This is a genomic window from Cupriavidus sp. FW305-46, from assembly GCF_058787075.1.
Map to the genome: position 1 here is coordinate 1,478 of NZ_JBYSZI010000022.1, position 90,865 is coordinate 92,342.

The window sequence follows — 90,865 nt, forward strand, 5'->3', positions numbered from 1 at the left end:
GGGGGGGGGGGGGGCCCCCGGCCAGGCGTTATTTCGCCAGATTAGGGTTCAGCGTATAGGTGCCGGTGAGGCTGGCCTGCGCCAGCACATGGCCCTGGATCGCCTCGCGCACCTGCGCGCCGGTGAAGGTGCCATCGAGCGGCAGCCGGTCGATGTCCAGCGCATACAGCGTGAACACGTAGTGGTGCAGCAGCGTGTCGTTCCACGGGGGGCACGGGCCGTCATAGCCGTAGTAGTCGCCTTTCATGTCGGCATCGCCGGCGAACCAGCCGGTGTAGTCGTTGATGCCGTGGCGCAGGCCGCCCGCGGTGGCGGTGCCGCCGGTGGCTTCGGGGCCCGGCTTGCCGCGCGCGATCACGCCGTCGCTGTGCGAGCCCGCCGCGATCGAGGTCAGCCCCGGCGGGATGTCGACCAGCACCCAGTGGAAGAAGTCCACGCGCGGCAGCGCGGCCGGCACTTCGCGGCCTTCCTGGTTGACGTCGTCGCCCTTGCTGGGGACGTCGCGGTCGTGGCAGATCAGCACGAACGAGCGCGTCTCGGCCGGGGCGTCTTCCCAGCGCAGGTCGGGATTGCGGTTGTTCGACAGGGCCACGTGGGCAGCGGCGTCGGGCACGCAGAAGGCGAACTCGCCGGGAATCGGCGCGTTGTCGTTGAAGGACTTGCTCCAGAGTTTCATTTGTCTCTCCTGTCTTGATGCCGCGCCGGAGCGCGGCAGCTTGAAATCTGTTCAGGCCGGCGGCACCCGCAGCCAGAAGGTGACCGGGCCGTCGTTGACCAGGCTGACCTGCATCATCGCGCCGAACTCGCCGGTCTGCACCTGCGGATGGGCGGCGCGCGCCTGCGCCACGAAATGCTCGTACAGGCGCCGGCCGTCCTCGGGCGATGCCGCGGGCGTGAAACTCGGCCGCGTGCCGCTGTTGGTATCGGCCGCCAGCGTAAACTGCGACACCACCAGCAGCCCGCCGGCGTTGCCGTTGCCGTCCATGTTCTGCACCGGCAGGTTCATCTTGCCGGCCGCATCGGAAAACACCCGGTACGACAGCATCTTGGCCAGCAGCCGCTCGGCCTGCGCCTCGGTGTCGCCGCGCTCGGCGCAGACCAGCGCCAGCAGGCCGGTGCCGATTTCACCGGTGGTGCGGCCTTCGACTGTGACGCGGGCCTGGGCCACCCGCTGGATCAGCGCGATCATCCCGGCCGCCTCAGGCCAGCGTCACGCGCGCGAAGCGGCGCTTGCCGACCTGCACGACATAGGTGCCCGCCGCCACCCTGGTGGCCTTGTCGCTGACCGTGGCGCCGTCGATCTTGACGCCGCCCTGCTCGATATTGCGGTTGGCTTCCGAGGTGGACGGCACCAGGTTGGCCTGCTTGAGCAGCTGCGCGATGCCCAGCGGCGCGCCAGTCAGACTCACTGCCGGGATATCGTCCGGCACGCCGCCGCGGGCGCGGTGGTTGAAATCTTCCAGCGCCTTCTCGGCATCGGCCTGGCTGTGGAAGCGCGCCACGATCTCCTGCGCCAGCAGCACCTTGCAGTCGCGCGGATTGCGGCCCAGGGCGATTTCCTGCTTCATCAGCTCGATCTCGGCCAGCGGGCGGAACGACAGCAGCGTGTAGTACTGCCACATCAGGTCGTCCGAGATGCTCATCAGCTTGCCGAACATCTCGTTGGGCGCCTCGGTCACGCCGACGTAGTTGCCCTTGGACTTGGACATCTTCTCGACGCCGTCCAGGCCCACCAGCAGCGGCATGGTCAGGATGCACTGCGGCTCCTGGCCGTATTCCTTCTGCAGCTCGCGCCCGACCAGCAGGTTGAACTTCTGGTCGGTGCCGCCGAGCTCCAGGTCTGACTTGAGCGCGACCGAGTCATAGCCCTGCATCAGCGGGTAGAGGAACTCATGCACGGAGATCGGAATCCCGGAGCGGAAGCGCTTGGTGAAGTCGTCTCGCTCCATCATGCGCGCCACGGTGTACTTGGCCGCCAGCTGGATCATGCCGCGCGCGCCCAGCGGATCGCACCACTCGCTGTTGTAGCGGATTTCGGTGCGGGCCGGATCCAGCACCAGGCTGGCCTGGCGGTAGTAGGTCTGGGCGTTGGCCTCGATCTGCTCGCGCGTGAGCGGCGGGCGCGTGCTGTTGCGGCCCGACGGATCGCCGATGGTCGAGGTGAAGTCGCCGATCAGGAAGATCACCTGGTGGCCGAGGTCCTGCAGCTGGCGCAGCTTGTTCAGCACCACGGTATGGCCGATATGGATGTCGGGCGCGGTCGGATCCAGGCCCAGCTTGATGCGCAGCGGCACGCCGGTGGCCTCGCTGCGCGCCAGCTTCTGCGCCCATTCGGATTCGATCAGCAGTTCGTCGCAGCCTCGCCTGGAGACTTCCAGTGCCTGCATCACCGACGGCGTCAGGGGGTATTTGGCCGTGGGGCCCGTGGCAACTTCAGTCATGACGTAAGTCTTTGAAATACTTGAAATTTTAGGAAATTTCCTGACAGCCGCCAGGGCCGGATTTTGGTATAATCCGCGATTCCCGGCGCCTACGGAAGCCTTTCCAGTGCGCCACCCGCCACTTTTTGCAGCAATGCAGGCGGCCAAACAACAGTGAAGAGCCCGCGCCGCACCTCGGGGGAGGAAGGCAGACGAGACACATCGTCCCCGGCAGCGGTGCTCACACCAAGGTTGAATTTTACGTGATGTGGTCCAGACTCCGCGAAGTTTTCGCGCGTGAGCTGGTGGTTCTTGTCGATCCGACGAACCCCCAGCACGCGCGGCGGCGCAAACAACTGACGGCCTCGGTGGGCGCAATCTTCACGCTCGGCATGGCTGCGGCGATGGGCGTCGCGCCGCGCAGCGCCTTTGACGATCCGCTCGCACCGCGCACGCAGCAGGCGCTGCGCATGCCCGACGTGCGCGAGCAACTTGAACAGCTTACCGACAGCCAGGCCGTCTACGTGCGCGAAGAGCGCATGCAGCGCGGCGACACCATTGCCAGTCTGCTCAAGCGGCTGGGCGTGGACGATGCCGACGCGCAGGCGTTCATCGTCAAGAACCCGACCGCGCGCGGCCTGTTCAACCTGAACCCCGGCCAGGCGGTGCAGGCGGAGATCGACGAAAGCAACACGCTGGTGTCGCTGCAGGCCAACCTGGGCGGCGACGCAGCCGCCTCGCGCGAGCTGGTGATCGAGCGCGTGCGCGCGGCCAGCGACAACACCGCCGCCACCTACAAGGCCAAGGTGCAGCGCGTCGACAATGACGTGCACTACGAGATGGCCTCGGGCGCGATTTCCGCGGGCGGCTTCTTCAAGGCCATGGACGCGGCCAACGTGCCCGACGAAGTCGTGCAGCAGATGCTGTCGATCTTCTCCGGCGTGATCGACTTCCACCACGACATCGCCAGCGGCGACCGCTTCCGCATCATCTACGAAGCGGGCTTCCGCGACGGCACCTTCGTGCGCAACGGCCGCGTGGTCGCACTGGAGCTGATCAACCGCAACCAGCTGCACCAGGCGCTGTGGTTCGCGCCCGAAGACAGCAGGGACGGCGGCGCCTACTACACCTTCGACGGGCGCAGCATGAAGCGGCCGTTCCTGCGTTCGCCGGTGGAATTCTCGCGCGTGTCGTCGGGCTTCGGCGGCCGCGAGCATCCGCTGCATCATGACTGGGCGCAGCACAAGGGCGTGGACTTCGCCGCACCGACCGGCACCAAGGTGCTGGCCACCGGCGACGGCGTGGTCGAGTTCGTGGGCCAGCAGAACGGCTACGGCAATATCGTCATCCTGAACCACGCCAACGGCTACTCGACCTACTACGCGCACCTGTCCGGCTTTGCCGGCATGCGCCAGGGCCAGCCGGTGCGCCAGGGCCAGCTGATCGGCTATGTCGGCTCGACCGGCTGGGCCACCGGCCCGCACCTGCACTATGAGTTCCGCTTCAACGACGTGCCGCAGAACCCGCTGACCATCACGCTGATGGAATCGCCGACGCTGACCGGCAAGTCGCGCCAGGAATTCCTGACCTACACCAGCGGGCTGCTCAGCCGCATCAATGCGCTGCGCACCTACAACGTGCTGACCGCCTCCAACTGACCGCGCCCATCGTGACCCAGCCCGTGACTGGCAGCGAACGCTATATCGGCATCATGTCCGGCACCAGCATGGACGGTGCCGACGCGGTGCTGGTGGATTTCAGCGGTGCGCGGCCCGCCGTGCTGGCGGCCGCCAGCCAGCCCTTCCCCGACACGCTGCGCGCGGCCTTTGCCGCCCTGCAGCAGCCGGGCGAGGACGAGATCCATCGCGAGGCGCTGGCAGCCAATGCGCTGGCGCAAGTCTACGCCGGCTGCGTAGCGGCACTGCTGAGCGAGGCCCAGGTCGACGCGGCCGCGGTGGCCGCCATCGGCGCCCACGGCCAGACTATCCGCCACCGGCCGGGCCTGTACGACGGCATCGGCTACACCCGCCAGAGCCAGCATCCGGCGCGGCTGGCCGAGCTGGCGGGCATCGACGTGGTGGCGGACTTCCGCAGCCGCGACCTCGCCGCCGGCGGCCAGGGCGCGCCGCTGGTGCCGGCGCTGCACCATGCGCTGTTCCGCAGCGACACCGAAACCCGCGTTGCCTGCAATATCGGCGGCATCTCCAATATCAGCATCCTGCCCGCGGCAGGCGGCGCCGTCAGCGGCTTCGACTGTGGCCCGGGCAATGCGCTGCTCGACTACTGGATCGGCCGCCACCGCCAGCTTCCCTTCGACAGCAACGGCGACTGGGCCGCCAGCGGGCGTGTCGACGCCGCACTGCTGGCGCAGTGCCTGGCCGAGCCCTACTTCAGCGCGGCGCCGCCCAAGAGCACCGGGCGCGACCTGTTCCATCCGGGCTGGCTCGAAGCCCGGCTTGCCTCGTTCCAGCACCTCGCGCCTGCCGATGTGCAGGCGACGCTGGCGGCGCTGACGGCCGAGGCCATCGCGCGCGACGTGCGCACCCATGCGCCCGATGCGCGCCGCCTGATCGTCTGCGGCGGCGGCGCCCGCAATGCGTTCGTGATGGCACGGCTGGCGCAGGCATTGCCCGGCGTGGCCATCGAGACCTCGGAAGACTATGGCGTGCCGGTGTCGCAGGTCGAAGCGATCGCCTTTGCCTGGCTGGCACGCCAGTGCCTGCTGCGCCTGCCCGGCAACGTGCCCACCGTGACCGGCGCCGCCGGGCCGCGCGTGCTGGGCGCGATCTATCCGCGCTAGGGCAGGCGCATCGCGCCGCCCGCCTCCACCCAATCCATGAACGCCTGCGCCAGCGGCGAGGCCCGCATGGCCGGCGAGCGCGCCAGCACCACGCGCTGCGGCGTCACTGACTCGCGCAGCGGCAGGCAGGCGATTGGCACGCCGTCGTAGCTTTGGTCGCCGGCCGGGCGCGTGCACGACAGCGCCACGCCATAGCCGTGCGCCACCAGTCCGCGCTGCATCTCGAAGGTCTGCGTGTACTGGTGCAGCACCGGGTGCAGGCCATGCGCCCAGAACAGCGACAGGAAGTACTCGCGCGTTTGCGGGATGTCCTCGAGGATCAGCCGTTCGCCGGCCAGGTCGGCCAGGCTCACATCGGTGCCGCTTGCCAGCGGATGGCCGGCGGGCAGCAGCGCATAGGGTGCCAGTTCCGCCAGCGTGCGGCGCTCGGTGCGGGCATCGAGCCCCAGTTCATAGGTCAGCGCCAGTTCGGCCTTGCCCGCCTGCAGCGTGCGGTGGACGGTGGCCAGGTCGGCCTCGAACAAGGTCACCGAAATGCCCGGATGGTGCCGGCGCAGCCCCGCCAGCAGGCGTGGCGCAAAGTACGGCCCAAGGTCCTGGAAGCAGGTCAGCGAGAGCTGGCCGATCAGCCCCCGGCCGGTGGCGTCGTCCACGGTGAGGCCGGCCGCCAGCGCGAGGATGTCTCGCGCCCGCCCCAGCAGGCGCTGCCCTGCCGGCGTCAGGGACAGCCCGCGGCTGACCTGGCGCTTGAACAGAGGCTCCCCCAGGGTGTCTTCCAGCTGCGCGATCGCGGTGGAAACAGAAGGCTGCGACACATGGCGCGCACGAGCCGCCGCGCTGATGCTGCCGTGCTCGGCTGCAGCGACAAAGTACTCGAGCTGGCGGAAGGAGAAGGGAATCATGATTTCCTATATCGCAACATAGGAAATATATGCTTTTCCTATCCACTATGCATGGCGATACTGGGCACATCGCCCCCCACACAAGATCGCCATGAACATCACCCAGGAACAGATCGACACCTACCAGCGCGACGGCGTGCTGGTGCTGCGCGGCGCCTTCACCGACTGGGTCGAACGGCTGCGCGACGGCTTTGCGCAGAACCTGGCCGAGCCCGGTCCCTTCGCCATCGAGAACGTAAGGCCCGGCGAAAGCGGGCGCTTCTTCGAGGACTACTGCAACTGGCAGCGCATTGCGCCGTTCGATGACTTTATCCGCCAGTCGCCGGCGGCCGCCATTGCCGGGCGCATCATGCAGTCACAGGCGGTGCAGGTGTTCCACGAACACATCCTGGTCAAGGAGCCCGGCACGGCCAAGCCCACGCCGTGGCACCAGGACCTGCCCTATTACTGTGTCGACGGCAGCCAGACCGCGAGCTACTGGATCCCGCTGGATCCGGTGACGCAGGCCAACACCCTGCGCGTGGTGGCCGGCTCGCACCGCTGGCCGCGGCTGGTGCGGCCCAAGCGCTGGGCCAGCAACGAGAACTTCTATGGGGGTGACGATGCCTTCATGGAGATGCCGGATGTGGAGGATGGCAGCCACACCCTGCTCGCCCCCGAACTTGAGCCAGGCGATGCCGTGGTGTTCGACTTCCGCACCGTGCACGGCGCCGCCGGCAATACCGGCACCGGGCGCCGGCGCGCGTTCTCGGCGCGCTTCCTGGGCGACGACGTGCGCTTCATGCAGCGGCCCGGGCGCACTTCGCCGCCCTTCCCCGGCATCGATCAGCAGACCGGCGAGCGCATGCGCGAAGACTGGTTTCCCGTGGTCTGGCGCGCCGCGCAGTAAGCCATCGCGGAAAAGAAAAAACGCACCCGAAGGTGCGTTTTTTTGGGGACCGGTGCCGGTCAGACCGAGAACGACGAGCCGCAACCGCAGGTGGTCGAGGCATTCGGGTTCTTGATCACGAACTGCGCGCCGTTGATGTCTTCCTTGTAGTCGATCTCGGCGCCGACCAGGTACTGGTAGCTCATCGAGTCGATCAGCAGGGTGACGCCGTTCTTGACCATGGTGGTGTCGTCTTCGTTGACTTCCTCATCGAAGGTGAAGCCATACTGGAAGCCGGAGCAGCCGCCGCCCTGCACGAACACGCGCAGTTTCAGTTCGGCATTGCCCTCTTCCTCGATCAACTGCTTGACCTTGTCGGCGGCGCTGTCGGTAAAGACGAACGGTGCCGGCACGTCCTCGGTAACGGGTGCCTCTGCGACTGCGTTCATGGGGTGTTCTCCTGTTTAGATACGCCTGTATTCTAAGCGCTACTGGAAGATCGTGCCGAAACCCTGTGCTTTCAAGGGGTTCCCGGCATGGCGGATGCCGCTCAGGCGGCCTTTTCAGTGGGATGGGCGTCGGCAGCGGGGGTTGTGTGGTCCGTGGCACCAGCCTCGTCCGCCGCTTCCGTCACTTCAGCCGCAGGCGCGGCCTCGACCAGGTTCGGCAGCGCCTTGACCTCGCCTTGCAGCAGCGGCATCAGGCGGCCTTCGACCAGCGCACCCTGGTGCATTTCGAGCGCCGCATAGCGCACGTCGCCCAGCACGCGGGCATGCGGCTGCAGTTCGAGCAGGTCGGTGGCCTGCACCGGGCCCTTGACGGTGCCGTTGAGCACCAGGTGGCCGACGCTGATCTCGCCCTCGACCATGCCTTTTTCGCTGACCACCAGCATGCTCGGCTTGCCCTGCGCCGCGGTGACGTTTCCGCGCACGCGGCCGTCCAGGCGCAGGCCGCCAGCAAACACCAGGTCGCCGTCGATGGCGGTGTCTTCGCCGATCAGCGTATCGATCGAAAGGCCCTTCTTTTTCGAAAACAGCATAACTCTCACTCCTCTCTCGTTCGTGCCGACCCCTCCGGCCGTGGCGCATTCGCGCCGGCAAGCAGCACTTGCCGATGGCGACAGGGCGTGATTGTAGCCGCGCGCAGCCCATACCCCACAAAAGTATGGCTGCCCCATCGCTTTTTCGGCAGGCCAGAGTATTTTCGTACCCTGCGGGCGAAAAAAAACCGCACGGCCAGCGTGCGGTTTTTTGGTCTCGCAAGATCCGGCAGTACCGGACCCGCGAAAACGCATCAGCGCTTCGAGAACTGCTTGCGACGACGCGCCTTGTGGAAGCCGACCTTCTTACGTTCGACTTCACGTGCATCGCGCGTGACGTAGCCAGCCTTCGACAGGGCCGACTTCAGGGTCGCATCGTAGTCGATCAGGGCGCGGGTGATGCCGTGGCGCACTGCGCCGGCCTGGCCGGTTTCGCCACCGCCGGTCACGTTGACCTTGATGTCGAACGTTTCAGCGTGAGCGGTCAGTTCCAGGGGCTGGCGCACGATCATCAGCGAGGTTTCGCGAGCGAAATACTCTTTGATGGGCTTGCCGTTGACGATGATGTCGCCCTTGCCCGACTTGATGAAGACACGAGCCACAGCGCTCTTGCGGCGGCCAGTACCGTAATTCCAGTTACCGATCATGGATTGGCCTCCTTAGATTTCCAGCGCCTTGGGCTGCTGCGCTTCATGCGGATGCTCGGCTTCGGCGTAAACCTTCAGCTTCTTGATCATCGCATAGCCCAGCGGACCCTTCGGCAGCATGCCCTTCACAGCCTTTTCCAGGGCACGGCCCGGGAAACGCTGCTGCATCTTGCCGAACGTCGTTTCGTAGATACCGCCCGGGTAGCCCGAATGGCGATAGTACTTCTTGTCCGTTTCCTTGGTACCCGTGACACGCAGCTTGGCTGCATTGACGATGATGATGTAATCACCCGTGTCGACGTGCGGAGTGAATTCCGGCTTGTGCTTGCCGCGCAGACGGCGTGCCACTTCGCTGGCGACACGGCCGAGGACTTTGTCCGTCGCGTCAATCACGTACCAGTCGCGCTTTACCTCATGAGGCTTGGCGGAAAAGGTCTTCATGATTTTTCCTGACTATTAGTTCGTACCCGAAATCCGACTCGCGAAGGCTTGTGCTCGCCCCTGCAAGTCTTGTGGCTGGCCCGTGAAGGCTGGCCTGATCCTGCTCTTTCTTCCGCGGGTATGACGGAAAGCCTTCCATTATACTGGCGGCTGCCGGAACCGCACAAGCAAAGACTGACCTTTTCGTCAAGGTCGCCGCCATGGCGGGACCAAACCAGGGCAGCGTCGCGCACTTGTCAGTGCTTAGCGCACCAGAACGCAGGGGCGAAAAAAAACCCAAGCGGTTGAGCTTGGGTTTGAATCCACCAAAGGAGGAGGGTGGAGGAGACACTGGGAGATCGACGGAGGGACTGGCGGGCGGTGCGGCTTGCCCTGGAGCTTCGCTTTCGCACTCTGGCGCGCTGTCAGTGCCGTCGTTCAATGATTCAAATTATACATGGGGTTTTCCCCAGTGCAAGGGGAATTTGCAGTGCGAAATGCAATTTCGTATTGCGGAAAGAAGAACGTGGCGCACCAGACAGGATATTTCATTTAAAAATCAATGGTTTATGCAAAATCAAGGCATGTCATTGAGCTGTCATACTAGAGGAAACCCTCAGATTTCGTAGGGATAGGGGCGTCAGCAGCCCAAGCTTGGCGATGCCATATACTGAGAATTGCAAGATTCGTGATCATGCGCTTGTGATCGGAAGCACACAATATAAACGACAGGAACGAACAAAATGGAATGCAAAGTGACATGGATGGGTGCCGACGGCATGAGCTTCGTGGCCCAGACCGGCAGCGGCCATATCGTGGCGATGGACGGTGCGCCCGAGGGCGGCGGCCACAACCTGGCACCGCGGCCGATGGAGATGGTGCTGGTCGGCACCGGCGGCTGCACCGCCTACGACGTGGTGCTGATCCTCAAGCGCGGCCGCCAGGACGTCTCCGGCTGCAGCGTGCAGCTGCAGGCCGAGCGCGCCGGCGAGGACCCCAAGGTCTTCACCCGCATCAACTTCCATTTTGTGGTGACCGGCAAGAATCTCAACCCCGCCACGGTCGAGCGTGCCATCAAGCTGTCGCACGAAAAGTACTGCTCGGCGTCGATCATGCTGGCCAAGACGGCCGAGATCACGCACACGATGGAAATCGTCGAAGCCTGAAGGGAAGATGCAGACCCGGTACGCCGTGGTGGCGCCGGGTCATGCCGGAAGAAGAAGCAAAGCAGGCCGATAAGCCGGATTCTGTGCGCCCCGCCCGCCTTGCGGCAAACGGTGCGTGACAACCATTCCTCTAGGCCGGCTGTTACCAGCCGGCTCCAGCTCCCTACCCGCAGACTCAGCGGGCCGCTTCATCGCCTGCCTATTTGGGATTGCTCCAGGTGGAGGTTACCGCGTTTCACCCTTCCCGCCGGGCGAACCCGGCGGCAAGACTCGTCTCTGTGGCCCTATTCCGCACGTTGCCGTGGATGGCTGTTAGCCAACACCCTGCCCTGTGGAGTCCGGACTTTCCTCCCCCTGCACCTTGCGGTGCAGGCAGCGGTTGCCTGGCCTGCTTTGCGGCCCGCAGTCTAACACCGATTGGCGGCGCCTTCAGCCAGAGCGACGTCCCGGCCGGAATACCGCGGTATCGGCATAGAAGCCAGGTTCGGCGTTATCGCTGCACCAGCCCGGAATGCCCATCACCGGCAGCGGCGCAAAACTGCGCCCGCCGCGCAGCGCGCCAGCCTGGGCCGCAGCGGCAAGGGATTGCGCCAGCATGGCGTCCAGCGACGGGCCTGCCGCCTGCTGCGGCGCCAGCGGCAGCACCCATGCATGGGCAGTGACCGACTTGTACGGCTGCACCAGTTTTTCGAGTAGCGCATGGCCGAACGGCACCACCGTGCAGGCCCTGCCCCACACCAGCCTGGATTCGACCAGCAGCCGCTGCCACGCAAACCCCTTGAGCGCATCCGCCAGGTCCCGGTCGGCGCTGACAAACAGCACCGCATTTTCGTCGAACAGGGTTGCCGCATCGCGCACGCCGCCGCGCGTGGTCTGCACGCCTTCGCGCGCAATGACCTCGGCCTGGACCTGGTTGAGCACGCGCTTGGCCTGCGGGAAATGCAGCCAGGTCAGCGCGTTGAAGAAATCGTGGAGATTGTCGCGGGTCGGGATCTCGCCGGTGGCATGGATATGCGCCTCATAGGCGCTGCCTTCCGGCAAGGCATGCTGGGCGATGAAACGCAGCGGCAGGCCGCGGGCATTGCACAGGCGGAGTTGGGCTGCATACGCGCTTAGCAGCGCGCGCAGATCGGCGCCGCCCTGCACCGCCGCAGCGAGCGCGGCACCCTGCGCAGCAAACGGCTGGAACCACGGCCGGGACCAGTCGATCCCGGCCAGCGCGGCGACGAAGCGCTCGTCGCCCGCTTGCACCTGCATGGGCAAGGCCGCAGCAGGGTTTAGCGGGCCTTCCAGCGCAGCGTCTCGCCGCCGCGCAGCGGCACCAGCGTGGTGTCGCCATAGGGCAGCTCGGCCGGCAGTTCCCAGTCCTCGCGCTCCAGCGTCAGCGTGCCGGTGTTGCGCGGCAGGCCGTAGAAAGCCGGGCCGTTGAAGCTGGCAAAGGCTTCCAGCTTGTCCAGCGCGCCGGCGCCGTCGAAGGCCTCGGCATACAGCTCCATCGCATGCAGCGCGGTATAGCAGCCGGCGCAGCCGCAGGCGTGCTCCTTCAGCCCGCGCGCGTGCGGCGCGCTGTCGGTACCCAGGAAAAAGCGCGGGCTGCCCGAGACCGCGGCCGCCACCAGGGCCTCGCGATGGGTCTCGCGCTTGAGCACCGGCAGGCAGTAGTAGTGCGGGCGGATGCCGCCGGTGAAGATGGCGTTGCGGTTGTAGAGCAGGTGGTGCGCGGTGATGGTGGCGCCCACCGGGCCGCTGGCGTCGCGCACGTATTCGGCCGCGTCCTTGGTGGTGATGTGCTCGAACACCACCTTCAGCTCGGGCATGTCGCGGCGCAGCGGCGTCATCACGCGGTCGATAAAGACGGCTTCGCGATCGAAGATGTCGATGCTGGGGTCGGTCACCTCGCCGTGCACCAGCAGCGGCAGGCCCGCGCGCTGCATCGCTTCCAGCGCCGGGTAGCAGCGGCGGATATCGGTCACGCCGGCGTCGCTGTTGGTGGTGGCGCCGGCCGGGTACAGCTTGACGCCGTGCACGAAGCCGCTGGCCTTGGCCGCGGCAATCTCTTCGGCCGTGGTGTTGTCGGTCAGGTACAGCGTCATCAGCGGCTCGAACTGCAGGCCGGCCGGCAGCGCCGCCAGGATGCGGGCACGGTAGGCCTGCGCCTGCGCCACCGTGGTCACGGGCGGCTTCAGGTTGGGCATGATGATGGCGCGTGCGAACTGGCGCGCGGTGTCGGGCAGCACGGCGGCCAGGGCCGCGCCGTCGCGCAGGTGCAGGTGCCAGTCGTCCGGGCGGGTGATGGTGAGCTTCTGGGTCATGGCTAGCTTGGGCCTGCCGCGGCGGCGGCTGGCGTTCGTCGAAATCAGAGAATCAGGATGGCGCGGTAGTCGTTCACATTGGTGCGCGTCGGGCCGGTGACCACCAGGTCGCCGATGGCATCGAACAGGCCCCAGGCGTCGTGCGCGTCCAGCTGGCGCAGTCCCGGCAGGCCGGCGGCCGCGGCGCGCGCCAGCGTGGTCGGATCGGCCAGCGCACCGGCATTGTCTTCCGAACCGTCGATGCCGTCGGTGTCGGCCGCGATCGCATGCACGCCGGGCATGCCGTCAAGTTCGACCGCCAGCGACAGCAGGAATTCGGAGCAGCGCCCACCCCGTGCCTTCATGGCACCACCGCCGGCAGGCAAAGTGACCGTGCACTCACCTCCGGAAATCAGCGCCACGGGCGCGGCAAACGGCGCATTGTACGCGCGAATCTCGCGCACCAGCGCAGCGTAGACGCGAGCCACTTCGCGCGCTTCGCCGGTCACGGTATCGCCCAGCACCACCGGCGTGATGCCGCGTTCGCGGAACAGCGCCGCGGCCGCCTGCAAGCTGCCATGGGCGGTGGCGATCATGCGGTTGTCGATCCGGGCGAACAGCGCATCGCCCGGCTTGGGCGTCTCCGGCACCTCGCCGCGGGCGCCGCGCTCCAGGTGCGCCTGCACGCTGGCCGGCACCTGCGCGCCCCAGCGGCGCAGGATCTCCAGCGCATCGGCAAAGGTGCTCGGGTCGGCCACGGTCGGGCCCGAGGCGATCGCGCTGGGGTCGTCGCCGGCCACGTCCGAGACGATCAGCGTGGTCATCGGCGCATGGCTTGCCTGCGCCAGCCGCCCGCCCTGGATGCGCGAGACATGCTTGCGCACGATATTCATCTCGGTGATCGGCGCGCCACAGCGCAGCAGTTCCCGGGTGGTGGCCTTCAGGTCAGCCATCGGGATGCCTTCGGCCGGCAGCGACAGCAGGCTGGAGCCGCCGCCCGACACCAGCACCAGCAGCCGGTCCTGCGGCGTCAGCGACTGCACGCTGGCCAGGATATCGGCGGCGGCCTGCTCGCCTGCCTCATCGGGCACCGGATGGCCGGCTTCGATCACGCGGATATGGTCGGTCGGCAGCCCGTGCGCGTAGCGCGTGACCACCAGCCCCTCCAGCGTGGCCTTGCCGGCGTAGGCACGCTCGACCGCCGCCGCCATCGACGCCGCGGCCTTGCCCGCGCCCACCACCAGTGTGCGGCCGCCCACGTGGGGGGGCGGCAGGTGCTGCGCCACGATCTGCAGCGGATCGGCCGCCGCCACCGCGGCGTGGAAGCTGTCCAGCAGCAAGGCGCGGGGATCGCCCGCGACCGCCGCGCTCACAGCGCCTCCGCGATAGCCAGGCCCAGGTCGGCCGTGCCGGCCCTGCCGCCGATGTCGCGCGTCAGCGGCGCATGTTCGGGGCCCGCGGCCAGCACCTTCTCGATCGCGCCCAGCACGGCGGCTCCGGCTGCTTCATGGCCCAGGTGCTCCAGCATCATGGCGCCGCACCAGATCTGGCCGATCGGGTTGGCCACGCCGCGCCCGGCAATATCCGGGGCCGAGCCGTGCACCGGCTCGAACAGGCTGGGGAAGGTGCGGTCGGGGTTGATATTGCCCGACGGCGCGATGCCGATGGTGCCGGTGCAGGCCGGGCCCAGGTCGGACAGGATGTCGCCGAACAGGTTGCTGGCCACCACCACGTCGAACCAGTCCGGATGCTGGACGAAATGCGCGGTCAGGATGTCGATGTGGTACTTGTCGACCTTGATGCCGGGATAGCTGGCCGCCATCGCCTCGACGCGCTCGTCCCAGTACGGCATGGTGATCGAGATGCCATTGGACTTGGTCGCCGACGTCAGGTGCTTCTTCGGCCGCTTCTGCGCCAGTTCGAAGGCAAACTTCAGGATGCGGTCGACGCCGGTACGGCTCATCACGGTTTCCTGCACCACGATCTCGCGCTCGGTGCCCGGGAACATGCGCCCGCCGATGCTGGAATACTCGCCCTCGGTATTCTCGCGCACCACGTAAAAGTCGATATCACCAGGCTGACGGCCGGCCAGCGGGCTCCTGATCCCGGGCATCAGCCGCACCGGGCGCAGGTTCACATACTGGTCAAACGAGCGCCGGAACTGCAGCAGCGAGCCCCACAGCGAGACGTGGTCAGGCACGGCATCAGGCCAGCCCACCGCCCCGAAGTAGATGGCGTCGTACTTGACCAGCGTGTCGAACCAGTCGTCCGGCAGCATCTTGCCGTGGCGGGCGTAGTAGTCGCAGCTGGAAAAGTCGAAGTGGTCCCACTGGAAGTCGATGCCGAAGCGGCGCGCCGCGGCGTCCATCACGCGGATGCCCTCGGGCATGACTTCCGTGCCGATTCCGTCTCCGGGAATCACGGCGATCTTGTATTGGCGCATGGTTATTGGGGAGATACGTGCAGGATGGCCGGTCGCCGCGCGCGGCCGGCCGACGCTGCTTGGCAGCGGCCCGGGTGCGCGGGATAATGTCTGCATTCTATTGCAAAGCGGCAGCCCGCTGCCGACCGGTGCCCCGATATGTGCCAGCTGCTAGGCATGAACTGCGCCACGCCGACCGACGTGACGTTCTCCTTCACCGGCTTTGCCGCGCGCGGTGGCCTGACCGACCATCACGCCGACGGCTTCGGTGTCGCCTTCTTCGAGGACAAGGCCTGCCGCCTGTTTATCGACAACCAGTCCGCCGGCACCTCGCCGGTGGCGGACCTGATCAAGCGCTACCCGATCAAGTCCAAGAACGTCATCTCGCATATCCGCAAGGCCACGCAGGGCACCGTGCTGCTGGAGAACTGCCACCCTTTCATGCGCGAGCTGTGGGGCCGGCACTGGATCTTTGCCCATAACGGCGACCTGAAGGGCTTCACCCCGTTCCTGTCCGGCGTCTACCAGCCGGTGGGCGATACCGACAGCGAACTGGCTTTCTGCACGCTGATGCAGGGCCTGCGCAAGCGCTTCCCGGGTTCGCAGCCGCCGCTGAACGAGCTGTGCCATGCGCTGGCCGACATCACCCGCGAGATCACGCTGCATGGCGTGTTCAACTACCTGCTGTGCAACGGCCAGGCCCAGTTCGCGCACTGCTCCACGCACCTGTACTACATCGTGCGGCAGTGGCCGTTCTCGACCGCGCACCTGATCGACGCCGACCTGTCGATCGACTTCGCCCAGGTCACCACGCCGGACGACCGTGTGGCGGTGATCGCCACCCAGCCGCTGACCGACAACGAGACCTGGACCCGCTTCGCCCCGGGCGAGCTGATCATGTTCGAGGACGGGCACCCGACCATGACGCTGACGGTGCCGATCCCGCCGGAAGTGCAGGCGAAGAACGCGGCCAACACGGCCTGCACCTGAGCCATCGGGAACGAAAAAAGGGACGCCTCGGCGTCCCTTTTTGATTGCCCTGCCAGGCCGGTCAATGATGCAGGATCTTCGACAGGAACTGCCTGGCGCGCTCGGAGCGGTGTTCGATATTGCCGAAGAACTCCTCCTTCTCGCAGTCCTCGACGATCTTGCCCTGGTCCATGAAGATCACGCGGTTGGCCACCTTGCGCGCGAAGCCCATTTCGTGGGTTACGCACATCATGGTCATGCCTTCCTGCGCCAGCTGCACCATCACGTCCAGCACTTCGTTGACCATCTCCGGGTCCAGCGCCGAAGTCGGCTCGTCGAACAGCATGCAGATCGGGTCCATCGACAGCGCACGGGCGATCGCCACGCGCTGCTGCTGGCCGCCCGACAGCTGGCCCGGGTACTTCTCTGCCTGGCTCTTCAGGCCCACGCGGTCCAGGTACTTCAGGCCCTTGGCCATGGCCTCGTCCTTGGAGCGGCCGAGCACCTTCATCTGCGCGATGGTCAGGTTCTCGGTGATCGACAGGTGCGGGAACAGCTCGAAGTTCTGGAACACCATGCCCACGCGCGAGCGCAGCTTGGGCAGGTTGGTCTTGGGATTGCCCACCGAGGTGCCGTCGACCAGGATATCGCCCTTCTGGAACGGCTCAAGCGCGTTGACGGTCTTGATCAGCGTGGACTTGCCCGACCCGGACGGGCCGCACACCACCACCACTTCACCCTTGGCGACCTTGGTGGTGCAGTCGGTCAGCACCTGGAAGGCGCCGTACCACTTGGAGACATTGTTGATTTCGATCATACAGCCACCTTTTTCTGGTAACGCTTGACCAGCAGCGAAGCGGAGAAGCAGATAACGAAGTACACCACGCCGGCGAACAGCAGCATCTCGACGATGCGGCCGTCACGTTCGCCGATGCCGTAGGCCTGGCCGAAGAAGTCGGCCAGCGCGCTGACGTAGACCAGCGACGTATCCTGGAACAGGATGATGCCCTGGGTCAGCAGCAGCGGCACCATGTTGCGGAACGCCTGCGGCAGGATCACCAGCCGCATCGACTGGCCATAGGTCATGCCCAGCGCCTGCGCCGCGAACATCTGCCCGCGCGACACGCTCTGGATGCCCGCGCGGATGATTTCCGAGTAGTACGCGGCCTCGAACAGCGCAAAGGCCACCAGCGCGGACGTCATGCGCAGGTCGGTCGCCGGCGACAGGTTGAACAGGTTCTGCAGCACCTGCGGAATGATCAGGAAGAACCACAACAGCACCATCACCAGCGGGATGGAGCGGAAGATGGTCACGTACCCCTGCGCAAACCAGTTCAGCAGCCTGAACGACGACAGCCGCATCATCGCCAGGATGGTGCCCCAGACGATGCCCACCACCACCGCGGTGACGGTGATCTTGAGCGAGACCATCATGCCCTCGCCCAGGACCTCGAGCGTGGCAGGGGTGATGGAAGTGAAATCGAAGGAATAAGCCATGGCGCCCCCTTACTTGCCGCCGATAAAGCCGGGCACGCGCGTGCGGGCTTCCACCCAGCGCATGATCAGCATCACCGTCACGTTGATCAGCGCGTACATCAGCGTGACCGCGATGAACGATTCATACGGGCGCGCGGTGTAGTCCACCAGTTGCCGGCCCTGCGCCGCCAGTTCCAGCAGGCCGATGGTCGAAGCCACCGCCGAGTTCTTGAAGATGTTCAGGAATTCGGAAGTCAGCGGCGGCACGATCACGCGGAACGCCATCGGCAGCAGCACGTGGCGGTACGTCTGCGGCAGCGTGAAGCCCATCGCCAGGCCGGCATTCTTCTGCCCGCGCGCCAGCGAGTTGATGCCCGAGCGCACCTGCTCACAGACCCGCGCGGCGGTGAAGGTGCCCAGGCACAGCATGGCGGCCAGGAACTGCTGCGCGAACGGGTTCATCTGCTTGATCGCCTCGCCGCCGGGCAGCAGCTCGGGCGCGACGAAATACCAGATGAACAGCTGCACCAGCAGCGGGATGTTGCGGAAGATTTCCACATAGGTGGCGGCGATGCCCGCTAGCCACTTGTTGGGCACGGTGCGCAGCACGCCGAGCACCGAACCGATGACCAGGGCGATGACCCAGGACGAGAGTCCCAGGGCGAGCGTTACCTTCAGGCCCGAGATCATCCAGTCCAGGTAGGTCTCGTTCTGGGCGGCCTGTTCGAGGAAAACTGCCCAATGCCAGTTGTAGTTCATGTTGCGTCCTCAAAAAGAAACGGAAGGACATGCCTTCCGTTTCACACTGCTGTCAACGGCAGGTCAGTCCAGCGCCTTGTCGTTCGGCGTCTTGAACAACGCCTTCATGTCTTCGGACAGCGGGAAGTCCAGGTTGAGGCCCTTCGGCGGCACCGGCGTCATGAACCACTTGGTGTACAGGGTGTTGATCGAACCGTCCTTCATCATGCCGGAGATCACGGTATCGGACAGCTTCTTGAACTGCGGATCGTCCTTGCGGATCATGCAGCCATAGGACTCGCGCGATTGCGGCTTGCCCACCACGATCCAGTCGGCCGGGTTCTTGGCCTTGGCGCGCTCGCCGTACAGCAGCGCGTCGTCCATCATGAACGCGACCGCGCGCCCCGACTCAAGCGTCAGGAACGACTGGCCATGGTCCTTGGTGCTGATGATGTTCACCCCCAGCTTCTGGTCGTCGTTCATCTTGCGCAGCAGGCGCTCCGACGTGGTGCCGGCGGTGGTGACGACGTTCTTGCCCTTCAGGTCGGCCCAGTCCTTGATGCCGGCGTCCTTCTTCACCATGATGCGCGTGCCGATGATGAAGATGGAGTTGGTGAACCCAACCTGCTTCTGGCGCTCCAGGTTGTTGGTGGTGGAGCCGCACTCGATGTCGATGGTGCCGTTCTGCAGCAGCGTGATGCGGTTCTGCGAGGTGATCGGGATTTCCTTGACCTGCAGGTTCGGCAGCTTCAGCTGGTCCTTGATGGCTTCCACGATCTTCATGTTGATATCGTAGGAATAGCCGACCTGGCGCACGCCGCCCAGGTTGTAATTGAACGGAATCGACGACTCGCGCACGCCCAGCGTGATGACGCCGGTGTCCTTGATCTTCTTCAGCGTGCCCGTCAGTTGTTCAGCTGCCTGTGCCGTCCCGCACATCACGCCCCCGGCAATCATCAGGGCAGCCAGCTTGGCAAAATTCATAACATCTCCTTGACCATGAAGAGAAAGCGGGATTCTAGAGATAAAACCCCCACTGGTGAAACAGTATTGCGCAGCATCCGCCGCAATACAACTGGGTTTTCTCCTAGAACCCCACTTCAGGGCAATCACTGCGCACGGCGTCCGGATACGACAACGCGGTCTCCGGCGCTTGCCGGAGACCGCGTCTGGCGGTCATGACCCATGGGGAGCGGGACGATTATTGCATTGCACCATGGCAGTGCCTTGTCCCGTTTCCCGTGCCCAGATCAGGGATACAGGCCGCGCATCTCGCGCGCCTGCAGGATCCGCGTGCAGGCCACGATAAACGCCGCCGTGCGCAGCGTCACCTTGTTGTCCTGTGCCACTTGCCAGATTGCCCGGAAGGCTTCTTGCATGATCCGTACCAGGCGCTGGTTGATCTCCTCCTCGGTCCAGAAGAAGCTGGAGAAGTCCTGCACCCATTCGAAGTAGGACACGGTCACGCCGCCGGCGTTGGCGATCACGTCGGGACAGACCAGGATATTGCGCTCGCGCAGGATATCGTCGGCTTGCGGCGTGGTCGGGCCGTTGGCGCCTTCAATCACCAGCTTTGCCGTGATCTTGGGCGCGTTCTGCACCGTGATCTGGCCTTCCAGCGCGGCCGGGATCAGGATGTCGCAGTCGACTTCCCAGAACTGCTCGGTACGCAGGACTTCGCCGCGGAAGCCTTCGATGGTGCCGCTGTGCGAGGCGTATTCCATCATCGCCGGCACGTCCAGGCCGGCCGGGTCGAACAGCGTGGTGCGGTGGTCCTGCACCGCCACCACCTTGGCGCCGGCCTCATGGAACAGCTTGGCCGCCACCGCGCCCACGTTACCGAAGCCCTGCACCGCCACGCGCGCGCCCTTGATCTCCAGGCCGATATTGCGCGCGGCCTCGGAGCCGACCACGAACACGCCGCGGCCGGTGGCTTCGTGGCGGCCGAGCGAGCCGCCCAGCGAGATCGGCTTGCCGGTCACCACGCCGGTGGCCGTGCTGCCGGAGTTCATCGAGTACGTGTCCATCATCCAGGCCATGACCTGGGCGTTGGTGTTCACGTCCGGCGCCGGAATATCCTTGCTCGGCCCGATGATGATGTTGATTTCGCTGGTGTAGCGGCGCGTCAGGCGTTCCAGCTCGGCGTGCGAGAGCGTGCGCGGATCGACGCGGATGCCGCCCTTGGCACCGCCGTAGGGCACGTTGACCGCGGCATTCTTCACCGACATCCAGGCCGACAGCGCCATCACCTCGGACAGGGTCACGTCCTGGTGGAAGCGCACCCCGCCCTTGCCCGGGCCGCGCGACAGGTTGTGCTGCACCCGATAGCCCTCGAAATGGGCAATGGTGCCGTTATCCAGTTCGATGGGAACGTCGACGATCATCGCGCGCTTGGGGCGCTTGAGGGTTTCGACCCAGCGTGCCAGCGAGCCCAGGTAAGGCGTGACACGGTCGACCTGCTGCAGGTAGATGCCCCAGGGGCCGAGATTGTCGGCATTGAGGTAAGACGGGAGTGCGTGCTTTTGGCCAGCAATATTGGTCGGTGCTGCGGAAGACATCGGTTGGTTCCGGTGTGAAGAATGCCCGCAAGCTTAGGGCTGGCGCCCCGCCCGAATCCAATGCCGTTTGCTCATCCGGTCATGCAAAACCTGCATAACGTTGTCATCTGGCGGAAACTGGGGAGCCAGCCGGCTGGGCGGACTGGGCCGCCGACAAGGTCGACCACACCTGGTCGACCAGCTGGCGCTTGCGCCGTGCGCCGGCGCGGCGTTCGTTGCCGTTCTCGCCCGGGCGCTCGCGGTACAGGCGGATTTCCATATCGATCGACAACGGCAGCCCGCGCGCCGACTCGGCCCGCACCAGCCGGCCCGCGGCCACGTCCTCGCGCACCGCGCTTTCGGGCAGGAAGGCCATGCCGTGGCCGGCCAGCGCCATCACCTTGAGCGCCTCGGCCATGTCGGTCTCGTAGCATTTGTCGAGCTTGAGCGCCTCGGAGGTGTCGGCCAGCAGCAGGTCGACCATGCGGCCGAGGAAGGCGTTGGGCGTGTAGCTGAGGAAGGGCACCGGCTTCTTGTCGGTGCCGGGCAGCCGGAACTGCGGCTTGCCGGCAGCGTCCGGCACGCTGTAGGGCGACAGCCGCTCGGTACCAAGCACCAGCATGTCGTACCGGGCCGGATCCAGCTGGATCGCCTGGCGCGCGTGGTGGTAGACCATCACCAGGTCGCAGCCGCCTTCCACCAGCATCAGCACCGCGTCGTGGACGTTGAGCGCGCGCAGCCGGCACGGCAGCGTGCCGATCCTGCGCTCCAGCGCCTTGAGCCATTCCGGGAAGAAGGTCAGCGACAGCGTATGCGGCACCGCGAACTCCAGCACCTGGGCGTTGGCCGAGCGCTGGCCGCGCATCAGCGCGCGGGTCTCGCTGACCTGCGCCAGCATGGCCAGCGCCTGCTCGTAGAACACCTTGCCGGCCGGGGTCAGGCTGGTGGGGTAGCTCGAGCGGTCGATCAGTTCGGTGCCGACCCACGCCTCCAGCGACTGGATGCGGCGCGAGAACGCGGGCTGCGTGACGTGGCGCAGCTCGGCCGAGCGCGAGAAGCTGTGCGTCTCGGCCAGGCTGACGAAGTCTTCAAGCCATTTGATTTCCATGACGCGGATTATCCACCCGCGGCATGGGGGCCGTCACCTGGCCCCGGGGAGCACGGCGGACTACGCTGCCCCGCCCTTGCCCTCGTGCCGCTGGCGCAGCCACGGATAGCGCCCGACATCCTGCCCGCCATAGTCGGGATCCAGGTAGACATAGCAGCGCTGGATGCGGAAGTCGCGGATTTCGAACACATCGCACCAGCGCCCGGCGTGGGTGACGTCCGCGCGCCAGGTCTCGCCGCTCTTGAGGCTTCCGGCCGAGGTGCCCTCCACCACCAGCAAGTCGCCCTGCTGGATGAAGTTGGCATGGGCGATATCATGGCGGACCGACTCCAGGATTCCCATCAGGTCCCCGAACAGCTGCTCGATCTGCGCGCGGCCGTGCGCCACTCCCCATTTGGGAAAGCAGAACTCGGCATGCTCGTCAAAGAGATCGAGCACGCTCTCGCCGCGGTCCATGCGCTTGAAATACTCCAGCGCAACCGCCTTGCGCTGTTCATCCGTCATTATCTTGATTTCCATGATCCCTGAATCCTTGGCCGGCACGCCCCCGGGCGGGCCTGGCACCAGAAGAAGCGCGGTCCGGGCCGCGCTTGTGAAGGTCGGCTTGTTACTTGGCGATGGACTCCAACGCGCTGTAGGTCATGTCGCCTTCCTTGATCTTCGCTTCATTGAGCTTGTAGCCGCGGAACATGTAGATCGAAGCGTGGCGCGCCTTGAAATCGATGATGTCGCCCTGGATCGAAGAAGAGTACTTGGTACCGTCCTCGCCCACTGACGGGGTCATATGGAAGTTGATGAACTTCCAGAACTCGCCCTTCTTGTCATAGGCTTCGCCCATGTAGACGCGCGGATAGTTCACGTCCATATAGACCACCTTCTTGCCGTACGGGTGCTCGCCCGGCGGCGTGCCTTCGATCACCCACACCTCGCGCGGTTGCCAGGTCTGCACCGGGTTCCAGTACGGCGCGTTTTTCAGGTCCACGGTCTTCCATTCGTCCGGCGTCCCCTTCTTCGACGGGGTGTAGCCGAGCCTGGCATCCGAAATTGCCAGGATCCAGCGCTTGCCCACCAGCTTGATCTTCGGATACCACGAGGGCCTGGCGTTCCAGACGTAGATGTCGTCGTTCAGCACATCGAGCCCACCCACCGGGTCCATCCACGCCCCGCCGGACAGGCGCCGCGTGCGCCGGGCCGACTTGATATAGGCCCAGCTGTCTTCCACCTTCGGGCTGTCATAGCGGATGGTGAACGTGCCCAGCCCGCGGATATCCTCCGGCGCGGTCGCGGCGAACAGCGTCTTGCTGAGCACGCTGCCATCCCCCAGCACCGGCTTGTCGCCGCTGAGCCGTCCCTTCATGTAATAGCGCTGGAACACCCAGTCCTGCGTCGACTCCAGGCCCTTGTCGCCGCTGATCATCAGGAAGGTGACCTTGTTGTTGATGACGTCCCCTTCCGGTGAGGCGTAATAGAAGTTCCAGATCAGCTTGTCGCCGGCAAAGGGGTCGTTCTGGCTGACTTGCGGGAAGGGAATGCCGGCCTCCCAACCCGTGACCTCGCGCGTCTTTTCATCGAACTGCGCCTTGCCCGCGTTCTTGCGGGTCGCCTCAAGGTACTTGGGATCGAGCTGCACGGGCTTGGCGTGGCCAAGCGGAATCGTCAGGCCGGTATTGCGGATCTGCCATTCAAGCTTCTCGGTCAGCAGGCTCGCAATGGTGTGGCCGTCGAAGGTGTCGTTCTTGACCTTGTCGATGTTGGCCTTGTCGATCACGGTGCCGGCGGGCAGTTCAGCGGCGACGGCAAGAGTGCCGCCTAGCGCGGCAAGCATGCACAGCGCGAGTGTCTTCTGGATGCGATACATGATGTATCTCCTTATTTGGAACTGTCAGAACTGTCGCGTCAGGCGGGCCAGGAACTGACTATTGTTGGCAAAGGTGCCGAACAGGCGCGTCGACCCCTCCACCTGGCCGGGCTGACGTTTGTTCTTGGAAAAGAACAGATCCGCCTCCAGCACCAGGCGCCAGTGGTCGCCGTAGACGAACTCCACGCTCGGGATCAGGAAGCCCCCGCGGCCCTGCAGGTCCACCCCCGCGGCAAGCTGCGGATTGATCTTGTCGTTCCTGTAATTCAGCCCCAGTATCACCGTGGCGATGGTGGAGTGCTCCTTGGCCGCGGCGCCATAGCCCACCAGGTTGACGATATCGTCCGACCGCTTGTAGTTCTGGATCCATTTGTCGAACACCTGGACCGAGAAGAATGACGGCCGGCTGGTGCCCAGCAGCTTCGTCAGGTTCAGGCTCTTGTCGATCCGGAACATAGTGGTGACCACGTCCTTCTTGATGATCCCGCCAAAGCCCGGCAGGGCACCGCCAAAGAAGCTGGTGCCGATGTTGTAAGGCGCGTTGCGCGTGTAGACCAGCTCCGTGCTCAGCACGGAGTCGATGGCGGGCACATAGCCGCTGACGGTGGCGCCGAACAGGTCGATCTTGGGGAAGATGAAATCCCCGAGCGCGCCGGTCGGCGCGGCACCCGAAGGCGCGAAGGCCGAGTTCACCACCGGGTCGTTGTTGAATGTCTTCAGGTAGGCCAGCGAATAGTTCACCGGTCCCGCGATCCCTTCCCAGCGTACGCCTCCGGTCTGATCGCTGACATTCGCTCCCGGGTGGCGATAGTTGTAGTTCAGCGCGCCGGGCGCCAGGAAGTCGACGCCCTTGTAAGGCTGCCCCGCCCAGCGGCCGCCGTAGAGATCGTAGCTGTTGCCGATGTCCCGGTTCCGGTCGATGCCTGGCCGATACAGCAATTGCAGGCTGCCGTCCGCCTCCGGCACATTGACCTTGGCCTTGACCAGGAACAACGGCTTGCGCAGTTCGTCGCCTTCGCGCTCCAGGAAGGAGCGCCAGCGGTAATCGAAGCCATTGACGAGATCCAGGGCGCGGAAGAAATCGGTCTCGCCCCAGACGACCTGCTGCTTGCCGATGCGGAAGTTGACCCGCTCCACGGGCGCGAACTCCATGTAGTACTCGCGCAGGTCGGCCTGGTCATACTGGTCCATCAGCCGGCTGCCCGGCCCGCCTGGCGAGTTGGACCGATTCAGTTGCTCCAGGTCCTTCAGGTATCGCGTCTTGTACTCCCCTTCGGCCCGCCCGACCACCTTCCATGTGACCGGTCCGGTTTTCGCGTCGGCATTGAGCAGCAGCGCCGCGCGCAGCATGGATGGCGAAAACCGGTCATTGCGGCTGGTCTCCGGCGGATTCTGCAGATTGAAAGAGGCCCACGTGCGCGCATAGCCGCCCAGGCGGAAGCTGTAGTCATCTGATTTACCGTCGCCGCCGTCGGCGCTTTCCGCGCTGGCCGCGGCCGTCGCGCCAGCCTCTTCCGCATCCGCGGCGAGCGCGTTTGGCGACGCCGCCAGCAGCATCAGCGCCAGGCCTGCGGCGCCGGACTTCATGCGCCGCTCTCCCCAAGAATTCAATGTCACGGTCTCCTCCTGTTGGTGTTTGCTTTTATTTCTTTTGACTGGCCGAGGCGCTAGGCCTCGGGCACTGCGCGCATGGCGAGATCCTGGCCGCCGCCGGGCGCCGTTCGCTCGCCTGCCGCCTTCACGATGAATGCCGGCCGGAACACCAGCACCATTGCCGGCATGATGAACAGGGCACTGAGCGCCGAGACGAAGAGCCAGATCGCCATCAACACGCCCATATCGGCCTGAAACCTCAGCGAGGATGCGCACCACAGCACGACGCTGGTGGTCAGCGTCAGCGCGGTCACGACCACGCCACGGCCGGCGCCCAGCAGCGAGGCGATGGTGGCCGCGGACAGGTCCTTGCCCTCGGCGATCTTTTCCTTGATGCCGTCGACGATGTAGAAGGCGTAGTCGACCCCGAGGCCGATACCCAGCGCGGCCACCGGCAGCGTGCTGAGGTTCATGCCGATGCCTTTCCACGCCATGTAGCTGAAGGTGATGGTGTTGGACAGGATCACCGGCACCATGAAGAAGATGCCCGCCGTGACCGAGCGGTAGGCGACCGCGCAGCAGATCACCAACACCAGCAAGGCCAGCGCGATGCTTTCGATCTGGCCGGCGAGAATCACCTCGTTGACCGCAGCCAGCACCCCGACCAGGCCGCCCGCCAGGCGGTAGCTGCCCTCCGCCAGCGGATGGGCATCGACGTAGGCCTTGAGCCGCGCCATGGCGGTGCGGATGCTCTCGCCCTGGTGGTCGCGGAAGTAGAACGTCACCGATGCATCCCGGGCCTGGGCATCAGTGAAGCGCGCCATGTCGCCGGGATCGGAACCCGACACGAACATGTACATCAGCTCGCCGTTCTCCTGTGCCGTGCGGCCGAGCTCCTGGTAGCGCGGGTTGTTCTCGTTCAGTACGCGGCGCACCATCGGGATCACGTCCGCGATCGACGCGCTGCCGCCGATCTCTGGCTGGGCCGCCATGTAGCGCTGCATGCCCGCCATGCTCGCCAGCACCGCGGGCGACTTGACCGCGTTAGGCTGGTGCCCCGCGAACACCGCGTACAGCCGGTCAGCGCCCTGGAACTGCCGGTTGATGGCCGCCGCATCGCGGTTGTAGGCAGAGTCCTGCCAGAGGATGGGTGAGCCAGGCTGGGCATCTCCCACCTGGATACGGGTCGCGTACCACGCCGACACGCCAAACACCGCCGCCGCCCCGGCCAGCACTGCATAGCGCCAGCGCGAGGTGGCGCTGCGCACGCAGACGCCCAAAATGCGGTCGATGCCGGGCCCGAGATCCAGCCGATGGGCATACCCGCGCGGGTAGTGCACCCACGAAAGCAGCACCGGCGTCATCACGCAGGCACTCAATGCGATCGTCATCACCCACACCGTGCCGATGATTGACACCTTGTGCATCAGCGGAATCGGCGTCAGCACCACCACGATCATGCAGCCCGCGTCGGCCACCACGCCCAGCATGCCTGGCTTGAACAGCTGCAGCATGCTGGCCTTGGCCGCCGCGCGCGTGGTGTCCGCGCCCGCGGCAAGCTCTTCGTCGAAGCGCGACACCAGCTGCACCGAATGCGAGATGGCGCGCGCGGTGATCAGGAAGGCGATCACGATCACCAGCGGATCCAGGTTATAGCCCAGCAGGCGCGCGGCACCGAGCGCCCAGATGGCACTGCTCAGGCCCGCCAGCAGCGGCAGCAGCGTGCCGCGCCAGGTACGGGCGATGACGAAGAGCAGCAGCACCAGGCAACCGATCGTCAGCAGGAAGATGTGCAGCGTCTCCGGCAGGAAGTGGTTGACCCAGCCGTAGAGGATGGGCTCGCCGGTCACGCGCACCCGCACGCCGTCGCCGCGCGCGGCATCGGCGATCGCCCTCACCTGCGGAAAGATCTTGTTGTAGTCGGCGGCGCCTTCATAGAAGTCCACCGTGACCAGCGCAGCCTTGAGGTCCTTCGAGACATAGGCGCCATAGACCAGGGGATTATTCAGCACGGCCTGCTTCAGGGCCTCCAGCCCCGACTGGTCCTGCGGGACATCGGGCCACATCAGCGGGCTGGAATCGATGGCCTCGGTCGAGCCGCGGATTTCCTTGAGCTTGCGCGATGCCAGCGAAACGATCTGGAACTGGTTCGCCCCGTCCACCTGTTGCAGGGCGGACGTGACCGACTTCACCTTGGTGAGGAACGCGGTGTTGAAGATGTCGCCCTGCTCGGCCTCGAGCACGAGGCTGACCACGTTCGAGCCGCCGAACGCTTGCTTGTACTGCTCATGGACCTGGATATAGGGATGGCTGCGCGGCAGCAGGTCTTCGAAGACCGTCCTGACCTCCACCCGCAGCGCGGCCACCAGCATCACTGCCGTGACCAGCAGGAAGATGCCGGTCACGTAGGCCCGCCGGCGTATGCAGGACTCGACGAAGCGTTCGAGCCTGCCCTGTTCTGTCGTATTCATGTTCTCCTCCATATTCTTCGGTCGTCCCTGGACAATGCGTCTACAGGGCTGCCGCTTCCTTGACGGCAAGGCGCGAGCCCGTGGCGTAGTACTTGCCGCCGTGCGGCTGCACGCGCGTGTACCAGCGGCGGTCCAGCGGCTCGAACCGCGTCAGCCGCCAGCTGCCTGCATCCGGGCCGGCCACCAGCACCACCCCCTTGTCTCCCACGGCGATCCATTGGCTGCCGTCCCAGGCGACGTCGAGCAGGTCCTCGTCGGTGGCCCTGGCGGCCTGCGTCCAGCTGGCGCCGCCGTTGTCGCTGACCAGCACGGTTCCGCCGAGGCCCACGGCAATGGCGTGGCTGGAATCCCTGAACCTGACCGACATCAGGCTGTGCTTGACCGGGCTGGCGACGCTGGTCCAGCGCTCGCCGGCATCGCCGGTGATGCGGATGCGGCCGAACTCGCCCACCACGCAGCCGCGCGGCCCGTCGAAGGCGATGCCGTTCCATGCGGTGTCCTCGCCCTGCGCCGCGGACTCCCAGCGCTTGCCGTAGTCCCGCGAGCGCAGCAGCACGCCGCCGCTGCCGACCGCCCACGCACTGCCGTCCTGGCTCACATGGACGCGCATCAGCTTGTTGCTGATGGCTGACCTGGGTGCCTGCGCCGGGGCCCAGGTCAGGCCGGCGTCGGCCGTGGTCAGGACCACACCCTCATTGCCGACCGCCACCGCGCGGCGCGCATCCCAGGCGGCGATGTCCTGCAAGGTCTCCTGGCTGGCGGTGCGCTGCATGTGCCAGCCCTGTCCCGCATCGTCGCTGTGCAGGATCTTCCCGTTCGTGCCCACGGCCCACATGCGGCCATCGGGCAGCACGGCGAGGCCGTAGAAGGCGTCGCCGCGTTCCACCAGCGGCTGCGCGACGGACTTGCCTGCCGGCTTGGGCTTGACGAACAAGCCGGCATAAAGAAGCCCGCCAATGATGGCCACGGGCAAGCCGGACAGCAGGATGCGTTTGATACGTTGCATGGTTCAGGTCTTCTCTCTGAATAGGATGCGCAAGGCTGCGCCGGCCGCGGGCGAATTCCGCCCCGCAGGGTTTCACTGCATGGCAAGCTCAGGGGATACGCGGCGGCTACGCGGACGCTAGCCGGCGCCGGGCAGGTTTATCGCGCAGCCATGGTTGCGCTCTGCAGCGCGCGCTCCAGTTCCTCGTGCAGGATGCGCGGGTTGGGATGCGGGACGAATTGCAGGAAGGGTTCGATCTCGATCCGTTCGAACAAGCCTGCGCGGCAGTACGGATCGTCCGCGATCAGTAATTGCGCCTGCTCTCTGTCGGTGCAGCCGACGGCGAGAAACAGGCCTTGCGGACGCTGGTCCTCCCCGCACAACGCACCGGCGCAGACGATCTCCGGCAACCTGGACAGGATGTGGCGGATATGTTCAGGGCGAAGCTTGAGGCGCGCCTGCGCAACGTCCTGCCGGAAGTAGCCGCGAATGATGTATGGCATGGCAAGTAACTCCACTGCGGCGCCCGGTCATCGGACCCTGCGCGCTGGTATGGGATCAGGATGGGTGTTCTCGTTCAGGCGGCTCGCCGGTCAGGCCGGATCGGCGCCTTCGTAGGCCCGCTGCAACAGCTCCCGGACCTGCCCGCGTTCGATCGGGCGCGGATTGGGATATGGCGTCTGCACCACCAGGTCCGCGGCATGATCGAGGCCGTGCGCCGGCATGCCGATCTCGCGCAGGGACCGCGGCACGCCAAGCGCCGCGCCCAGCTCGCGCAGGCCGGCGGGGGCGGGCCCGCGACCCAGTGCGCGGGCAATGCGCGCCATCGCCTGCGGCGCCGACGCGGCGTTGTAGGCCAGCGCGTAAGGCAGCATGACGGTGTGGACTTCCGCATGCGGCAGGTTGAAGCTGCCACCCAGCGTATGGCACAGCTTGTGGTGGAGACCCATCTGCAGGTTGCCCAGCACGGTGGCGCACAGCCAGGCGCCGTACAGCGCGTCGCCGCGCGCATCGGCATCCGTGGGAGCGCGCTTCAGGCATGTCAGCGCACTGGCCAGGGCGCGGATGCCCTCCTCCGCCATCAGGCTGTAGACCGGATTGCCGTCGCTTGCGTACAGGCCTTCGGCCGCATGGGCGATGGCATTCATGCCGCTGGTCATGGTGAGGCCCTGGGGCAGCGTCAGCGTCAGATCCGGATCGTAGATAACGCTGCGCGGCGCCACGCGCCAGTCGCGGCCGGCGTGTTTCAGACCGCCCTCGGTGATGGCGTAGAGCGGCGTCATCTCGGAGCCGGCATAGGTCGTCGGCAAGGCGATGATAGGCAAATCCGCGTTGAGCGCGATCGCCTTGGCCAGGCCGATGGTCGAGCCGCCGCCAACGGCCACGCAGCCATCGCCGCCGGCCCGATGCACGGCTTGGACCGCGGCGCGGGCGACGTCTGCGGGCACATGCATCACGGCTTCGCCGTAGACGCCGACGCAGCGGTCCCCGAGGAGATCGGCGATTTGCTGGCCGAGCGCCACCTGCTCCGGGGTGGTCAGCACCAGCACCCGCCCCAGCCCCAGTTGGTCCAGTTCGCGCGGAAGGTGTTGCCGTGCGCCGCGGCCGAAGACGACGCGGCAAGCGCGGGATTCATGCACGAATGACTGCATGGTGACTGCTCCAGATGATCAACAGGTTCCCGGCGCGCAAGCAGCCAGGAGGGTATTGGCATAGGTGATTTCCGCGTCGCGGATGCCATGCTCGCTGCCCGGCTCCACCTTGAGGGTGACGTCGGCGCCGACCGCGCTGAACCATGAGGCCGACTCGCGCACGCTGTCGGCGGGCACATGCGGATCCTGGTCCCAGGTGGAGAGCAGCACCGGCATGCCTTCGAGTTCGCGATGCGAGCCGTCGCGGGGCATGCCGGGCGGTCCGATCAGTCCGCCGGTGAAGGCGATCAGCCCCGCATACCTGCGGCGCTGGCGCCAGAGGAACTCGCTGCAGAGGCAAGCGCCCTGTGAAAACCCGACCAGCACCTGGGATGCGTAAGGAAAGCCCATGGCCAGCAGCGCCTCGGATAGGACGTCGATGCGCTCCAGCGCCTGCGAGAGCCTCGGCTCATTGGTGTCGAGGGGGGCGATGAAGCGCTCCGGGTACCAGGAATTGTCCGCCGCCAGCGGCGCGAACCATGCGACCCCGGGGTGGCTGATGCGGCTGACCAGCAGCTCGCGCATCAGCGCGGGGGACTGGCCGCGCCCATGCACCAGGATCGCGGCGAGCTTCGCGTTGCCAGCCGGCGCATCGAACACGCTCAGCGGCGTCTGCATGTGGGGATTGATGTCAGGCATAGTCTTCCCGGCATAACGGGCGATGGGCGAGCGGCAGGGCGTTGGCCCTGCCATGCCCGTTCTCTCAATAGTTCAGGGTTTCCAGCGACTGCAGGATGCTGGCGCGCTGGCTCTCGAACTGCGGTGCGATTTTCAGCTCCGAGCCCAGGCGTTCGTAGGGCTCGTCGATCAGGAAAGCTTCCGGCTTGGATACCGTGGCCTCGAACATCGCACCGCTGGGGGTGCGCACGTAGATCGACTCGAAATACCCGCGGTCCTTGCGCTCCGACGTATCGGTCAGGCCCATCCCCTCGAGACGGGCCTTGACCAGGTCCTGGACCATGCGATCCTCGACCTGGAACGCGCAGTGGTGCACCGTACCCTCGCCGTAAGTCCAGCTCGCCTGGGGCATGCCGGGTTCGAGCGCATAGTCGACGAACTTGCCGGAGCCGCCGTCGCCAAATGCGTAGCGGGTGTACTTGCCGTCGCGTGCCACCTCGCGGCCCGACCAGCCGGTCTGCATGAACTCCTGCGAAGTCTCCATTTCCCGCACATTGACCGCGATCGTATGCAGGCCGCGGACGGCCAGCTCCGCAGGCACTTCGCCGTTGGAGTAAGGCTTACGAGCATCGTCGGCAATGCCGATCAGCTCGTACTCGACACCGCAGGGATGCGCGAATGCCAGCACCGTTTCCCCGAACCGTTCCGAACGGCGGACCTCGAAGCCATGGTCGGCCAGGCGCTTCTCCCAGAACGGAATCGCCGATACCGGCACCGACAGCGCCAGGCTGCCGATCTGCCCCGTGCCACGCTTGCCCTTGCGCCCGAAATGCGCCACCGGGAAGCAGGTGATCAGGGTGCTCTCCTCGCCGACGTCGTTGCCGTAGTACAGGTGATAGAACGGCGTACCGCCGTCATAGATCAGCGTCTTCTTCACGCTCTTGAGCGACAGCACCTTGGTGTGGAAGTCATAGTCGTCCTGTGCGGTGCCCACGCTCAGCGTGATGTGGTGATGGCGCTGAATGGACTGGTCCGTTTGTGTCATGTTGTCTCCTCTTGCTGTTTTCTGATGGAAAAGGTGCGCAAGGCCGTACCGGGATCGTCAGCCTGGCTGGTCCGCGGGATGTGGGGGCTTCATCGCGTGGTCAACGAGGTCCCAGATGAACCGCCCCGATGGCTCGCGCTGCTCTTCGGCAATATGGGCGATCAGGCCAGCCGTGCGGCTGAGCACGGCAAAACCGCGCATCAGCCTGGCCGGGATGCCGATGTCGCCGAGCACGGCGGCGATCGCACCGGTGGCGTTGATGGTGATATGGCGCCCGGCGGCGGCATCCACCTCGGCGGCAAGCAGCGCCAGCGCGGCGCAGCGCGAGCCATGGGTGCCAAGCTCGCGCGCCAGCGCCAGCAAGGCCAGGGCGCGTGGATCGTCCGGGCGGTGCAGGTGGTGGCCAAAGCCAGGCACCGCCTCGCGCCTGGCGCGGTAGTCCCGGGCAATGCGCTGCGCCTCGGCAGCGCCCGCTTCGCCGGCAACCGCGATCTGGTCAAGCAGGCCGGCGGCCGGCTCCATGGTGCCGATGAACTGGCTGGCCACCGCAAGCAAGCCGGCCGCCACACCCGCCTGCAGGTTTTCCGGCGAGCTCGCATAGATCATGCGCGTGGCGATGGCACTCGGCGTCATGCCGTGCTCCATCAGCGTGACCAACACCGCTTCGACGATGCGGCGCTGGGCCGCGGTCGGCGCGCTGCCGAAGGTCTGCTTCATGAAGACATCGACAAAGCTGGCCTGGCCGAGCAGGTCGCCCACCAGGTCATCGTCGCCGTAGTAGACCGCCTGCGTGGTGTAGTGGCAGAGCCTGGTGCGCGGCGCGGCGCCCGCTTGCGGCTGGCTCATGATGCGCTCCCGGTGCCCACGATGGTTGCCCGGACCGCGGGCTTCAGCACCTTGCCCACCGCACTGCGCGGCAGCGCATCGAACAGGTGTACTTGCTTGGGCGTCTTGACCGAGCCCAGCTCGCGCTTGACCAGCGCAATCAGGTCGGCGGCGTCGACACGCATGCCCGGGCGCAGTTGCACGGCCGCGTGGACGGCCTCGCCCCACTTGGCATCCGGGATGCCGACCACCGAGCAGTCGGCGACAGCGGGGTGCGCGGACAGCACCACCTCGACATCGCTGGGGTAGACATTGAAGCCGCCGGTGATGATCACGTCACGGATACGGTCGCGCAGGAACAGGTAGCCGCGCTCATCAAGGACCCCGGCATCGCCCGTGCGCAGCCAGCCGTCGACCAGCGTCTTGCGGGTCTCTTGCTCCGCCTTCAGGTAGCCGCTCATCACCAGGTCGCCGCGCACGGCGATTTCACCCTCCTCCCCGGCCTTGAGCACGTTGCCGTGCTTGTCGACGATGGCAACCCGGGTCAGCAGCGATGGCTTTCCGACGGAAGCCAGGTTGGTGCCGGTCATGTCGCCCGGCGGCAGGAAGGTGATGATCTGCGGCGCCTCGGTCTGGCCGAAGGACGTGCAGAGAATCGGACCGAACACCGCCTGGGCATCGCGGATCTGTTCCGGGCGCATCGGCGCGCCGCCGTAGACCAGGTAGCGCAGTGAACGCAGCCCACGGGGCGCGCGGCGCTGCTCTTCCACCAGCGACAGAATCAGCGTCGGGGGCGCGAAGAACAGCGTCGCGCCATGGGCCTGCGCCGCATCAAGCAATGCCGCCGCCTTGTTGTGCGCCGGAAAGATCAATGCGCCGCCAGCGCCCAGCAACGGCAGCATGTAGGTCGAGGTGCCGTGCGTGATCGGCGCGGCCACCAGGTAGCGGTCATCCGGCGTCAGGCCCAGTTCATGGATCTGGGTGGCGATGTTCGCGTTCCAGGCGCGCAGCGGCTGGATCACGCCCTTGGGGAACCCCGTCGAGCCGCCGGTGAACTTGATCGCCTGCGCGGCGTCGAGGGGGACACCACCGCGCCCGTGGGGTCCCATCATGACCGTGTTGACGTCACCCGCATGGCAAGCGAGGTCTGCCAGCGGACGCACTGGCACGGTGATACCCACCAGCCGCGCCGCCATCTCGGCATCGGCCAGCACCAGCGACGGCTCGACGAAATCAACGATGCGGTGCAGCTCGGGGTCGCCGTTGCGCGGGTTCAGCGGTATCCACACCTTGCCGGCGGCCAGGATTGCCAGGATCGCCACCAGGTGGTCAACCGTGTTCGCGGCCCCGACGCAGACCCGGCTGCGCGGCGCAGGGTCGATCGCGGTGAGTGCGGCGGCTCGCTGCAGCACCATGTCTGCCAGCGCCCGGAACGACAGCTCGCCGGCGGGGCCGATGATGGCCACCCGGCCGGGATACCGGTGGGCGGCGCGCCACAGGAAGTCGATGGGATACATGCTTGGGAATCTCCAGGAAACAAGGACGGCATCGAGGCGAAAAACGGCTCGCCGCCCTTCGATGGCTCGAACTATAGAAGTTTGTTCGAACATTCGAATATTAGGAAAAACCCTGCCGCCCGTGCTAGCATTGGCAAAAGGCTGGAGGCAGCCTGTTCCCTCTGCCCCGCGACCATGAAGCGACTCTGAAAGCGCTTGAAAGCATGCAAGACGACACCGACGCCTACGCGGCCGCGCTGGCCGCCAACACTCCGCGCCACCTGGACCTGGCACGCACATTGATGCAGGAAATCATCGGCGGCCGCCCACCGGTCGGCGAACTGCTGCCGACCGAGGCCGAATTGTGCGAAAGGTGGAATCTGAGCCGGTACGCGGTGCGTCAGGCCGTGCAGAAGCTGACCAGCCTCGGCATGGTGACCCGGCAAGCAGGCGTGGGCACGCGCGTGATCGCGGACCGGCCGCAGAGCCGCTTCATGCAAGTCATGGACTCTCCGGCCGACCTGGTCAGCTACGCCAAGGGCACGACGCTGCGCACCTCAGGAAGCAGCACCATCCAGGCTGATGAAGCCCTGGCGGCACTGCTGCGCTGCGCGCCCGGCGCCGCGTGGCTCCACATTGCCGGCACGCGCTATGGCTGCCCGCCCGCCCTCGAGCCGATTGCGCTGGTCGACATCTACGTCGACGGCACATATGGTGCCCTGTCCCAGCTCGGCGAGACCCTGGACGTGCCGGTGTACACGATGGTCGAGAAGCAGTACGGGATCAAGATCACCCGCGTCGAGCAGAAAGTGGAAGGCTGGCTGATCGAAGGCGCTCAGGCAAAGGCCTTGCAGGTCCCCGACAAATCGGCCGGGCTGCGCATCACCCGGACTTATTTCCTGCGTGAACAGGCCATTGTCGTGACCACCGGTGTCCATCCGGCCAGCCGCTTCAGCTATTGCACGAGCTACCAGTTGACGCAGGCCGGCAGCTGAAGCATGGCTAGCCTCGGTGGGCCCAGCCGGTCATGCGCTTCTCGACCACCGCAAACAGCTCGTACATCGCCATCGCCATCACCGCGATCACCACCAGCCCGGCAAAGGCCAGCGGCATCTTCATGGCCGAGCCGGCCGACACCAGCAAGTAACCGATGCCTTCGTTGGCGGCGTTCATCTCCGACACCGTGGTGCCGACAAAGGCCAGCGTGATCGCCACCTTCAGCGATGCGAAGAAATACGGCATGGCGCGCGGCAGACCGACCTTGAACAACACGTCGCGCCGTTTGGCGCCGAGCACGCGCAGCACGTCCTCCAGCTCCGGCTCCAGCGTGGCCAGGCCGGTGGCGATATTGACCATGATCGGGAAGAACGAGATCAGGAACGCGGTCAGGATGGCCGGACCCGCGCCCAAGCCGAACCACACCACCAGGATCGGCACGAAGGCGGCCTTGGGCAGCGCGTTGAAGGCCGTCATCAGCGGATAGCTGGCGGCATAGAGCAGCCGCGACGAGCCCATTGCCAGCCCCAGCAGCACGCCCACGGCGATGGCTACGCCGAAGCCCACCATGGTGGTCCAGAAGGTGCGCCACGCATGGCCGGCGATTACGTCGGCATATTCCACCAGCGAGGCCACGATCGCCGATGGTGTCGGCAGGATAAAGTCGGACACGCCGAAGGCCATGCACGCGCCCTGCCACAGCAGCAGCACCGCGGCCAGCAGCAGCCAGGGCGCCACGCGCTGCACGCGGCGCTCCTGCGCGGAAGTGAGAGTCATCATGGTAGCTTTGCCTCAGTGTTGGCGCACATGGCCGATCTTCTCGCGCAGCACGTGCACCAGGTCGGCAAAGGGCTCGGTATAGGTCAGTTCCAGGTCGCGCGGGCGCGGCAGGTCGATCTCCTTGCGCATCAGGATGCGGCCCGGGCGCTGGCTCATCACGTAGACGGTGTCGGCCAGGAACACGGCCTCGCGCAGGTCGTGCGTGACCAGGATCACGTTGAAGCGCTGCGCCTGCCACAGGTCGCGCAGCACGCACCAGAGCTCCTCGCGCGTAAAGGCGTCGAGCGCGCCGAAGGGCTCGTCCAGCAGCAGCATGCGCGGCTGGTGGACCAGCGCGCGGCAGATCGAGGCGCGCTGCTGCATGCCGCCGGACAGCTGCCACGGGTACTTGTCCTCGTAGCCGGCCAGGCCCACCGTATGCAGCAGCTTGCGCGCGCGCTCGACGTACTCGTCGCGACGTGCGCGCAGGGTGGAGCGATATGGTTCGACGATCTCCAGCGGCAGCATTACGTTGTCCAGCGTGGTGCGCCACGGCAGCAGCGTGGGCGCCTGGAAGGCCATGCCGACCTGCTTGAGCGGGCCGGTCACCTTCTGGCCGGCAATCTTCACGACGCCGCGCGTGGCCGGCTTGAGCCCGGTCGCCAGCTTCATGAAGGTGGACTTGCCGCAGCCGGACGGGCCGACGATGGCAATGAACTCGCCCGGCGCCACCTGCAACGAGATGTCCTCGACCGCGAACTCGCCCTTGTGCGCGAGCTCGTCGTTATACGCCAGCCAGACCCGGTTGAAATCGACAAAGGGTTCCACGGCCGCGGGCGCGGCGCTCCCGCCAGAGGCAGGCATGAAGGCAGCCTGGCGTGTCATCATCGCAGCACATCCAGTTCGGCCGCGCTGGGCAGGAACGCATCGGTCCACAGCGCATCGGGGTTGATGCGGCCCTTGGTGCCGAAGGCATCGGCCACCTGCGAGGCCATCAGCGACAGGCGCGGCTTGCTGATGCGCCCGAAGCCCTCGGCCTTCGCATCCGGCGACTTGACCACGCTGTCCAGCGCCAGCTTGAGCCGGCGCACTTCCAGCTTCTCATCGATGATGCCGTCGCGCGCCTTGACCGCCTTGATGCCCTCTTCCGGCCGCGCGATCACGTCGCGCGCCGACTTGCTGAAGGCGCGCAGGAAGGCCTTCACTGCCTCCGGGTTCTTCTTCATGAATTCCTCGGAGGCGATCACCGCGTTGCCGTACAGCTTCACGCCGAACTGCGGGTACGGCAGCACCACGATGTCTTCATCCTTCACGCCGCGCGCGTTCAGGTTCAGGATCGATGTGAACGAGAACCCGGTGATGGCATCGAGGTCGCCGCGCGTGAGCATGGTCTCGCGCAGCGTCGGGTCCATCGCCTGCCAGTTGAACGAGGACGCCTGCAGGCCGTTGGCCTTGGCGAAGATCGGGAAGGCGCGGCGGCCGGCGTCGAACACCGGCGCGCCCATGCGCTTGCCGGCGAGGTCCTTCGGCGCGCGGATGCCGGACTTCTTCAGCGCGAGAACGGCGGCGGGCGTGTTGTTGTAGACCATCATCACGGCCACCGGCTTGTTCTTCGCGTCGGGGTTGTTGCCGTAGAACTCCATCACCGACGACATATCGGCGAAGCCCATGTCGTACGTGCCCGAGGCCACGCGGTTGACCACGTTGCCCGAGCCGTTGCCGGCGTCGATCGAGACGTCGAGCTTCTCGGCCTTGTAGTAGCCCTTCTGCTCGCCCAGCAGGAACAGCGCCGCCGGCCCTTCGAAGCGCCAGTCGAGCTGGAAGCGGAGCTTGGTTGGTGCAGCCTGCGCGTGGGCCGCGCCGGCGAATTGTGTCGACAGCACCAGGCTGGTGCCGATCATCACGCCGAGCTTCAGCAGGCGGCGCCGTGCCGTAGTGCGGGACGCGCGCGTGCCGGTATGTTCATGGTTCTCGGCGGCAGCAGCGCAAACGCCGGCGGACGCTAGCGCAGCGTGGAAATGAGGCATGGAATCTCTCCGTTGATCGTGATCTCGGAGGGATTCGTCCGCAAGGGACGTGCCAGGTTTTTCAGCCCCGTTTCAGGGCGGGCCCGCAAGCGATTGCCGAACCAAAAACGTGCGAGGCGATTGCCGCAGCGCCATCGTCGGCAATGATTGTCGACAATGCCCGCCACCCCTTGGTGCACGCGGATGCAGGAGAATGCAGCCCCGTCAGGCGTCCTGCGTGGCGTCGCCCACGTCGAGTGCCAGTGCATCCGCGCCCACGGCTTCGCCGCCCTTGGCGGCGGCGCGCGCCTGGATGTCCCACATCTCGGCGTAGCGGCCACGCGCGCGCATCAGCTCGGCATGGGTGCCGCGCTCGACGACGCGGCCGTGGTCCATCACCAGGATCTGGTCGGCATGCACGACGGTGGACAGCCGGTGCGCGATCAGCAGCGTGGTGCGGTTCTGCGCCAGCCGCATCAGCTCGGCCTGGATCGCCTGCTCGGTGCGTGAATCCAGCGCCGAGGTGGCTTCGTCGAAGACCAGCACCGGCGGGTTCTTCAGCAGCGTGCGCGCGATCGCCACGCGCTGCTTCTCGCCGCCGGACAGCTTCAGGCCACGCTCGCCCACCGGGGTGTCGTACCCCTGCGGCAGCTCGCGGATGAAGCTGTCGATCTGCGCGGCGCGCGCGGCGGCGATGACCTCGTCGCGGCTGGCGTCTGGCCGGCCGTAGGCGATGTTGTAGAAGATGCTGTCGTTGAACAGCACCGTGTCCTGCGGCACGATGCCGATGGCGCGGCGCAGGCTGTCCTGCGTGATCGCGCGGATGTCCTGGCCGTCGATCTCGATGGCGCCGCCGTTGACGTCGTAGAAGCGGAACAACAGCCGCGCCAGCGTCGACTTGCCCGAGCCGCTGTGACCGACCACGGCGGTGGTGGTGCCCGCCGCAATGGTGAAATCCACGCCATCCAGGATCAGCCGGTCCGGCTCATAGCTGAAGCGCACGTCGCTGAAGCGCACCTGCGCGCCGCTGACCTGCAGCGGCTGCGCGCCGGGCGCGTCGGCCACCTCCTGGTTGGTGCCCAGCAGCACGAACATGCGGTCCATGTCGGTGGTGGCCTGCTTGATCTCGCGGTAGATCACGCCGAGGAAGTTCAGCGGGATATAGAGCTGGATCATCAGCGTGTTGACCAGCACCAGGTCGCCCAGCGTGAGCTTGCCGTCGACCACGCCCACGGTGGCGCGCCACAGGATCAGGATCAGCCCCAGCGCGATGATGGTCTGCTGGCCGAAGTTCAGGAACGACAGCGAGTTCTGCGAGCGGATTGCGGCAGTGCGGTACTTGCGCAGGTTCTCGTCGTAGCGCTGCGCCTCGTACTCTTCATTGCCGAAGTATTTGACGGTCTCGAAGTTGAGCAGCGAATCGATCGCCTTCTGGTTGGCGCGCGAATCGAGCTCGTTCATGCGGCGGCGGAAATGCGTGCGCCATTCCGTCACCACGATGGTGAAGACGATATACCCCACCAGCGCGCAGCCGGTGATGGCCGCGAACCAGATGTCGTAGTGCAGGATAAAGAAGCCGATCACCAGGCCCATCTCGACCAGCGTGGGCAGGATGCTGTACAGCGAATACGAGATCAGCGACTGGATGCCGCGCGTGCCGCGCTCGATGTCGCGGCTCATGCCGCCGGTCTGCCGGTCCAGGTGGAAACGCAGCGACAGCGCGTGCAGGTGCCGGAACACCTGCAGCGCGATCTCGCGCACCGCGCTCTGCGTGACCTTGGAAAAGAGCATCTCCCGCAACTCGGTGAACAGCGTCGCCGACAGCCGCAGCAGCCCGTAGGCAACAATCAGCCCCACCGGTACCGCCAGCAGCGCGCGCGGATCGCCCGGTTGCAGGTTCATGCTGTCGATCAACTGCTTCATCAGCACCGGCACGCCCAGGTTGGCCACCTTGGCCGACACCAGGCACGCCAGCGCCAGCATCACGCGCCACTTGTAGTGCCAGACATAGGGCAGCAGGTTGCGCACCGTCTGCCAGTCGCTGCGGGGCGCGCGCTGACCGGGAAAGAGCGTGTTTGAAGCAGGAGCGGGGGCCGGCTCAGCGGTCGTGGAATAGCGGCGCATACGTTAGAATTCGAGCCAATGCGCGATTGTCGCAGAGTTCGCATTACGTGGCAGGCGAAGGGTCTTTCGCCGCGCTCCGCCTCCTTCCGCAGTCCACCACACACCGTCATGAACGCTCCCCACACCGTCCCCGCCCTGCCCGCCGGCAAGAATCCCGCTCTGCGCGTGGTGCCCATGCCCGCCGACGCCAATGTGCACGGCGACGTGTTCGGCGGCTGGATCATGGCGCAGGTGGATATCGCCGGCTCGATCCCGGCGGTGGAACGCGCCCAGGGCCGCGTGGCCACCGTCGCGGTCAACTCCTTCCTGTTCAAGCATCCGGTGTTCGTTGGCGACCTGGTCAGCTTTTATGCGGACATCGTCAAGACCGGCCGTACCTCGATCACGGTGTCGGTCGAGGTCTACGCGCAACGGATGCGCCACAGCAATGAGATCGTCAAGGTGACGGAGGCCACGCTGACGTATGTGGCGACGGATGAATCGCGGCAGCCGCGGATGCTGCCGTCGGCTTGAGGAGCGGCAGGTCAATACATTCCTTCCAATGTCCTGTCCATTTGCGCCGCCCCCTTGGCACTACAGCGCAATGATCCTGGTTACAGTGAACACAACCGCCCAATGTGCGAGGACCGCCCCCGCCAGCGCGGCAGCCAGCACGGTGACTCTATCGACACGCGCGCAAAGCAGGAACCCCAGGACACCAAACAAGGCTGGTGGCACAGGTATCAGCAAGATCAAACCCAGTAGCATCCGGATATCAGAAGGGCATATATCGATTCCAACGCAAGTCCCAGGCCGCGGCATGCACAGGCTCGGGAACATGTCGCAGAGGTAAACATCGACACGGGACCATGTGAGAACACTGGCCAGACCAGTGCCGACGAATGCTGCTGTGATGGCAATGCGCCGCTTGTTCACTTGATTTCCCAGAAAAGTATCTCCGTTGACCGCCCGAGATCCGACCACCCATAGTGGGTGCCGGGAAACAATGCGTCCCAGCCCAAGCTGCGACCAATTGTTGCAATAGCACCGGGCGCACTGCTGATGGTCAGCCTCGATCCGTTCCACAGGTCAACGTGACCGCCTGTCGCATTGCCAGCCGATTCACCGTCCCGCCTCCAGTAGCTCTTGAAGGCAACGATTCCTGTGCGCCCCTTGATCTTCTTCTGCCAATCGGCCCCCGTGACGTTTTCCGGCGCGCCGATGCCCGCCAGCGGCTTCAGCCGCAGCCAATCCGCCATCTCGGACGCCAGGACTGCCGTGCGCTTGCCGTCCAAGCGAATCTGGCCCTTGCCGCGAAAGGACTTCATCTCGATGCCGACCCGGTGCAGGGTCACGCTCATGCGAATCGCGCACTGGTTCTCGAAACCTGGCGGTATGTCTCCTGTCTTTGGATCGACGTACGGTGCGCCTTGCGGATAGGCCGTCCACAGCTCAGCGAATGTAACAGCCTTTAGTGATACCTCCTTGATGGAATCCGGGGTTGAATTTGTCCTAACGATTGTTCTCTTGTTAGGCATGTTCGGACCCCTCGCACTGCTTTGCCAGGGCTTCGTCGCCCCAATAGACCGAGTACTCGTCGGCGTTCTCCGTATATACGCGAGGCAGCTTTCCGCTTTCGTCCAGGCGCCCGGCGAACGTCCGGCCATCGGAGATCTCAACGAAGTACGGATAGCCTGCGACGAGGGCCGCTCCCGATCGCGCTCGAATTTGTTCGTCGTACCTGACAGTCACCGGCGAGGTGGGAAAGCCGGCGCTGTTTCCGCGCATGCGCCTTATGCCACTGCGCAGCATCCTCTGCCGTCATGGTCATCGTGTACGGTCGCGACGCAAAGAAGACAGGCCGCGGACTGCAACCGCACGCGCAGATGTCACCGCTCAAGGCTTCTTCCTTGCCCTCATCCGTGCTGGGCCAGCGTGGGCCGACGCAGACGCTGACTCCCGTTCGCTTGCAGACTGGGCAGTACACCGGATCGCCTTCACGCGCTGTCGGGTTGCCTTCGTAGCTGGATCCGAGGCTGCCACCAACGATCGTGGCCCCATTGTTTGCTTTGTCGCCCTTGATGAGATAGGTTCTGGTAACCATGGCCGCACCTTGCTTGGAGATAGGTTTTCACCGCACGCCATTGCGCCAGAGCTTCCATAAGGAATCAATCAGCGAAACCTGATACTTCTTTGTCGATTAGGCGACTAGTCCCACCGGTTCAGCCATCCAGAGATACAGGAGCGTGGAGTCGCCAGGAAAGGGCCCCCCGGCATTGCATTACCGAGGGGCGAATCGGACAGGTTTACTCGAACTTCGTAAAATCCGGCTTGCGCTTCTGGAAGAAGGCAGCAAACGCCTCTTTCGCCTCCGGCGCCACCAGCATCTTCCGGAACACCGCGCCCTCGTCGGCCATCTGCTTTTCCACTGCCGTCATATCGCCCGCCTTCATCAGCCGCTTGCTCTCGCGCAGCGACGACGCCGGCAGGGCTACCAGCTTGCGCGCCTGCTGCAGCGCAAAGTCGTGCAGCTCGGCCACCGGCAGCACCCGCGTCACCAGCCCGATCTCCAGCGCCTCCTGCGCGCTGAAGGCTTCGCCCAGCAGCAGCTTCTCGGCCGCGCGCTGGTAGCCGACCAGCCGCGGCAGCAGCAGGCTCGAGGCCGCTTCAGGACACAGGCCCAGCTGCACGAACGGCAGCGACAGCTTGGCCGTATCGGACGCGTAAACCAGATCGCAATGCAGCAGCATGGTGGTGCCCACCCCGACCGCGGCACCGCTGACGGCTGCCACGATCGGCTTGGTGGCGTGGCTGATCTGGTAGAGGAACTGGAACACCGGCGCCTGCTCAGTGCCTTCACCCCCGGCAGGCGGGCGCTGCATGAAGTCTTCCAGGTCGTTGCCGGCGGTAAAGATCTCCGGCTTGCCGCGCAGCAGGATGGCGCGCACGCTGCGGTCGGTTTCGGCCGCGCGCAGCGCGTCGGCCATGGCCTGGTACATCGCCGCGGTGATGGCGTTCTTCTTGTCGATGCGGTCGAACTCGATGGTCAGGATGCCGTGCTCGATGCCGGTGCGGATGCTCATGGTGTCCTCGTCTGTGGATGCATTGCTGGGGTTATTCAAAAGGCGGCGGCGATTCGGAAAGATAGCTCAGCCCGAACGCGCGCGCGCCGACATTCAGCGCCACCGTCAGGCTCATCGGCGCCAGCATCAGTGCCACGCCCTGGCCGTGCGCGGTGCGCTCCAGCGACTGGAAGGCTGGCATCGCGCGCACGGCGTCGAGCGGGCCGGCATAGCAGACCGAGATCGCCGGCACCATCAGGTCGCCGCCGCGGATGCACTGCTCGGCATGCTGCAGCACGCGGCGCGCACCCTCCTCGGAGCCGCGTGCCCTGGCGATGGCCTCGGTGTGCCCGCGGTGCATGCGCACCACCGGGCGGATATTGAAGGCGCTGCCCATCACATAGCGGCCCCAGGTGATGCTGCCCTCGCCCTTCTGGCGCGCGCGCGTGTACATGTAGAGCAGCTCGTCGGGCACCAGGAACATATGGGCGGCATCGCGCAGGCGCGTCTCGACCGCTTCCCGCACCGCTTGCGGGCTGGCGCCTGCGGCGGCCATGCGCGCGGCTTCGCGCACGATCAGTGCCTGGCCCGGTCCGATCGCGCCGGTGTCGACCACGGTCAGGTCGAACAGGCCGGTGCGCCCGGCTTCCTTGCGCAGGCGCACGCTGCGCGCCACGGTGCCGATCACCGCGCCGGTGGCATGCGCATACAGCTTGCTGCGCGAACTGGCGATGGTGAACAGGATGGCGCGGTCGCAATGGGCCACCACGTTGCGCAGCAGGTGTTCTTCCAGCTCGCGCTCGAGCAGCGGGATCGATTCGGCGTAGTGGTCCTGGCGGCCAACCAGGTATTGCTGGTAGAGCGTGGGCAGCGCGTCTTCATCGCGCGTATCGGCGACAAAATGTTCGCCCGCGCGGATGCGGAACGGAATGGTGTGGACCTTCAGCTGGGCCATGATGTCGCGCGGCAGATCGCACGCGGCATCGGCCAGGATGGCTGTCTCCTGCATATTATTGTCTCCCCTACCTGGTGACCCGCATGGCGGGCGGCAGCCCCGGTACTGCTTTCTTCACCTGACAGAAGGGCGGGACAGCCCCGAGGAGCCGTCCCGCAGGCGCGTTTTAGACGCGCTCGAAAATACCTGCGGCGCCCATGCCCGTGCCAACGCACATGGTCACCATGCCGTACTTCAGGTTATGGCGGCGCAGCGCGTGCACCACCGTGGCCGAACGGATCGCACCGGTGGCACCGAGCGGGTGGCCCAGCGCAATCGCGCCGCCCATGCGGTTGACCTTGGCCGGATCCAGTTGCAGATCGCGCATCACCGCCAGCGACTGCGCGGCAAAGGCCTCGTTCAGTTCGATCCAGTCGAGCTGGTCCTGGGTCAGGCCCGCGGCCTTCAGCGCCGCCGGAATCGCTTCCTTGGGGCCGATGCCCATGATCTCGGGCGGCACGCCGCGCACCGCGAACGAGACGAAGCGCGCCAGCGGCACCAGGTTGAACTGCTTGAGGATCTTTTCCGAGACCAGGATCAGCGCGCCGGCGCCGTCAGAGGTCTGCGAGCTGTTGCCGGCGGTGACGCTGCCCTTGTTGGCAAACACCGGGCGCAGCTTGCCCAGGCCTTCCAGCGAGGTCTCCGGGCGCGGGCCTTCGTCCAGCGAGATCGTGCGCGACTTCACGTTCACCTGGCCGCTGGCGAGGTCGGGGAAGCGCTCGACGATCTCGATCGGCGTGATCTCGTCCTTGAACTCGCCGGCCTGCTGCGCCGCGATGGCCTTCTGGTGCGAGGCCAGCGAGAACGCATCCTGGTCCTCGCGGCTGACCTGCCATTGCTGCGCCACCTTCTCGGCGGTCAGGCCCATGCCGTAGGCGATGCCCACGTTCTCGTCGCGGGTGAAGATCTCCGGCGACATCGACGGCGAGTTGCCCATCATCGGCACCATGCTCATCGATTCCACGCCGGCGGCGATCATCACGTCGGACTCGCCCACGCGGATGCGGTCGGCCGCCATCGCCACCGCGCTCACGCCCGAGGCGCAGAAGCGGTTGACGGTGATGCCGCCCACGGTATTGGGCAGGCCCGACAGCAGCGCGCCGATGCGGGCCACGTTCAGGCCCTGCTGCGCTTCAGGAATCGCGCAGCCGACGATGGCGTCTTCGATCAGTTTCGGGTCCAGGTCCGGCACCTGTGCCACGGCAGCCTTCAGGATGGTTGCCAGCAGGTCGTCCGGGCGCGTGTTCTTGAACGCGCCCTTCGGGGCCTTGCCGATCGGCGAGCGGGTGGCCGCAACGATATATGCGTCTTGCAGTTGTTTCATGATGTCGGTTCCTCGCTTGCCCTGTTAGTTACGCACCGGCTTGCCGGTCTGCAGCATGCCCATGATGCGCTCCTGCGTCTTGCCGGTGCCGAGCAGGTCGACAAAGGCCTTGCGCTCCAGCGCCAGCAGCCAGTCCTCGCTCACCAGCGAGCCGGCCTCGACGTCGCCGCCGCACACCGCTTCGGCGATGCGGCTGGCGATCAGGAAGTCGTGCGCCGAAATAAAGCCGCCGTCGCGCATATTGACCAGCGATGCCTTGATGGTGGCAATGCCCGAGCGGCCGGCCACCGGGACCAGCGTCGGCAGCGGCGCGCGGTAGCCGGCGCTGGCCAGCGCGCGCACTTCGTTCTGCGCCACGTACAGCAGCTCGTGCACGTTGAAGACGATCTTGTCGGACGGCTGCAGGTAGCCCATCTGGCGCGCTTCCAGCGCCGAGGCCGAGACCTTCGCCATGGCCGCGCTCTGGAAGCGGCTGGTCAGGGACTGCAGGATGTTGGTGCTGCCCGCGGCCTGCGCCGCGCGCGCGGCCGCCAGCGCGGCTTCCTTCAGGCCGCCGCCGGCCGGCACCAGGCCCACGCCCACTTCGACCAGGCCGATATACGTCTCCAGCGCGGCCACGCGCGAAGCCGAATGCAGCATCAGCTCGCAGCCGCCGCCCAGCGCAATGCCGGACGCCGCGGATACCACCGGCACCGAGGCGTACTTCACGCGCATCATGCCGTCCTGGAACTTCTTCACGAACGGTTCGATGCCCTTGGCGCCGCCCATCATGAAGGCGGGCATGGCCGCTTCCAGGTTGGCGCCGGCGGAGAACGGGCCACCCGGTGCGCCCAGCTGCAGCGAAGTCGGCTGCCACACCACCAGCCCCTTGTAGCCGGTTTCGGCCAGGTCGATGGCGCGGGTCAGGCCGTCGATCACGTCCGGCCCGATGGTGTTCATCTTGCTCTTGAACGAGACCACCAGCACGTCGTCCTGGCCTTCGCTCACCCAGATGCGCACGGCGTCGTTCTCTTCGACAGTGCGGCCGGCCTTGCGCGGATCGGCCGCGGCAGTGCCCTTGATCGCGGCACGGAATGCCTGGCGCTGGTACACCGGCAGCTTGCTGCGCGCGACGAAGGACTGCGTCGCCGGCGACCACGAACCGGCAGCGGCGTGCACGCCCTGGTTCTCTGCCACCGGGCCCTCGAATACCCATGCCGGCAGCGGCGCAGCCGACAGCGCCTTGCCGGCTTCCACGTCTTCCTTGACCCACTCGGCCACCTGCTTCCAGCCGGCCGACTGCCAGTCTTCGAACGGACCCGAGTTCCAGCCGAAGCCCCAGCGGATCGCCAGGTCGATGTCGGCGGCGGAGCCCGCGACCTGCTCCAGGTACACGGCGATGTAGTGGAACACGTCGCGGAACACCGCCCACAGGAACTGCGCCTGCGGGTTGGTCGACTCGCGCAGCAGCTTGATGCGCTCGGCCGCATCCTTCTTCAGCATGCGCACCACGATCTCGTCGGCCTTCTTGCCGGCATCGACGTACTGGCCGGTCTTGGCGTCGAGCACCTTGATGGCCTTGCCTTCCTTCTTGTAGAAGCCGGCACCGGTCTTCTGGCCCAGCGCGCCCGCGTCGACCAGGCCCTTGAGTACGGCCGGGGTCTTGTACACCGGCGCGAACGGGTCGTCGTGCAGGGTGTCCTGCATGGTCTTGATCACGTGCGCCATGGTGTCCAGGCCGACCACGTCCGCGGTGCGGAAGGTGGCGGACTTAGCGCGGCCCAGCTTGGAGCCGGTCAGGTCATCGACCACGTCGAACGGGATGCCGAACTTCTCGGCTTCGGCAAACACGGCCAGGATCGAGAAGATGCCGACGCGGTTGGCGATGAAGTTGGGCGTGTCCTTGGCGCGCACCACGCCCTTGCCGAGCGTGGTGGTCAGGAATGCTTCAAGCTGGTCGAGGATCTGCGGCTGCGTGGTCGCGGTCGGGATCAGCTCGACCAGGTGCATGTAGCGCGGCGGGTTGAAGAAGTGCACGCCGCAGAAGCGCGACTTCAGGTCCGCATCAAACCCGTCGGACAGCGCTGTGATCGACAGGCCCGAGGTGTTGGTCGCGAAGATCGCGTGCGAGGCCAGGTGCGGCGCGACCTTCTTGTACAGGTCGTGCTTCCAGTCCATGCGCTCGGCGATCGCCTCGATCACCAGGTCGCATTCCTTGAGCAGCGCGATGTCGTCCTCGTAGTTGGCCGCCTGGATCAGGCCGGCCTCTTCCTTGATGCCCAGCGGCGCGGGCGAGAGCTTCTTCAGGTTCTCGATGGCGCGCAGCGCGATGCCGTTCTTGGGGCCTTCCTTGGCGGGAAGGTCGAACAGCACCACGGGCACGCGCGCATTGATCAGGTGGGCGGCGATCTGCGCCCCCATGACGCCGGCACCCAGCACGGCGACTTTCTTGACGATGAAATTGGACATGCTCGCTCCTGGATTAGTGAGCGTTAGACAGATGCGAAGCCGTCGTTCCCGGCCGGGAACGACGCGTAGAGTCGACTCAGAACAGGTCTGCGTCCAGCGCCATCAGCGTTGCCGCACCAGCGCGCGCCTTGCGGATCTCGGCGGCGGTTTCCGGCAGCAGCCTGGCAAAGTAGAAACGTGCCGTGGCCAGCTTGGCGGTGTAGAACTTGTCGCCGCTCGCTTCCTTCTCCAGCGCGATCTTGGCCATGCGGGCCCAGAAGTACGAGAACACCAGGTGGCCCACCACGCGCAGATACGGCACCGCGGCGGCGCCCACCTCGTCGGCATTGCCCATCGCCTTCATGCCGATTTCCATGGTGAGCTTCTGCACCTTGTCGCCAATGTCGGCGAGCGGGTTGATGAACTCCTGCATGGCTTCGTTGGTGCCTTCGGCTTCAACGAATTCCTGCACGATCTTGCCGAAGGCCTTCATCCTGGCGCCCATGTCGCCCAGGATCTTGCGGCCCAGCAGGTCCAGCGCCTGGATGGTGTTGGTGCCTTCGTAGATCATGTTGATGCGCGCATCGCGCACATACTGCTCCATGCCCCACTCGGCGATATAGCCGTGGCCGCCGAACACCTGCATGCCCTCGTTGGTGGACGTGAAGGCGTTGTCGGTCAGGAAGGCCTTGATCACCGGCGTGAGCAGCGCGACCAGGTCGCCGGCCTGCTTGCGCACGGCTTCGTCGGGGTGCGACAGCTCGCGGTCGATCTGCAGCGCGGTCCAGTAGCTGAAGGCGCGGCCGCCTTCGGCGTAGGCCTTCTGCGTCAGCAGCATGCGGCGCACGTCCGGGTGCACGATGATCGGGTCGGCGGGCTTGTCCGGCGCCTTCGGGCCGGTCAGCGCGCGCATCTGCAGGCGGTCCTTGGCGTAGGCCAGCGAGTTCTGGTACGCCACTTCGGTCAGGCCCAGGCCCTGCGCGCCCACGCCCAGGCGCGCGGCATTCATCATCACGAACATGGCGTTCAGGCCCTTGTTGGGCTCGCCCACCATCCAGCCGCGCGCGCCGTCCAGGTTCATCACGCAGGTGGCGTTGCCGTGGATGCCCATCTTGTGCTCGATCGAGCCGCACTTGATGCCGTTGCGCTCGCCCGGGTTGCCGTTGGCATCGGGGATGAACTTGGGCACCACGAACAGCGAGATGCCCTTGGTGCCGCCCGGCGCGTCCGGCAGGCGTGCCAGCACCAGGTGGATGATGTTCTCGGCCATGTCGTGCTCGCCGGCCGAGATGAAGATCTTGGTGCCCGAGATCAGGTACGACCCGTCGGCCTGCGGCTCTGCCTTGGAACGCAGGATGCCGAGGTCGGTGCCGCAGTGCGGCTCGGTCAGGCACATGGTGCCGGTCCACACGCCGGAGACCAGCTTGGGCAGGTAGGTCTGCTGCAGTGCGGGCGTGCCGTGCGCGTGCAGCGCCTCGTACGCGCCGTGCGACAGGCCCGGGTACATGGTCCAGGCCTGGCCGGCCGAGTTCAGCATCTCGTAGACCACATTGTTGATCACGATCGGCAGGCCCTGGCCGCCGAATTCGGGATCGCACGCCAGCGCCGGCCAGCCGGCCTCGACGTACTGCTGGTAGGCTTCCTTGAAGCCGGTGGGGGCCTTGACCACGCCGTCGCCGACGTAGGTGCAGCCTTCGCGGTCGCCCACCTGGTTGAGCGGGAACACCACGTCCGAGCAGAACTTGCCGGCTTCCTCGATGACCTGGTTGATGGTGTCCGCGTCGATGTCCGCGTGCGGCGGCATCGCCTTGAGTTCGGCTTCGGCGCCGAGCAGTTCATGGAGCACGAACTGCATGTCGCGCAACGGTGCGGTGTACTGGCCCATCTGAGACTCCTTGGAGTTGTGCGATGCCGCCACGCCGCCCGTCCCGCTTGCGCGATACGGTCCGACCGGGGCGACCTCAGGTACGGTAAGACTGAATCAGCTTGTTGAGCGCGACCATGGCAAGCTCGGCACTGTCAGGCAGGCGCAGGAAACGGGCGTCATGATGCAAGCCTAGTTCAAGGCTGTACATCTCGAACAGCATCAGGCGCGGATCGCAGTCCGCGCGCAGGTGCCCTTCCTCCCGCGCCTGGTTGATGGCGCGCGTGAGCGCTGCCCGCCAGATGGTGACGCTCTTGACCAGCTCGTCACGCACCAGGCTGCCGGCACGGTCGTCGTACTCCACGGCGCCGCTGATGTAGATGCATCCAGTCGTCACTTCCTGGATGCGCTTCTCCATCCAGCGCCGCACCATCGACCACAGCCGGGGCAGGCCGCGCGGCTCCTGCAGCGAGGGATAGAACACCTCCTGCTCGAACCGGCGGTGATACTCCCGCACCACCTCCACCTGCAGGTCTTCGCGCGAACCGAAATGCGCGAAGACACCGCTCTTGCTCATCTGCATGCGTTCCGCGAGCAGCCCGATGGTCAGACCTTCGAGCCCGTCGCGGGACGACAATTCCAGTGCGGCATCCAGAATCGCCACGCGCGTCATTTCACCCTTGCGCATTGGCGCGGGGGAGGCGGCGGCGGATTCGAGACGGGCTGACTGGTGTCGCATGTTTTTTCTCCGTTCTGCGGGGCCCTGCTGCGGCCCCGCGTATGACCCTGACGTTGCATTATTTGCTTGCGGCCGAACCGGCGGATTTGCCGGTGCATACCGCGAATGCACGCAGTCTAAGCCAAAAAAGAACGGTCGTTCAGATTATTCTGGCGCAGCAGCCGACCATCAAGCTTTTAATTAGACCGCTGTTTCTAAACGGACTGCAATGCAGCATGTCCGTCATGTCGGTCATGGCTTGCGCCGCGACCGGTTGCAGCGAGCGCCGTGCCGCATGGCAGCAAACGCACACCGCGCTCGCGGCTTATCGTTCAGTAGCGCCCCGCGACACCGGCAATGACGACACCCAGGCGCAGCAGCATATAGGCCGCCCAGTTGGCCAGCCGGTGCAGCGGCGAGCGGCGCGCATGCACCTCCGGCATCACGCGCACGCTGCGGTGCGCAATGGCGTATTCCAGCGCGGTGCGCAGTTCAGCAGCGAAGGCCGCATCATAAACGGCGACGTTGGCTTCGCGCGCGAGCAGCAGGCTGAACGGGTCCATATTGCTCGACCCGACCGTGGCCCAGGCCTCGTCGACCACGCCCACCTTGGCGTGCAGGAAGCTCTCGGCATACTCGTAGATCTCGACGCCGGCCTCCAGCAGCGAGGCATACAGCGCATGGGTGGCGTAGTGCTGCAGCCGGTATTCGACCCGCCCCTGCAGCAGCAGCCGCACGCGCACGCCGCGCGCGCGGCACGCCAGCAGCGCGCGCCGCATCTTGTGGCCAGGCAGGAAGTAGGCGTTGGCAAGGATCACGTCGTGGCGCGCGGCGCCCAGCGCGCGCAGGTATTCGCGCTCGATGGTGCGGCGGTTGCGCAGGTTGTCGCGCAGCAGCAGCGCGGCGCGTACGCCGCCCGCGGCTTCCGGGCGCGGCGGCAGGTCGGTGACGAGCGGGTAGTCGGCCACCGCGGCGGCGCGTTCGGTGCCGTGCATATCGCGCAGCGACAAGCGCCACCAGAGCCGCTCGGCGGACAGCGCGATGCCGTCCACCAGCGGGCCGCCGACCTGCACCGCGAAGTCATAGCGCGGCCCCAGGTTGGCGCCTTCGAACGGGCCGTGGTTGTGGTCGTCGATGATATTGATGCCGCCGACGAAAGCCACGCGCCGGTCGATCACCGCCAGCTTGCGGTGCAGCCGGCGCAGGTGGCGCCGCGCCAGCCGGAAGCCGCGCAGCATGCGGAACACGCGCAGTTGCACGCCGCCGGCGCGCAGCCGCGCGGCCAGCGCGGCGGGCATGTCGCCGGCGCCGAATCCGTCCACGGTCACGCGCACGGTCACGCCGCGCGCGGCGGCGCGGATCAGCGCGTCGCTGACCGCGCGGCCGACTTCGTCATCGGCATAGATGTAGGTTTCCAGCATCACCTGGAACGCGGCCTGGTCGATGGCGGCGATCAGCGCGGGGAAGAAGTCCTGGCCGCCGTGCAGCAGCCGCACCGCATTGCCGGTGGTGGGCTTGCCGCGGCGCCAGGTCCAGCGCAGCATGTGGCGGCGCGGCGCGTGGTCGCCGGCCGCGGCGGAGTCGTGCGCGCTGGTGTCGGCATGAGCGGAGTGGGAGATCCGTGACATGCCGTGATTATCGGACAGATTGCCGGGCGCAAGGCGCCGCGCGCACATTGGCAGGCGCATCTCTGCTATCGTCGAGACTGATGCTTGCCCGCGCAGCCAGCGACGGGCAATCGACGACTGACGCCCCCACGGAACCCATTGTGAAGGTATTCGGCATTACCGGATCGTCCGGCAGCGGCAAGACCACGCTGCTGGACCAGCTCATCCCCTGTTTCGTCGCCGCCGGCCTGCGCGTGGCCGGCGTCAAGCATACCCATCACGGCTTTGACCCCGACACGCCCGGCAAGGACTCCTGGCGCATGCGCGAGGCCGGCTGCGCCAATGTCGTGCTGGTCGGCGCGCGCCACCTGACGCTGATGCGCCACTACCCGGAAGCGGTGCCCTCGCCCGAACTGGACGATGCGCTCGCCGTGCTGCCGGCCGACACCGAACTGGTGCTGGTGGAGGGCTACAAGCGCAGTGATTTTCCCAAGCTGGAGGTATATCGCCCGGCACTGGGGCGCACGCCGCTGTGGGACGAGGTGCCGGGCGTGGTGGCGGTGGCAAGCGACGACCCTGCCGCGGTCGCTGCCATGACCGCGCTGCCGGTGCTGGACCTGAACGACCCGCAGGCGGTGTTCGCCTTCATCCGCGACTATCCGGACAGCGCGCGCTGAGTTCAGGCGGCCTTGCCGGCGGGCTCCGCGGGCATGGCCAGCTCGCCCTGCGGATGCCCCAGTTCCGCCACCAGCGGCACGTGATCCGAGCGCTGCGCCCAGTCGCGGCCGGTCAGCGCATGCGCGCGCTCGATCTCATAGCCGCGCACATAGATGCGGTCGAGCTGCCACCACGGCATATGGCTGGGGAAGGTATGCAGCCGCGCGCCGCGCGCGTGCGAGGCCTCGACCGCGCCCAGCGTATTGCAGATCTGCGCATCGAGCCGGTGGTTCCAGTCGTTGAAGTCGCCGGCGATCACCAGCGGCATGCCGGCCGGCACCACGGTGCGCACACGCTCCACCAGGGCCTCGGCCTGGCGTACGCGGCTGCGCGCGAACAGGCCGAAATGCACGCAGATCAAGTGGGTTTCCACCCCGTGCACATCCGCCACCGCATGAAGCAGCCCGCGCTGCTCGAAACGGTGGTCAGAAATATCGAGGTTTTCGGACATCAGGATCGGGTGGCGCGACAGGATCGCGTTGCCGTGATGGCCGTAGTCATAGACCGCGTTGCGGCCGTAGACCGAATGCGGATAGGCGTCAGTGGCCAGGTAGTTGAGCTGCGTATGCTCCGGATCAAACAGCGCCGCGGCCACCAGCCGGTCGTTGCGGTCCTGCACTTCCTGCAGGAAGACGATGTCCGCATCCATCGCATGCAGGCCGGCGCGCACGTTCTGGATGCGCGGGCGCCGCGAGATGCCGGTCACTCCCTTGTGGATGTTGTAGGTGACCACGCGCAGCTTCATGGCTGCGCTCCGTACACCGCCTGCCGCTCGCCAGCGCCAGCCCCGGCCGCGCGCCAGGCGAGCTGGCGGATGGCCTCGGCATTGCTGCTGGAAAAGCATTGCTGCGCGGCCTGCTCCCACGGTAGCCACTGGTATTGCAGATGTTCGCGTGGCGCCAGCGTCACCGGCAGCGCCTGCTGCACACGCAGCCCGAACCAGTGCTCGGTATTGCGCGTGACGCCTTCGGCATAGCGGTGGCGCCACTGCGGGTAGATCTCGTACTGGATGGTGTGGGCCCAGTCGGTCAGCTGGTGCTCGCCGGCGATGATGCCGGTTTCCTCGGCCACTTCACGCGCGGCGGTCAGGGCCAGGGGTTCGTCCAGGGTGTCGAGGCTGCCGGTCACGGACTGCCAGAACCCCGGGCGATCGGCGCGTTCCAGCAGCAAGACTTGAAGATCTGGCGTGTAAATCACCACCAGCACGGATTCCGGGATCTTGTAGGACATGGGTCTGGGCGAAAGGACAAACCCAAGGATAGCGCAGCCGCGCCACGTTGCCACGCGAAAGCGTGGCGGCGCACGCCCGAGGCGGCCCGCGGCAGCCTTCAGGCGGCGCTGCGCGCGCCATAGGTGGCACGGGGTGCCAGGTACGGCTCGTCGGCGGCGGTGCGCTGCCAGGTGTCGAACACCTGGGGCGAATCGCCGTGGCCCCAGGCCGCACGCAGCTGGTCCATCAGCGGCGCCAGCGCCTGGCGGTAGCGCTTGGACGCGCCATGCGCGTGCGTGGCCAGGGCGTCGGCGCGGTGCCGGACCTCGCCCTGCAGCCGCGTGCGCTCCAGCGCGATTTCCTTCTCGCGCTGTCCCAGCGAGTTGTACTTCTGGATCAGGAAGCGCTGGTAATCGCCGCCGTCCATGCCCTGCGCCGCCTGCGCGTTGACCTGCTCGAAACGCAGCACGATGCTGCCGGTTTCCTGCTCGATATGGGCAACCTCCGCGTCCAGGGCCTGCAGCGCCTCCTGCACACGCTGGGCGTCGCGGCGCAGCGCCTGCACCTGCGCGGCCTCGTCCTCGAACACGCGCTGCGCATCCAGGTAGGCCTGCACCACCGGCTGCGGCGCCACCACCAGCAGCGGGTCGGCGCCGTCGGCGCGCTGGCCGGCCAGCAAGGCGTCATCAGCCAGGCGCAGGTTGCCGAGCTCGTCCAGCCAGCGCCCGCGCGTCATGACCACGCCGACGGTATCCAGCGCCAGCCGGCGCAGCGCTTCGGCGCGCTGCATTTCCACCGGCTCGGCCGCCGCGGCGGGCGCGGCCGACTGCACCGCATGGGCGATGTCGGGCACGCAGGCGGCCACCGTGGTGGCCACCGATTCAGACATGGCCTGCGCCGAGCGGCGCACGGCGCGGCGCAGCTCGAAGCGTGCCAGCAGCATCATCACCAGTCCGGCCACCAGCCAGGTCAGGATGGTTTGGTCATGGGCCAGCAGGAACTGGCGGATCAGGTCGATATCCAGGGTCACGAATTTCCTCCCGAGTGCCGGAAGCCTTCATTGCGAGGCCGCTCGGCAAATTACGTGTCAAAGAGAGCAGACCCCGCCGCGGCGCCCTTCGTTCCGACCGGTAACAAATCGAAACCAATGCGCCGCGCGCCTCACAGCGCAGGCGACCCGACGTTGCGCATAAAGCAAAAAAGCCGCGCAATCGCGCGGCTTCCTTGCGGGCTCCGGGCAACTCAGGCCGTCGGCTTGGGCTCCGTGGCGCGCAGGCGGATGTGCAGTTCGCGCAGTTGCTTCTCGTCGACCGAGCTCGGAGCCTGGGTCAGCAGGTCCTGGGCGCGCTGGGTCTTCGGGAAGGCGATCACGTCGCGGATCGAGTCGGCGCCGGCCATCATCGTGACGATGCGGTCCAGGCCGAAGGCCAGGCCGCCGTGCGGAGGCGCGCCGTACTGCAGCGCGTCCAGCAGGTAGCCGAACTTGGCGCGGGCTTCGTCGTCATTGATGTTGAGCGCGCGGAACACCTTGCTCTGGATGTCCGAACGGAAGATCCGCACCGAGCCGCCGCCCATTTCCCAGCCGTTCAGCACCATGTCGTAGGCCTTGGCCAGGCACTTGCCCGGGTCGGTCTCCAGGTATTCCAGGTGCTCGTCCTTGGGGCTGGTGAACGGGTGGTGCATGGCCACCCAGCGCGCGTCTTCCTCGTCGTACTCGAACATCGGGAAGTCGACCACCCACAGCGGCTTCCAGGTGTCTTCGAACAGGCCGTTGGCCTTGCCGAAGTCAGAGTGGCCGATCTTCAGGCGCAGCGCGCCGATCGAGTCGTTGACCACCTTGGCCTTGTCGGCGCCGAAGAAGATGATGTCGCCGTCCTGGGCGCCGGTGCGCTTGAGGATCTCGGCAATGGCGGCGTCGTGCAGGTTCTTGACGATCGGCGATTGCAGACCGTCGCGGCCCTTGGCCACTTCGTTGACCTTGATCCAGGCCAGGCCCTTGGCGCCGTAGATGCCGACGAACTGGGTGTAGGCGTCGATCTCGCCGCGCGAGATCGCACCGCCGCCCGGCACGCGCAGGCCGACCACGCGGCCGTTGTCGCTGTTGGCGGGGCTTGAGAACACCTTGAAGTCGACATCCTTCATCACCTCGGTCAGCTCGGTGAATTCCAGCTTGACGCGCAGGTCAGGCTTGTCCGAGCCGAAGCGGGCCATGGCCTCGCGGAACTCCATCACCGGGAACCTGGCGTCCAGGTCGACGTCGATGGCGTTCTTGAACACCGTGCGCATCATGTCCTCGAACAGGTCGCGGATCTCCTGCTCGGTCAGGAACGAGGTCTCGCAGTCGATCTGCGTGAACTCCGGCTGGCGGTCGGCGCGCAGGTCTTCGTCGCGGAAGCACTTGGTGATCTGGTAGTAGCGGTCAAAGCCGGAGACCATCAGCATCTGCTTGAAGATCTGCGGCGACTGCGGCAGCGCGAAGAAGTGGCCCGGGTTGACCCGCGACGGCACCAGGTAGTCGCGCGCGCCTTCGGGCGTGCTCTTGCCCAGCATCGGGGTCTCGATGTCGATAAAGCCCTGCGCATCGAGGAACTTGCGCACTTCCATCGCCACCTTGTAGCGCAGGCGCAGGTTGTACTGCATCTGCGGGCGGCGCAGGTCCAGCACGCGGTGCGTCAGGCGCGTGGTTTCCGACAGGTTGTCGTCGTCGAGCTGGAACGGGGGCGTGACCGACGGGTTCAGCACGGTCAGCTCATGGCACAGCACCTCGATCTTGCCCGAGGTCAGGTTGGCGTTCTCGGTGCCGGCCGGGCGCGGACGGACCTTACCGGTGACGCGGATGCAGAACTCATTGCGGATCTCTTCGGCAGCCTTGAACATCTCGGGGCGGTCCGGGTCGCACACCACCTGCACCAGGCCTTCGCGGTCGCGCAGGTCGATGAAGATCACGCCGCCATGGTCGCGGCGGCGCTGGACCCAGCCGGTCAGGGCCACTTCCTGGCCCGAGAATTGTTCGGTCACCAGACCGCAGTAGTGAGTACGCATGGAGGACATAAGGAGATTCCCGGTAAAACGCGGCCGCCCGAAGCACATCGGGCGGCCCGTGATCAGATTGGATGCTTAAGGATCGGTCGTCTCGACCGTTTCCTCGCTGCTGGCCCTGCCGGCCGGATTGGCCGGACTGGCCGGGGCTGCCGGCCGGGACATGCTGCCGTTCTTGCGCGGCAATTCCGCCGGTGCCACCACGCCCATCGAGACGATGTACTTGAGCGCGGCGTCGACGGTCATGTCGAGTTCGATGGTGTCGGCCTTGGGCATCATCAGGAAGAAGCCCGAGGTCGGATTCGGCGTGGTCGGCACGTAGACGCTGACGTATTCGCCCTGCAGGTGGTTCTGCACGTCGCCGCCGGGGCGCCCGGTCAGGAAGGCGATAGTCCACGAGCCCTCGCGCGGGTACTGCACCAGCAGCGCCTTGCGGAAGGCATTGCCCGAGGACGACAGCAGCGTGTCCGAGACCTGCTTGACGCTGGTGTAGATCGGGCCCACCACCGGGATATGGCCCAGCAGCGCTTCCCACCAGCGCACCAGGCGCTGGCCGATGAAGTTATGCGCCAGCAGGCCGACCAGCAGGATCACCAGCAGCGTGAGGATGGCGCCCAGGCCGGTCACGCGCTTGCCGAACATCAGCCGGTCCGGGCGCCAGGCCTCGGGCAGCAGCGCCAGGCTCTGGTCCATCGTGCCGATGATCAGGCTGAGCACCCACAGCGTGATGCCCAGCGGCACCAGCACCAGCAGCCCGGTCAGGAACCAGGTTTTCAGGGCGGAAGTCTTCTTGGCAACCACGGGGCGGGTCCGGCTCAATGGCAGGCGCAGGCGCTGCCGCAGCCGCCAGCTGCCGCGGGCGTGGCCGAAGCGGACGTGGCAGGACTGGCCGGCGATTCAGCCGCCGCCGGGGTGCTGGCCGCCGCTGCAGTGGCGCCACCCGCGGCGCCGGTCGCTGCCGGCGCGCCGGCGCTGCCGCCGCGGAAGTCGGTCACGTACCAGCCCGAGCCCTTGAGCTGGAAACCAGCAGCGGTCAGCTGTTTCTTGAACGCGCCGGCGGTGCCGCACGACGGGCAGTCCGTCAGCGGGGCATCGCTCATTTTCTGCAGCACATCGCGCCCGTGGCCGCAGGCGTCGCAACGGTAGGCATAGATCGGCATGGTGTTATTTCGCGAGAAAACTTCGGAATTGGTACAAAGGCGGACATCGGCGCGGGCCATGGCGGCCGCGGGAAATTCCCGTGCGACGATGCAAAGCCTTGAATTATAAACCGTTCCGGGGCCGCCTGATCGCCGGAAATGAGGGGGTGGCAGACCCCGGGCCGTCAGGCGATATGCACTTCCTTGACCGGCGCGTGATCTGCAATCCACTGCGGCAGCAGTGAACCGATCACCATGCCGCTGATCGAGAACAGCAGGCCCACCATTTGCGGCGGCACCACGGCATCGGCAAAGGCCACCTCGCAGGTCAGCCACGAAGACAGGCCCAGCAGGATCGCCGCCAGCCCGCCCTGGCGGGTGGCGTGCTTCCAGAACATGCCGAAGGCCAATGGCACGAACGACGAAACCAGGGTGACCTTATAGGCATTTTCGACCATATGGAAGATCGACAGGTGCGAGTTGAGCGCGAACAGCGTCACCAGCGCGGTGAATACCAGCACCACGGTCTGCATCACGCGCAGGAACTGCCGGTCGTCGAGGTGGCGGAAGTACGGGCGCAGGATGTTCTCGGCAAAGGTCACCGACGGCGCCAGCAGCGTGGCCGACGCGCAACTCTTGATCGCCGACAGCAGCGCGCCGAAGAACATCACCTGGGCGAACATCGGTGCGTGCTGCAGGATCAGCTTCGGCAGGATCAGCTGCGAATCGGTGTCGATGTACTTGGCCACCATGCCGGGGTCGATCATTGTGGCCGAATACGCCAGGAACATCGGGATGAAGGCGAAGCAGAAGTACAGCACGCCGCCCAGCACCGAGGCGCGCCCGGCGATCTGCTCGGTGCGCGACGAGGTCACGCGCTGGAACACGTCCTGCTGCGGGATCGAGCCCAGCATCATGGTGAACAGCGCCGCCGCAAAGCCGATGATCTGTATGAAATCCAGCGATGGCAGGAACTCGAACTTGCCGGCCGCGGCCGCGTGCGACACCACCGCCGTGACGCCGCCGGCCTGGCCGCTGACCTCGTAGCCGATATAGAGCATGCCGATCACGATGATGATCATCTGGATGAAGTCGGTGATGGCCACCGACCACATGCCGCCGAACAGCGTATAGACCAGCACGCTGGCCGCGCCGATCATCATGCCGGCCTCCTGCGACAGCGCGCCGTCCGAGACGGTAAAGAACACCAGCCCGAGCGCCTTGATCTGCGCCGCCACCCAGCCCAGGTAGGACACCACGATGCACAGCGTGGTCAGCACCTCGGCCAGCCGGCCATAGCGGTTGTGGTAGTAGTCGCCGATGGTCAGCAGGTTCATCCGGTACAGCGGCCGGGCGAAGAACAGGCCCACCAGGATCAGGCACAGCGACGAGCCGAAGGGGTCGGAGACCACGCCCGACAGGCCTTCCTTGAGAAATACGGCGGGGATGCCCAGCACCGTCTCTGAGCCGAACCAGGTGGCAAAGACGGTGGCGGTGACGATATGGAACGGCAGGCTGCGCCCGGCGACGGCGAAATCGGTGGTGTTGCGTACGCGCAGCGCCGCCCACAGGCCGATGCCGACCGAGATTACCCAGTAGATGATGACGAACCAGATCAGCATGCCGCTGCCCTATGCAGAAGTGCCCTTGTGGCGAAAAACCGAATGCCGGGCGGCGCATGAGTGCACGTTGCTTGCGCGCATCTGCCCGGAGTCCAATTCATCGGTCGGGGCCGCATATCGAGCTGCCTGGAGTTCTCGCGCTGGGCGGAAAACGCGGCCGGGGCTGCGGTCGTAGCCGAATCAAAACGCGGATTATAGCGACGCAGACCAGCGTGGGCGAAAAAAATTCCCTGCTGGCGCAAAAGCGCCACGCGGAGCATCGCCTGCGCCACAAGGGCTGGCCGGCGGCTGCCTCAGCCGGACCGGCGGCGCCAGACCTGCCAGCGCTCCTGCCCCTGGAACACCGGCAGCGGCGCGGCCGAGGGCCGGTCCTCCAGTCGCTCGAAGGCCGGTGCCAGCAGCGCGTCCAGCGCCTCGGCCGGCATCGCGAACGGCGGCCCGCCGCGGTTTTCGCCGAGGTAGAAGTAGCCGGCCAGCAGGCCGCCCGGCGGCAGCAGTTGCGCGACCCGGGCGGCATAGTCGGCCCGCATCGCCGGCGGCAGCGCGCACAGGAAGGCCCGTTCGTAGATCAGCTCGCACGCCGGCTGCGGCGTGAAGGCAAAGAAATCGCCCTGCTGCACCACTACCCCCGCCGGCCCCAGCGTCCGCCGCGCCGACGCCACCGCCTGCGGCGAGAAGTCGATTGCCGTCACCGGCCAGCCACGCTCGAACAGCCACGCGGCCTCCCAGCCGTTGCCACAGCCTGGCACCAGGGTCGGACATGGCGCGCGGCCTTCAATGAACTGCCGGAATTCCTCGGGCACGCCGCCCTGGTCCCAGGGCGTGAAGCCCTGTTCGAAACGCTCGTCCCAGAACGCCGGGTCGGCGGCGTTGCGGGTGGCGAAGGTCGGCGCGGGCTTGGCAGGGTCGCTCATGGTCATCTCTAATATGGATCAGCCAGGGGTGCGCTACCAGTAGCCCGCCCAGCCCAGCACATGCGTCAGCACGATGCCGGCGACAAAGCCGCCCAGCAACAGCAGCCCGGTGCCGAGCAGCCGGTTGGTGCGGCGCTGCTCCACCACCAGCATCGCCAGCAGCTTGTCCTGCTCGCCGTTGCTGGTCAGCGCGCGCCGCTCCAGGAACTGGTGCGCCAGGCGCGGGAAGTCGGGCAGCATCTTGGCCCACAGCGGCGCCTCCACCTTGACCCGCTCCCAGGCGCCCTTCCAGCCCACCTGCTCGTGCATCCAGCGTTCCAGGAAAGGCTTGGCGGTCTTCCACAGGTCCAGGTCGGGGTCGAGCTGGCGGCCCAGGCCTTCGATATTGAGCAGCGTCTTCTGCAGCAGCACCAGCTGCGGCTGGATCTCGACATTGAAGCGGCGCGAGGTCTGGAACAGGCGCATCAGCACCATGCCCAGCGAGATCTCCTTGAGCGGCTTGTCGAAGTACGGCTCGCAGCAGGCGCGCACGGCGCTTTCCAGCTCTTCGATGCGGGTGTCGGGCGGCACCCAGCCGGACTCCACGTGCAGCAGCGCCACGCGGTGGTAGTCGCGCCGGAAGAAGGCGATGAAGTTCTGCACCAGGTAGTTCTTGTCGAACTCGGACAGCGCGCCGACGATGCCGAAGTCCAGCGCGATATAGCGGCCGAAGGTCTCGGGCTGCACCGACACCAGGATATTGCCCGGATGCATGTCGGCATGGAAGAAACCATCGCGGAACACCTGGGTGAAGAAGATCTCGACGCCCTCTTCCGCCAGCAGGTGCATGTCCACGCCGGCGGCCTTGAGCGACTCGGTGCGCGAGATCGGGATGCCGTGCATGCGCTCCATCACGAACACGGTGCTGCTGCACCAGTCCCAGAACACCTCGGGCACCAGCAGCAGGCTGGAGTCGGAAAAATTGCGGCGCAGCTGGCTGGCGTTGGCCGCCTCGATCATCAGGTCGAGCTCGTCGTGCAGGTATTTGTCGAACTCGGCCACCACCTCGCGCGGCTTCAGGCGCTTGCCGTCGGCCCAGAAGCGTTCCATCCAGGTCGCCATGTCGCGCATCAGCGCCAGGTCGCTGTCGATCACCGGCAGCATGCCCGGGCGCAGCACCTTCACCGCGACCTCGCGGCCGTGGCAGGGGCCACCCTTGAGCGTGGCGAAGTGCACCTGCGCAATCGAGGCGCTGGCCACCGGCTGGTGCTCGAAGGTCTCGAACAGCTGGTCCAGCGGCCGCCCCAGCGCGCGCTCGATGATCTTCACCGCCACCACCGAATCGAACGGCGGCACCTGGTCCTGCAGCTTGGCCAGTTCGTCGGCAATGTCCGCCGGCATCAGGTCGCGCCGGGTCGACAGCACCTGGCCGAACTTGACGAAGATCGGGCCCAGCCGCGTCAGCGCCAGCCGCAGGCGCTCGCCGCGCGGCATCTCGAGCTTGCGCCCGATGGTGATGACGCGCACCAGGAAGCGGATCCTGCGGCTGCTGAAGCCCGAGAGCACCAGCTCGTCCAGGCCGTAATAGAGGATGACGAAGAGAATCTTGCCAAGGCGCAGGAGGCGGGTCATTCGGGAGTCTTCACAGGGCCGGGCAGGCAGTCATGTTGTTGGTGGATGGGATCGGGGCGCGGCCGGCTCAGCGGTGCGGCGACGGCAGCTTGCCGGACTGGCCCGACTGGCCCGACTGTCCGGAAGCCGGCCGCGGGCCGGCGCGCTCCAGCCGCTCCAGCCGCTCCAGCCGTTTCTCGAGCCGGGCCAGGCTGTCGCGCAGCCGGCCCACATCGGTGCCGAAGGCATCGAGCGCGGCGTGGCGCACCAGGGTCGGATGCTCGTCCAGCAGGTAGTCGGTGACGTTGTCGACCAGGGCGCGGCCCACGCGCGTGGCCTGCTCATGCACCTGGCGCGCGCCGTCGACCACGCGCTGCGCCACGCTGTCGCTGACGGGCCCGCCCAGGATGCCGCGCAGCGCGCGCGACAGGTCTTCGGCGGCGTCCCAGCGCAGGTTGCGCGCCAGCGTCGAGACGGTGTTGGCCAGCTCGGCGTCGCCCTCGATGCGGACATGGCGCATGGCGGCGGCCTGGCCGCCTTCGGCCACGTCGGCGGCCACCAGCGGCCACTGCTGCACCGGCACGCGCAGCGTCACCGCGGGCGCCTCGGCCTCGGGCGCCGGTTCGGTGCAGCCGTGCTCCGTCACCTTCAGCGACAGCACGAAGGCGGCCGCATCGAAGCGGATCACGCGCCCGGCAAACGGCGTGAGCTGGTTGCGGGCCCACGGCTCCTGCTCAAGCAGGTGGTTCAGCGCCGAGATGGCGGGCATGGCCAGGGCGGAAGGCAGAGTATTCATGACAGCGCGGTTGGCGGGCAGGCAGCGACGCCGCAGGTCGGGCGTCCCAAACAAAAAAGGCCCACGCTTTCGCGTGGGCCTCCATTCTAAGCTACTCCCCCCGGCGCATCACCGCCGCGGGGTGCGGCATCAGGACTCTTGCTGGATGCCGGCCAGCAGCCAGCCGCCGGTGCCGCTGGCAGGCTTGGCCAGGTTCCAGACCTCGCCGAACGGCTGGGCCGCCTCGCCGGACTTCTCGCGGATCATGCCCGAGAAGCGCACGCTGGCGATATGCTGGGCCGCGGCCGACTCGATGCCGAGCAGCTGGGCTTCGAGCGTGACCACGTCGGTCTTGTTGACCTCGGCGCCGCGGTCGGCCAGGTCCATCTTGATCTCGGCGAACATCTCCGGCGTGGTGAACTCGCGGATGTCGTCCAGGTTGCCGGCATCCCACGCGGCCTGCAGGCGCACGAAGTGGACCTTGGCGTTGCGCAGGAAGGCTTCGGTATCGAAGTCGGCCGGCACGCCCCACGGCTGCTGGGCCACCGCATCGGCCGCGACCGGGGCTGCCGATGCTGCCGGCAGTACCGTATTGGCGGCCGGGCCTGCCGGGCTACCCGACGACACAGGCGTCGGCTCGCCGCGGAACATGGGCTCGGCGTTGCGGCCCAGGTTCGGCGCGTTGCCGGCGCCGGCGTAGGCCGGCTGCTGGGTGCGCTTGCTGCCGCCACGGAACTTGCGGATCAGCCAGATCGCGGCGAACGCCACCAGCGCGATCAGGATCAGGTTGGACAGGAAGCTCAGCGCCGCGCCGCCCAGGCCGAAGTGCGACAGCAGCCAGCCGATACCCAGGCCGGCGGCGATGCCGCCCAGGATGCCGCCCCAGTTGCGCTTGGGCGCCGCGGCCGCGGCCGCGCCGGCTGCACCGGCCGTTGCCGGAGCCGCCTGTTGTGCGGGCTGCTGCGCCTGCTGGGTCGGCGAAGTGGGCTGCGGCGCCTGCTGGCGCTGCGTGACCGACTCGGATTGCTTGCCGATGCTGCGCGAACCGCCCATGCGCTTGGCATTGGCGTCGAACATCACTCCCAAGGCAATCGCGGTAATCAGCGACCCAACCAGGAATTTTCCACGAAATGACGACATATTCTGCTATCCCCTGTCAGTTTCACCCTATATGCGGGCGAGGCATGGCGATTTCAAGTTTTCTTAATACTTGCGCCCGACGTGGAGCGCCACCACTCCGGCCGTCAGATTGAAGTATTCGACATTTTCCAGGCCGGCATGTTCCATCAAGCGTACAAGTGAAGCCTGGTCTGGATGCATTCTGATCGATTCCGCGAGATAGCGATAGCTGGGGGCATCCCCTGCCACCCGCTCACCCAGCCACGGCAGCACCTTGAAAGAATAGACGTCGTAGGCCTTCTCCAGGGGTTTCCATACCTTGGAGAACTCCAGCACCATGACCTTGCCGCCCGGCTTGACCACGCGGCGCATCTCGGCCAGCGCGGCATCCTTGTGCGTCATGTTGCGCAGGCCGAAGGCCACGGTCACCAGGTCGAAATGGTTGTCCGGGAACGGGATGCGCTCGGCGTCGCACAGGCACACCGGGGTGACGATACCCTTGTTCAGCAGCCGGTCGCGGCCCACGCGCAGCATCGACTCGTTGATGTCGGTCAGCCAGACCTCTCCGGTCGGACCGGCCTGCTTCGCGAACGCCTTGGCCAGGTCGCCGGTGCCGCCGGCGATGTCCAGCACCTTGTGGCCGGGGCGCACACCGGCCTGGGCGATGGTGAACATCTTCCAGAGCCGGTGCATGCCGCCCGACATCAGGTCGTTCATCACGTCGTACTTGCTCGCCACCGAATGGAACACGCCGGCAACCTTGTCGGCCTTTTCCGCTTCGTCGACCTTTTCAAACCCGAAGTGGGTTTCACTCATCTTTCAGACTCCAGGGTAATCGGTTCGGCGCGGCTCAGTGATGGCCGCAGCCGTGGCCGCCGGCAGCGCCGGCGGCGGGCATCGGGCTGTCGCGGTCGGCGCCGGCGGCTTCCAGGCGCTGCAGGTAGTCCTGCCAGAGCGCATCCTGGTTGTCGCCGAGGCGGTACAGCAGGTCCCAGGAATAGATGCCGGTATCGTGGCCGTCGGTAAAGCGGATCAGGATCGCGTAGTTGCCGACCGGCTCGACCGCGTTGACGCCCACCTCGCGCTTGCCGGTCTGCAGCACTTCCTGCCCCGGGCCGTGGCCCTGGACTTCAGCGGACGGCGAATACACGCGCAGCAGCTCGAACGGCAGCCGGAAGCTGCGGCCGTTGTCGAAGCCGATCTCCAGCACGCGGGATTGCGTATGGACGGTCAGCGCGGTGGGATGAGGGGTGTCTTTTTCCAGGCCTGCCATGATGATCGCGGCCCGGTTAGGGTCGCTCCTGAGGGGGTGATTGCCGCGCGATGCTGCCGGTACGGCACGGCATCACGCATCGCATACGACCCGATAGCTTACCCCAGGCTCGCCGGCTTGCGCAGCCCGGGCCGCTTCCCCGTCCTGCGGCACGTAACGCAGGCGCCGTTGATGATAGGCCGCCACGGTGCTGCGGTGGGCAATGCTGATGATGGCCGCCTGCGGCAGCGACTCCACCATCAGCCGGTACATGGCGCCTTCGGTTTCCTCGTCCAGCGCGCTGGTGGCTTCGTCCAGGAACAGGTAGTCCGGCTTCTGCAGCAGCGCGCGCGCAAAGGCCAGACGCTGCTGCTCGCCCGGCGAAAGCCGCAGCGCCCAGTTGTCGAACACGTCGAGCTGGTCCGCCAGCGCCGCCAGCCGCGCCTGGCGCAGCGCCGCCTGCAGCGCTTCCGCGCTATGCACGGTGCCGGCGTCCGGGTAAGCCAGCGCATCGGCCAGCGTGCCGATCGGCAGGTAGCTGCGCTGCGGCAGGAACAGCATGCGCGCGCCGTCGGGCATGGTCACGGTGCCGCTGCCGTACGGCCAGATCCCCGCCAGCGCGCGGAACAGCACGCTCTTGCCGCAGCCGGACGGGCCGCTGACCAGCCAGCGCTCGCCCGGCGCGACCGACAGCGAGAACGGCGCCACCAGCGGCCGCTGGCCCACGGCCGCGCTGCGCGCGGCGCGTACCGGCAGTGCCAGCGCCAGGCCGTCGATGGTGATGCCATTCTGCGGCTTGCCGGTATGTTCCACCTCGATATCGCGCACGCCGCCCGGCGCCAGGTCCTGGCGCTCGGCCACGCGGATCGCTTCCTGGAAATCGATCAGGCGGTTGGCGGCCGCCTTCCAGCCCACCAGCGTGGCGTAGCTGTCGACAAACCACGACAGCGCGCCCTGTACCTGGCCGAAGGCGGAGCTGGTCTGCATCAGGCCGCCGAGCGTCATCTTGCCGGCGAAGTAGCGCGGCGCCGCCACCAGGATCGGGAAGATGATGGCGAACTGCGCATAGCCGGAGCTGACAAAGGTCAGCCGCCGCGTATAGCGCATCAGCTGGTTCCAGTTGGCGCGGATGCGGTCGAAGCGCGCGCGCAGGCCGGCCTGCTCGGTGGGCTCGCCGCGGTACAGCGCCACCGGCTCGCTGTTCTCGCGCAGGCGCACCAGCGTGAAACGGAAATCCGCCTCGTACTGCTCTTGCTGGAAGTTCAGCCCGATCAGCGGGCGGCCAACCACGTGCGCCACCAGCGAGCCGATCACCGCATAGCCCGCCGCGAACCACACCATATAGCCGGGGATGGTCCACTCGGTGCCGCCCAGCGCAAAGCTGATCGGCCCCGATACCGTCCACAGGATGCCGACGAAGGACAGCAGCGTCACCACCGAGTTGAGCAGCCCGAGCGACAACGACAGCGCGCCGTCGGTGAACTGGCGCAAATCGTCGGCGATACGCTGGTCAGGGTTATCGGTGGTGTGGGTCTGCTCGATGCGGTAATAGGCCTGGTGCCCGAGCCAGTGGCCCATGAAGCGGCCGGTCATCCAGGTACGCCAGCGCATCTGCAGCATCATGGTGTAGTACTGGCGCGAGATCGCCGCCACGATGAAGAACGCCGCGATCCACGAGAAGCGCAGCAGCAGCACCTTGAACGAGGCGTAGTCGCGCTGCTCCAGGGCGTTGTAGAACACGCGGTTCCACTCGTTGAGCAGCACGTTGATATAGACGATGCCAAGGTTGAGCACCACCACCAGCGCCAGCAGGCCAAGCCCGGCGACGCGGTCTTCGGATTTCCAGTAAGGCTTGATCAGCGCCCAGGTGGCGGCCATGCGCAGCCGGCTCTGGATCTTTAGGGCCCGGGCAGGGACGGCAGGGCCCGGTACGGTGACTGAGGTCGGAGTGGAGGACATAGCGGCAGTGCTTGGCCCGTCAGCGGATGCCGGCCGGGCTTGTTGTTCTGGATACCGTGGCGGCAGGCCACGGCGGCAACAGCATTCAGACGGTCACGGCCAGGCGTGGGTTCCGCGCGCCCCTCAGGCGTCGCCGGCTTCGAGCAGCGAAAGCGCCGTACGCAGCGCCGGCAGCCGGCTGGCCAGCTCCTGCACGCGCACGGCATCCGCCGCGCGCTGCGGCGCGGCCCAGATTGCCTCGGGGAAATGAGTGTCCCAGCGGTAGCGCGGGATGATGTGCCAGTGCAGGTGCGGCACCATATTGCCAAAGGCCGCCAGGTTGACCTTGTCCGGCGCCATGACCTCGCGCACCACCCGTTCGACACGTGCGACCAGCCGCATCAGCCAGGCCTGGTCGGCATCGTCCAGGTCGCTCAGCTCGGCCACGTGATCGTTCCAGACGATGCGGCAGAAGCCCGGGAAACGGTCATGCTCGACCAGGATCAGCCGGGCGCGGTCGCCCATCCAGACCAGTTCGCCGCCGTCGGTCTCGCACAAGGGGCAGTTGGATACGCGCGCCATCGTCGAGACTCAGACCAGCACCCGCTCGATACCGCCGGCGTTCGCCTTCGCGACGTACTCAGGCATCCAGTTCTCCCCGAGCAGATGCTTCGCCATCTCGATCACGATGTAGTCAGCCTGCACCGTGGCATCTTCCTTGTAGCGCGACAGCCCCTGCAGGCACGACGGGCAGCTGGTCAGGATCTTGACGTCGCCGGTGAAGCCGTCGGCGCGCAGCTTGTCGGCGCCCTTGGTCATTTCCTCTTCCTTGCGGAAGCGGACCTGCGTCGAGATATCCGGACGCGTTACCGCCAGCGTGCCCGATTCACCGCAGCAGCGCTCGTTCTTCTCGATCTTGCCCAGGCCGGTGTTGCCGCCCATCAGGTCATTGACCAGCTTGGTCGGGTCCATGGTCTTGATCGGGGTGTGGCAGGGATCGTGGTACATGTAGCGGGTACCGGTCACGCCTTCCAGCTTCACGCCCTTCTCGAGCAGGTATTCGTGGATGTCGATGATGCGGCAGCCCGGGAATATCTTGTCGAATTCATACCCGGCAAGCTGGTCGTAGCAGGTGCCGCAGCTCACCACCACGGTCTTGATGTCGAGGTAGTTCAGGGTGTTGGCCACGCGGTGGAACAGCACGCGGTTGTCGGTGACGATCTTCTCGGCCTTGTCATACTGGCCGTTGCCGCGCTGCGGATAGCCGCAGCACAGGTAGCCCGGCGGCAGCACGGTCTGCACGCCGACGTGCCACAGCATCGCCTGCGTGGCCAGGCCCACCTGCGAGAACAGCCGCTCCGAGCCGCAGCCCGGGAAGTAGAACACCGCTTCCGTTTCCGGCGTGGTCGCCTTCGGGTCGCGGATGATCGGCACGATCTCGTTGTCTTCGATGTCGAGCAGCGCGCGCGCGGTCTTCTTGGGCAGGTTGCCCGGCATCTTCTTGTTGATGAAGTGGATCACCTGCTCGCGCACCGGCGCCTTGCCCACGGTCGCGGGCGGATGCGCGGTCTGCTTCTTGGCGAACTTCTTCAGCACGTCGTTGCCGAGGCGCTGCGCCTTGTAGCCCCAGTCGATCATGACCTTGCGGGTCAGGTTGATGGTCTCGGGGTTGGTGGCGTTGAGGAAGAACATCGACGCCGCGGTGCCGGGGTTGAACTTCTTCTGCCCCATCTTGCGCAGCAGGTTGCGCATGTTCATCGACACATCGCCAAAGTCGATCTTGACCGGGCACGGCGTCACGCACTTGTGGCAGACCGTGCAGTGGTCGGCCACGTCGGAGAACTCGTCCCAGTGCTTGACCGAGATGCCGCGGCGGGTCTGCTCTTCGTACAGGAAGGCCTCGACCAGCAGCGAGGTCGCCAGGATCTTGTTGCGCGGGCTGTACAGCAGGTTGGCGCGCGGCACGTGCGTGGCGCACACCGGCTTGCACTTGCCGCAGCGCAGGCAGTCCTTGACGCTCTCGGCAATGGCGCCGATATCGCTCTGCTGCATGATGATCGACTCATGCCCCATCAGGCCGAACGACGGCGTGTAGGCATTGCGCAGGTCGGCGCCGGGCAGCAGCTTGCCCTTGTTGAAGCGCCCTTGCGGATCGACCTTCAGCTTGTAGGCGCGGAAGTCGCCGATCTCTTCCTCGGTCAGGAATTCCAGCTTGGTGATGCCGATGCCGTGCTCGCCCGAGATCACGCCGTCCAGCGAACGCGCCAGGTCCATGATGCGGGCCACCGCGCGGTGCGCGTCCTGCAGCATGTCGTAGTCGTCGGAGTTGACCGGGATATTGGTGTGCACGTTGCCGTCGCCGGCGTGCATGTGCAGCGCCACGAAGACGCGGCCGCGCAGCACCTGCTTGTGGATCTTCTGGGCTTCGTCCAGGATCGGCTTGAACTCGCCGCCGTTGAAGATCTTGCGCAGCTCGGCGCGGATCTCGTTCTTCCACGACACGCGGATGGTGCGGTCCTGCAGCAGGTGGAACACGTTGGCGTCCGGCTGCTGCTGCAGCCGCGCCTCGAACTCCTGCCCGAGCAGCCCCAGCCCATGCCCGATCAGCGAGGCCTTGGCCTGCACCAGCGGCAGGTCCAGGTGGTCCTGCAGGTAGCGCCAGCGCGCGCGGACCTCGCGCAGCAGCGTCAGCGCGTGCTGCACGCGGTCTTCCAGCAGCTCGGCGCTGGGGATCTCGTTGGCGTCGTCGCTGCGGCCCAGCGGCAGGTTGCCGCGCGCAAAGAATGCTTCGAGCGTGTCGACCAGCTTGAGCTTGCTCTTGATCGACAGCTCGATATTGATGCGCTCGATGCCGTCGGTGTACTCGCCCATCCGGTTCAGCGGGATCACCACGTCTTCATTGATCTTGAAGGCGTTGGTGTGCTTGGCGATGGCGGCGGTACGCGAACGGTCGAGCCAGAACTTCTTGCGCGCCTCCGGGCTGACGGCGATAAAGCCTTCGCCGCTCTTGCCGTTGGCCATGCGGATCACTTCCGAGGTGGCGCGCGCCACGGCGTCTTCATCGTCGCCGACGATATCGCCGATCAGCACCATCTTCGGGAAGGCGTTGCGCTTGCTCTTGGTGGCGTAGCCGACCGCGCGCAGGTAGCGCTCGTCCAGGTGCTCCAGGCCGGCCAGGATGGCGCCGCCGGGCTTCTTGGTCTCGGCGTCGAGGAAGTCCTTGATCTCGACGATGCTGGGGATGGCGTCGCGCGCCTGGCCGAAGAACTCCAGGCACACCGTGCGGATGAACTTCGGCATGCGGTGCAGGATCCAGCGCGCGCTGGTGATGATGCCGTCGCAGCCTTCCTTCTGCACGCCGGGCAGGCCCGCCAGGAACTTGTCGGTGACGTCCTTGCCCAGGCCTTCCTTGCGGAACTTGCGGCCTTCGATCGCCAGCGTCTCGGTACGCAGCACCTTCTCGCCCGGCGCACGGTTGCCGTCCGACCACTTCAGTTCGAAGGTGGCCACCGGCACGTCGTGGATCTTGCCCAGGTTGTGGTCCAGCCGGGTGATTTCCAGCCAGTTGCCCTCCGGGTCCACCATGCGCCACCAGGCCAGGTTGTCCAGCGCGGTGCCCCACAGCACGGCCTTCTTGCCGCCGGCGTTCATGGCCACGTTGCCGCCGATGCACGAGGCATCGATCGAAGTCGGGTCGACCGCGAACACCAGGCCGGCCTTGTCGGCGGCATCGGCCACGCGGCGCGTCACCACGCCGGCGCCGGAGAAGATGGTCGCAACCTGATGCGACACACCGGGCAGGTCGGTCTGCTCGACCGGGCCGAGCTGTTCCAGCTTCTCGGTATTGATCACCGCGCTCATCGGCGTCAGCGGCACGGCGCCGCCGGTATAGCCGGTGCCGCCTCCGCGCGGGATGATGGTCAGGCCGAGTTCGAAGCAGCCCTTGACCAGGCCGGCGATCTCTTCCTCGGTATCCGGGGTCAGCACCACGAACGGATATTCCACGCGCCAGTCGGTGGCGTCGGTCACGTGCGACACGCGCGACAGGCCGTCGAACTTGATGTTGTCCTTCTGCGTGACGCGGCCCAGCACGCGCTGCGCGCGCTTGCGCAGGTCGTAGGCGGCGGCGAATTCGTTCTTGAAATCCTCGATCGCCTGCTTGGCGAAGGCGACCAGCTGCTCCACGCGGTGCGAGCGGTCCTCGGCGGCGGGCTCGGCGTGCTCGGCACGGTCGGCGGCGCGGCGCTTCTCGATCTCGTTCAGGCGGTGGTGCAGCGCGCTGACCAGCATCTGGCGGCGCTTGGGATTTTCCAGCAGGTCGTCCTGCAGGTAAGGATTGCGGCGAACCACCCAGATATCGCCCAGCACCTCGTACAGCATGCGGGCCGAGCGTCCGGTGCGGCGCTCGCTGCGCAGCTCGTCCAGGATGCGCCAGGCTTCCTCGCCCAGCAGGCGGATGACAATCTCGCGGTCCGAGAAGGACGTGTAGTTATAGGGGATTTCACGCAGGCGCGGCGGGGCGTCCTGCGCGGCGAGCTTGGCGTCGAGCACGAGTGGGGCGTTCATTGGGGGACCGCTTCCTGCTGCGCACGGGGACTGTGCGCGAATCGTTCATTAAAGGGCGATTGTACTTCAACCCCTGCTTTCGCCGCACCGCAACATAGAGGAATCCTTGTCGGAACAAGGGATTAGGCGGCTTTCTGGCCTGGCAATTGCGCCCCATGGTGGTGCCTGCAGCGCACCGGATCAGAACCAGGCCTTGAACGTTTGCGCAATGTTCTGCCAAAAACTGTCCGGGATCCAAAGCAGGCTGGCGGTCATGAACAGGTAGCGGATGAACTTGCCGACCGCCATCCAGGCCAGGCTGGGCCAGAAGGACAGGCGCAGCCAGCCGGCTAAAGTGCACAAAGGATCACCAATGCCGGGCAACCACGAGAACAGCAGCGTAGGCGGCCCAAGCCGGCGCATCCACCGGAAGTAGCGCGCGTCGAGCTTGGGCTTGGGCGGTTTGCGCGCGTGCTCGCGGTGCTCCAGGTGCTCACGGTCGTGCTCGCGCGCCCGGCGCCGCTTGTGGTAGCGCACCAGCGCCAGCTTGGCGGCATAGCCCAGCCACCAGTCGATGGCGCCGCCCACGGTGTTGCCGGCAGTGGCCACCACGATCGCCGGCCAGAACATCTGCGGGTTGAGCTTGACGTAGCCGAACACCGCCGGCTCCGAGCCCAGCGGCAGCAGCGTGGCCGAGATCAGGCTGACCACAAAGATCGCGGGCAGGCCCACCTTGGGCAGGGCAATGGTTTCGAACAGCCAGTCGAAGAAAGCTTCCATGTAAGGGGGGCAGGTGCCAGTGGGCGCGGCTCATTCTAGCTGCTGTGCCCCGAACGGGGCGCGGGCAAACCACATGGCAGCGCCCCACGATTTGTGATTAACTGTTAGAGCCTGTTGCGGCCAATCGTTCGCCGGCCGCAGCATTCGCGCCAGCATTGAAGCCGCTCGCCGCGTGCGCTGGCGCACCTACAGCAGTTGTAGCGGCAGCACCAATATCACGAATTAGCCGTCCTATAGCCGTCTTAAGCGGCAGTACCGCGTCGTGGCCAGTCCCGCGCAGTTCTTTCGGGATTTCGGGCAATTGGTCATGCGCGTCCACCCCACATGGAGACAAGCATGGCGATTCCGATCCGCCTGACGGTCAACGGCAAGCCCGTTGACGCGCAGGTAGAACCCAACACCCTCCTGGTCCAGTTCCTGCGCGAACAATTGCGCCTGACCGGCACCCACGTCGGCTGCGACACCGCGCAGTGCGGCGCCTGCACGGTCCACCTGGATGGCCGGGCGGTCAAGTCGTGCAATATCCTCGCGGTCCAGGCCGACGGCGCCGCCGTGACCACCATCGAAGGCCTCGCCGGCGACAAGGCCGGCAACGGCCTGCACCCGATGCAGGAAGCCTTCCGTGAATGCCACGGCCTGCAATGCGGCTTCTGCACGCCCGGCATGGTGATGAGCGCCACCGCGCTGGTGCAGGAACATCCGGGCGCCGACGCCGCCACCATCCGCGCCCACCTGGAAGGCAACCTGTGCCGCTGCACGGGCTACCACAACATCGTGCGCGCAGTGCAGCAGGGCCAGGCGGCCATGCAGGGCACCGCCGCCAGCGCTGAATAAGGGGGACCGGCCATGAACGCACCCGAAAGCCAGCGCCTGGTAGGCGCGCCGGTCAAGCGCAAGGAAGACTACCGCTTCCTGACCGGCAACGGCCAGTACACGGACGACGTCGTGCTGCCGCAGCAAAGCTACGCGTACTTCCTGCGCTCGCCGCATGCGCATGCGCGCATCCGCTCGATCGACAAGACCGAGGCCCTGGCCGCGCCCGGCGTGATCGCCGTGCTGACCGGCGACGAGCTGGCGGCCGACAAGGTCGGCGGCCTGCCCTGCGGCTGGCTGATCCACAGCATCGACGGCACGCCGATGAAGGAGCCGCCGCACCCGGTGATTGCCCACGACAAGGTGCGCCACGTCGGCGACCAGGTCGCGCTGGTCATCGCCGAGACCCTGCAGCAGGCGCGCGACGCGGCAGAGAAGATCGACGTCGACTATGAAGAACTGCCCGCCGTGGTCAGCGCCGCGGATGCCGCCAAGGCGTCCACCCTGGTGCATGACGACGTTCCCGCCAACACCTGCTACACCTGGGGCCACGGCGACAAGGCCGCCACCGACGCCGCCTTTGCCAAGGCCGCGCACGTGACCACGCTGGACATCGTCAACAACCGGCTGATCCCCAACGCGATCGAGCCGCGCGCGGTCAACGCCAGCTACACGCGCCACGACGACAGCTACACCGTCTACGTGGCCAGCCAGAACCCGCACGTCGAACGGCTGCTGATGGGCGCGTTCGTGCTGGGGCTGCCCGAATCGCGCCTGCGCATCATCGCGCCCGACGTGGGTGGCGGCTTCGGCTCCAAGATCTTCCTGTACCCGGAAGATGTGGCGCTGACCTGGGCTTCCAGGAAGATCGGGCGGCCGGTCAAGTGGACCGCGGACCGTTCCGAATCCTTCCTCACCGATGCGCACGGGCGCGACCATGTGACCAGGGCCGAGCTGGCGCTCGACGCCGACGGCAAGTTCCTGGCGATGCGCGTGCATACCACCGCCAACATGGGCGCCTACCTGTCGACCTTCGCCAGCTGCGTGCCGACCATCCTGTATGCGACGCTGCTGGCGGGCCAGTACGCGACGCCCGCGATCTACGCCGAGGTGCAGGCGGTGTTCACCAACACCGCGCCGGTGGATGCCTACCGCGGCGCCGGACGGCCCGAGGCCACCTATGTGGTCGAGCGCCTGGTCGAAACCGCCGCGCACGAGATGAAGATCGACCCGGCCGAGCTGCGCCGCAAGAACTTTATCCGCCAGTTCCCGCACGCCACGCCAGTGGGCCTGACCTACGACACCGGCGACTACGAGCCCTGCCTGGCACGCGCGCAGGAGCTGGCCGACGTCAAGGGCTTCCCGGCCCGGCGTGATGAAGCGAAGCAGCGCGGCAAGCTGCGCGGCTTGGGCTACTCCTGCTACATCGAGGCCTGCGGGCTGGCGCCGTCCAACATCGCCGGCGCGCTGGGCGCGCGTGCGGGGCTGTTCGAAGCGGGCGAGATCCGCGTGCACCCGACCGGCACCGTGACCGTGTTCACCGGCTCGCACAGCCATGGCCAGGGACACGAGACCACCTTTGCGCAGGTGGTCGCCGACCGGCTCGGGCTGCAGCTGGACCAGGTCGAGATCGTGCACGGCGACACCGGCCGGGTGCCGTTCGGCATGGGCACCTATGGCTCGCGCTCGCTGGCGGTGGGCGGCTCGGCCATCGTCAAGGCGCTCGACAAGATCGAGGCCAAGGCCAAGAAGATCGCCGCGCACCTGCTGGAAGCCGCCGACACCGACATCGAATTCAGCGACGGCGTGTTCCGCGTGGCCGGCACCGACCGCACCAAGACTTTCGGCGAAGTCGCGCTTTCCGCCTACGTGCCGCACAACTATCCGCTCGACAAGCTGGAGCCGGGCCTGAACGAAAACGCGTTCTACGACCCCACCAACTTCACCTACCCGTCCGGCGCCTATGTGTGCGAGGTGGAGGTCGATCCCGATACCGGCGAGTCGCAGGTGGTCAAGTTCACCGCGGTGGACGACTTCGGCAACATCATCAACCCGATGATCGTCGAAGGCCAGGTCCATGGCGGCATCGGCCAGGGGCTGGGCCAGGCCATGCTGGAGCAGTGCGTCTACGACAACGACAGCGGCCAGTTGCTGACCGGCTCATACATGGACTACGCCATGCCGCGCGCCGGCGACCTGCCCGACTTCACCGTCGAGACCGCCACCGGCACGCCCTGCACCCACAACCCGCTGGGCGTGAAGGGCTGCGGCGAGGCCGGCGCGATCGGCTCGCCGCCGGCGTTCATCAACGCGCTGGTGGATGCGCTCAGCCCGCTGGGCGTGAAGGACATCCAGATGCCCGCCACGCCGCACCGGGTCTGGCAGGCCATCCAGGCCGCCCGGCCGTGACCCACGCACACCGCAAAGGAAACCGACATGTACGCATTCAATTTTGAACGCGCCGCGGATGCCAAGGCGGCCGTGGCCACGCTCAAGGCCGATCCCGACGCCAAGTTCCTCGGCGGCGGCCAGAGCCTGCTGGCCGCGATGAAGCTGCGGCTGGCCGCGCCCTCCGTGCTGGTCGACGTGGCGCGTATTCCCGGCATGGCCGAGATCCGCGTCGAAGGCAATGAGATCGTGGTCGGCGCCGCCGCGCGCCATGCCGACGTCGCCGAGCATGCCGAGGTGCGCCGGCGCATCCCGGCGCTGGCGGCACTGGCCGGCGGCATCGGCGACCGCCAGGTGCGCGCCATGGGCACCATCGGCGGCGCGCTCGCCAATGACGATCCCGCCGCCGACTATCCCGCCGCTGTGCTGGGGCTGGGGGCGACCGTGGTCACCGACCGCCGCACCATCGCCGCCGACGACTTCTTCAAGGGTCTCTATGAAACCGCGCTGGAACCGGACGAGCTGATCACCGCGGTGCGCTTCCCGATCCCGGAGCAGGCGGCCTACGCCAAGTTCCGCAACCCGGCCTCGCGCTTCGCGCTGGTGGGCGTGATGGTGGCGCGCACCGGCAACACGGTGCGCGTGGCGGTGACAGGCGCGGCCGACAGCGTGTTCCGCTGCCAGCCGCTGGAGCAGGCGCTGTCGGCCGGCTTCACCGCGCAGGCGGCGCGTGGGGTGAAGGTCGATGCGTCGACGCTGAATGCCGACCTGCATGCGTCGGCGGAGTACCGGGCGCATTTGATCCCGGTGCTGGCGGCAAGGGCAGTGGAGGCGGCGGCGAAGGGGTAGCGCTTCGCCGCCGCATGTTGTCTCCCCTCTCCCGCACGGCGGGAGAGGGGCGCAAACCGCCGGCGTATTTCCGCATCGGCACACAAGATTGCTCATGCTTCCCACCTCCATCGACGACACCATCGCCCAGCTGGAACGCCAGCAATATTTCGCCGACCGCGAGACCGCCACGGTGCTCTATCTCGCCCTGCGCATGCAGCGGCCGCTGTTCCTGGAAGGCGAGCCCGGCGTCGGCAAGACCGCCATGGCGCATGCGATGGCGGGCGTGCTCGGCACGCGGCTGCTGCGGCTGCAATGCTATGAAGGGCTGGACGCCGCCAGCGCGCTGTACGAATGGGACTACCCGCGCCAGATCATGGCGCTGCGCCTGGCCGAGGCGCGCGGCGAGCGGCCCGAGGCGCAGTCGCTGTACCACGATGACTACCTGCTCAAGCGCCCGCTGCTGGAATCCCTGCTGCCCGACTCCGCCGCGCCGGACGTGCCGCGCGTGCTGCTGATCGACGAGATCGACCGCGCCGACGAGCCCTTCGAAGCCTTCCTGCTGGAGGTGCTGTCCGAATTCCAGGTGTCGATCCCCGAGATCGGGGTGATCCGCGCCGAGCGCCCGCCGCTGATCGTGATCACCTCCAACCGCACCCGCGAAGTCCACGACGCCCTCAAGCGCCGCTGCCTGTACCAGTGGATGGGCTACCCCGAGCGCGACCGCGAACTGCAGATCGTGGCCGCGCGCGCCCCCGAGGCCGCCGCGGCGCTGCAGGCCCAGGCCATCGACTTTATCCACCGGCTGCGCGGCATCGACCTGTTCAAGGCGCCGGGCATCGCCGAGGCCATCGACTGGTGCCGCGCGCTGTCCGCGCTGGGCGCGACCGAGCTCGATCCGCAGTCCGTGCGCGACACGCTGGGCGTGCTGCTCAAGTACCAGGACGACCTGGCGCGCGTGGACGGCCCCACCGTGGCCGAGCTGCTGGCGGGTGCCACGCCGGGAGGCTGACCGTGGCCACGCTGCATGCCGCCGCACGGCCCGCCGCACCGGCCCTGCCGGTGCTGGCGCGCAACGTCACGCACTTCATGCGGCTGTTGCGCGACGGCGGCTTCGCGCTGTCGCCGGCCCATGCGGTCGATGCCTTGCAGGCGCTGCGCCATGTCGATATCGGCCAGCGCGACGAGGTACGCGCCGCGCTGGCGGCGCTGGTGCTGTCCGGCCCCGACCAGCGCCCGCTGTTCGATGCCGCCTTCGACCTGTTCTGGCGCGATCCCGACTGGGAAGGCAAGCTGCGCGCGCTGCTGCTGCCGCGCGTCGACAGCGGCGCGCCGCCACCGAAACGCAGCAACCGGCTTGCCGATGCCCTGGCCGCGCGCCAGCCCGAAGCGCAGTCACGCCCGGCACAGGCCGAAGCCGAGCGCATCCATGTGCCGCTGACCTTCTCCGACCAGGAACGCCTGGCGCAGCGCGACTTTGAAACCCTGACCGCGCAGGAATGGCGCGCGCTGCAGCACCTGGTGCGCACGCGCCGCGCCCACCTGGCCTTGCAGCGCACCCGCCGCCTGCGCGCCGCCACTTGCGGCACCCATGCCGACCTGCGCGCCAGCGCGCGCCTGGCGGTGCGCCAGCATGGCGAGTGGCTGCGCTGGAAATTCCGCAAGCACGCCGAGCGCAAGCCGCCGGTGGTGCTGCTGCTCGACATCTCCGGCTCGATGAGCCAGTACTCGCGCGCGGTGCTGTACTTCTGCCATGCGCTGATGCAGTCGCGCGAGCGGCTGTCGGTATTCCTGTTCGGCACGCGGCTGACCAACATCACGCGCTCGCTGCGCGAACGCGACCCCGACGAGGCCGTCGCGCTGATCACCGGCCAGGTGCGCGACTGGGCCGGCGGCACCCGCATCGGCGCGGCGCTGGCCAGCTTCAACCGCCATTGGGCGCGGCGCACGCTGTCCGGGCGCGCCACCGTACTGCTGGTCACCGACGGCCTGGACCACGAGCATATCGACCTGCTCGGCGACGAAATGGCACGGCTGCGCCGCTTTGCGCACCGCATCGTCTGGCTCAACCCGCTGCTGCGCTACCCCGGCTTCACCCCGCAGGCGCGTGGCGTGCAAGCCATCCTGCCGCACGTGGACGCACTGCGCCCGGCCCATAACCTGGACAGCCTGCTGGCGCTCGAGACGCTGCTGTCCGACCATGGCGGCCCGCCCCGGGCCGCCACCCCTGCCCTCGCCAGGCACACCAAGGAAGCCCCGCCATGGAAATGAACCAGAGCCAGCGCCTGCCGGTCCCGCAGCAGGTAGCATGGGAAGCGCTCAACGACACCGAGCTGCTCAAGCACTGCATCCCGGGATGTGAGAGTATCGAGCCCGACGGCGACAACGCCTACCAGCTGGCCCTGACGGCCGCGGTGGGCCCGGTCAAGGCGCGCTTCAAGGGCCGCATGGCACTGGAAGACATCCAGGCCCCCGACAGCTACACCATCCGTTTCGATGGCCAGGGTGGCGCGGCGGGATTCGGCAAGGGCAGCGCCCGGGTCCGGCTGGAAGCAGACGGTGACGAGACCGTGCTGACCTACACCGTCAACGCCCACGTGGGGGGCAAGATCGCACAGATCGGCTCGCGGCTGGTGGACGCCGCGGCGCGCAAGATGGCAGACACCTTCTTTGCGCGCTTCACCGAGGCCGTCACCCCTGACGCCACCGACGACACGCCAGCGGCCGAGGGCGCCCCCGCCGCAGCCGCCGGCGACAATGAACCAACAGAGGAACCGAAGCGGAAACGATCATGGACAGCGTGGATCTCGAAGTCCTGAAGAACAGTGTGCAGTGGCAGCAGCAAGGCCATCGCGTGCTGCTGGTCACGGTAGTGCGGACCTGGGGCTCGTCGCCCCGGCCCGAAGGCGCGATGCTGGCCGTGCGCGACGACGGCCTGGTGGTGGGCTCGGTCTCGGGCGGCTGCATCGAGGACGACATCATCGACCGCGTGCGCCGGCAGGGCATCACCGCCGACCACCCGGAAGCGATCAAGTACGGCATCAGCGCCGAGGAAGCCCACCGCTTCGGGCTGCCGTGCGGCGGCACCATCGAGCTGGTGACCGAACCGCTGACCCCGGCCAGCGGCATCGCCGAGCTGCTCGATGCCGTTGAGAACGGCCGCCTGGTCGCGCGCACCCTCGACATGGCCACCGGCACCGCCACGCTGGGCCCGGCCAACGCCACCGACGGCCTGGTGTTCGACGGCAAGACCCTGCTGACCATCCACGGCCCGCGCTACCGCATGCTGGTGATCGGCGCCGGGCAGCTGTCCAAGTACCTGTGCCAGATCGCCGTGGGCCTGGGCTTCCAGGTCACCGTGTGCGACCCGCGCGAGGAATACACCGAGACCTGGGACATCCCCGGCGTGACCATGGTGCGCACCATGCCGGACGACACCGTCACCGACATGAAGCTGGACGAGCGCTGCGCCGTGATCGCGCTCACGCACGACCCCAAGCTGGACGACCTGGCGCTGATGGAAGCGCTGCGCACCCGGGCCTTCTACGTAGGCGCGCTGGGTTCGCGCCGCAACAACCAGGCGCGCCGCGAACGGCTCAAGGAATTCGACCTGACCGGGCTGCAGCTGGCGCGGCTGCATGGCCCCGTGGGCATCTACATCGGCAGCCGCACGCCCCCCGAGATCGCCATCTCGATCCTGGCCGAGGTGATCGCGGCCAGGAACCACGTATCGCTGCCCGACATCCTGCAGGTGGAAGGCGCCAAGGCCGCACGCGAGATGGCTGCCGGCACCGGCAGCAGCTGCGACGTCGCGCCCGATCCCACCTGACGACCTCGCGAGTGCCGCCATGACTGCCGCCCCCAACGCTCCCCTGCTCCGCACCGACCTGCCCACCGGCATCCTGCTGGCCGCAGGCTACGGCCGCCGCTTCGACGCCGCCGGCAAACGCAACAAGCTGCTGGAGGTGCTGCCCGGCGGCCGCTCCGTGGCCTGGCGCAGCGCGCGCACGCTGGCCGCGGCGCTGCCGGAATCGATCGCCGTCATTCGTCCGGGCAACCCGGCACTGGCGGAGGAACTGCGCCGCGGCGGCTGCCGCGTGCTGGAGTCGCCCGACGCCGAGGCCGGCATGGGCGCAGCCCTGCGAGCTGCCGTGGCCGCCACGCCCGAAGCGCGCGGCTGGGTGGTGGCGCTGGCGGACATGCCCTGGCTGCCGATGGAACTGATCCGGGCGGTGGCGTTGACGATCACCACGCCGGACACCATCGCCGCCCCTTGGCGCAACGGGCAACGTGGGCATCCGGTGGGTTTTGGCGCGGCCTGGCGCGAGGAATTGCTGAAGCTGGATGGGGATGAGGGGGCGCGGGCGTTGCTGAAGGACAAGCCTGTGACGCGGATCCTGACCGAGGATGAAGGGGCGTTTCGGGATATTGATACGCCCGGGGATCTGAAGTGACCCCCACCAGCCTCACCCGATCCCCTCCGCCAACTCGCTCGTCTTCACCGCCATGATGAAATCATTCCGGTGCAAGCCCTTGATCTTCTTGGTCCGCCACGACACCGTGGCATGCCCCCAGCCAAAGCTGATCTCGGGATGATGCCCCTGCGCCTCGGCCAGTTGCCCGACGCCGTTCACGAACGCCAGCGCCTGCGCGAAATTGCCGAAGGTGAAACGCCGTTCGAGCCGCGTCGCGCTATCGACCAGCTCCCACCCCGGCGCCTGCTGCAATAACGCCTCGGCTTCAGCCGGCGTCAGCGGCGGCACCCCGCCACGGCAAGGCGTGCACGATTGCGCTGCCAGGTCTTCGCTCATGGTCATGCTCCCCGACCGGAAGAACAGCCCGCGCCTCAGGCCCCTTCGGTCTCAGTCAGTGCGCGCAGGAACTCGCTGCTCCACCAGTGCACATCCTGCGCGCGGATGCGCTCCAGCAATTTCCGGTGCCGCTGCTGGCGCTCGGCCAGCGGCATGTGCAGCGCCTGCTGGATCGCCTGCGCGGTGGCACGGGTGTCGTACGGATTGACCAGCAGCGCCTCGCGCAGTTGCTCGGCGGCGCCGGCAAAGCGCGACAGCACCAGCACCCCCGGGTCCTCCGGGTCCTGCGCGGCGATGAACTCCTTGGCCACCAGGTTCATGCCGTCGCGCAGCGGCGTCACCAGCGCCACGCGGCTGGCGCGGCACAGGCCGGGCAGCCGCTTGCGCGCGGTGGTGCGGTGGATATAGCGCACCGGCATCCAGTCCAGCTCGCCGAACTCGCCGTTGATGGAGCCGCTCAACTGCTCCATCTCGCGGCGCAGGTCGACGTAGGCATCGACCGATTCTCGCGAGGGCGCGGCGATCTGCACCAGCGTTGCGCTCGAGCGGTTCTCCGGGTACTCGGCCAGCAACCGGTAGAACGCCTTGAGCCGATGCGGCAGGCCCTTGGAATAGTCGAGCCGGTCGATGCCAAGCAGCAGCCTGCGGCGCGCGTACTGCGCGCACATCATCTCGTAGGTTTCCTGCGCGTCCGCGCCGCGGCCCAGCTCCATGAACTCGTCCACGTCGATACCGATCGGAAAGGCCTGCGCCCGCACCGTGCGGTGGAAGGCGCGGTAGCGGTGCTCGCCCATCGGCTCGGCCTGCGCTTCGGCCTGCACATAGCGCGAGAAGTGCTCGACATCCGCATGGCTCTGGAAGCCGAGCAGGTCGTAGGCGAACAGCGCGCGCATCAGCCACTCGTGCTGCGGGATGGCGGCCAGGATCAGCGGCGGCGGCAGCGGCACATGCAGGAAAAAGCCGATCTTCTGCCCGCAGCCGATGGCGCGCAGCTCTGACGCCAGCGGGATCAGGTGGTAGTCATGGATCCAGATGATGTCATCGGGCTGCAGCAGCGGCGCCAGCTTGCGCGCGAACAGCTGGTTCACGCGCCGGTATCCGTTCAGGAAATTGGAGTCGAAGTCCGCCAGGTCCAGCCGGTAGTGGAACACCGGCCACAGCACGCCGTTGCTGTAGCCCAGGTAGTAGGCGTCGTGGTCCTCGCGGCTCAGGTCGACGGTGGCCAGCGTCACGTTGCCGGCCTGCTGCAGGTGCAGGTCGCCTTCACCGGGCGTGCCGCCCTGGGCGGTTTCCAGTGCCTTGCCGCTCCAGCCGAACCACATGCCGCCGGTCTGGCGCAGGGCTTCGGAAAGCGCGACGGCGAGGCCGCCCGCCGCCACGTTGCGGGGGTCGGCGACCCGGTTGGATACCGCTACAAGTCTTGGCATATGTTGTTCTTGGAGTCCTCTGTTCTGGTTGCCGTGGGCGCAGGCGGTTCAGATCACCGTGTCCCACGGCGCCGACAGCCGCATCGCGCCATTGATCAGCCCGACCATCGAATACGTCTGCGGGAAATTGCCCCACATCTCGCCGGTCACCGGATGGGTATCCTCGGACAGCAGCCCCAGCGGATTGCGCGAGGCCAGCATCGACTCGAAGATCTCGCGCGCTTCCTCGCGCCGGCCGATGCGCGCGAGGGCATCGATGCGCCAGAACGTGCAGATGTTGAACGCGGTCTCGGGCTTGCCGAAATCGTCGGGCGCCTCGTAGCGGCGCATATAGGGTCCGTCGCACAGCGATGCCTCCAGCGCCTTGACGGTGGCGATGAAGCGCGGATCGCGCGGCTCGATGAAATTGACTTCGGCCATCAGCAGCACGCTGGCATCCAGCTCGCGCCCGCCGAAGCTTTCGGCGAAGGCCTGGCGCTCTTCGCTCCAGGATTCGGCCAGGATGCGCGCCTTCATGCGCTCGGCATGGTCGTGCCAGTAGGCGGCGCGCGCCTGCAGTTGCAGCTTGTCTGCAACCTTGGCCAGGCGGTCGCAGGCGGCCCAGCTCATCAGCGCCGACGACGTATGCACGCGCGCCCGCGTGCGCAGCTCCCACATGCCGGCATCGGGCGTGCCGAACACTTTCACCGCCTGTTCGCCGACCTCTTCCAGCCGGCGGAATTCAGCGGGGCCGCCGCGGTGCAGCAGCCGGTGGTCATGGAAGGCCTGGGCCGCGCCCAGCACCACGTTGCCGTAGACGTCGTGCTGGAAGTGCTCCTGCGCCTGGTTGCCCACGCGCACCGGGCCCATGCCGCGGTAGCCGGGCAGATGGTCGAGCATGCTTTCAGGCAGCTCGCGCTCAAGGCCGATGCCGTACAGCGGCTGGATATGCCCGTCCTGCGACTGCATCACCACGTTGGACAGCCAGCGCAGGTAGTCCTCCATGGTGCCGACCTCGGACAGGCTGTTGAGCGCGCGCACCACGAAGAAGGCGTCGCGCAGCCAGCAGAAGCGGTAGTCCCAGTTGCGGCCGCTGCCCGGCGCCTCGGGGATGCTGGTGGTCATCGCCGCGACGATGGCGCCGGTCTCTTCGAACAGCGACATCTTCAGCGTGATGGCCGCGCGGATCACCGCGTCCTGCCATTCGCGCGGCACCGCCAGGCGGCGGCTCCACAGGCGCCAGTAGGCGGTGGTCTCCTGCTCGAAGTCACGCGCGGTTTCTTCCACGCCGTGCGCGAGGGTCTCGTCCGGGCCGAGGATGAAGTTGTACCCGCGCGTGACCAGGAACGGCGTATGCGACAGCACATAGGCCATCGGCGCGTCGGTGGTCATGCGCAGGGTCATGTCGTCGCCGATATAGCGCACGTGGCTGCTGCCGCGCGTCGTCTGCGGCGCCTTGCGGCCCCACTCGAAGCGCGGCGCCACCACCACGCGCACGCGCGGCGCGCCGCGCACCGGGCGGATGCGCCGGACCAGCGTGGTCGGGCGGAAATAGCGCCCGAGCCGGAAGAAGCGCGGCGCAAAGTCGGTGATCTCCAGGCAGTTGCCGTGGATGTCCGTCAGCCGCGTGCGCAGCACCGCGGTATTGGGCTCATACCATTGCCGCGACGACTGGAAGTCCTCGATCTCGATCGAGAAATGGCCGGCGTTCTCGCTCGGGTCCAGCAGGGCGTTGAACACCGGGTCGCCATCGAAGCGCGGCAGGCACGACCAGACAATGCGCGCGCGGCAGTCCACCAGCGCAGAAATGGCGCAGTTGCCGATCATGCCAAGCGACAACGACGGATTGGCAAAGCGGCTGCCGCCGTCCACGGTCTTGTGCACGCCTTCGGTCGGCGGCTGGCCCGGTTCGCTCGGGCTGCTCGGATTGGTCACAGCGATACCTCCCTCAGGATGTCGTTGTGCGCCGGGCCGGGCCTGGCTCGGCCTCATTCGGCACGGCGCGCGGCTCGCCGCCGGCGCCTTCCAGCGCTCGGGCCGAGCGGTGCAGCCAGCTGCGCAGCGCGGCCGGCCCGGGCACGCTGACGCTGGCCACGGTCTCGCGCTGGCCCACCAGCACGCCCAGCCCGCCGAGCTTGCGCACAGCGGCAAAGCCCGGCTCGTCGGTCAGGTCGTCGCCGGCAAAAAGCGGCACGCGCTCGGCGAAGGGCGCGGATTTCATGAATGCGGCAATGGCGTCGCCCTTGTCGACGCCGGCCGGCTTGATCTCGACCACCATCTTGCCGGGCAGCGCCTCCAGTCCGACGGCATGGCGCAGCACCTCGGTGACCGCGGCATCGACCACGCCGGCCAGTTCAGGCGCCTGGCGGTAGTGGATGGCGACGGCAACGGACTTGCGCTCCAGCCGCAGGGCGGGATAGGCGCGCACCAGCGCTTCCAGGTGGGGGATCAGCGGTTCCAGGCCGGGGGCGGAAGTCTTTGACACCATGCCGCCGTCGGTGCGGAATTCAGCACCATGCACGCCGGCGGCCGGCAGCCGCAGGGGCTGCAGGAAGTGGTCGAGTTCAGAGATCGGCCGCCCGGAGATGACGGCCAGCGCGCCGTCCAGACGCTCGAATAGCGTGTGCAGCGTGCCGACCAGTTCCGGTTCGACCTGCACCAGTTCCGGGCGCGGAGCCAGGTCGGCCAGGGTGCCGTCGAAGTCGAGAAACAGGGCGGTATTGGGTTCGATTAGCGGTAGTTGTGGCATCGCGTTACACCGTAACACGTCGTTTTGACCGGCGTCCACCGGACGCCGTCCTACATGGCGCGCACGCAACCTGGCCTCGACGCAAGTCCAGGGCCAAGCGTCTGCGGCCCCGCCGCGCGTGGCTCGCCGCGCCCCGCATGAGTGCACCGTCATCCACACGAAGAGCGACCTCCGCGCGGCCCGGGCCGCCCGCCGCGGGCGGCGGGAGCGTCGCCCGGGCCGGGTGGAAGTCGCCGCCATCCTTTATCATTGACGGTTTCCGCCAGAATTTCCGCCTTTTTTTGCGCCGCCCCACGGCCCGCCCCGAGACCATGACCCGCACGTCCGCCGCCCGACCCGATTACCTGAAGAAGATCCTGACCGCCAAGGTCTACGACGTGGCGCAGGAGACCGAACTGACCTACGCGCACCAATTGTCGGCGCGCACCGGCAATGCAGTCTGGTTCAAGCGCGAGGACACCCAGCCGGTCTTCTCCTTCAAGCTGCGCGGCGCATACAACAAGATGGCCTCGCTGACGCAGGAAGAGCTCAAGCGCGGCGTGATCGCCGCCTCGGCCGGCAACCACGCGCAGGGCGTGGCGCTGTCCGCGGCGCGCCTGCAGTGCAAGGCCATCATCGCCATGCCGGTCACCACGCCGCAGGTGAAGATCGACGCGGTGCGCGAACGCGGCGGCCAGTGGGTGGAAATCGTGCTGCACGGCGAGTCCTACAGCGACGCCTACAACCACGCTGCGGAGCTGGAGAAGAAGCACAAGCTGACCTTCATCCATCCGTTCGACGATCCCGAGGTCATCGCCGGCCAGGGCACCATCGCCATGGAGATCCTGCGCCAGCACCCGGGCCCGATCCATGCCGTGTTCGTCGCCATTGGCGGCGGCGGGCTGATCTCTGGCATCGCCTCGTACATCAAGGCGGTGCGCCCCGAGATCAAGGTGATCGGCGTGCAGACGGTGGACTCTGACGCGATGAAGCGCTCGGTCGACGCCGGCAAGCGCGTCGAGCTGAAGGAAGTGGGACTGTTCTCGGACGGCACCGCGGTCAAGCTGGTCGGCAAGGAGACCTTTCGCATCACGCGCGAGCTGGTCGACGACATCATCCTGGTGGATACCGACGCCATCTGCGCGGGCCTGAAGGACGTGTTCCAGGACACCCGCAGCATCCTGGAGCCGGCCGGCGCGCTGGCCGTGGCAGGCCTGAAGGCCTATGCCGAGCGCGAGAAGCTCAAGGGCCAGCACCTGGTGGCGATCGCCTGCGGCGCCAACATGAACTTCGACCGCCTGCGCTTTGTCGCCGAGCGCGCCGAGGTGGGCGAGGCGCGCGAAGCCGTGTTCGCCGTGACCATCCCCGAGGAGCGCGGCAGCTTCAAGCGCTTCTGCGAGCTGGTGGGCACGCGCAGCGTGACCGAGTTCAACTACCGCATCGCCGATACCAGCATGGCGCATATCTTCGTCGGCGTGCAGATCGCCAGCCGCGCCGAGAACGACAAGATCGCGGCCAGCTTCCGCAAGCACGGCTTCGACACGCTGGACCTGTCCAACGACGAGCTGGCCAAGCAGCATATCCGCTACATGGTGGGCGGGCGCTCGGCGCTGGCGCATGACGAGCTGCTGTACCGCTTCGAGTTCCCCGAGCGGCCGGGCGCGCTGATGCGGTTCCTGTCCAGCATGAGCCCGAACTGGAATATCAGCCTGTTCCACTACCGCAACCAGGGTGCGGATACCTCCAACATCCTGGTCGGCATCCAGGTGCCGAAGAACGAGAAGCGCGCCTTCCGCGCCTTCCTTTCGACGCTGGGTTACGTACACTGGGACGAGACCGACAACCCGGTGTACAAGCTGTTCCTGTCCTGACACCTGCTGAGCGCCCCATGAGCCTCCCTGAACACTCGCCGCTGGGCAAGCCCTCGGCCTACAAGACCGAATACGACGCCTCGCTGCTGTTCCCGATCCCGCGCCAGCCCAAGCGCACCGAGATCGGCCTGCCCGAAGGCACGCCGGTGCCGTTCTTCGGCGTCGATATCTGGAACGCGTACGAGCTGTCGTGGCTGAACCTGAAGGGCAAGCCGCAGGTGGCGCTGGCCAGCTTCATCATCCCGTCGGACACGCCCAATATCATCGAGTCCAAGTCGTTCAAGCTGTACCTGAACTCGTTCAACCAGACCAGGATTGCTTCACCCGAGGCGCTGCAGCAGCTGCTGCACCACGACCTGTCCGAAGCCACCGGCGGCACCGTGCAGGTGCGGCTGGTGACTGAAGCGGACCTGGGCAAGCAGAAGATGGGGGAGCTCGACGGCCTGCTGCTGGACCGGCTCGATATCGAGGTGGACCGCTATGAGCCCGCGCCCGAGCTGCTCTCTGCCGACCAGCAAGAATCGCCGGTGGAGGAAACGCTGGTGTCGCATTTGCTGAAGTCCAACTGCCTGGTCACCGGCCAGCCGGACTGGGGCAGCGTGCAGATCCGCTACGTGGGTGCGCCGATCAACCAGGAAGGGTTGCTCAAGTACCTGATCTCGTTCCGCAACCACAACGAGTTCCACGAGCAGTGCGTGGAGCGGATCTTCATGGACGTGATGCGCGAGTGCAAGCCGGTCAAGCTGGCGGTGTATGCGCGCTATACGCGTAGGGGCGGGTTGGATATCAATCCGTTCCGGACCAACTTCAATACGGCGTGGCCGGATAACAAGCGCAACGCGCGGCAGTGAGGCAGGCGGGGAGGATCAGAACTCCCCGTGAAACCGCACCCCGTAGAACTTCACCGGCCCGCGGTCGCGGTTGTAGCCCGGGTTGCGCACGTACTGGAAGTCGGGGCTGATGCTCAGGTACTTCACCGGCTGGAAGCTGTAGTAGATCTCCAGGATCTGCTCGGGCCCGTAGCGCAGCGCACCGTCGCCCAGGAACGCGCCCTGCCCGCCCGCGGCCAGGTAGTTGCGGTGGTTTGGGCCCAGCATGTTGATGGCCACCGCCACGCCCAGCGCATCGCGCGCCCGTCCCCACGCATCGCCCTTCAGCACGCCGCCGGCCGACACCTGGCGGCCGATTTCCGTGAAGGCGTAGGTCTCGGTCTTGTCGTCGGACAGGCTGGCGCGCGCGAACATCCCCAGTGAATCGGTGACCTGCTGCAGCAGTGTCACGCCCACGCCGCTCTTGGCGTGCTCGCGGCGCACGTCGGCGACATCCGGGGTGGTATTGTTGGCCATGCCGAAGCCGATGGCATCGCTGAACGCGCCCATGCGCGCCTTGTTGCGGAACCACAGCAGCCGCGCGGTGCCGGGCCGGCCGGCGAGCTGGTAGCGCTTCTCCACTTCGATGATGTCGCCGTAGTGCTCGAACATGCGGGTGTCGAGCCGCAGCCCGTTGGATTCCAGCGGCTGCAGGAAGCGCCCGATGCGCGCCGACCAGCCGTCGCCGATGTATTCCAGCGACAGGCCCCAGCTATAGCCGCGTGCATCGGCCGGATAGTCGAAGGCGCCATGCGTCATGAACGACCAGTTCATGAATTGCGTGCGCGGGTCCGAACCGAACTCGTTCTGGTCGAAGACATCCAGCACGCCAAAGTTGCCCGCCGTCAGCACCACGCGCTGCCGGTCGACCGTGCGCGCAAACTGGTTGAAATCCGCTTCCAGTGCCTCGCTGCCGCCGCCCAGGCCCCAGGTCTGCCGCACGAACGCGCGCGCGCGGTAGAACACCGGATTGGTGCTGGCGGCCTTGCCCAGTTCACCATTGGACAAGCCGCCCAGGCCGTGCAGGCCGGAAAACGGCACGCCTTGCGTGGCCTCCGGGTTGAAGTGGAACTCCGCGCCTTGCCACAGCTTCAGTCCCAGATCCAGCGTCGCGCTGAACGAGTAGCTCTTGGCTCGTTCGGTACCCAGGCTGTTGGGGCCGGAGTAGGCCGCGCCGAATGATGGCTTGCGCTGCCAGATGTAGGTGCTCTGGCCGTGAAAGGCGAACGGGCTCTCCGCTTCAGCCGGGCCTTGCACCGGCTCCGTTTGCTGCGCCATCGCTGGCAGGCACGCACAACAGGCCAGCGCGGCCAGCACACGACGAAAACGGAGACGAACGGGAGCGGTGGCAAGTGGCGGAAACGGCATCGGCAGAGGCGATCGGCAACGGAAGTGCCCGAGACGGCGCGCTCCGGCGCCCGCAGCATAGCCAAGCGCCCATGACATGTCTACCTGCCAAAGGATGTGCCGGAAGGCCGACGTTGTAACCGCCCTTGAATTAATTAACGCAAAAATTAATATTCACTGGAGACCGCTTGCATCCGTTTGCCCATGCCGCGCCCGCCCGCCAAACCGAAACCCTCCGCCCGCCGCAGCCCCGGTCGTCCTGCGGCCGGCCAGCCCGGCCAGCGCAAACGCATCCTCGATGCGGCCACCGACCTGTTCTCGCGCCAGGGCGTGGCCGGCACCCCGGTCAAGGCGATTGCCACCCAGGCCGGCGTAACGCCGGCGCTGGTCCATTACTACTTCAGCGACCGCGAATTGCTGCTGGACGCCGTGGTCGAGGAAAAGCTGCAGCCGCTGGTGGCCAGCGTCTTCGCTGCCGCCGGGGATGCCGAGCCGATGGCCATGCTGATCGGCATCGCCGGCCAGCTGATCCGCACCGCGGCCGCCACGCCCTGGTTTCCCGGGCTGTGGATCCGCGAAGTCGCCAGCGCCGACGGCGCCCTGCGCGAGCGCGTGCTGGACCGCTTCGCGCTGCAGCGCGCCGGTGCACTGAGCGCGCCGCTGGCGGCCGCGATCGCGCGCGGGCAGCTCAATAGCGGACTGGAGCCGGCGCTGGTGATGCCATCGCTGATCGGCCTGACGCTGCTGCCGCTGGCCACCACCCATATCTGGCGCCGGCTGCCCGGCGGCGAAGCGGTCGATACCGACACGCTGGTGCGCCACGTATCCGCGCTGCTGACGCACGGGCTGGCGCCGGCGCCCGATGCCGGCAAGTCCAGGCCTTCTCCGGAGCCATCATGAACCCCGCCCTCCCCACCAG

At 66.8% G+C, this 90,865-nt stretch carries 84 protein-coding genes and 1 other RNA gene; 19 read left to right on the forward strand and 66 right to left on the reverse strand.

Annotation, left to right across the window (positions count from 1 at the left end):
* Positions 1–28: 28 nt before the first annotated feature.
* Genes AC3WON_RS12855 through tyrS form a run of 3 tightly spaced genes read right to left on the reverse strand, consistent with a single transcriptional unit; the run spans position 29 to position 2,441 of the window.
* Positions 29–676 (reverse strand): YbhB/YbcL family Raf kinase inhibitor-like protein, encoded by a 648-nt coding sequence (locus AC3WON_RS12855; RefSeq protein ID WP_010813897.1) that lies wholly within the window; start codon positions 674–676, stop codon positions 29–31.
* A gap of 51 nt (positions 677–727) precedes the next feature.
* A complete protein-coding gene (dtd, locus tag AC3WON_RS12860) occupies positions 728–1,189 on the reverse strand; it encodes a D-aminoacyl-tRNA deacylase (protein WP_492351964.1) in 462 nt (153 codons plus the stop codon).
* A 10-nt stretch (positions 1,190–1,199) separates the two neighbouring features.
* Entirely contained in the window at positions 1,200–2,441 is a 1,242-nt protein-coding gene (gene tyrS, locus AC3WON_RS12865; protein WP_492317678.1) for a tyrosine--tRNA ligase, read from the reverse strand.
* 245 nt (positions 2,442–2,686) lie between these two features.
* Between tyrS and AC3WON_RS12870 the strand changes: the two genes are divergently transcribed.
* Positions 2,687–4,078 carry a M23 family metallopeptidase gene (locus AC3WON_RS12870; RefSeq protein ID WP_492351965.1) on the forward strand — a complete coding sequence of 464 codons (1,392 nt, stop codon included), beginning with the start codon at positions 2,687–2,689 and terminating at the stop codon, positions 4,076–4,078.
* 11 nt (positions 4,079–4,089) lie between these two features.
* Entirely contained in the window at positions 4,090–5,220 is a 1,131-nt protein-coding gene (locus AC3WON_RS12875; protein ID WP_492351966.1) for an anhydro-N-acetylmuramic acid kinase, read from the forward strand.
* Here the strand turns inward: AC3WON_RS12875 and AC3WON_RS12880 are convergent.
* Positions 5,217–6,122: a LysR substrate-binding domain-containing protein gene (locus AC3WON_RS12880; protein ID WP_492351967.1), complete on the reverse strand. Its 906-nt coding sequence runs from the start codon at positions 6,120–6,122 to the stop codon at positions 5,217–5,219. The genes AC3WON_RS12875 and AC3WON_RS12880 overlap by 4 nt on opposite strands.
* A 91-nt stretch (positions 6,123–6,213) precedes the next feature.
* On the opposite strand from AC3WON_RS12880, the gene AC3WON_RS12885 reads away from it, so the two are divergent.
* Positions 6,214–7,011 (forward strand): phytanoyl-CoA dioxygenase family protein, encoded by a 798-nt coding sequence (locus AC3WON_RS12885; RefSeq protein ID WP_492351968.1) that lies wholly within the window; start codon positions 6,214–6,216, stop codon positions 7,009–7,011.
* A gap of 59 nt (positions 7,012–7,070) precedes the next feature.
* Here AC3WON_RS12885 and erpA read toward each other — a convergent pair whose 3' ends face one another.
* From erpA to rplM, 4 genes are all read right to left on the reverse strand, one after another.
* Positions 7,071–7,439, reverse strand: a complete 369-nt coding sequence (gene erpA / locus AC3WON_RS12890; protein ID WP_010813904.1) for an iron-sulfur cluster insertion protein ErpA — start codon at positions 7,437–7,439, stop codon at positions 7,071–7,073.
* 101 nt (positions 7,440–7,540) lie between these two features.
* Complete coding sequence (locus AC3WON_RS12895) at positions 7,541–8,029, reverse strand: bactofilin family protein (RefSeq protein ID WP_492319064.1); 489 nt, start codon at positions 8,027–8,029, stop codon at positions 7,541–7,543.
* A 254-nt stretch (positions 8,030–8,283) separates the two neighbouring features.
* Positions 8,284–8,676 (reverse strand): 30S ribosomal protein S9, encoded by a 393-nt coding sequence (gene rpsI / locus AC3WON_RS12900; RefSeq protein ID WP_010813906.1) that lies wholly within the window; start codon positions 8,674–8,676, stop codon positions 8,284–8,286.
* A 12-nt stretch (positions 8,677–8,688) separates the two neighbouring features.
* Positions 8,689–9,117, reverse strand: a complete 429-nt coding sequence (rplM, locus tag AC3WON_RS12905) for a 50S ribosomal protein L13 (protein WP_010813907.1) — start codon at positions 9,115–9,117, stop codon at positions 8,689–8,691.
* Positions 9,118–9,839: 722 nt separating this feature from the next.
* On the opposite strand from rplM, the gene AC3WON_RS12910 reads away from it, so the two are divergent.
* A complete protein-coding gene (locus tag AC3WON_RS12910; protein ID WP_492351969.1) occupies positions 9,840–10,262 on the forward strand; it encodes an OsmC family protein in 423 nt (140 codons plus the stop codon).
* A 54-nt stretch (positions 10,263–10,316) separates the two neighbouring features.
* Here the strand turns inward: AC3WON_RS12910 and rnpB are convergent.
* From rnpB to AC3WON_RS12935, 5 genes are all read right to left on the reverse strand, one after another.
* Positions 10,317–10,657, reverse strand: an RNA gene (rnpB, locus tag AC3WON_RS12915) — RNase P RNA component class A.
* Positions 10,658–10,691: 34 nt separating this feature from the next.
* Positions 10,692–11,519 carry a DUF3025 domain-containing protein gene (locus AC3WON_RS12920; RefSeq protein WP_492351970.1) on the reverse strand — a complete coding sequence of 276 codons (828 nt, stop codon included), beginning with the start codon at positions 11,517–11,519 and terminating at the stop codon, positions 10,692–10,694.
* A gap of 20 nt (positions 11,520–11,539) precedes the next feature.
* Complete coding sequence (gene pyrC, locus AC3WON_RS12925; protein WP_492351971.1) at positions 11,540–12,574, reverse strand: dihydroorotase; 1,035 nt, start codon at positions 12,572–12,574, stop codon at positions 11,540–11,542.
* Between the two features lie 44 nt (positions 12,575–12,618).
* A complete protein-coding gene (locus tag AC3WON_RS12930) occupies positions 12,619–13,926 on the reverse strand; it encodes a glycerate kinase type-2 family protein (protein WP_492351972.1) in 1,308 nt (435 codons plus the stop codon).
* Positions 13,923–14,996 (reverse strand): tartrate dehydrogenase, encoded by a 1,074-nt coding sequence (locus AC3WON_RS12935; protein WP_492351973.1) that lies wholly within the window; start codon positions 14,994–14,996, stop codon positions 13,923–13,925. The genes AC3WON_RS12930 and AC3WON_RS12935 overlap by 4 nt, the downstream gene beginning before the upstream one ends.
* Positions 14,997–15,134: 138 nt before the next feature.
* On the opposite strand from AC3WON_RS12935, the gene AC3WON_RS12940 reads away from it, so the two are divergent.
* A complete protein-coding gene (locus AC3WON_RS12940; protein ID WP_010813913.1) occupies positions 15,135–15,965 on the forward strand; it encodes a class II glutamine amidotransferase in 831 nt (276 codons plus the stop codon).
* Between the two features lie 61 nt (positions 15,966–16,026).
* Here AC3WON_RS12940 and AC3WON_RS12945 read toward each other — a convergent pair whose 3' ends face one another.
* The 17 genes from AC3WON_RS12945 to AC3WON_RS13025 all read right to left on the reverse strand — a co-directional run bounded on the left by AC3WON_RS12945 (position 16,027) and on the right by AC3WON_RS13025 (position 34,406).
* Complete coding sequence (locus AC3WON_RS12945; RefSeq protein ID WP_010813914.1) at positions 16,027–16,761, reverse strand: amino acid ABC transporter ATP-binding protein; 735 nt, start codon at positions 16,759–16,761, stop codon at positions 16,027–16,029.
* Complete coding sequence (gene gltK, locus AC3WON_RS12950; protein ID WP_010813915.1) at positions 16,758–17,441, reverse strand: glutamate/aspartate ABC transporter permease GltK; 684 nt, start codon at positions 17,439–17,441, stop codon at positions 16,758–16,760. Before gltK ends, AC3WON_RS12945 begins: the two co-directional genes overlap by 4 nt.
* 9 nt (positions 17,442–17,450) lie before the next feature.
* The gene (locus tag AC3WON_RS12955; RefSeq protein ID WP_010813916.1) at positions 17,451–18,179 is read right to left on the reverse strand and encodes an amino acid ABC transporter permease; all 729 of its coding nucleotides are present in this window, start codon (positions 18,177–18,179) and stop codon (positions 17,451–17,453) included.
* Between the two features lie 63 nt (positions 18,180–18,242).
* Entirely contained in the window at positions 18,243–19,142 is a 900-nt protein-coding gene (locus AC3WON_RS12960; protein WP_010813917.1) for a glutamate/aspartate ABC transporter substrate-binding protein, read from the reverse strand.
* Positions 19,143–19,408: 266 nt separating this feature from the next.
* A complete protein-coding gene (locus AC3WON_RS12965) occupies positions 19,409–20,716 on the reverse strand; it encodes a Glu/Leu/Phe/Val family dehydrogenase (RefSeq protein ID WP_439671255.1) in 1,308 nt (435 codons plus the stop codon).
* A gap of 103 nt (positions 20,717–20,819) precedes the next feature.
* Positions 20,820–21,803: a LysR substrate-binding domain-containing protein gene (locus AC3WON_RS12970; protein WP_011614535.1), complete on the reverse strand. Its 984-nt coding sequence runs from the start codon at positions 21,801–21,803 to the stop codon at positions 20,820–20,822.
* Positions 21,804–21,863: 60 nt separating this feature from the next.
* Positions 21,864–22,322 carry a nuclear transport factor 2 family protein gene (locus tag AC3WON_RS12975; RefSeq protein WP_492319057.1) on the reverse strand — a complete coding sequence of 153 codons (459 nt, stop codon included), beginning with the start codon at positions 22,320–22,322 and terminating at the stop codon, positions 21,864–21,866.
* Between the two features lie 88 nt (positions 22,323–22,410).
* A complete protein-coding gene (locus AC3WON_RS12980) occupies positions 22,411–23,661 on the reverse strand; it encodes a DUF1329 domain-containing protein (protein WP_492319056.1) in 1,251 nt (416 codons plus the stop codon).
* A gap of 24 nt (positions 23,662–23,685) precedes the next feature.
* Positions 23,686–25,278: a DUF1302 family protein gene (locus AC3WON_RS12985; RefSeq protein ID WP_492351974.1), complete on the reverse strand. Its 1,593-nt coding sequence runs from the start codon at positions 25,276–25,278 to the stop codon at positions 23,686–23,688.
* A 50-nt stretch (positions 25,279–25,328) separates the two neighbouring features.
* Positions 25,329–27,725 carry an efflux RND transporter permease subunit gene (locus tag AC3WON_RS12990; protein ID WP_492351975.1) on the reverse strand — a complete coding sequence of 799 codons (2,397 nt, stop codon included), beginning with the start codon at positions 27,723–27,725 and terminating at the stop codon, positions 25,329–25,331.
* A gap of 40 nt (positions 27,726–27,765) precedes the next feature.
* Complete coding sequence (locus AC3WON_RS12995; protein WP_492319053.1) at positions 27,766–28,731, reverse strand: sialidase family protein; 966 nt, start codon at positions 28,729–28,731, stop codon at positions 27,766–27,768.
* A gap of 137 nt (positions 28,732–28,868) precedes the next feature.
* Positions 28,869–29,213, reverse strand: a complete 345-nt coding sequence (locus AC3WON_RS13000; protein ID WP_492319052.1) for a YciI family protein — start codon at positions 29,211–29,213, stop codon at positions 28,869–28,871.
* Positions 29,214–29,303: 90 nt separating this feature from the next.
* Positions 29,304–30,362, reverse strand: a complete 1,059-nt coding sequence (locus AC3WON_RS13005; protein ID WP_492351976.1) for a maleylacetate reductase — start codon at positions 30,360–30,362, stop codon at positions 29,304–29,306.
* 18 nt (positions 30,363–30,380) lie between these two features.
* Positions 30,381–31,019, reverse strand: a complete 639-nt coding sequence (locus AC3WON_RS13010; RefSeq protein ID WP_492351977.1) for an alpha/beta hydrolase — start codon at positions 31,017–31,019, stop codon at positions 30,381–30,383.
* An 85-nt stretch (positions 31,020–31,104) separates the two neighbouring features.
* On the reverse strand, positions 31,105–32,064 hold the full coding sequence (locus AC3WON_RS13015; protein WP_492319049.1) for a VOC family protein: 960 nt from the start codon (positions 32,062–32,064) through the stop codon (positions 31,105–31,107).
* A 57-nt stretch (positions 32,065–32,121) separates the two neighbouring features.
* Positions 32,122–32,910, reverse strand: coding sequence for a citryl-CoA lyase (locus tag AC3WON_RS13020; protein ID WP_492351978.1), 789 nt, complete (start codon positions 32,908–32,910; stop codon positions 32,122–32,124).
* Positions 32,907–34,406, reverse strand: a complete 1,500-nt coding sequence (locus tag AC3WON_RS13025) for a class I adenylate-forming enzyme family protein (RefSeq protein WP_492351979.1) — start codon at positions 34,404–34,406, stop codon at positions 32,907–32,909. Before AC3WON_RS13025 ends, AC3WON_RS13020 begins: the two co-directional genes overlap by 4 nt.
* A 203-nt stretch (positions 34,407–34,609) precedes the next feature.
* On the opposite strand from AC3WON_RS13025, the gene AC3WON_RS13030 reads away from it, so the two are divergent.
* A complete protein-coding gene (locus AC3WON_RS13030) occupies positions 34,610–35,380 on the forward strand; it encodes a GntR family transcriptional regulator (protein ID WP_492319046.1) in 771 nt (256 codons plus the stop codon).
* A 7-nt stretch (positions 35,381–35,387) separates the two neighbouring features.
* Here the strand turns inward: AC3WON_RS13030 and AC3WON_RS13035 are convergent, their stop codons facing one another.
* The 4 genes from AC3WON_RS13035 to AC3WON_RS13050 form a co-directional block, all read right to left on the reverse strand.
* Positions 35,388–36,161 (reverse strand): ABC transporter permease, encoded by a 774-nt coding sequence (locus AC3WON_RS13035; RefSeq protein ID WP_010813920.1) that lies wholly within the window; start codon positions 36,159–36,161, stop codon positions 35,388–35,390.
* Positions 36,162–36,173: 12 nt separating this feature from the next.
* Positions 36,174–37,028 (reverse strand): ABC transporter ATP-binding protein, encoded by an 855-nt coding sequence (locus AC3WON_RS13040; protein ID WP_492319045.1) that lies wholly within the window; start codon positions 37,026–37,028, stop codon positions 36,174–36,176.
* Positions 37,025–38,167 carry an ABC transporter substrate-binding protein gene (locus AC3WON_RS13045; protein ID WP_492319044.1) on the reverse strand — a complete coding sequence of 381 codons (1,143 nt, stop codon included), beginning with the start codon at positions 38,165–38,167 and terminating at the stop codon, positions 37,025–37,027. The genes AC3WON_RS13040 and AC3WON_RS13045 overlap by 4 nt, the downstream gene beginning before the upstream one ends.
* 204 nt (positions 38,168–38,371) lie before the next feature.
* Positions 38,372–40,270 carry an ABCB family ABC transporter ATP-binding protein/permease gene (locus tag AC3WON_RS13050; protein WP_492351980.1) on the reverse strand — a complete coding sequence of 633 codons (1,899 nt, stop codon included), beginning with the start codon at positions 40,268–40,270 and terminating at the stop codon, positions 38,372–38,374.
* A gap of 108 nt (positions 40,271–40,378) precedes the next feature.
* Here AC3WON_RS13050 and AC3WON_RS13055 point away from each other — a divergent pair, with 108 nt between their 5' ends.
* On the forward strand, positions 40,379–40,783 hold the full coding sequence (locus tag AC3WON_RS13055) for an acyl-CoA thioesterase (protein ID WP_037025319.1): 405 nt from the start codon (positions 40,379–40,381) through the stop codon (positions 40,781–40,783).
* 398 nt (positions 40,784–41,181) lie between these two features.
* Here AC3WON_RS13055 and AC3WON_RS13060 read toward each other — a convergent pair whose 3' ends face one another.
* The 10 genes from AC3WON_RS13060 to clsB all read right to left on the reverse strand — a co-directional run bounded on the left by AC3WON_RS13060 (position 41,182) and on the right by clsB (position 52,314).
* Positions 41,182–41,787: a type VI secretion system amidase effector protein Tae4 gene (locus tag AC3WON_RS13060; RefSeq protein ID WP_492351981.1), complete on the reverse strand. Its 606-nt coding sequence runs from the start codon at positions 41,785–41,787 to the stop codon at positions 41,182–41,184.
* The gene (locus AC3WON_RS13065; protein WP_492351997.1) at positions 41,780–42,037 is read right to left on the reverse strand and encodes a hypothetical protein; all 258 of its coding nucleotides are present in this window, start codon (positions 42,035–42,037) and stop codon (positions 41,780–41,782) included. The genes AC3WON_RS13060 and AC3WON_RS13065 overlap by 8 nt, the downstream gene beginning before the upstream one ends.
* Entirely contained in the window at positions 41,925–42,353 is a 429-nt protein-coding gene (locus AC3WON_RS13070; RefSeq protein WP_492351982.1) for a PAAR domain-containing protein, read from the reverse strand. Before AC3WON_RS13070 ends, AC3WON_RS13065 begins: the two co-directional genes overlap by 113 nt.
* A 202-nt stretch (positions 42,354–42,555) precedes the next feature.
* Positions 42,556–43,332 carry an enoyl-CoA hydratase gene (locus tag AC3WON_RS13075; protein ID WP_492351983.1) on the reverse strand — a complete coding sequence of 259 codons (777 nt, stop codon included), beginning with the start codon at positions 43,330–43,332 and terminating at the stop codon, positions 42,556–42,558.
* 31 nt (positions 43,333–43,363) lie between these two features.
* Positions 43,364–44,320 carry a DegV family protein gene (locus AC3WON_RS13080; protein WP_492351984.1) on the reverse strand — a complete coding sequence of 319 codons (957 nt, stop codon included), beginning with the start codon at positions 44,318–44,320 and terminating at the stop codon, positions 43,364–43,366.
* 112 nt (positions 44,321–44,432) lie between these two features.
* Entirely contained in the window at positions 44,433–45,632 is a 1,200-nt protein-coding gene (locus AC3WON_RS13085) for an acetyl-CoA C-acyltransferase (RefSeq protein WP_037025321.1), read from the reverse strand.
* Positions 45,633–45,653: 21 nt separating this feature from the next.
* A complete protein-coding gene (locus AC3WON_RS13090) occupies positions 45,654–48,077 on the reverse strand; it encodes a 3-hydroxyacyl-CoA dehydrogenase/enoyl-CoA hydratase family protein (protein WP_492351985.1) in 2,424 nt (807 codons plus the stop codon).
* 76 nt (positions 48,078–48,153) lie between these two features.
* Complete coding sequence (locus AC3WON_RS13095) at positions 48,154–49,941, reverse strand: acyl-CoA dehydrogenase C-terminal domain-containing protein (RefSeq protein ID WP_492319038.1); 1,788 nt, start codon at positions 49,939–49,941, stop codon at positions 48,154–48,156.
* Between the two features lie 76 nt (positions 49,942–50,017).
* Positions 50,018–50,608 (reverse strand): TetR/AcrR family transcriptional regulator, encoded by a 591-nt coding sequence (locus tag AC3WON_RS13100; RefSeq protein ID WP_026201385.1) that lies wholly within the window; start codon positions 50,606–50,608, stop codon positions 50,018–50,020.
* 362 nt (positions 50,609–50,970) lie between these two features.
* Positions 50,971–52,314, reverse strand: coding sequence for a cardiolipin synthase ClsB (clsB, locus tag AC3WON_RS13105; RefSeq protein WP_492319070.1), 1,344 nt, complete (start codon positions 52,312–52,314; stop codon positions 50,971–50,973).
* Between the two features lie 92 nt (positions 52,315–52,406).
* Here clsB and mobB point away from each other — a divergent pair, with 92 nt between their 5' ends.
* On the forward strand, positions 52,407–52,922 hold the full coding sequence (mobB, locus tag AC3WON_RS13110; protein WP_010813932.1) for a molybdopterin-guanine dinucleotide biosynthesis protein B: 516 nt from the start codon (positions 52,407–52,409) through the stop codon (positions 52,920–52,922).
* Between the two features lie 2 nt (positions 52,923–52,924).
* Here the strand turns inward: mobB and AC3WON_RS13115 are convergent, their stop codons facing one another.
* The 17 genes from AC3WON_RS13115 to AC3WON_RS13195 form a co-directional block, all read right to left on the reverse strand.
* Entirely contained in the window at positions 52,925–53,707 is a 783-nt protein-coding gene (locus AC3WON_RS13115; protein WP_492319037.1) for an endonuclease/exonuclease/phosphatase family protein, read from the reverse strand.
* Positions 53,704–54,192, reverse strand: coding sequence for a dihydroneopterin triphosphate diphosphatase (gene nudB / locus AC3WON_RS13120; RefSeq protein WP_010813934.1), 489 nt, complete (start codon positions 54,190–54,192; stop codon positions 53,704–53,706). Before nudB ends, AC3WON_RS13115 begins: the two co-directional genes overlap by 4 nt.
* 98 nt (positions 54,193–54,290) lie before the next feature.
* Positions 54,291–55,202 carry a hypothetical protein gene (locus AC3WON_RS13125; protein ID WP_492297330.1) on the reverse strand — a complete coding sequence of 304 codons (912 nt, stop codon included), beginning with the start codon at positions 55,200–55,202 and terminating at the stop codon, positions 54,291–54,293.
* A 212-nt stretch (positions 55,203–55,414) separates the two neighbouring features.
* Positions 55,415–57,223 carry an aspartate--tRNA ligase gene (aspS, locus tag AC3WON_RS13130; RefSeq protein WP_011614526.1) on the reverse strand — a complete coding sequence of 603 codons (1,809 nt, stop codon included), beginning with the start codon at positions 57,221–57,223 and terminating at the stop codon, positions 55,415–55,417.
* A gap of 66 nt (positions 57,224–57,289) precedes the next feature.
* Positions 57,290–58,012, reverse strand: coding sequence for a DUF502 domain-containing protein (locus AC3WON_RS13135; RefSeq protein WP_035822762.1), 723 nt, complete (start codon positions 58,010–58,012; stop codon positions 57,290–57,292).
* A 14-nt stretch (positions 58,013–58,026) separates the two neighbouring features.
* Complete coding sequence (locus tag AC3WON_RS13140) at positions 58,027–58,371, reverse strand: FmdB family zinc ribbon protein (RefSeq protein WP_492319034.1); 345 nt, start codon at positions 58,369–58,371, stop codon at positions 58,027–58,029.
* Positions 58,372–58,535: 164 nt separating this feature from the next.
* Positions 58,536–59,972, reverse strand: coding sequence for a high affinity choline transporter 1 (locus AC3WON_RS13145; RefSeq protein ID WP_492319033.1), 1,437 nt, complete (start codon positions 59,970–59,972; stop codon positions 58,536–58,538).
* Positions 59,973–60,265: 293 nt separating this feature from the next.
* Positions 60,266–60,886: a methyltransferase domain-containing protein gene (locus tag AC3WON_RS13150; protein ID WP_492319032.1), complete on the reverse strand. Its 621-nt coding sequence runs from the start codon at positions 60,884–60,886 to the stop codon at positions 60,266–60,268.
* A 33-nt stretch (positions 60,887–60,919) separates the two neighbouring features.
* Positions 60,920–62,497 carry a ubiquinone biosynthesis regulatory protein kinase UbiB gene (gene ubiB / locus AC3WON_RS13155; RefSeq protein ID WP_492319031.1) on the reverse strand — a complete coding sequence of 526 codons (1,578 nt, stop codon included), beginning with the start codon at positions 62,495–62,497 and terminating at the stop codon, positions 60,920–60,922.
* Between the two features lie 67 nt (positions 62,498–62,564).
* Positions 62,565–63,272 carry a ubiquinone biosynthesis accessory factor UbiJ gene (locus tag AC3WON_RS13160; RefSeq protein ID WP_492351986.1) on the reverse strand — a complete coding sequence of 236 codons (708 nt, stop codon included), beginning with the start codon at positions 63,270–63,272 and terminating at the stop codon, positions 62,565–62,567.
* A gap of 129 nt (positions 63,273–63,401) precedes the next feature.
* Positions 63,402–64,391, reverse strand: a complete 990-nt coding sequence (locus AC3WON_RS13165) for a Tim44 domain-containing protein (protein ID WP_492319029.1) — start codon at positions 64,389–64,391, stop codon at positions 63,402–63,404.
* A gap of 63 nt (positions 64,392–64,454) precedes the next feature.
* Positions 64,455–65,186 carry a bifunctional demethylmenaquinone methyltransferase/2-methoxy-6-polyprenyl-1,4-benzoquinol methylase UbiE gene (gene ubiE, locus AC3WON_RS13170; protein ID WP_010814445.1) on the reverse strand — a complete coding sequence of 244 codons (732 nt, stop codon included), beginning with the start codon at positions 65,184–65,186 and terminating at the stop codon, positions 64,455–64,457.
* 34 nt (positions 65,187–65,220) lie between these two features.
* Complete coding sequence (locus tag AC3WON_RS13175; protein WP_492319028.1) at positions 65,221–65,643, reverse strand: gamma-butyrobetaine hydroxylase family protein; 423 nt, start codon at positions 65,641–65,643, stop codon at positions 65,221–65,223.
* Positions 65,644–65,715: 72 nt separating this feature from the next.
* Positions 65,716–67,581, reverse strand: coding sequence for an ABC transporter ATP-binding protein/permease (locus AC3WON_RS13180; protein WP_492319027.1), 1,866 nt, complete (start codon positions 67,579–67,581; stop codon positions 65,716–65,718).
* 123 nt (positions 67,582–67,704) lie between these two features.
* Entirely contained in the window at positions 67,705–68,142 is a 438-nt protein-coding gene (locus AC3WON_RS13185) for an HIT family protein (protein ID WP_492319026.1), read from the reverse strand.
* Between the two features lie 9 nt (positions 68,143–68,151).
* Positions 68,152–72,126 (reverse strand): DUF3683 domain-containing protein, encoded by a 3,975-nt coding sequence (locus tag AC3WON_RS13190; RefSeq protein WP_492351987.1) that lies wholly within the window; start codon positions 72,124–72,126, stop codon positions 68,152–68,154.
* A 180-nt stretch (positions 72,127–72,306) separates the two neighbouring features.
* Positions 72,307–72,885 (reverse strand): YqaA family protein, encoded by a 579-nt coding sequence (locus AC3WON_RS13195; protein WP_011614517.1) that lies wholly within the window; start codon positions 72,883–72,885, stop codon positions 72,307–72,309.
* A 336-nt stretch (positions 72,886–73,221) separates the two neighbouring features.
* On the opposite strand from AC3WON_RS13195, the gene AC3WON_RS13200 reads away from it, so the two are divergent.
* From AC3WON_RS13200 to AC3WON_RS13235, 8 genes are all read left to right on the forward strand, one after another.
* Positions 73,222–73,719: a (2Fe-2S)-binding protein gene (locus tag AC3WON_RS13200; protein WP_492319023.1), complete on the forward strand. Its 498-nt coding sequence runs from the start codon at positions 73,222–73,224 to the stop codon at positions 73,717–73,719.
* A 12-nt stretch (positions 73,720–73,731) separates the two neighbouring features.
* Entirely contained in the window at positions 73,732–76,107 is a 2,376-nt protein-coding gene (locus AC3WON_RS13205) for a xanthine dehydrogenase family protein molybdopterin-binding subunit (protein ID WP_492351988.1), read from the forward strand.
* A gap of 27 nt (positions 76,108–76,134) precedes the next feature.
* Positions 76,135–76,935 (forward strand): FAD binding domain-containing protein, encoded by an 801-nt coding sequence (locus AC3WON_RS13210; protein ID WP_492319021.1) that lies wholly within the window; start codon positions 76,135–76,137, stop codon positions 76,933–76,935.
* A gap of 94 nt (positions 76,936–77,029) precedes the next feature.
* Entirely contained in the window at positions 77,030–77,926 is an 897-nt protein-coding gene (locus AC3WON_RS13215; RefSeq protein ID WP_492351989.1) for an AAA family ATPase, read from the forward strand.
* Between the two features lie 2 nt (positions 77,927–77,928).
* Positions 77,929–79,185: a vWA domain-containing protein gene (locus tag AC3WON_RS13220; protein ID WP_492351990.1), complete on the forward strand. Its 1,257-nt coding sequence runs from the start codon at positions 77,929–77,931 to the stop codon at positions 79,183–79,185.
* Positions 79,176–79,733: an SRPBCC family protein gene (locus AC3WON_RS13225; protein WP_492319018.1), complete on the forward strand. Its 558-nt coding sequence runs from the start codon at positions 79,176–79,178 to the stop codon at positions 79,731–79,733. Before AC3WON_RS13220 ends, AC3WON_RS13225 begins: the two co-directional genes overlap by 10 nt.
* Positions 79,706–80,743, forward strand: a complete 1,038-nt coding sequence (locus AC3WON_RS13230; protein WP_492319017.1) for an XdhC family protein — start codon at positions 79,706–79,708, stop codon at positions 80,741–80,743. The genes AC3WON_RS13225 and AC3WON_RS13230 overlap by 28 nt, the downstream gene beginning before the upstream one ends.
* Before the next feature lie 19 nt (positions 80,744–80,762).
* Positions 80,763–81,368, forward strand: coding sequence for a nucleotidyltransferase family protein (locus AC3WON_RS13235; protein ID WP_492319016.1), 606 nt, complete (start codon positions 80,763–80,765; stop codon positions 81,366–81,368).
* 12 nt (positions 81,369–81,380) lie between these two features.
* Here AC3WON_RS13235 and AC3WON_RS13240 read toward each other — a convergent pair whose 3' ends face one another.
* Genes AC3WON_RS13240 through otsB form a run of 4 tightly spaced genes read right to left on the reverse strand, consistent with a single transcriptional unit; the run spans position 81,381 to position 85,880 of the window.
* Positions 81,381–81,725 carry a 4a-hydroxytetrahydrobiopterin dehydratase gene (locus tag AC3WON_RS13240; RefSeq protein ID WP_492351991.1) on the reverse strand — a complete coding sequence of 115 codons (345 nt, stop codon included), beginning with the start codon at positions 81,723–81,725 and terminating at the stop codon, positions 81,381–81,383.
* A 35-nt stretch (positions 81,726–81,760) separates the two neighbouring features.
* Positions 81,761–83,152: an alpha,alpha-trehalose-phosphate synthase (UDP-forming) gene (gene otsA, locus AC3WON_RS13245; RefSeq protein WP_492319014.1), complete on the reverse strand. Its 1,392-nt coding sequence runs from the start codon at positions 83,150–83,152 to the stop codon at positions 81,761–81,763.
* A 48-nt stretch (positions 83,153–83,200) separates the two neighbouring features.
* Positions 83,201–85,066, reverse strand: a complete 1,866-nt coding sequence (locus tag AC3WON_RS13250; RefSeq protein WP_492351992.1) for a glycoside hydrolase family 15 protein — start codon at positions 85,064–85,066, stop codon at positions 83,201–83,203.
* A gap of 13 nt (positions 85,067–85,079) precedes the next feature.
* The gene (gene otsB / locus AC3WON_RS13255; protein ID WP_492319013.1) at positions 85,080–85,880 is read right to left on the reverse strand and encodes a trehalose-phosphatase; all 801 of its coding nucleotides are present in this window, start codon (positions 85,878–85,880) and stop codon (positions 85,080–85,082) included.
* Between the two features lie 311 nt (positions 85,881–86,191).
* Here otsB and ilvA point away from each other — a divergent pair, with 311 nt between their 5' ends.
* Together ilvA and queF are read left to right on the forward strand one after the other, a co-directional pair.
* Complete coding sequence (gene ilvA / locus AC3WON_RS13260; RefSeq protein WP_492351993.1) at positions 86,192–87,730, forward strand: threonine ammonia-lyase, biosynthetic; 1,539 nt, start codon at positions 86,192–86,194, stop codon at positions 87,728–87,730.
* 17 nt (positions 87,731–87,747) lie between these two features.
* Entirely contained in the window at positions 87,748–88,581 is an 834-nt protein-coding gene (gene queF / locus AC3WON_RS13265) for an NADPH-dependent 7-cyano-7-deazaguanine reductase QueF (protein ID WP_492351994.1), read from the forward strand.
* 15 nt (positions 88,582–88,596) lie between these two features.
* Here queF and AC3WON_RS13270 read toward each other — a convergent pair whose 3' ends face one another.
* Positions 88,597–89,967, reverse strand: a complete 1,371-nt coding sequence (locus tag AC3WON_RS13270) for a carbohydrate porin (RefSeq protein WP_492351995.1) — start codon at positions 89,965–89,967, stop codon at positions 88,597–88,599.
* Positions 89,968–90,150: 183 nt separating this feature from the next.
* On the opposite strand from AC3WON_RS13270, the gene AC3WON_RS13275 reads away from it, so the two are divergent.
* Entirely contained in the window at positions 90,151–90,846 is a 696-nt protein-coding gene (locus AC3WON_RS13275) for a TetR/AcrR family transcriptional regulator (protein ID WP_492351996.1), read from the forward strand.
* Positions 90,847–90,865 lie beyond the last annotated feature (19 nt).

What these genes read in the sequence shown, in the direction of transcription:
- AC3WON_RS13060 (WP_492351981.1), bottom strand. Translation starts at nt 41,787, where the DNA reads ATGCCTAACAAGAGAACAATCGTTAGGACAAATTCAACCCCGGATTCC.
- AC3WON_RS12975 (WP_492319057.1), bottom strand. Translation starts at nt 22,322, where the DNA reads ATGGAAATCAAGATAATGACGGATGAACAGCGCAAGGCGGTTGCGCTG.
- AC3WON_RS13145 (WP_492319033.1), bottom strand. Translation starts at nt 59,972, where the DNA reads ATGCTGATCTGGTTCGTCATCATCTACTGGGTAATCTCGGTCGGCATC.
- ilvA (WP_492351993.1), top strand. Translation starts at nt 86,192, where the DNA reads ATGACCCGCACGTCCGCCGCCCGACCCGATTACCTGAAGAAGATCCTG.
- rplM (WP_010813907.1), bottom strand. Translation starts at nt 9,117, where the DNA reads ATGAAGACCTTTTCCGCCAAGCCTCATGAGGTAAAGCGCGACTGGTAC.
- AC3WON_RS12855 (WP_010813897.1), bottom strand. Translation starts at nt 676, where the DNA reads ATGAAACTCTGGAGCAAGTCCTTCAACGACAACGCGCCGATTCCCGGC.
- AC3WON_RS12920 (WP_492351970.1), bottom strand. Translation starts at nt 11,519, where the DNA reads ATGCAGGTGCAAGCGGGCGACGAGCGCTTCGTCGCCGCGCTGGCCGGG.
- AC3WON_RS13215 (WP_492351989.1), top strand. Translation starts at nt 77,030, where the DNA reads ATGCTTCCCACCTCCATCGACGACACCATCGCCCAGCTGGAACGCCAG.
- AC3WON_RS13050 (WP_492351980.1), bottom strand. Translation starts at nt 40,270, where the DNA reads ATGCGCCGCTATTCCACGACCGCTGAGCCGGCCCCCGCTCCTGCTTCA.
- AC3WON_RS13200 (WP_492319023.1), top strand. Translation starts at nt 73,222, where the DNA reads ATGGCGATTCCGATCCGCCTGACGGTCAACGGCAAGCCCGTTGACGCG.
- queF (WP_492351994.1), top strand. Translation starts at nt 87,748, where the DNA reads ATGAGCCTCCCTGAACACTCGCCGCTGGGCAAGCCCTCGGCCTACAAG.
- AC3WON_RS12940 (WP_010813913.1), top strand. Translation starts at nt 15,135, where the DNA reads ATGTGCCAGCTGCTAGGCATGAACTGCGCCACGCCGACCGACGTGACG.
- AC3WON_RS13025 (WP_492351979.1), bottom strand. Translation starts at nt 34,406, where the DNA reads ATGTATCCCATCGACTTCCTGTGGCGCGCCGCCCACCGGTATCCCGGC.
- rpsI (WP_010813906.1), bottom strand. Translation starts at nt 8,676, where the DNA reads ATGATCGGTAACTGGAATTACGGTACTGGCCGCCGCAAGAGCGCTGTG.
- AC3WON_RS13190 (WP_492351987.1), bottom strand. Translation starts at nt 72,126, where the DNA reads ATGAACGCCCCACTCGTGCTCGACGCCAAGCTCGCCGCGCAGGACGCC.
- AC3WON_RS13160 (WP_492351986.1), bottom strand. Translation starts at nt 63,272, where the DNA reads ATGAATACTCTGCCTTCCGCCCTGGCCATGCCCGCCATCTCGGCGCTG.
- AC3WON_RS13180 (WP_492319027.1), bottom strand. Translation starts at nt 67,581, where the DNA reads ATGTCCTCCACTCCGACCTCAGTCACCGTACCGGGCCCTGCCGTCCCT.
- AC3WON_RS12960 (WP_010813917.1), bottom strand. Translation starts at nt 19,142, where the DNA reads ATGAATTTTGCCAAGCTGGCTGCCCTGATGATTGCCGGGGGCGTGATG.
- AC3WON_RS13080 (WP_492351984.1), bottom strand. Translation starts at nt 44,320, where the DNA reads ATGCAGGAGACAGCCATCCTGGCCGATGCCGCGTGCGATCTGCCGCGC.
- AC3WON_RS13005 (WP_492351976.1), bottom strand. Translation starts at nt 30,362, where the DNA reads ATGCAGTCATTCGTGCATGAATCCCGCGCTTGCCGCGTCGTCTTCGGC.
- AC3WON_RS13015 (WP_492319049.1), bottom strand. Translation starts at nt 32,064, where the DNA reads ATGACACAAACGGACCAGTCCATTCAGCGCCATCACCACATCACGCTG.
- AC3WON_RS13140 (WP_492319034.1), bottom strand. Translation starts at nt 58,371, where the DNA reads ATGCCGATCTATGCCTACCGTTGCGACGCCTGCGGCCACGGGCGCGAT.
- AC3WON_RS13175 (WP_492319028.1), bottom strand. Translation starts at nt 65,643, where the DNA reads ATGGCAGGCCTGGAAAAAGACACCCCTCATCCCACCGCGCTGACCGTC.
- AC3WON_RS13070 (WP_492351982.1), bottom strand. Translation starts at nt 42,353, where the DNA reads ATGGTTACCAGAACCTATCTCATCAAGGGCGACAAAGCAAACAATGGG.
- otsB (WP_492319013.1), bottom strand. Translation starts at nt 85,880, where the DNA reads ATGCCACAACTACCGCTAATCGAACCCAATACCGCCCTGTTTCTCGAC.
- erpA (WP_010813904.1), bottom strand. Translation starts at nt 7,439, where the DNA reads ATGAACGCAGTCGCAGAGGCACCCGTTACCGAGGACGTGCCGGCACCG.
- AC3WON_RS12980 (WP_492319056.1), bottom strand. Translation starts at nt 23,661, where the DNA reads ATGTATCGCATCCAGAAGACACTCGCGCTGTGCATGCTTGCCGCGCTA.
- AC3WON_RS12955 (WP_010813916.1), bottom strand. Translation starts at nt 18,179, where the DNA reads ATGAACTACAACTGGCATTGGGCAGTTTTCCTCGAACAGGCCGCCCAG.
- AC3WON_RS13225 (WP_492319018.1), top strand. Translation starts at nt 79,176, where the DNA reads ATGGAAATGAACCAGAGCCAGCGCCTGCCGGTCCCGCAGCAGGTAGCA.
- AC3WON_RS13010 (WP_492351977.1), bottom strand. Translation starts at nt 31,019, where the DNA reads ATGCAGACGCCGCTGAGCGTGTTCGATGCGCCGGCTGGCAACGCGAAG.
- gltK (WP_010813915.1), bottom strand. Translation starts at nt 17,441, where the DNA reads ATGGCTTATTCCTTCGATTTCACTTCCATCACCCCTGCCACGCTCGAG.
- AC3WON_RS12895 (WP_492319064.1), bottom strand. Translation starts at nt 8,029, where the DNA reads ATGCTGTTTTCGAAAAAGAAGGGCCTTTCGATCGATACGCTGATCGGC.
- AC3WON_RS12965 (WP_439671255.1), bottom strand. Translation starts at nt 20,716, where the DNA reads ATGTCTTCCGCAGCACCGACCAATATTGCTGGCCAAAAGCACGCACTC.
- AC3WON_RS13235 (WP_492319016.1), top strand. Translation starts at nt 80,763, where the DNA reads ATGACTGCCGCCCCCAACGCTCCCCTGCTCCGCACCGACCTGCCCACC.
- dtd (WP_492351964.1), bottom strand. Translation starts at nt 1,189, where the DNA reads ATGATCGCGCTGATCCAGCGGGTGGCCCAGGCCCGCGTCACAGTCGAA.
- AC3WON_RS12910 (WP_492351969.1), top strand. Translation starts at nt 9,840, where the DNA reads ATGGAATGCAAAGTGACATGGATGGGTGCCGACGGCATGAGCTTCGTG.
- pyrC (WP_492351971.1), bottom strand. Translation starts at nt 12,574, where the DNA reads ATGACCCAGAAGCTCACCATCACCCGCCCGGACGACTGGCACCTGCAC.
- clsB (WP_492319070.1), bottom strand. Translation starts at nt 52,314, where the DNA reads ATGTGCGCGCGGCGCCTTGCGCCCGGCAATCTGTCCGATAATCACGGC.
- AC3WON_RS13115 (WP_492319037.1), bottom strand. Translation starts at nt 53,707, where the DNA reads ATGAAGCTGCGCGTGGTCACCTACAACATCCACAAGGGAGTGACCGGC.
- AC3WON_RS12945 (WP_010813914.1), bottom strand. Translation starts at nt 16,761, where the DNA reads ATGATCGAAATCAACAATGTCTCCAAGTGGTACGGCGCCTTCCAGGTG.
- ubiE (WP_010814445.1), bottom strand. Translation starts at nt 65,186, where the DNA reads ATGAGTGAAACCCACTTCGGGTTTGAAAAGGTCGACGAAGCGGAAAAG.
- AC3WON_RS13100 (WP_026201385.1), bottom strand. Translation starts at nt 50,608, where the DNA reads ATGCGCAAGGGTGAAATGACGCGCGTGGCGATTCTGGATGCCGCACTG.
- AC3WON_RS13195 (WP_011614517.1), bottom strand. Translation starts at nt 72,885, where the DNA reads ATGGAAGCTTTCTTCGACTGGCTGTTCGAAACCATTGCCCTGCCCAAG.
- AC3WON_RS12880 (WP_492351967.1), bottom strand. Translation starts at nt 6,122, where the DNA reads ATGATTCCCTTCTCCTTCCGCCAGCTCGAGTACTTTGTCGCTGCAGCC.
- aspS (WP_011614526.1), bottom strand. Translation starts at nt 57,223, where the DNA reads ATGTCCTCCATGCGTACTCACTACTGCGGTCTGGTGACCGAACAATTC.
- AC3WON_RS13205 (WP_492351988.1), top strand. Translation starts at nt 73,732, where the DNA reads ATGAACGCACCCGAAAGCCAGCGCCTGGTAGGCGCGCCGGTCAAGCGC.
- AC3WON_RS12935 (WP_492351973.1), bottom strand. Translation starts at nt 14,996, where the DNA reads ATGCGCCAATACAAGATCGCCGTGATTCCCGGAGACGGAATCGGCACG.
- AC3WON_RS13230 (WP_492319017.1), top strand. Translation starts at nt 79,706, where the DNA reads ATGGACAGCGTGGATCTCGAAGTCCTGAAGAACAGTGTGCAGTGGCAG.
- tyrS (WP_492317678.1), bottom strand. Translation starts at nt 2,441, where the DNA reads ATGACTGAAGTTGCCACGGGCCCCACGGCCAAATACCCCCTGACGCCG.
- nudB (WP_010813934.1), bottom strand. Translation starts at nt 54,192, where the DNA reads ATGTCCTACAAGATCCCGGAATCCGTGCTGGTGGTGATTTACACGCCA.
- AC3WON_RS13185 (WP_492319026.1), bottom strand. Translation starts at nt 68,142, where the DNA reads ATGGCGCGCGTATCCAACTGCCCCTTGTGCGAGACCGACGGCGGCGAA.
- AC3WON_RS13270 (WP_492351995.1), bottom strand. Translation starts at nt 89,967, where the DNA reads ATGCCGTTTCCGCCACTTGCCACCGCTCCCGTTCGTCTCCGTTTTCGT.
- AC3WON_RS13000 (WP_492319052.1), bottom strand. Translation starts at nt 29,213, where the DNA reads ATGCCATACATCATTCGCGGCTACTTCCGGCAGGACGTTGCGCAGGCG.
- otsA (WP_492319014.1), bottom strand. Translation starts at nt 83,152, where the DNA reads ATGCCAAGACTTGTAGCGGTATCCAACCGGGTCGCCGACCCCCGCAAC.
- AC3WON_RS13275 (WP_492351996.1), top strand. Translation starts at nt 90,151, where the DNA reads ATGCCGCGCCCGCCCGCCAAACCGAAACCCTCCGCCCGCCGCAGCCCC.
- AC3WON_RS13030 (WP_492319046.1), top strand. Translation starts at nt 34,610, where the DNA reads ATGCAAGACGACACCGACGCCTACGCGGCCGCGCTGGCCGCCAACACT.
- AC3WON_RS13055 (WP_037025319.1), top strand. Translation starts at nt 40,379, where the DNA reads ATGAACGCTCCCCACACCGTCCCCGCCCTGCCCGCCGGCAAGAATCCC.
- AC3WON_RS13020 (WP_492351978.1), bottom strand. Translation starts at nt 32,910, where the DNA reads ATGAGCCAGCCGCAAGCGGGCGCCGCGCCGCGCACCAGGCTCTGCCAC.
- AC3WON_RS12990 (WP_492351975.1), bottom strand. Translation starts at nt 27,725, where the DNA reads ATGAATACGACAGAACAGGGCAGGCTCGAACGCTTCGTCGAGTCCTGC.
- AC3WON_RS13090 (WP_492351985.1), bottom strand. Translation starts at nt 48,077, where the DNA reads ATGTCCAATTTCATCGTCAAGAAAGTCGCCGTGCTGGGTGCCGGCGTC.
- AC3WON_RS12995 (WP_492319053.1), bottom strand. Translation starts at nt 28,731, where the DNA reads ATGCAACGTATCAAACGCATCCTGCTGTCCGGCTTGCCCGTGGCCATC.
- AC3WON_RS13150 (WP_492319032.1), bottom strand. Translation starts at nt 60,886, where the DNA reads ATGAGCGACCCTGCCAAGCCCGCGCCGACCTTCGCCACCCGCAACGCC.
- AC3WON_RS13240 (WP_492351991.1), bottom strand. Translation starts at nt 81,725, where the DNA reads ATGAGCGAAGACCTGGCAGCGCAATCGTGCACGCCTTGCCGTGGCGGG.
- AC3WON_RS13035 (WP_010813920.1), bottom strand. Translation starts at nt 36,161, where the DNA reads ATGATGACTCTCACTTCCGCGCAGGAGCGCCGCGTGCAGCGCGTGGCG.
- AC3WON_RS12870 (WP_492351965.1), top strand. Translation starts at nt 2,687, where the DNA reads ATGTGGTCCAGACTCCGCGAAGTTTTCGCGCGTGAGCTGGTGGTTCTT.
- ubiB (WP_492319031.1), bottom strand. Translation starts at nt 62,497, where the DNA reads ATGACCCGCCTCCTGCGCCTTGGCAAGATTCTCTTCGTCATCCTCTAT.
- AC3WON_RS13165 (WP_492319029.1), bottom strand. Translation starts at nt 64,391, where the DNA reads ATGTCGTCATTTCGTGGAAAATTCCTGGTTGGGTCGCTGATTACCGCG.
- AC3WON_RS13045 (WP_492319044.1), bottom strand. Translation starts at nt 38,167, where the DNA reads ATGCCTCATTTCCACGCTGCGCTAGCGTCCGCCGGCGTTTGCGCTGCT.
- AC3WON_RS13210 (WP_492319021.1), top strand. Translation starts at nt 76,135, where the DNA reads ATGTACGCATTCAATTTTGAACGCGCCGCGGATGCCAAGGCGGCCGTG.
- AC3WON_RS12970 (WP_011614535.1), bottom strand. Translation starts at nt 21,803, where the DNA reads ATGGAAATCAAATGGCTTGAAGACTTCGTCAGCCTGGCCGAGACGCAC.
- AC3WON_RS13065 (WP_492351997.1), bottom strand. Translation starts at nt 42,037, where the DNA reads ATGCGCGGAAACAGCGCCGGCTTTCCCACCTCGCCGGTGACTGTCAGG.
- AC3WON_RS12885 (WP_492351968.1), top strand. Translation starts at nt 6,214, where the DNA reads ATGAACATCACCCAGGAACAGATCGACACCTACCAGCGCGACGGCGTG.
- AC3WON_RS13095 (WP_492319038.1), bottom strand. Translation starts at nt 49,941, where the DNA reads ATGGGCCAGTACACCGCACCGTTGCGCGACATGCAGTTCGTGCTCCAT.
- AC3WON_RS13075 (WP_492351983.1), bottom strand. Translation starts at nt 43,332, where the DNA reads ATGAGCATCCGCACCGGCATCGAGCACGGCATCCTGACCATCGAGTTC.
- AC3WON_RS13040 (WP_492319045.1), bottom strand. Translation starts at nt 37,028, where the DNA reads ATGATGACACGCCAGGCTGCCTTCATGCCTGCCTCTGGCGGGAGCGCC.